Origin of the sequence: uncultured Odoribacter sp., from assembly GCF_937966165.1 — a bacterium.
In the GTDB taxonomy this organism is placed as follows: domain Bacteria; phylum Bacteroidota; class Bacteroidia; order Bacteroidales; family Marinifilaceae; genus Culturomica.
The window spans coordinates 1-103,443 of sequence record NZ_CALCLB010000002.1 but is presented as its reverse complement, the minus strand read 5'-3'; the positions used below and the strand labels follow the sequence as shown (position 1 = coordinate 103,443).

General features: G+C 40.8%; 81 protein-coding genes and 3 tRNA genes. 40 read left to right on the top strand and 44 right to left on the bottom strand.

Translation table 11 applies throughout. From position 1 onward, the window contains the following. Positions 1 to 196 precede the first annotated feature (196 nt). Positions 197 to 1,714, bottom strand: a complete 1,518-nt coding sequence (locus Q0465_RS00845) for a hypothetical protein (RefSeq protein ID WP_298611459.1) — start codon at positions 1,712 to 1,714, stop codon at positions 197 to 199. A 97-nt stretch (positions 1,715 to 1,811) separates the two neighbouring features. Next, positions 1,812 to 3,302, bottom strand: a complete 1,491-nt coding sequence (locus tag Q0465_RS00840) for a BACON domain-containing protein (protein ID WP_298611456.1) — start codon at positions 3,300 to 3,302, stop codon at positions 1,812 to 1,814. A 295-nt stretch (positions 3,303 to 3,597) separates the two neighbouring features. Between Q0465_RS00840 and Q0465_RS00835 the strand changes: the two genes are divergently transcribed. Further along, positions 3,598 to 5,331, top strand: a complete 1,734-nt coding sequence (locus Q0465_RS00835) for a hypothetical protein (protein ID WP_298611454.1) — start codon at positions 3,598 to 3,600, stop codon at positions 5,329 to 5,331. A gap of 91 nt (positions 5,332 to 5,422) precedes the next feature. Here the strand turns inward: Q0465_RS00835 and Q0465_RS00830 are convergent, their stop codons facing one another. From Q0465_RS00830 to Q0465_RS00800, 7 genes are all read right to left on the bottom strand, one after another. Then, positions 5,423 to 5,872 carry a V-type ATP synthase subunit K gene (locus Q0465_RS00830; protein ID WP_298611451.1) on the bottom strand — a complete coding sequence of 150 codons (450 nt, stop codon included), beginning with the start codon at positions 5,870 to 5,872 and terminating at the stop codon, positions 5,423 to 5,425. A 63-nt stretch (positions 5,873 to 5,935) separates the two neighbouring features. Then, positions 5,936 to 7,738 (bottom strand): V-type ATPase 116kDa subunit family protein, encoded by a 1,803-nt coding sequence (locus Q0465_RS00825; protein ID WP_298611447.1) that lies wholly within the window; start codon positions 7,736 to 7,738, stop codon positions 5,936 to 5,938. A 72-nt stretch (positions 7,739 to 7,810) separates the two neighbouring features. Then, the gene (locus tag Q0465_RS00820) at positions 7,811 to 8,410 is read right to left on the bottom strand and encodes a V-type ATP synthase subunit D (RefSeq protein ID WP_298611444.1); all 600 of its coding nucleotides are present in this window, start codon (positions 8,408 to 8,410) and stop codon (positions 7,811 to 7,813) included. Positions 8,411 to 8,539: 129 nt separating this feature from the next. After that, positions 8,540 to 9,862 (bottom strand): V-type ATP synthase subunit B, encoded by a 1,323-nt coding sequence (locus Q0465_RS00815; protein WP_298611441.1) that lies wholly within the window; start codon positions 9,860 to 9,862, stop codon positions 8,540 to 8,542. Positions 9,863 to 9,930: 68 nt separating this feature from the next. Further along, positions 9,931 to 11,688 (bottom strand): V-type ATP synthase subunit A, encoded by a 1,758-nt coding sequence (locus Q0465_RS00810; protein ID WP_298611438.1) that lies wholly within the window; start codon positions 11,686 to 11,688, stop codon positions 9,931 to 9,933. Positions 11,689 to 11,715: 27 nt separating this feature from the next. After that, the gene (locus Q0465_RS00805; RefSeq protein ID WP_298611435.1) at positions 11,716 to 12,552 is read right to left on the bottom strand and encodes a DUF2764 family protein; all 837 of its coding nucleotides are present in this window, start codon (positions 12,550 to 12,552) and stop codon (positions 11,716 to 11,718) included. Positions 12,553 to 12,639: 87 nt separating this feature from the next. Next, a complete protein-coding gene (locus Q0465_RS00800; RefSeq protein WP_298611433.1) occupies positions 12,640 to 13,245 on the bottom strand; it encodes a V-type ATP synthase subunit E in 606 nt (201 codons plus the stop codon). 292 nt (positions 13,246 to 13,537) lie between these two features. Between Q0465_RS00800 and Q0465_RS00795 the strand changes: the two genes are divergently transcribed. Further along, a complete protein-coding gene (locus tag Q0465_RS00795) occupies positions 13,538 to 14,422 on the top strand; it encodes a LysR family transcriptional regulator (protein WP_298611430.1) in 885 nt (294 codons plus the stop codon). A gap of 34 nt (positions 14,423 to 14,456) precedes the next feature. On the opposite strand, the gene Q0465_RS00790 is transcribed toward Q0465_RS00795, so the two are convergent. Next, a complete protein-coding gene (locus Q0465_RS00790) occupies positions 14,457 to 15,497 on the bottom strand; it encodes a YeiH family protein (RefSeq protein ID WP_298611472.1) in 1,041 nt (346 codons plus the stop codon). Between the two features lie 236 nt (positions 15,498 to 15,733). Here Q0465_RS00790 and Q0465_RS00785 point away from each other — a divergent pair, with 236 nt between their 5' ends. From Q0465_RS00785 to Q0465_RS00765, 5 genes are all read left to right on the top strand, one after another. Continuing rightward, the gene (locus Q0465_RS00785; RefSeq protein ID WP_298611427.1) at positions 15,734 to 16,408 is read left to right on the top strand and encodes a MotA/TolQ/ExbB proton channel family protein; all 675 of its coding nucleotides are present in this window, start codon (positions 15,734 to 15,736) and stop codon (positions 16,406 to 16,408) included. A gap of 16 nt (positions 16,409 to 16,424) precedes the next feature. Then, entirely contained in the window at positions 16,425 to 16,817 is a 393-nt protein-coding gene (locus Q0465_RS00780) for a biopolymer transporter ExbD (protein WP_298611424.1), read from the top strand. Between the two features lie 198 nt (positions 16,818 to 17,015). Beyond that, entirely contained in the window at positions 17,016 to 17,693 is a 678-nt protein-coding gene (locus tag Q0465_RS00775; protein WP_298611421.1) for a DUF4136 domain-containing protein, read from the top strand. An 84-nt stretch (positions 17,694 to 17,777) separates the two neighbouring features. Next, a complete protein-coding gene (locus tag Q0465_RS00770; RefSeq protein WP_298611418.1) occupies positions 17,778 to 18,395 on the top strand; it encodes an OmpW family outer membrane protein in 618 nt (205 codons plus the stop codon). A 98-nt stretch (positions 18,396 to 18,493) separates the two neighbouring features. Beyond that, positions 18,494 to 20,590: an alpha-L-fucosidase gene (locus Q0465_RS00765; RefSeq protein WP_298611415.1), complete on the top strand. Its 2,097-nt coding sequence runs from the start codon at positions 18,494 to 18,496 to the stop codon at positions 20,588 to 20,590. 44 nt (positions 20,591 to 20,634) lie between these two features. Here the strand turns inward: Q0465_RS00765 and Q0465_RS00760 are convergent. The 5 genes from Q0465_RS00760 to Q0465_RS00740 all read right to left on the bottom strand — a co-directional run bounded on the left by Q0465_RS00760 (position 20,635) and on the right by Q0465_RS00740 (position 25,918). Further along, positions 20,635 to 20,707 (bottom strand) — tRNA-Trp (locus Q0465_RS00760). Positions 20,708 to 21,016: 309 nt separating this feature from the next. Beyond that, entirely contained in the window at positions 21,017 to 22,180 is a 1,164-nt protein-coding gene (gene lysA / locus Q0465_RS00755) for a diaminopimelate decarboxylase (protein ID WP_298611412.1), read from the bottom strand. A 22-nt stretch (positions 22,181 to 22,202) separates the two neighbouring features. Further along, positions 22,203 to 23,525, bottom strand: a complete 1,323-nt coding sequence (locus Q0465_RS00750; RefSeq protein ID WP_298611409.1) for an aspartate kinase — start codon at positions 23,523 to 23,525, stop codon at positions 22,203 to 22,205. A gap of 131 nt (positions 23,526 to 23,656) precedes the next feature. After that, positions 23,657 to 24,520, bottom strand: coding sequence for a 50S ribosomal protein L11 methyltransferase (prmA, locus tag Q0465_RS00745; protein WP_298611407.1), 864 nt, complete (start codon positions 24,518 to 24,520; stop codon positions 23,657 to 23,659). Between the two features lie 6 nt (positions 24,521 to 24,526). Then, positions 24,527 to 25,918 carry an RNA methyltransferase gene (locus tag Q0465_RS00740; RefSeq protein ID WP_298611404.1) on the bottom strand — a complete coding sequence of 464 codons (1,392 nt, stop codon included), beginning with the start codon at positions 25,916 to 25,918 and terminating at the stop codon, positions 24,527 to 24,529. Between Q0465_RS00740 and murB the strand changes: the two genes are divergently transcribed. Continuing rightward, a complete protein-coding gene (gene murB / locus Q0465_RS00735) occupies positions 25,893 to 27,020 on the top strand; it encodes a UDP-N-acetylmuramate dehydrogenase (RefSeq protein ID WP_298611401.1) in 1,128 nt (375 codons plus the stop codon). The genes Q0465_RS00740 and murB overlap by 26 nt on opposite strands. A gap of 128 nt (positions 27,021 to 27,148) precedes the next feature. Here the strand turns inward: murB and Q0465_RS00730 are convergent, their stop codons facing one another. From Q0465_RS00730 to Q0465_RS00715, 4 genes are all read right to left on the bottom strand, one after another. Beyond that, positions 27,149 to 28,888, bottom strand: a complete 1,740-nt coding sequence (locus Q0465_RS00730; RefSeq protein ID WP_298611398.1) for a right-handed parallel beta-helix repeat-containing protein — start codon at positions 28,886 to 28,888, stop codon at positions 27,149 to 27,151. 279 nt (positions 28,889 to 29,167) lie between these two features. Further along, entirely contained in the window at positions 29,168 to 31,207 is a 2,040-nt protein-coding gene (locus Q0465_RS00725; protein WP_298611395.1) for a hypothetical protein, read from the bottom strand. A gap of 162 nt (positions 31,208 to 31,369) precedes the next feature. Continuing rightward, positions 31,370 to 32,368 (bottom strand): flotillin-like protein FloA, encoded by a 999-nt coding sequence (gene floA, locus Q0465_RS00720; protein ID WP_298611392.1) that lies wholly within the window; start codon positions 32,366 to 32,368, stop codon positions 31,370 to 31,372. Further along, complete coding sequence (locus Q0465_RS00715) at positions 32,361 to 32,837, bottom strand: NfeD family protein (RefSeq protein ID WP_298611390.1); 477 nt, start codon at positions 32,835 to 32,837, stop codon at positions 32,361 to 32,363. Before Q0465_RS00715 ends, floA begins: the two co-directional genes overlap by 8 nt. Before the next feature lie 336 nt (positions 32,838 to 33,173). On the opposite strand from Q0465_RS00715, the gene folE reads away from it, so the two are divergent. The 7 genes from folE to Q0465_RS00680 all read left to right on the top strand — a co-directional run bounded on the left by folE (position 33,174) and on the right by Q0465_RS00680 (position 41,665). Next, positions 33,174 to 33,797 (top strand): GTP cyclohydrolase I FolE, encoded by a 624-nt coding sequence (gene folE, locus Q0465_RS00710; RefSeq protein ID WP_298611387.1) that lies wholly within the window; start codon positions 33,174 to 33,176, stop codon positions 33,795 to 33,797. 49 nt (positions 33,798 to 33,846) lie between these two features. Next, positions 33,847 to 34,722: an ACP S-malonyltransferase gene (fabD, locus tag Q0465_RS00705; protein ID WP_298611384.1), complete on the top strand. Its 876-nt coding sequence runs from the start codon at positions 33,847 to 33,849 to the stop codon at positions 34,720 to 34,722. Between the two features lie 87 nt (positions 34,723 to 34,809). Next, a complete protein-coding gene (locus Q0465_RS00700) occupies positions 34,810 to 36,888 on the top strand; it encodes an HDIG domain-containing metalloprotein (protein WP_298611381.1) in 2,079 nt (692 codons plus the stop codon). A 20-nt stretch (positions 36,889 to 36,908) separates the two neighbouring features. Continuing rightward, positions 36,909 to 37,943: a LacI family DNA-binding transcriptional regulator gene (locus Q0465_RS00695; RefSeq protein ID WP_298611378.1), complete on the top strand. Its 1,035-nt coding sequence runs from the start codon at positions 36,909 to 36,911 to the stop codon at positions 37,941 to 37,943. A gap of 529 nt (positions 37,944 to 38,472) precedes the next feature. Further along, entirely contained in the window at positions 38,473 to 39,393 is a 921-nt protein-coding gene (locus tag Q0465_RS00690; protein WP_298611375.1) for an ATP-binding cassette domain-containing protein, read from the top strand. A 34-nt stretch (positions 39,394 to 39,427) separates the two neighbouring features. Then, positions 39,428 to 40,150, top strand: a complete 723-nt coding sequence (locus Q0465_RS00685; protein ID WP_298611372.1) for an ABC transporter permease subunit — start codon at positions 39,428 to 39,430, stop codon at positions 40,148 to 40,150. Positions 40,151 to 40,159: 9 nt separating this feature from the next. Then, entirely contained in the window at positions 40,160 to 41,665 is a 1,506-nt protein-coding gene (locus Q0465_RS00680; RefSeq protein ID WP_298611369.1) for a GldG family protein, read from the top strand. Between the two features lie 213 nt (positions 41,666 to 41,878). Here Q0465_RS00680 and dapA read toward each other — a convergent pair whose 3' ends face one another. Together dapA and Q0465_RS00670 are read right to left on the bottom strand one after the other, a co-directional pair. After that, positions 41,879 to 42,760: a 4-hydroxy-tetrahydrodipicolinate synthase gene (gene dapA / locus Q0465_RS00675; RefSeq protein ID WP_298611366.1), complete on the bottom strand. Its 882-nt coding sequence runs from the start codon at positions 42,758 to 42,760 to the stop codon at positions 41,879 to 41,881. A gap of 1 nt (position 42,761) precedes the next feature. Next, complete coding sequence (locus Q0465_RS00670) at positions 42,762 to 43,283, bottom strand: hypothetical protein (protein WP_298611363.1); 522 nt, start codon at positions 43,281 to 43,283, stop codon at positions 42,762 to 42,764. A 163-nt stretch (positions 43,284 to 43,446) separates the two neighbouring features. On the opposite strand from Q0465_RS00670, the gene Q0465_RS00665 reads away from it, so the two are divergent. After that, positions 43,447 to 43,522 (top strand) — tRNA-Arg (locus tag Q0465_RS00665). Between the two features lie 162 nt (positions 43,523 to 43,684). Here Q0465_RS00665 and Q0465_RS00660 read toward each other — a convergent pair. Further along, a complete protein-coding gene (locus tag Q0465_RS00660; RefSeq protein ID WP_298611360.1) occupies positions 43,685 to 44,656 on the bottom strand; it encodes a D-alanine--D-alanine ligase in 972 nt (323 codons plus the stop codon). A 181-nt stretch (positions 44,657 to 44,837) separates the two neighbouring features. Between Q0465_RS00660 and Q0465_RS00655 the strand changes: the two genes are divergently transcribed. From Q0465_RS00655 to Q0465_RS00620, 8 genes are all read left to right on the top strand, one after another. Continuing rightward, a complete protein-coding gene (locus tag Q0465_RS00655) occupies positions 44,838 to 46,208 on the top strand; it encodes an MATE family efflux transporter (protein ID WP_298611357.1) in 1,371 nt (456 codons plus the stop codon). Positions 46,209 to 46,311: 103 nt separating this feature from the next. Further along, positions 46,312 to 47,247 carry a malate dehydrogenase gene (gene mdh / locus Q0465_RS00650; RefSeq protein WP_298611354.1) on the top strand — a complete coding sequence of 312 codons (936 nt, stop codon included), beginning with the start codon at positions 46,312 to 46,314 and terminating at the stop codon, positions 47,245 to 47,247. Positions 47,248 to 47,386: 139 nt separating this feature from the next. Further along, positions 47,387 to 47,830, top strand: a complete 444-nt coding sequence (locus Q0465_RS00645) for a retropepsin-like aspartic protease (RefSeq protein ID WP_298611351.1) — start codon at positions 47,387 to 47,389, stop codon at positions 47,828 to 47,830. A gap of 228 nt (positions 47,831 to 48,058) precedes the next feature. After that, positions 48,059 to 51,049 (top strand): protein translocase subunit SecDF, encoded by a 2,991-nt coding sequence (secDF, locus tag Q0465_RS00640; RefSeq protein ID WP_298611348.1) that lies wholly within the window; start codon positions 48,059 to 48,061, stop codon positions 51,047 to 51,049. A gap of 152 nt (positions 51,050 to 51,201) precedes the next feature. Beyond that, entirely contained in the window at positions 51,202 to 52,899 is a 1,698-nt protein-coding gene (locus Q0465_RS00635; protein ID WP_298611345.1) for a [Fe-Fe] hydrogenase large subunit C-terminal domain-containing protein, read from the top strand. Positions 52,900 to 52,927: 28 nt separating this feature from the next. Then, entirely contained in the window at positions 52,928 to 54,118 is a 1,191-nt protein-coding gene (locus tag Q0465_RS00630; RefSeq protein ID WP_298611342.1) for a SpoIIE family protein phosphatase, read from the top strand. 67 nt (positions 54,119 to 54,185) lie between these two features. Beyond that, the gene (locus Q0465_RS00625) at positions 54,186 to 55,604 is read left to right on the top strand and encodes a monomeric [FeFe] hydrogenase (RefSeq protein ID WP_298611339.1); all 1,419 of its coding nucleotides are present in this window, start codon (positions 54,186 to 54,188) and stop codon (positions 55,602 to 55,604) included. A 360-nt stretch (positions 55,605 to 55,964) separates the two neighbouring features. Continuing rightward, positions 55,965 to 57,644: a hypothetical protein gene (locus tag Q0465_RS00620; RefSeq protein WP_298611336.1), complete on the top strand. Its 1,680-nt coding sequence runs from the start codon at positions 55,965 to 55,967 to the stop codon at positions 57,642 to 57,644. A gap of 203 nt (positions 57,645 to 57,847) precedes the next feature. On the opposite strand, the gene Q0465_RS00615 is transcribed toward Q0465_RS00620, so the two are convergent. Beyond that, positions 57,848 to 59,995: a cation:proton antiporter gene (locus Q0465_RS00615; RefSeq protein ID WP_298611470.1), complete on the bottom strand. Its 2,148-nt coding sequence runs from the start codon at positions 59,993 to 59,995 to the stop codon at positions 57,848 to 57,850. Between the two features lie 276 nt (positions 59,996 to 60,271). Next, positions 60,272 to 60,637, bottom strand: a complete 366-nt coding sequence (locus tag Q0465_RS00610; RefSeq protein WP_298611333.1) for a hypothetical protein — start codon at positions 60,635 to 60,637, stop codon at positions 60,272 to 60,274. 242 nt (positions 60,638 to 60,879) lie between these two features. Here Q0465_RS00610 and Q0465_RS00605 point away from each other — a divergent pair, with 242 nt between their 5' ends. Then, a complete protein-coding gene (locus tag Q0465_RS00605) occupies positions 60,880 to 61,095 on the top strand; it encodes a hypothetical protein (protein ID WP_298611467.1) in 216 nt (71 codons plus the stop codon). Positions 61,096 to 61,202: 107 nt separating this feature from the next. On the opposite strand, the gene Q0465_RS00600 is transcribed toward Q0465_RS00605, so the two are convergent. From Q0465_RS00600 to Q0465_RS00560, 9 genes are all read right to left on the bottom strand, one after another. Then, positions 61,203 to 62,471: an adenylosuccinate synthase gene (locus tag Q0465_RS00600; protein WP_298611330.1), complete on the bottom strand. Its 1,269-nt coding sequence runs from the start codon at positions 62,469 to 62,471 to the stop codon at positions 61,203 to 61,205. Positions 62,472 to 62,765: 294 nt separating this feature from the next. Continuing rightward, on the bottom strand, positions 62,766 to 63,221 hold the full coding sequence (locus Q0465_RS00595) for a Fur family transcriptional regulator (RefSeq protein WP_298611327.1): 456 nt from the start codon (positions 63,219 to 63,221) through the stop codon (positions 62,766 to 62,768). A 12-nt stretch (positions 63,222 to 63,233) separates the two neighbouring features. Next, on the bottom strand, positions 63,234 to 65,423 hold the full coding sequence (locus tag Q0465_RS00590) for a RelA/SpoT family protein (protein WP_298611464.1): 2,190 nt from the start codon (positions 65,421 to 65,423) through the stop codon (positions 63,234 to 63,236). A 219-nt stretch (positions 65,424 to 65,642) separates the two neighbouring features. Beyond that, positions 65,643 to 66,476 carry a glutamate racemase gene (murI, locus tag Q0465_RS00585; RefSeq protein WP_298611324.1) on the bottom strand — a complete coding sequence of 278 codons (834 nt, stop codon included), beginning with the start codon at positions 66,474 to 66,476 and terminating at the stop codon, positions 65,643 to 65,645. 104 nt (positions 66,477 to 66,580) lie between these two features. Continuing rightward, the gene (locus Q0465_RS00580) at positions 66,581 to 67,102 is read right to left on the bottom strand and encodes an OmpH family outer membrane protein (protein ID WP_298611321.1); all 522 of its coding nucleotides are present in this window, start codon (positions 67,100 to 67,102) and stop codon (positions 66,581 to 66,583) included. Between the two features lie 185 nt (positions 67,103 to 67,287). After that, entirely contained in the window at positions 67,288 to 69,840 is a 2,553-nt protein-coding gene (locus Q0465_RS00575) for a POTRA domain-containing protein (protein ID WP_298611318.1), read from the bottom strand. A gap of 56 nt (positions 69,841 to 69,896) precedes the next feature. Continuing rightward, on the bottom strand, positions 69,897 to 70,640 hold the full coding sequence (locus tag Q0465_RS00570) for an isoprenyl transferase (protein ID WP_298611315.1): 744 nt from the start codon (positions 70,638 to 70,640) through the stop codon (positions 69,897 to 69,899). Positions 70,641 to 71,056: 416 nt separating this feature from the next. After that, the gene (locus tag Q0465_RS00565; protein ID WP_298611312.1) at positions 71,057 to 71,965 is read right to left on the bottom strand and encodes an NAD kinase; all 909 of its coding nucleotides are present in this window, start codon (positions 71,963 to 71,965) and stop codon (positions 71,057 to 71,059) included. Between the two features lie 3 nt (positions 71,966 to 71,968). Further along, positions 71,969 to 72,388 carry a four helix bundle protein gene (locus Q0465_RS00560; protein WP_298611309.1) on the bottom strand — a complete coding sequence of 140 codons (420 nt, stop codon included), beginning with the start codon at positions 72,386 to 72,388 and terminating at the stop codon, positions 71,969 to 71,971. Positions 72,389 to 72,672: 284 nt separating this feature from the next. Here Q0465_RS00560 and Q0465_RS00555 point away from each other — a divergent pair, with 284 nt between their 5' ends. The 10 genes from Q0465_RS00555 to Q0465_RS00510 all read left to right on the top strand — a co-directional run bounded on the left by Q0465_RS00555 (position 72,673) and on the right by Q0465_RS00510 (position 86,503). Continuing rightward, on the top strand, positions 72,673 to 72,921 hold the full coding sequence (locus Q0465_RS00555; RefSeq protein ID WP_009137139.1) for a hypothetical protein: 249 nt from the start codon (positions 72,673 to 72,675) through the stop codon (positions 72,919 to 72,921). Between the two features lie 89 nt (positions 72,922 to 73,010). After that, entirely contained in the window at positions 73,011 to 74,570 is a 1,560-nt protein-coding gene (locus Q0465_RS00550; protein ID WP_298611298.1) for a DUF4301 family protein, read from the top strand. A gap of 133 nt (positions 74,571 to 74,703) precedes the next feature. Continuing rightward, complete coding sequence (locus Q0465_RS00545; protein ID WP_298611294.1) at positions 74,704 to 75,720, top strand: DUF368 domain-containing protein; 1,017 nt, start codon at positions 74,704 to 74,706, stop codon at positions 75,718 to 75,720. A gap of 4 nt (positions 75,721 to 75,724) precedes the next feature. Continuing rightward, positions 75,725 to 76,477 (top strand): shikimate dehydrogenase, encoded by a 753-nt coding sequence (locus Q0465_RS00540; RefSeq protein ID WP_298611292.1) that lies wholly within the window; start codon positions 75,725 to 75,727, stop codon positions 76,475 to 76,477. 220 nt (positions 76,478 to 76,697) lie between these two features. Next, positions 76,698 to 78,287 carry a thiamine pyrophosphate-dependent enzyme gene (locus Q0465_RS00535; RefSeq protein ID WP_298611289.1) on the top strand — a complete coding sequence of 530 codons (1,590 nt, stop codon included), beginning with the start codon at positions 76,698 to 76,700 and terminating at the stop codon, positions 78,285 to 78,287. A 68-nt stretch (positions 78,288 to 78,355) separates the two neighbouring features. Then, entirely contained in the window at positions 78,356 to 78,940 is a 585-nt protein-coding gene (locus Q0465_RS00530; RefSeq protein ID WP_298611286.1) for an indolepyruvate oxidoreductase subunit beta, read from the top strand. A 260-nt stretch (positions 78,941 to 79,200) separates the two neighbouring features. Next, on the top strand, positions 79,201 to 80,073 hold the full coding sequence (locus Q0465_RS00525) for an electron transfer flavoprotein subunit beta/FixA family protein (RefSeq protein ID WP_298611283.1): 873 nt from the start codon (positions 79,201 to 79,203) through the stop codon (positions 80,071 to 80,073). A 131-nt stretch (positions 80,074 to 80,204) separates the two neighbouring features. Then, positions 80,205 to 81,224, top strand: a complete 1,020-nt coding sequence (locus Q0465_RS00520; RefSeq protein ID WP_298611280.1) for an electron transfer flavoprotein subunit alpha/FixB family protein — start codon at positions 80,205 to 80,207, stop codon at positions 81,222 to 81,224. Positions 81,225 to 81,296: 72 nt separating this feature from the next. Beyond that, on the top strand, positions 81,297 to 83,003 hold the full coding sequence (locus Q0465_RS00515; RefSeq protein WP_298611278.1) for an acyl-CoA dehydrogenase family protein: 1,707 nt from the start codon (positions 81,297 to 81,299) through the stop codon (positions 83,001 to 83,003). A 233-nt stretch (positions 83,004 to 83,236) separates the two neighbouring features. After that, positions 83,237 to 86,503, top strand: coding sequence for a S41 family peptidase (locus tag Q0465_RS00510; RefSeq protein ID WP_298611276.1), 3,267 nt, complete (start codon positions 83,237 to 83,239; stop codon positions 86,501 to 86,503). Positions 86,504 to 86,603: 100 nt separating this feature from the next. Here Q0465_RS00510 and asnA read toward each other — a convergent pair whose 3' ends face one another. The 4 genes from asnA to Q0465_RS00490 form a co-directional block, all read right to left on the bottom strand. After that, positions 86,604 to 87,641, bottom strand: coding sequence for an aspartate--ammonia ligase (asnA, locus tag Q0465_RS00505; RefSeq protein ID WP_298611274.1), 1,038 nt, complete (start codon positions 87,639 to 87,641; stop codon positions 86,604 to 86,606). 285 nt (positions 87,642 to 87,926) lie between these two features. Further along, positions 87,927 to 88,736, bottom strand: coding sequence for a metal ABC transporter permease (locus tag Q0465_RS00500; protein ID WP_298611271.1), 810 nt, complete (start codon positions 88,734 to 88,736; stop codon positions 87,927 to 87,929). A gap of 39 nt (positions 88,737 to 88,775) precedes the next feature. After that, positions 88,776 to 89,519, bottom strand: coding sequence for an ABC transporter ATP-binding protein (locus Q0465_RS00495; RefSeq protein WP_298611268.1), 744 nt, complete (start codon positions 89,517 to 89,519; stop codon positions 88,776 to 88,778). 11 nt (positions 89,520 to 89,530) lie between these two features. Then, the gene (locus Q0465_RS00490; protein WP_298611265.1) at positions 89,531 to 90,415 is read right to left on the bottom strand and encodes a zinc ABC transporter substrate-binding protein; all 885 of its coding nucleotides are present in this window, start codon (positions 90,413 to 90,415) and stop codon (positions 89,531 to 89,533) included. Between the two features lie 310 nt (positions 90,416 to 90,725). On the opposite strand from Q0465_RS00490, the gene lpdA reads away from it, so the two are divergent. Both lpdA and Q0465_RS00480 read left to right on the top strand, forming a co-directional pair. Further along, positions 90,726 to 92,117: a dihydrolipoyl dehydrogenase gene (gene lpdA / locus Q0465_RS00485; protein ID WP_298611262.1), complete on the top strand. Its 1,392-nt coding sequence runs from the start codon at positions 90,726 to 90,728 to the stop codon at positions 92,115 to 92,117. Positions 92,118 to 92,210: 93 nt separating this feature from the next. Beyond that, on the top strand, positions 92,211 to 93,590 hold the full coding sequence (locus Q0465_RS00480) for an aminopeptidase C (RefSeq protein ID WP_298611258.1): 1,380 nt from the start codon (positions 92,211 to 92,213) through the stop codon (positions 93,588 to 93,590). An 86-nt stretch (positions 93,591 to 93,676) separates the two neighbouring features. On the opposite strand, the gene ispF is transcribed toward Q0465_RS00480, so the two are convergent. After that, the gene (gene ispF / locus Q0465_RS00475; RefSeq protein ID WP_298611255.1) at positions 93,677 to 94,159 is read right to left on the bottom strand and encodes a 2-C-methyl-D-erythritol 2,4-cyclodiphosphate synthase; all 483 of its coding nucleotides are present in this window, start codon (positions 94,157 to 94,159) and stop codon (positions 93,677 to 93,679) included. A gap of 285 nt (positions 94,160 to 94,444) precedes the next feature. On the opposite strand from ispF, the gene murF reads away from it, so the two are divergent. From murF to Q0465_RS00460, 3 genes are read left to right on the top strand one after another with little or no spacing between them, the layout of a single operon-like run. Next, positions 94,445 to 95,737 (top strand): UDP-N-acetylmuramoyl-tripeptide--D-alanyl-D-alanine ligase, encoded by a 1,293-nt coding sequence (gene murF / locus Q0465_RS00470; protein WP_298611252.1) that lies wholly within the window; start codon positions 94,445 to 94,447, stop codon positions 95,735 to 95,737. 10 nt (positions 95,738 to 95,747) lie between these two features. Further along, the gene (locus Q0465_RS00465; protein ID WP_298611249.1) at positions 95,748 to 96,473 is read left to right on the top strand and encodes a polyprenol monophosphomannose synthase; all 726 of its coding nucleotides are present in this window, start codon (positions 95,748 to 95,750) and stop codon (positions 96,471 to 96,473) included. A 49-nt stretch (positions 96,474 to 96,522) separates the two neighbouring features. Next, a complete protein-coding gene (locus tag Q0465_RS00460; protein WP_298611246.1) occupies positions 96,523 to 97,857 on the top strand; it encodes a dihydroorotase in 1,335 nt (444 codons plus the stop codon). Between the two features lies 1 nt (position 97,858). Here the strand turns inward: Q0465_RS00460 and Q0465_RS00455 are convergent, their stop codons facing one another. The 6 genes from Q0465_RS00455 to Q0465_RS00430 all read right to left on the bottom strand — a co-directional run bounded on the left by Q0465_RS00455 (position 97,859) and on the right by Q0465_RS00430 (position 103,355). After that, positions 97,859 to 98,791, bottom strand: coding sequence for a hypothetical protein (locus Q0465_RS00455; protein ID WP_298611244.1), 933 nt, complete (start codon positions 98,789 to 98,791; stop codon positions 97,859 to 97,861). Between the two features lie 45 nt (positions 98,792 to 98,836). Beyond that, positions 98,837 to 100,117, bottom strand: a complete 1,281-nt coding sequence (gene purD, locus Q0465_RS00450) for a phosphoribosylamine--glycine ligase (RefSeq protein WP_298611242.1) — start codon at positions 100,115 to 100,117, stop codon at positions 98,837 to 98,839. 136 nt (positions 100,118 to 100,253) lie between these two features. Next, a complete protein-coding gene (locus Q0465_RS00445) occupies positions 100,254 to 100,922 on the bottom strand; it encodes a DUF2461 domain-containing protein (RefSeq protein ID WP_298611240.1) in 669 nt (222 codons plus the stop codon). 609 nt (positions 100,923 to 101,531) lie between these two features. Beyond that, positions 101,532 to 102,710, bottom strand: coding sequence for an AIR synthase related protein (locus Q0465_RS00440; protein ID WP_298611238.1), 1,179 nt, complete (start codon positions 102,708 to 102,710; stop codon positions 101,532 to 101,534). Between the two features lie 112 nt (positions 102,711 to 102,822). Further along, complete coding sequence (locus Q0465_RS00435; RefSeq protein ID WP_298611236.1) at positions 102,823 to 103,086, bottom strand: hypothetical protein; 264 nt, start codon at positions 103,084 to 103,086, stop codon at positions 102,823 to 102,825. 195 nt (positions 103,087 to 103,281) lie between these two features. Then, positions 103,282 to 103,355, bottom strand: a tRNA-Asn gene (locus tag Q0465_RS00430). Positions 103,356 to 103,443: the final 88 nt, after the last annotated feature.

Genomic DNA, 103,443 nt, shown 5'->3' with positions numbered 1-103,443 from the left:
AAACAATTTCATACCCTTTTCCAAATTTTAAACCATATTTTTATAACAAAATTTTATAACCAACTTAATTGACTCTGTTACAATCACTAATAAAAAAGATTTTAATAAAATCTTTTTTTATTTATCCTAAGAAATTACCAAAGCACCAGTAAAAGTACAAAACCTGAATAGGCAACAATATGAATGATTTTGAGACTTAGTTCCATCCCTTTGCCTCAATCTGTTCATAATCGCTCAAAGAGGTACAACCTTGAAAGCAACGCCCGTATTCTGTCGGAACAGTAAAAAGATCTGAATGGTCCGCCCGTTCATACAAATGAATTTTCACCCCTTCGTGAACTGTATAAGGTGATTCACCTGCAAGCGGCGCTTTTCCAAAAGTAAACTTGAAACCCGTTGCTTTCCTACAATCGTCGAATATCGATACAGGAATTGTAGTAAGCGCAGTACAGGTATAAAAGCATTGGCTGAAATCAACAGCTTCTGTACAATCTGCAAAGATTCCTTTCCCAATACTTTCGAGAGACGTACATTTCCAGAAAGTACGGAAAAAATCAGTGACTTTACTACAGGAAGCAAACAGATTTTCAGGTAGTGAAGTCAAAGAAGTACATTGACAAAATGTATTAGAAAATGATTCGACTTGACTACCCGAACTGAAAAGTCCTTCGGGAAGTGCCTCCAACGCACTACATTGTTCAAATGCATTCTCAAAAGTAACAATTGCACGGAAAGATTCCTGGGTATCAGCGGGAATTGAACGTAACTTCGTACAATGCCAAAAAGCGTTATACATGGATGTCAGCCCTGTAGTTCCCCACTGTTTCACGGCAGTAATATAATCGCGCGTGATAGCATCTCCACTATTAAATACAGGATTATTGGAATTTAACCGGGTTACGGTACCGGTTACAGATACTTCATAAATTCCTTCCTGTTCATAGACATGAGTAGGAGCGTTGACTGTCACCGTTTCGCTGTTGCCATCTCCCCAATCAACGATACAGTTTACGGCCGTCGTCCCATCCGTATAGACCGGCAATCCAGCCTTTGCCCCTGCCGGAACAGTCAGTTCAAATATCAAAGAACCAAGCGTCAGATTGGCTTCCTGCACCACTTCAACAGTTACTTCGGCAATATTTTTACCTACTCCTGTCGTCAGGACAAGGGCAGCCGTCAGCTTCTCCGGCAAAACATTCTTCGCAGCCGTTACAGTCAGGGCGCTCTCTGCTTTCTCTATATGCAGCCAACTGGCATTAGTCGTATATTCCCATATATCTGTCCCAGTAACGGTTATCTCTATTGTCTGCTCTCCCCCTTCGACCGGAAAATTTACCAGAACCGGCTCTGCTTTTAAAGTTACCTGCTCAGCACCATTTTGTATAATTACAACCGTATCGGCAACCTGCTCCCCCACTCGGGTCCCCACCAATTCAATACAACTTTTCAACTGACCCGTAGAAAAATTCTGAGGTGCTGTCACAGTAAAACCGCCTTCAAAAGATTCGGCTGTAAAATGCCGGTCATCCAAGTGAACTTCCCATTTTTCGCAATTGGTAATAATCTGAACTTCCTGAGATCCTCCTTCTGCTTCAAAAACAAGTGAAGACGGATCTGCCAAAAGTGAAGCCGGTTTGTCCACAGACGCTGACTCATCATTGGAACAAGCCCATAGCACAACAGCCGTACAAAGAATAAATATCAACTTTTTCATATTTTATCGTATTTTGTTTATATTATAATTTTCCCAATTTCCTCTGTCTTTTCTTTTATTCTCTTCCCAATCAATGAACTTTGATTTATAAAACCTTCTATAACCATTGGGGGTAACTGTTTGCTATTACAGCGTAGTCTTCAAGCAGGCTACATTCTTTAAACGCCGTTTTATATTCTATCGGAGCAGTAAATTGATTGGGATATTCCCCCCTTTCATAAAGATGCACCTTTTTATCTCCCACCAATGTATAAGGAGATTCTCCTTTCCAAACAGAGCATCCCCTGAAAATTCCATACCAGCGGGTTGCTTTCCGGCAAAAATCAAAAAGAGAAACCGGAACTGCACTTAAATTTTCGCAATCGGCAAATGCGAAATTGAACTTTTCAGCTTCTGTACACTGATCAAACAATCCTTCAGGTATACCGGTCAAAGAAGTACACCCCAGAAAGGTACTCTGGAAAATTTCAACACGTTTACACTGATCAAACAATCCTTCCGGAATTTCTTTAAGGACAATGTTACCTGCAAAACAATGCTGGAAAGTAAGGGCTTCTGTACAAGGTGCGAATAAATTTGCAGGAATTTGTTGTAAAGCCTCACAATATATAAAAGTATAACTAAAATCGGCAACCCGGCCACAACTAATAAAAAGTCCTTCCGGCACAATTTCGAGACCTTTACAATAACTAAAAATACTATTGATTTTTTCAATCGCTGTACACTCATCCAGCAAATGTGCCGGAATCTCTTTTAAAGAAACACATCCGGTAAAACATAAACTGAAATCGGTTGCCTGCGTACATCCGGCAAATAAATCAGCCGGAATTTCTTTCAGTGACGAACAACCATTAAAGGCATTCCGGAATGTAGTCACTTTTGCAAAGGCATTCTCCGAATTTGAAGCAAGTGTAAGAAGTGAAGTACAACCATTAAAAGCATATTCCATTTTTTCCAGTCCTGTTTCTCCCCATACCTCTACAGCCCTTAGCCGTGCCCGCTGATCTTCATCGAGCAGTATAGAGGAAAGGGCCGTAACCGTCCCTGCTATTTCGACCTGATAAGTACCCTGTACCTCATAAGTATGTGAAGGATAACCAACCGAAATCCCGTCGATCACCGCATCTATCTCCTCTCTCTGTCCATCCCCCCAATCCACCTTACATTTGACACGACCTTCAACAGGAAGCTTTACAGTAGCACCGGCCTTTTCTGCTTCATAACAAAGTACCATAGCCCCATTGTTCTGGGTTATGTTAAGAGTTGCCTGAGTATCTTCCGGCCCGCCTTCTGCACAAACGGTAAGAGTAGCACTCCGGCGCTGGCCCCCGAAATTATTCTCAGCAATCAAAAGCATTCTCCCTTCGTATTCTGATACAGTAAGCCATTCAGGCTCATTTTTAACATACCAGGCTGTTCCACCGGTTTCAACAGCTATTTCCACGGAACCTCCCCGTGTCGGCAACAAAATATCAGATTGCCCAAGTGTTACTTTGGGAATTTCAACCGGAGCAGGCTTTTCGTCATCACTACAATGCCATGTCATTACTAAAAACATAAAACAAAAAATAAGATGCCAAGTTTTCATTTTTTCACATATTTATTAAAGAATACAATTCCGAAAAAGATAAATAGTCCCTCCATACAGAAGGGATTGCTAAAATAGGAATAATCAGGCTGGGCAAAGAAAATACAGGGGGTGACAAATGGGGGACATTCGTTTTTAAAAAAGGGAAAAACAGTTTATGAAAATAAAGACAAAAGGATCAGTTGGATAAAAAAGGTTCAACAGCAGGAAATAAAAGAAAAAATTTGTTCCTTTATTCAAAAAATACGGACAACCTATCATTAAGTTACCGATTATATTTTATCAATTTTACAACATGAAGTGCCTTTGGTGTATTTTGCTTTTTTCCGGGTTTTATAGTTGTACCTCTATACTGCAAACCGATATACCGAACCGTTGGACGCCTAGCGGAACAGTTTTCGATTCGCTTATCGGGGAAATCTCACAAGCAGCGGAAGGGGAATATTACGAATCGTTGCTCAAACAAATGTATGTTTTCTGCGGACAAAGACCTGATTTACCCATGCTCCGTTGGCAAACGCAATATTGGGATGCCCGGCGCCAGGTATCGCGGGCAGAGCTGGGAAATGCCCAGCTTTTGTTGAAACAAGCGATTGCACAAATAAATCCGGACAAATACCCGTATGACAGAGCCCGTATCCTCGGATTACAAAGCCAGATACAGTTGATGAAAGGTGATTATCTGGAAAGCTATAAAGGTTACCGCAAAGTAAGCCTATTTTACGATCGTATCAGCGACACCCTTATGCTGGCAAATGCTTACGTCAATACAGGTATTATTATGCAAAACCTGGAGGACTGGAACCGGGCTCTCGACTATTTCGAACAAGCTGACAGTTGCTTTGATATAATGAATACTCCGACTTTCCGGCAGAAAAACCGGCTCAACCTTTCCAATGCACTTTACCGGCTTGGAGAAGAAAAACGGGCCGTAAATATATTGGAAGAATTACTTGCCGACCCGATATGCTGTGCTGATACTTCTTTTAAAATCAACGTTTTACTTTCGCTATTCAGTTATACAAACCGTCAGCAAAACGCCCGGGAAGCTTATCGCCTCGCAGAAATATACGGGAACAAAAAGCTTACAGCCAAAAGTGCAACCGCTTTAGCAGCCGGTTACCTACGCGGGGGAAAGGCACAACAAGCACTTCCCTTTTACCGGGAAGCCTTCGCTTACATTACGGATAATCAGGATTACGAATTTATACTCCCTGTTTTAGAAGGTACAACAAACACTTTTGCTGTCTTAAAAAACATTGACAGCGCATACTATTACCTACGGAATTATGAAGCTGCCCGCGATTCGCTATACGCAGCGAAAGGATTAGCCGAAGTCAGGCATATGGAGAGCCGGGCTGCTATAGAGCATTATGAATACCGGCTGGAACACCTTCGGGAAAAATCATTGTGGCATCGTCGCCTGATGCTTCTCTTTTTTCTTACCATAGCTTGCGTGGCAGCATTTATATGTTATATATTCTGGACACGCAGACATAAGGAAAAAATTCTGAAACAACTGCGTGAAGCCGAAAACAAAGAACTGAGTACAAGATTAGCACACGAATCCTTACGAACCGAACAATTCCGCCGCGAAATCGATACCCGCAACCGGGAGCTGGCAGAACAGGTATTAGCCATCAACACCCGGAACCGGATGTTAAATGAACTGAAACAACAACTCGATACCGAAAGGCGTGCCGGTAATATACCTCCCACTGTGGCAACCAAATTAAAACAGTACATTATGGGACATCATGTACCTGTCGAAGAAGAAGGCACATTCTTTCATGTACATTTCGAGGGAATTTATCCTGGTTTTTTCAGCCGTCTTCAAAAAGCACACCCTGATTTATCCGAACACGAAATGCGTTTTTGCGCTTATTTACGTATGGGAATGGATAATAAGATGATTGCCCGTATCCTCTTTGTACAACCGGACAGTATCAAAAAATTACGACACCGTATCCGCAAAAAAGTATCGCTTCCGCCAGACGACTCCCTTGAAAATTATCTACGGACAGTCTGAAACTTCCCCCTGAGAAGACCTGTTTCCCGGGAAGAATAAATAAAGGCTGCCAACGTCCATTGACAGCCTCCTTTTTCTTATTCTATATCAACTACTTAATTGCCGAACTGATCATAAAGGTCGCAGCCACAGCTACAATCGCATACAATTCCGGGAATACAGCTAAAATCAAAGTTTTACCAAACACATCATATCCGGATCCGATCCCTACAATACCATTGGCACATACCTGACCTTGACGGATGGCAGAGAATAAACAAACAAACCCCAACCCTAAGCCGACTCCAAATACGGCAGCAGCCTGCAACCAAGTAATTTCCGGGCTAAGCACTCCCTGTAAAAGGAAAAATCCCAAAAATCCATAAAGCCCCTGAGTTCCTGGTAAAGCACACAATACCATATAATTACCAAATGCTTCATCATTCTTTTTCAATGCACCTATCGTTGCGTTACCCCCAATCGTCACACCATACGCACTACCGATTCCGGATAAGCCGAGTATTAAACCCACCCCGATATAAGCTAAAATAATTGGTTCCATAATCTTTTAAATTTAAATTTAGATTGTTATTAATTAATTATCTCTTTTACTAGTATACTAAAGTCAATTTTCGGACCTTCTCCGGAAAGGCTCGTATTTCTTCCCTCCTCCTTCAAAACCGGCATTCTTATAAAACTCGACAAAAGTCAAACGCATCGGATGTACAAAAGACCCCAAACCCGCCATAAACAAATTCACACTATGTCCAAACAATAAAATAATGATCATCAGCAACTGTTTTACAACAGGTATATCCCCGCTCATGTTTATAGCTAAATCATTAAATACCAATCCGAGTACAGCGCTTGAAATACCTAAGGCAAATAAACGGATATAAGAAAGAGTATCTCCCAACAAACCTGTCGCCGTATTATAAGTGTCCCACAAACCTGCCCCAATATTGATCAGGACATTCCGTTTCAGATTATTGAATAAAAATATCAAAGAACCGGCCACGCCTGCAACCACATACATGGGTATTTTTACATCATATCCTTTCAGGGATAAACCATAACAAGCCCCCTCTCCCAGAATCAGGACTAACCAACCGATTGTAGATAAAGCCGCAGGGAAACCATACCGCCTCCACAAATTGGCCACTTTCAGGAACATACCGAAAATGATCTGTACGACTCCAATAATCAGGGCTAAATTGAACAACTGCTGGGAATCCAGCATCATAGCCCGCATTTTTACCACCCATGGTATCTGAACTTCTAACAATTGTATTCCAAAAAAAGTTCCCCCTACAATTCCCATAATCACCGTGGAAACTCCCAACCACTGGGCCAGTGAAAGAATCGGTTTAATCTTGGGTTTAGCCCAGATCTTATAGATAGAGATACCGATCAATAGCAACAGACCATAACCCGCATCCCCCAAACAAAATCCAAAAAACAATACAAAAAACGGGGCAAAAAACGGAGTTAAATCAATTTCCCGATAATTGGGCAAAGAATAAAGTTCTCCGATAAACTCAAACAGACGAGCAAATTTATTATTCTTCAATAAAATCGGAGGATTATCTGTATCTGCCGGTTCATCAAATTCATAATAAACTCCTTTATCCGACAACCAGTCAGCTGTATCTTCCTTAATTCCTGCAGGGACCCACCCTTCCAGCGCAATTACCTTATCTTCTACTAAAATCTCGGAAGCATCATCTATTTTTAATTCATCAGTATCCTCATATAAACCCGTCCGGTATGCCTTCAAATTTCCGATAGAACGAAGGGCAATCTGATTGATTTTATAATTAACCGATTCCTTTTCTTCCCTCAGCCGGTCTATGTGCTGCTGAATTTCTGCTGCACTTGCCTGAGGAAAAACGACTGCATCAGCTTCCGGTTGTACAGACTCTCCCTGAGGAGTTACCGTAACAAAATACTGTTGCCCTCTTGCCTGAGAAACGGGAAAGGCATTATACTGTTCTTCCCATTCCGGCATATATTTCCGGTCCGGAACAGTAAAGAAACGTAAATCCCATCCGGCATCCCGTAATCCCTCTATTTCTTCTCCCGGAAATTCTCCCCAGGGCTCATATACCTGACCGTCTTTTTCCAAACTGGCAATTTGAGTATCGATTTGCTCTAACCGTTTATATTGTTCTTCCAAAAAAGTCAGCAATTCCAACCCTTCCTTACCCGGATTTCCGGCAATTTCTTCAGGTGTCCTTTTTTCCAAACGCCTGATCATTTCCCCAATCCGTTTAATGATAAGCATCTTTTGCTTTAGTTTCTCATCCTCAGCCGACCGCTTTTTATTTTCATGGACATGAACCACTCCCTTTTCCCGAAGTTCCTCCAGGAATTGCCGATAATCCTTATAGAATATCAGCAGGGATAATTTTTCCATTGGTACTACCATTCTTTATCTCTTTAAGACACAAACTTCAGAGCCCGTTTTTTTACAAACGATCCCTTTCCGTCTGATCATGCATTACATTTCATTTTGTTCACCCTCTTTCCGGTTTTTCACGATTTTCTGTGCCGACTTAGAAAGATTTTCTTCGTCTTCCAAAAATCGTTTAATTTTCCGTATAGCCTCCTGAAATCCCGGGATTTGTACTTTTTCATACAAATTTACCTTCTGTGTTGTCTTTTTCCTTGCTTTATCCAGCAATTCCATTTTACGAACATAAAACTCCCGCTCCAAAGCAATATCCACCACTTGCTTTATGTGCTGGATACCATCCAATAGCCATCCAGGGGCATTGAACAAACTGAAGTCTTTCACTTCATATTCTACCTTATCCAAAACAGGAGTCCGAACCCCGGCAATCTTTTTTACCGACATATTGACATCCTTTACAGCCAATACGCCCGGTGTATATTCGTCGTAAAGCTGCAACATATTGTTGATGGCATCCAATGTCGACTCCAACTTCGAATCAAATTCATCTGCCACTTCTTTTGCTTTCTTCACCTCTGACCGCAATGCCGACTCTTTATTCTTAATTGTAGGAAGAGCCCGGACTCTCATTCTCAACTGTTTATCGAGGGTCTGTAAGGATGTCTTATTGTATTGAAACTTTATCATATTTTACATTTTTGATTTACGATCCCGGTAATGTCCTTTTTCTTTTTAAACGGCTGCCTCCTCTAACGGACAATCCCCTTTCTGCTTTTATACCGAAAATGGAAAACGGTTATACCGATACTAAAATCGTCAATCTTTGTAGTTCCCGAATTCATCCACAATTTCCTGCTTAATACCCAATTCAGCCTTGGTGAAATATTTCCGGAACAAAGTCCAGGCGGTATCCAACATCTGGGTAATGCTGACATTTACGTCTATAGCTAACAACTCGTTGGAATAATCCTTTGCAAATTCCAAAGTACGCCGGTCATAGTCAGTCAGATCAAATCCGTTTTCCAGTTTTGTACGGGCATTCGCAGCATCTGCATACAAACGGATTGCAGCATTCATCACCTGCGGATGATCTTTTCTGGTTTTCTTTCCTATCACCAATTGTTTCAAGCGGGACAGACTCCGGAACGGGTCTACAATAACTTTTCCGATTTCCGTATCTTTACGTAAAAACAATTGTCCTTCTGTAATATACCCGGTATTATCGGGAACGGCATTTGTAATATCTCCCCCTGAAAGCGTTGTTACAGCAATAATCGTTATTGATCCTCCGGCAGGAAACTGAACGGCCTTTTCGTAAATCTTCGCCAAATCCGAATACAGAGAACCGGGCATAGAGTCTTTAGAAGGGATCTGGTCCATACGGTTAGAAACAATACTCAACGCATCTGCATATAAAGTCATATCCGTCAGCAATACCAAGACTTTTTCATTCCGTTCCACAGCGAAATATTCTGCAGCTGTCAAAGCCATATCCGGTACTAACAGACGTTCCACAGGAGGGGCTTCTGTCGTATTGACAAAACTTACAATTCTGTCGAGCACCCCTGCATTATCGAATAAATTCTTAAAATACAGGTAATCGTCATTTGTCAACCCCATTCCGCCCAAAATAATCCGGTCGGTTTGTGCCCGCAAAGCCACATTGGCCATCACCTGGTTATAAGGTTGGTCCGGATCGGCAAAAAACGGAATTTTCTGACCGGAAACCAAGGTATTATTTAAGTCGATACCGGCAATACCCGTAGCAATCAATTCGGAAGGCTGCTTACGTCTTACCGGATTTACAGAAGGTCCTCCGATTTCCCGTTCTTCTCCGTCAATAGCAGGACCTCCGTCTATCGGGTCTCCGAAAGCATTGAAAAAACGTCCGCAGAGATCCTCTCCAACTTTCAATGTCGGGGCTTTTCCCAGAAAAGTCACTTCTGCATCTGTCGGAATCCCCTCAGTACCGGAAAATACCTGCAGGGTTATATCTTCTCCCCAGATTTTCACGACCTGAGCCAACCGTCCATTCACGATCGCCAGTTCATCGTTTCCGACTCCCTGAGCTTTCAGCGAACAAGTTGCTTTCGTGATCTGAGTGATCTTTGTATAAACTTTTTGAAAAGCTGTTGTCATAGTATTTAATTTGAAAATTTAAAAATTGTCCATGTTATCCATTTTCAATTCCTAAATCATTAAAATTCTCATTTCTTTCTCTCTTTGATGATATCCAGTACTTCGGCTTCGTATTTTTTAAACGATTCAGATTGAAACTCGGAATAATTCATCTGTTTAAATCCATTAATCAAACGTTTAAAGTAAGGATTTACTTCTTCAAAAGATTCAAAATTGAAATCCGAACGTGTCACATCCAGCACCATATGCAGCATATATTGCTGGCGCTCCATAGAAGTTGAACCATCGATATTATCAAAAGCATCCTGCTGCAAGATCACAAAGTCGATTAATTCTGATTTCCAGAAAATCACATGATAATCCAAAGGTACGCCATCGTCTCCCAAAATATCAATCTGTTCAGCAGTTTCACGGCCTCTCACCAACATATTACGGGCCTCATTTACATCACTGATCCAGTCCCCTGAAATATTTTTCTTCGCATATTCGATAAATTCGGGATATTCCAAATATTTTGAATAGGATTCGAGGGTATCAATTGCAGGATAACGTTTTGAATCGGCCCGATTCTGAGAAAGGGCGTAAAAACAACGAGCCACTTTTTTAGTAGATTCTGTTACCGGTTCTTTCAGGTTACCTCCAGCAGGAGATACCGTCCCGATAAAAGTAACAGAACCCGTTTTTCCATTTTTCAGATACACCATTCCGGCACGGGAATAGAAATTGGAAATAATAGCCGACAAGTCCATCGGGAACGCATCCGGTCCGGGTAGTTCTTCCATACGGTTGGACATTTCCCGCAATGCCTGAGCCCAGCGGGAAGTAGAGTCGGCCAATAACAACACCTTCATCCCCATCGTCCGGTAATATTCCCCAATCGTCATGGCCGTATATACGGAAGCTTCACGGGCCGCAACCGGCATATTGGAAGTATTGGCAATAATTGTCGTCCGCTCATATAATTTACGTCCGGAACGCGGGTCTTCCAGTTCCGGGAACTCGGTAAAAATTTCGACCACCTCATTAGCACGTTCACCGCAAGCAGCCATAATAATTACATCTGCATCTGCAAAACGGGCCAATGCATGCTGTAACACGGTTTTTCCGGTACCGAACGGACCGGGGATAAAACCGGTTCCGCCTTCCAGCATCGGATTCATCGTATCGATCACCCGTACTCCGGTCTCCATCTGCCGTGAAGGACGGGGCTTATCCATATAAGCCCGGATAGCCACTTTCACAGGCCATTTCTGGGTCATAGTAATATTGTATTCCTGCCCTGCACTATCTTTCAGCACGGCAATCGTATCTTTTATAGTATATTCTCCCTCCGGAGCTACTGAGACGACTGTATACTCCCCTCCCATTTTAAAAGGAACCATAATCTTATGATCCAGCCAATTCTCCTTCACATTCCCTAGCCAATCGGCCGCACTTACCAGATCTCCAGGCTGGGCAAGCGGAGTAAAACTCCATTTTTTATCGTCTTCCAACGGATTCGTATATTCCCCTCGTTTCAAGAAAACTCCTGTCATCTTGTCGAGGTCATTTTGCAAACCGTCGAAATTCTTCGACAGCAAACCAGGACCCAATGTCACTTCCAGCATGTGGTTTTCAAACTCAACCGGCATACCGGGTTTTAAGCCACGGGTACTTTCAAATACCTGTACATAAGCTATATCCCCCACAACCTTTATCACCTCTGCCATCAAACGCTCTTCACCCAGTTGAATAAAACAAATTTCATTCTGGGATACAGGGCCTTCGACCTTTACCAAAACCAGGTTAGAGATTATACTATGAACTTTTCCTTGCGTTTTATTCATTTTATAATTGTAAATTTTAGATTTTAATCACTTTCCGATTATAAATTGTTCGTCAAATTCAAAACTTTTCCGGAATTTCTCTACCAGTTCCATAAAAACTTTCCGTCCGGATTCCGAACTCATCCGGCTCCATCTCTGTACGATCATCAGTTTCAACATAAAACTGATTACCTTTTCAATGGAAAAATATTCAAAAATTACAGCCTCGTCCAGGAAATCCCAAATCAGCAAGTCTAACCCTCTCTCCCGTTCCACCAAATGATCGTTCTCCAAAAGAGAAATGACCTTTTCCACATAAGGATAGTCCATCGATAATCCAAAATCCTTGGAATTAGAGGTACGAAGGGCAACTGCAAATTCATTTTCCCCTATGACTTCCTTACTGATATCCCGGCCGTACTTCCTGCTATTATAAGCTGCAATCAGGTTTCTCATATTCATGGAAAATTCAGCATATTCCCGGACCAGCTTATTCTCAGAATGCATCATATAATCATAATACATCCAACTTAAAACATTTTCAGGAACGACATCGTACTTCAAATGCTCTTCCTTAAAATCTGCAATAAATTCCCGTAAATAAAGAGGTAAGGCAGCAGAAGGCTCCTGTACTTCTTCTTCCAGTTGTTTTAAGGGATATACAGTCTGTAAGGCCGGATCCGGTTCCTGCTTATTCAATAAACGCAAAACCTGCGCATTATCATTCGGGAGGAAAAATAAATCCAATAGTTCAGCATCCTTGCCCGAGATATACTCTTTTGCTTCATCCCGGAATTCCTGAACCGTCAAGGGCAATTTCCGTTCATCCCACGAAATCTCCGGCAAACTGGCGACTAAAGTATAATAATCTTTTTCAAATGCCATATTTTCAGTTTTTGACTTTAGATACGGAAACATTCCCAATATAAATGGAATACTCCATTCCTATCCGAATGTCAACCAACAGTTTGTTTATTTGTATAATAAACTCTTTGTAAAACTCCTCATATACTGATTGAAGAAAGCTTCAAAAAGTTCCTCTGAAAAAGCAATTTGATAACTCCCGTCCTGCGGGCGGATCAGGAAACCTTCTTTCATATTCCCGACTTTTACTTCCAGGCCTTTATCCAACAAATCTTTATATTTCTTCGCCACAAAAGATTCAAACTGGGCTTTTTCATCAGGAGAAAGGACAATATCCAAATTTAAATTTCCTGAAGTAACATCCCATTTCTTTACAATAGAAATTAATAAGTCCTGAACAAAAGCTTTGTCTTCAAATCCTGTCTCAGCCATTTCCCCGGCTACCTCATCGGAAATCAGATGTGTAATGGATTGTTTTAAAGCTGTCAATGCCTGACGTGCACTCAAAGCCATTTCTGACTCTGCTTTTTTCTTCAGATTATCCACCTCTTGTGTACCTCCGGCGATCAGATCCTTTGCCTTTGCTTCAGCATCCGCAATGATTTTTCCAGCCTGTTCGTTTGCTTTATTGATGATTTCATCAGCTTCCTTCCTGGCCTTCTCTACCCCTTCATCATACAGCTTTTTTGTTAAAACCTCTAACTTATTTTCCATATTTGAATATTGTTTTGAATTATTCTTATAATCTCAATTCTTTTTTCTTCTCCAATTACTTGAAATACACCCGTTAAATTCTCTGCCCTTCTCTATAATTTGAAGCCTCCAAATTAATATTTTTAGATTTAATAACAAATAAATCTCCCGAATTAAAACGTTTTAAATCGCTTCACCTGCTCTTCCTTTCTCTATCCGGAAACGTATTTTCCCTTTACGAAGAAACATATTTCTTTGTTTTAGCCGATTAATTTCTTTTAATTTGCGTTAATAACTTCAATTTTTCAAAGGAATGCTCGATCATAAATATAAGGTATTTTATCATTTGGCCAAAAATCCCAATACGACAAAAGTAGCCGAAGAACTATTACTCACCCAACCGGCTATTTCTAAAAACATAAAAGAATTGGAAAAAGAACTAGGCATCACTTTATTCCTTCGGGAAAAAGGCCGGATGCAACTGACGGAAGCCGGGAAATATTTATTTGAAAAAACTGAATTTCTCATACAAAGAGAACGGGAAATCGACTATGAAATGGGAAAAATGCGCGCATCTATTAAAGGGACCCTTTGTCTCGGAGCAAGTACGACCCTCTCCCAATACGTATTACCAGAAGTATTGGCCCGGTTTACAACCCAATCTCCCCAGATCAATATTTGTCTGACAAGCGGAAATACAGACCAAATTGAACACGAGATTCTCGCCGGGAATATCCAGTTAGCTTTCATTGAAGGAACTCCTTCTCAGCCCGACATTCACTATATACCTTATATCCGCGACGAAATCGTGTTGGTTACAGCCCAGAATACTCCCGTCGAAGAGAATATATCTCCGGAAAAATTTATTCAGCTTCCTTTTGTTTTCCGGGAAAAAGGTTCGGGTACTTACCATATCATCCGAAAACAATTAAAGGAAGCCGGCATTCATATTAATTTACTCAACAGCCGTTTAATATTGGGGTCAACCGAAGGGATCAAACATTATCTTCTGCATTCCGACTGTTTCGCCCTGCTTTCCATATACAGTGTACGCGAAGAATTATCCGCCGGCAAACTAAAATTGATAGAAATGAACGATCTCTCCATTCACCGTATGTTTTATATCATTCACCGTCAAGGTGAACCTGACCCGTATGCCCGCCAGTTTATGGAATTTACTTTAAAACAAAAAATATAAACTGTTTAAATATTCAACTGTTTTAGGTGGATGATCAGAAAAATAAATGGGGAGAGACATATTTGACCAGTAAATATCCCCCGCTCAACAACCAGGCATATAAAATCAAAGCCAATACAAACGGTTTTATTCCTGCCTTTTTGAATTTCTCGAAGTTAGTTTCTGCACCCAAGGCTGTCATAGCCATAGTCAATAAAAAAGTATCCAGATTATTGATAAATCCGATTGCCGGCTGAGGCAACAAATCAAAAGAATTAAAACCGATTACACCTAAAAATCCGATAGCAAACCAGGGTACAGCAATTTTCTGTCCCCCTCTCTGTCCCCCTTCTTTCCGGTTTGCCCGCATTCTGGCTTTGGCTCTGGCCCTGGCCCTGGCAATGACATAGCTGATAATCAACAAGGCCGGGACCAACATAATGACACGAATCATTTTGACAATAATGGCTACATCTGAAGTTTCTTTTCCAATCGCATTCCCGGCCCCCACAACGTGAGCGACCTCATGTAAAGTCGATCCGGTATAAAGTCCCATTTGCTCCGGAGTAAGCTGAAAAATACCATTTCTATAAAGAACCGGATATAAAAACATAGAAAGGGTACCGAATATCACCACAGTAGAGACGGCAACAGCCGTTTTATAAGGTTTACTTTTAATAGTAGCTTCCGCCCCCAGAATCGCGGCAGCTCCACAGATCCCACTCCCTACAGAAGTCAAAAGAGCTACGCTTTTATCCATCTTCAATAATTTTCCGACAAAAACTCCTCCTGTAATCGTAACCGTCACAATAATAGCATCTATAATGATAGCCGGTAAACCGACATCCACAATATTCTGAAAAGTCAAACGGAAACCATACAGAATAATTCCCAGCCGTAATATTTGCTTAGAACTGAACAGGATTCCAGGTACCCAGGCTGCCGGCAAACGATTTCTCAAACTATTGGCATATAACATACCCAGGATAATACCTATAATCAACGGACTAAAGGATAACTTTTTAAAAAAAGGAAAATCTCCGATATAAAACGCCGCACAAGAAAATAAGGCGATCAGCAGTATTCCATGAAGCATATTGCCCCTTTTTTCACTTAATCTCATTTCAGGTTGTATTAAATTTAGATGGATTAAAAACAATGCAAAAGAATCACATTTTATCGAGATATCCGGCATCAAAATAGTTATCGGGAATAACTTTTAGTTATCGCTCCGGAAACCTCCCTTCAACGGATTTTGTCAATGGCTTTTTTACCTATCGTTTTTTTGTTTGCTCCAAAACAATTATCTTCGCACACGAAAAATCCGGAACTATGAATATAATTTTATTACTGACGACCGCCGTTACCTCTCCGGCAACTGAAGCGAATCTCAGTTTATGGAGTCTGATTATTAAGGGAGGCTGGTTAATGATTCCTATTTTCCTCCTCTCCCTTGCAGGGATTTATATTATCTGTGAGAGGTTTTCAGTCCTTCGTAAATTAACCAAAACGCCACAAGAATTTACGGAGAGGATCGTCCGGTACATGGAAACGGGTAATTCTGCTGCAGCTTTACAAGAATGTAAAGCCGAAGACAGTCCTTTAGCCCGTATCTTACAAAAGGGAATCCGTTATTCCCATATTCCTGTTTCAGAACTTCGCAGCAGTATGGAAAATGCGGCTAGTAGCGAAATTGCCCTGCTGGAAAAAGGATTATCCCTATTAGCTACGGTAGCCGGTATCGCACCCATGATCGGTTTTTTAGGAACAGTCGTGGGCATGGTCCAGGCTTTCTATGATATGTCTTTAGCGGGAAATAATATTAATATCACTTTGTTATCCAGAGGGATTTATACAGCAATGATTACTACCGTTGCAGGTCTGATCGTCGGAATTATCGCCTATTTCGGTTATAATATCTTAGTTGCACGGATAGAAAAGACAACTGACGAATGGGAAAATTCGATCTCGGCATTCCTTGATTCTTTATATGCTTTAAAAAAGTAAAAAGCAAAGAAACGTTATGACCATTAAGAGAAAAAGCAAAATAAACCCTCATTTCAATATGTCATCTATGACTGACATTGTATTTCTCTTGCTAATTTTTTTCCTTGTCACCTCCACTTTAGTAAATCCGAATGCCTTAAAACTCTTATTACCCAAAAGCACTAACCAACTTTCCAACAGGCAAACTGTCACGGTGTCCATCGATAAAAACCTGGTTTATTATTTTAATGCCAAAGTCACGCCTTTTTCTATGCTGGAAAGTAAAATCGTCAATGAATTAAAAAATTCGGAGGATCCTTGTATTCAGATTCAGGCGGAAAAATCAGTCCCCATTGAACATGTGGTCCGTATCATGAATATTGCCAAGACCCACGGCTATAAATCCATTTTGGCTACAGATCCGGAATAAAATCTTAACAACCATTCATTTCGCTTTTTATCTCTTTTATTCACAGACCTTTTGTTTTTTTTCCTCATCAAGCGTAAAAAAATAAGTGCAACCATTTAAAATAGTTGACGTATACTTCCATATTATTAAAAATGATTTATAAAAAATCTAGCACACAGATTGATAATAAAAGAATGTTAAACTAAAAACAAACTAAGTATGAGACGTTTACTATTTTTACTACTAACCGGATTGTTTGCTCAGTTATTGGTATCCTGCTATCCTGAAGGAGCTGACAAAACGGTAGATTACGACGTTGCTATGACAACTTACGACCGGGACAAAGATGCAAGCTTTTTTGCCAGTCTCACCACCTATTCGATGCCGGATACTATTGTTTATTTCGTAAGTAAAAACGACGAGATTAATGGGGGGCATCAATTCGACCAAGCTATTCTCAAATTGGTTGAATCGGAATTTCAAGCTTTAGGATACCAGAGAATTCAAGGTTCTGAAACGGATAAACCCGACTTTATCGTTACTGTTTCTGCTTTTTCAAATGTAAATTACTACTTCGTATACAATAACTGGTATAACTATTGGGGTTGGTATCCAGGTTGGGACTGGTACGGCTGGGGGTATTACCCGGGTTGGAATTGGCCAAGTTTCGGCCCTTATTACCCATGGGGCTCTATAAATCTGTATTCTTACCGTTCCGGCTCTATTGTAATCGATATGCTTGATCCGTCAAACGTTACGGAATCCAGTAATAAAATACCCGTATTGTGGAGCGGTATCGCAGATGGTATCATTGCAGGTTCCACTGATTATATCCTTCAACGAGCTGAAACACAAATCAGACAATGTTTCGTTCAGTCACCTTACTTAGGCAAATAATAGGATTTTTAAGCAGAAAGTTTATTACGATCCTATAAAATTATCAACTGACATTCATTATTTAAGATATAAAAACGATTGAGTATGAAAAAAATATTAGTAATCGCAATCCTGTTGTTTGGGCTGAGTCCACTATTAAAAGCTCAGATGCTTAATCTCAACTACCAGATAAGCGTACCCCTCGGCGATATCAAAGATTTTACAAACAAAGGTAGTTTCAGAGGCGCAGACCTCGAATATCATCAGTTCCTAGGAGACTATTTTTCAATCGGCGGAGCTATCGGCTGGAACGTATTTTATCACAACCTGGACCATCACACTAATAATTTCCGCTTTCAGGGCAACGATAATATCTATACCATAACAGGCAATCAATACCGGTATATCAACACCGTCCCCCTGATGGCTATCGGACGTTATTATTTTACAGACAACACGACTTCTGTCCGTCCGTTTGTCGGCCTAGGCATAGGTACACGCTGGACAGAAAAGCGCCTGGAAGTAGGACAATATTCTTCTACCATTTCCAGATGGCAATTCAGTTTTGCACCCGAAATCGGTATGTATGTCCCGCTCAGCGACCAGATTGCATTGAATTTCGGAGCACGTTACAGTTACGGTACGCGAGCTGCCCACGGCAGAGTACCTGAATTCCAGAGTTTTGCTTTCAGTATCGGTCTTATCCTCTTGGGAGCTCAATAAAATGTTTAAAATTCCGGCAGATCCGCCGGAATTTTTTTATCCTTCTTTTTTAAAAATTCATTTTAAACTAGCATATTTGCATATTAAAGAAAATTAATATGCATAAACTATTTTTATTATCTATTCTCTTTCTGCTCAGTGCCTGTCAAACGACACCCCCTCCTGCACCTGTTTTTCCTCTGCCCACCTCCAACCAAATCGAATGGCAGAAACTGGAAACATACGCTTTTATACATTTCGGACTAAATACATTTAATGATCTGGAGTGGGGATATGGCAACACGCCTGCCTCTACTTTTAATCCCACAGACCTGGATTGTGACCAATGGGCTCGCATTATAAAAGCCGCGGGATTAAAGGGAATTATGCTGACCGCAAAACACCACGACGGATTTTGCCTCTGGCCTTCCCAATACACAGATTATAGTGTTAAAAATTCTCCCTGGAAACAAGGGAAAGGAGATATCGTAAAAGAATTATCAGACGCCTGCCGGAAATACGGCTTAAAATTCGGCATTTACCTTTCTCCCTGGGACCGTCATCATGCCGATTACAGCTATGCTTCCTATGTAGACTATTTTCACAATCAAATGCAGGAACTGCTTAGCAATTACGGGGAAATTTTCGAGTATTGGTTTGACGGGGCCAATGGAGGAGACGGCTGGTACGGTGGCAGTTGCGAAAAACGGAATATAGATGCCCTTACCTATTATCAATACGAAAAAGCCCGTCAGACGATTCAACAGCTGCAACCACAAGCTGTCATATACGGCGGAACCTGTCCTGATATCCGTTGGATAGGAAATGAAGACGGCTGGGCCGGAGAAACCAATTGGAGCCTGTATAATCTGGAGGCTCAGAAATTTTTTTCAGAATTAACATACGGCATGCCGGAAGCGGAACAGTGGATTCCCGGCGAATGCGACGTCTCCATCCGTCCCGGTTGGTTCTACCACCCCCGGGAAGATCACCAGGTAAAAACCCTTGCACATCTTGTAGACCTTTATTACTGCAGTGTCGGCCGGAATGCCAACTTCTTATTAAACTTTCCGGTCGGAAGAGACGGGAAAATACATCCCCTCGACTCCGCACGGGCTATAGAATGGAGAAAAACGATAACAGCAGAACTGAATCAAAATTTACTGAAACACGCTAAAGCTGAAGCACAAAACACAAGAGGGAATTCCCGGGAATATGCTCCTTCCCATACAACAGACGGGAATTGGGATACCTATTGGGCAACTGACGACAGTGTCAGCCAGGCTCTGTTAACGCTTTCCTTTCCCGGAAAACAATCTTTTAACCGGCTGCTTTTACAGGAATACATTCCCCTGGGGCAGCGGGTGATTGCCTTCCAAACGGAATATTTCCGCGAAGGCCAATGGCATCCGCTGGAAACAACCGATTCGATGACGACCATTGGTTATAAGCGAATTTTACGGTGTAAAACCACAGAAGCAGAAAAAATCCGGATACACTTTACCCGCTCCCGCGGCCCGCTATGCATTAACAATATCGAAGCTTATCTGGCCCCACCCCTGCTTACGGAACCGGTTATATCCCGTCGGGCTGACAATACTGTACTCATACAGAACGGAGACCCGGAAACCCAAATCTATTATACAACGGATCTTTCTACTCCTACCTCCTCATCCGCGCTCTACGATCCGGCACATCCTTTTAAATTGAATCGCAAAGGGACGGTAAAGGCCATCGCCTATTCCTCCCAAAACGGTTTGCAAAGTCCCCTGTCAAGCCGTCGTTTCGACATTCCCCGGAATGGATTCCAGTTGATCAATGAGCGCCAATTAGCCGGGAAGGACAAAGCCCTCATACCCGAATTATTGCAAAACAGCCAGCTTATGTTTGACGGAAATGATTATACCGCTTTTTATTTACCAGCTAAAGCGAAGCAAGAGATCCTCATCGACCTTGGCAAAACATACCGGCTTAACGGTTTCACCTATACTCCCGATCAGAGGAGAGGAGGAAGGGGAGTTATCACCCATTACGAATTCTATGTAGGCAACCGGTTAGTATCCTCCGGCGAATTTTCCAATATCGAGCACCACCCGATTGAACAGCATATCGCTTTTCCTCCCGTAAAAGGACAACATATCCGTTTCGTCGCCTGTCAGGTTCAGGGAAATCAAAGAGCCGGTATAGGTGAATTTTCGGTGCAAACAGCAGACTAATTAAAAAGTCATCTGAAAAATAAATCAGATGACCCATGCCGGAGCACGGAAGGAGGGGCTCGAACCCCCGACAGCCGGTTTTGGAGACCGGTACTCTACCAACTGAGCTACTTCCGTATTTCGCGGTGCAAAGGAAAGAAAACTTTCTTAATTATGCAATTTTAATTGAGGTTTATATGTGCAAATGTTTAAATGTGCAAGTGTGTTTATCCGAATGCAAAAGGGAGAAAGAAGGTATTATATTCTTTATGTTTAGCTGATATTCCACCGATTAATGAACTTTTGATTCTGACGGAATTCTTCCGTCAGGGACTTTCGTCCGGTAACTCCCCCACAGGAGAAGGATTCGCCCGAAGATTAAAAAAATCCAGACGTCCACACGAACAAGTAAGACCTTTCCTGAATTCGCTTTCCCGCTGAAAACTATCAGCTATCGGATTCAGACGCAGGACCGGAAAAATATGTTGCCGGCAAATCCCGTAAATTATACCGGGATGCCATGGTTTCTCCATAGGCTCCGGCCGAATGAATGACAAACAGATCTCCCCTCGAAGTCCCGTTTAAAGTCACATCTTTTCCAAAACAATCTGCTGACTCACAGATCGGTCCCACTACATCGTATTTTTCTTCCGGTTTGTTTGAACTGATGTTTTCAATTTTGTGAAATGCCTGATAAAGGGCCGGCCTCAGCAAGTCGTTCATACCAGCATCCAAAATGACAAATTTTTTATTCCTTCCCTCTTTTACATACAATACCTTGGAAACCATATCCCCACAATGAGCAACAATTGAACGTCCCAACTCAAAATGTACCTGCTGATAAGGACTGGCCTCAAAAAAACGGGCAAAAGTGGCAAAATAATTTTCAAAATCAGCAATCGGTTCCCTATAGGGATGATCATAATCTATTCCCAAACCTCCTCCAAAATTGATATGCGGAAAAACGATTCCCCTATTCTTCAATTTTTGCTGTATCTCATTCACTTTTAAACAAAGACTTCTGAAAACACTCATGTCTGTAATCTGAGAACCGATATGAAAATGCAGTCCAATCAGTTCGATATTCGGTAATCTCAGGCTCTCTTCAATGACCTGTTCCAAATCGTACAGATAAATACCGAATTTGTTTTCTTCTATACCCGTGGTAATATAATGATGTGTACGAGCGTTTATATTGGGGTTTACACGTAAAGCGATCCTGGCTTTTTTACCAGAAGCGGCAGCGATTTCGTCAATCACCTGTATTTCCGGCAACGATTCGCTGTTAAAGCAAAAAATATCCGCATTTAAAGCCGTTTTTATCTCCTGATCATTTTTACCAACACCGGCATAAACAATCCTGTCCGGTGTAAATCCGCATTCAACAGCCCGCTCCACTTCATTCCCACTCACACAATCCGCACCCAATCCGGCCCTGCTGATCAATTTCAGTAAAACCGGATTGGCATTTGCTTTTACTGCATAATGTACCTGAAATCCCGGATACTTTACCAGCTCAGCCTTTACTTTCCCGATTGTTTTCCGGAGTAATTCAATATTATAATAATAGCAAGGAGTATGTAAATTTGTCAAGTGTGTTATCTCTTTCATGATCGTAAATTCAAAACATTCTTTAAGATTCTCTATCCAACAACCGGTAACTCAGTTCCTTCAAAGCTTTTTGCTTGTCTTCCTGCTTGACAAGCAACGAAATATTATGCTCACTTCCTCCATAAGAAATCATGCGTAAAGGAACATCCGTCAATGCATTCAACACCTTAGCCCCAAGTCCTGTTTTACCTGCAGCAAATGCTCCGACGATACAAATAATGGAAAGATTTGAATCCACTTCTATTGTTCCGAATTTTTCCAAATCCTTCAAAATATTCTCTAAATGATCCGTACAATCAATTGTCAACGAAACCGCCACCTCCGACGTCGCAATCATATCAATCGGAGTTTTCCAGGCTTCAAATACTTCAAATACTTTTCTTAAAAATCCATAGGCTAAAAGCATATTGGTCGACTTGACGTTGATAGCCGTAATTCCATCCTTCGCAGCCACCGCCTTTACATTTTTAACAGGACTTTCCTTAGCAATTAAAGTGCCTTCATCCTCAGGGCGAAGTGTATTTTTTAACCGTACCGGAATATTTTCTTTCTTTGCCGGCTGTATACTGGAAGGATGAAGAATTTTTGCACCGAAATAAGCCAATTCCGCAGCTTCGTCAAAAGACAAATGCCGGAGGGCACGGGTTTTGTCCACAAAACGAGGGTCATTGTTGTGTACTCCGTCTATATCTGTCCAAATCTGAATTTCTTCTACTCTCAACGCAGCTCCTATCAAAGCTGCGGAATAATCACTTCCCCCCCGTTTTAAATTATCAATTTCCCCATAAGCATTCCGGCAGATAAACCCTTGGGTAATAACAAGCGGCTGAATGGACGGCTGTGATAATTCCCGCTTTAAATTTTGTTCTATATAGAAATAATCCGGTTCCCCGTCTTTATCAATACGCATATAATTCAATGCCGATACCAGAGAAACAGGTACCCCGCATTCCTGTAAATAATAGTACATTAAAGTCGTGGAAATTATTTCCCCTTGCGCTATCACTGCCTTCTCCTGTAAGGGATAAAAATCCTTATTGACAAAAGAACGCAAATAGGTAAAAATAGTTTGAATAAACTCTTTAGCCTTATGAATATAGGATTCCGTTACGTATAGCTCACTGATAACGATATAATAATTCAATTCCAGATTCTGAATAATATCGATAGCTTTCTGCTTTTCGTTGCAATATAGACAATTTGCTATTTCTATTAAAGTATTCGTCGTACCCGACATGGCCGAAAGTACAACAATTTTAGGCTGACAATCATCCACTAAGTGAGCTACTGCCTGAATTCTTTCTGCACTACCTACAGAGGTCCCCCCGAATTTTAAAACTTTCATTTTTCCTTTATTATAATTATTTAGCTGTCCTAAAACGAGTTTTAAGAATTCTTATTCCAGAAATTCTTACTGAATTTTTAAGGCGACAAATATCCTACAATTTGTGATAAGAAACAATACTTTGTTTATAATTAAACAAATTGTTTATTTTTTGTAAAAGATACAGCTGTCCAATTCTGATTTGTTTTCTGATTTATCAAAATCATTCCCTCTTCTTCTGCCTTTTTTTGAATAAAAGGTAAATCCTGGGTATAAAACCCGCTCAGGATCAAGATGCCCTGATCTTCCAGGTGATGAATATAAAAAGGCATGTCGGTTAGAAGAATATTCCGGTTGATATTAGCCAGTATAAAATCGAATTTATTTTCTTTTTCCAACAAACCGGCATCTCCGATTTTGATTTCTATATGCCCGAGGTGATTATTTTCAATATTTTCCATAGCATTTTTATATGCCCACTCGTCTATATCAATTCCGGTAACGGCATGTGCTCCGAGTTTAGCTGCCATAATAGAAAGGATACCAGTACCACACCCCATATCCAAAACTTTTTTATTTTTAATCTGCTCCGAAAAATCAAGTAAAGTCTCCAGCATAAGGGTAGTTGTCGGATGGTGACCGGTTCCAAAACTCATTTTAGGTTCAATGATAATCTCGTATTCTATACCGGGAACTGTCGGGTGAAAACCGGCCCGGATCAATATCCGCTTATCTATGAGTATGGGAGTAAAATTTTTTTCCCATTCCAGATTCCAATCCCGGTCTTCCAGCACTGAGCTATTCCAATCCATTTGATAATCCGAAGGCAGCCATTGGAGAAATTCCAAATTTTGAATTTTTTCTCTGTCAAACTGCTGACAAGAAATATAGGCCGTAAAACCGGTATCTGTATACTGAAATCCTTCAAACCCGATTTCACTCATTTCTGCAATCAGTATATCTGCTATTTCCTCTGAAAAAGGGGTAATATTAAAATTTATAGCTGTGAAGTCCATTTTTGATTATTTAACAGATTCAACTTTTCCGAAAGGCAGTTCCATGCGGATCCGCCATTCTTTCGGATAATAATTATTAAGCCGGTTTCCCACACTCTTCCCCCAACCCAGTCCGATGCCGCCATAGGTAATAAGTACCCATTCCCCCGCTTTTGCCGAAACAGGAATATCTTCTTTTTTTAAAAACCGAAGTGCTGTATTCAAATCCACCTCATCCCGCAAACAATTTGATGAGTTTAAACGGACATACAGGGCCAAAGGGTGCAAACGCTTTACCTTTTGATGAACCAGTTCTCCTACCTCACATCCCTTATAAATAACCCGAAGAGATTGCTCCAGCAAACTGACGAATTCATCTTGTATAGCCGGCAATACGAAAATACGGGAATTTTCATTCCGGACAGCCAGTGTTGAGCGGTCAGGCAACAAAGCGGTTAATTCTTCAGGTAGCCGTATCGTTGAAGAAAAACAGGTTTTCTTTATTTTCGGGACAGTGTGTGCAGAGGAATCATTTTTCTGCAAAACGCTGATAAAAAAACCTTCCCCTTTTACTTTATGAGGATAAAACCGGTATCCGTATAAAGGAGGTACGGTAGACGTAATTTCAGGAAAATGATGTTCAATTTGAATACTTTCGGCCCCCCATTTTTTTTGTATCCATCTTATTATCTCTTCGTTTTCTTCCGGATTATAGGTGCAGGTACTATAAATCAGATATCCTCCAGGTTTGATACAATCCCAGACATCTCCTACAATTCTCTTTTGTCTTTCACTGCACAAACGAAGATGGGTTTCGCTCCATTCCTTTACGGTTTCCGGATCTTTACGGAACATTCCCTCTCCGGAGCAAGGCGCATCCACCAATAGGATATCGAAAGCATTCCTTAAACGTTTAAAATCAGCAGGATCATTCTGGGTAATAACCACCTGATCTCCTCCCCATTTAATAAGATTCTCTTTCAGAACGGCAGCCCTGGAACGAATGACCTCATTCGAAACCAGCAAGCTCCCGGCAGGAAGCAGAGAAGCCAATAAAGTAGATTTTCCTCCCGGAGCCGCACACAGATCCAGCACCCTTACCGGCTCTTTCGTCAGCAACTGTTTAACCATATAACTCAAAAACATAGAAGAAGCTTCCTGCACATAATATCCCCCTCCGTGCAGATACGGATCCAGAGTGAACCGTGGCCGTTGATCCAAATAAACCCCTTCCGGACACCAGGGTACGGATTGTTTTACCAGCCCGTCCGTCTGCTTGAGATTTGCCGGATCCACTTTAGCCGTATTAAAACGGATACTTACCGGAGAGGGTTCCTGAAGTGCATTCATAAAATTGTCTGTTTCTGCCCGCAGGATGTCATGCATACGTTGAATGAAAGCGAAAGGTAAATTGTCCATTGTCCGGAGATATTCTTATATTTGCTGCAAATATAATAAAGCCCGAAACAAAACGAAAAAAGCAAAGGCTTTAGCTAGTCTGAAAAAAATGAAAATAGAAGAAAACATCAGCCTCCGCCCTTATAATACCTTCGGCATAGATGTAAAATGTAAATATTTTGTAGCAGGAGAAGAAGAAGAAGAATTTATTGAATTCATACGGGAATATGAATTAAAACCGGAAGAAATGGTGCTTTTGGGAAGAGGAAGCAATTTCCTTTTTACAGAAGATTTTGAAGGAACGGTTCTTTATCCCTGTATGCAAGGTATTGAGATTCTCTCTGAAAATAAAGAAAAAGTAAGCGTCCGTGTAGGAGCAGGTATCAACTGGGACGATTTTGTAGCCTGGACGGTCAATCATCATTTATGGGGAGTCGAAAATTTATCGTTTATTCCCGGACATGTCGGAGCAGCACCTGTACAAAATGTCGGAGCATACGGTATGGAAGCAGGCGAACACATTGTAACAGTGGAAGCTATCGATCTGGAAAAAGGCCGGAAAATCTATATTCCGGCCACAGACTGCCGTTTCGGATACCGAGACAGTATTTTTAAAAAAGAGTGGAAAAACAAATACCTGATCACTTATGTCATTTTTGAACTGAGTAAACAAGCTTTTCCCCGATTGGAATACGGGAGTATAAAAGAAGAACTCAAGCAACTGGGAGGTATATGTAATTTAGAAAATATCCGCCAGGCTGTCGTAAACATCCGAACCTCCAAATTACCCGATGTCTGTACCTTACCGAATGCCGGCAGTTTCTTTAAAAATCCTATAGTAGAAACCCCTCTGGCTTTACAACTGAAAGCAAAATACCCGGATATGCCTCTTTACGCGGTAAACGGATCCTTTTCAAAACTGGCGGCTGGCTGGCTGATTGAACAATCCGGCTGGAAAGGAAAAAATCTGGGAAAGGCCGGGGTATATGAAAAACAAGCCCTTGTATTAGTAAACCGTGGGAATGCTACCGGTTTGGATATTGTCCGGCTGGCAAACGAAATCAAAAAAAGTGTCTTTCTGAAATTCAATGTATGGATAGAACCGGAGGTGAACATCCTCTGATTCACTTTCCCGTTTCCCATGCAAAGCAATGGAAGCCTCTCAAAATCCGACAGCCACATTGAAAATACATTCTGTCAAGGACATTTTTCAGTTTACGATTCCTCCAAGTAATAATGCAGATTCCGTTTTTACTCTTCAGTTTCCTGAAGAACAACATTGCTGCAATTTTCAATGACAAAAGCTCTTTGTTCTTTTCCGGAATAAGGATAAGCGTCCGTACGGATCACCTGATTCCCTTTGAACACAAAATCATCCACACAATACAGATTCAGCAGACGGGGATCAAAGGCATAAAATGTATTCTCTTCCACTTTTATCTTCCGGTGGTAACGGCTTGAGTCGCGACGGTCATAAATCCCGGACCCGACGGCAATACAAGCTTTTCCCCAAATGCCATAATTACAATTATCAAATACATTTTCCCGGATAATGGCATCCCGCACTCCCGACTGTTCATACCAGTAAGTGCCGTCTCCTTCAAAAAGGATAGCAGCTCCGGGCACATGAAAATAATTTTTTTCCACCCGGATTTTTCCCCTGGATCCCAATAATAATCCCCTGGCCCGGTTATTCCTTATTTTACATCCCCGGATTAATACATCCGGATAGGGACCTGCTGCAGCCACGACATCTTTTGGCCGGGTGCCGGCAGGTAAAGGAGTATTTAAACAAACCCGGGTATATTTCTTATTCAAACGCTCTACACTTCTAACTCCCAGTTCCCCGTACGGAATCAAACTTTTGTGATTTACTACCTCCAGTTGTTGTCCCGGTTCTATAAAATCGAACCCCCATTGTGCCGGATGCATTAATTTGACAATTATTTCTTCCGGGTTTATAATGGAATCAATAACGGCATAAATCCCATGAATATTGGTTGCATCATCTTTTTGATTTTCAAACAAACAATTCAACATGCGAATCTGTCCATAACAATTGGAAAAATGAGTTGCATCAGCTGTAATACTTATAATGCGTCCGGAATTCGGGGAAGGTGTAACCCGGACACTATCCAACTCAATATCTCCCGTTCTCTGGGCAACAACCCCCATTCCGCCACAATGCCAAATAGTTACATTCTGTATGCGTATCCCTTTACTGTCGGTAAGGGTAAAAGCCGGTATCAAACGCTGGGCCGCACCAAATACCAATATATTACCGGGCGTTCCTTTAATATTTTCTTTAAAAATCCGGACATTTCCGTTATTCATTTCCTGGGCTGGCATACATCCGCCGGACAACCAGTAATCTTTTACCATATAAGCCGGTTCCCGCTTCTTCACATCAAATTCCAATAAGTTACTATAAGGATATTTATTCCCCTGATTGTCCTTAAAATACAGACATCCATTTGAAAAATAATAAGGATACTCCGAGGGAAACGACACTTCCAGCCAGCCTTCCCCTCTAGCTTCGATCTTCCCTTCTGAATGAAAAGTACGCGTATAATCTATAGATAAATTCTGAATTTCAATATTCCGGGCTTCTTTTATCAAAAAAGGACAAATGAAACCGGAAAACAGCAGCCTTGCTCCATTTCCTTCAATTTTCAAATCCGTAAAACCGGTCAAATCAAAAGCAAACCGCTTCAGTCCCTCATCATTATTGCTGACAAAGACGTAATGTTCTACCGCATAATCCGGTTTGAAATAGAGTGTCCCGGCAGTCAATTCCAACCGCTTTGCATTTATTTCTTTACATTTTTCCAAAGCCTTCCGCAAAGCTAAAGTCGCATCCTGCCCTTCCGGACCCTCAGTCATATAATCTTTCAAATAGACTACTTTTTCCCCTATCCGCCCCGGTGACAGACAAGAAAAGAAGAAAACGCCAATCCAGCATAAGCATCCAATGTATACGATCTTTTTCATAAGATATAACTGTTAATGATCTCTCCATCTTCGTTCCCGGCTCTTCCAAACCGGAAGAAGGTTCAAAGGTTTAAAGGTTTATTTTTGATTTCTGAAGAATGCTTAGCGGACTAACAACACAGCATCTCCTTGATGACATTTCCGTCATCAGAACCACCGTTTATTAATCTGTGACTCAGCAAACGAACATTTATCCGGCATAAATTGCCATTACTCCTATTTCCCATTCACCTATTTAAATACTCAAACATTTTCACAATTAAATATTTCATCCTGTTTTTATTTACCCGGGAACCGAACGGATAGCGAACGACCGGCCTGCGTATTCCGGGAGAAGACAATTTTGCCGTTCTCTTTAACAACTACATAAAGTCTGTCTTCTTTCCGGCTAACCTCAATATCAAACTTCCTCCCGAAAGCACAGATATTCCTCAATGCCAGCTGATCCCAGGCAGCAGGAAGACGTGGGGTAAAAACAAAAGAAGACAATCCTGTAGGACGAATACCCAGTAATCCTTCCGTAATAACCCGTACGTAGAGCCCGCTTTCTGCGGACAGATGACGCTGACTCCCTTCCGGCCAGGCTTCTATAGCATAAGGCACATGTTCCCCCAACAACCGCTGACGGGAATAATATTCCAAATAAGCCGTGGCCTTTTCCGTAGCACCGGCTGCATAAACCCCTCTCAAGGCATATAAAGTAGAACGATCCCAAAAAGTACTGCTCCCTTCCTGCGTCAGCAAACCGTTTTCTGTCCACAAACGAGGGGAGAACAAGGCGGCAATTGTGCCTTCTTTTCTGTCGGTAATTCCCATGCTCAGCGGAATGCAAATCCACGACCTCAGTAAATCATTTCCCTGATAGTAACGGTAAGTGTCGAATCCCCCGAACCGAGCTCCGAAATATTTCTCTATAGACTGACGCAATGCCTCTGCTTCTCTTCGGTAACGTTTCAATTGTAGTGCTGAAACCCCCAATTCTTTTCCGAGAAATACGGCAGAACACAAGGCATCATAATACAAAGAAGAAGTGCATAAATTAGCATTTCCTGCCGGGAAACGTCCTTCCAGCTCGTCTGTATCCGACTCTACGACCCCGTCTGTATTCATTTTCCGTTTACAGTATTCCAGACACCACTCTATCAGAGGCCAAAGTTCCTTTGCTTCCTCTAAACTTCCCCGGGCCAAAGCATAGCGGGCAGCCCCGTATGCAATCATCGCCGCATCTCCTCGGTCTCCGGCCCCATTCCATATATCTTTCCCCTCAGCAATAATGGAACTCGGTATCGGTTTATATTCCGCATTCATAAAACGGGCAAAATGCCGGAAAGCATTCAAAGCTGACTTATTTCCCACCTCATACCCCAAATAAGGAAAGAACGGATTTACGTATTCGGCCTGGTCATTTGCCCAGATTGCCGCATAATAAGACTCTCCTCCCGGACCATGCATATATCCCCCTTTCGTTTTATATATACTTTCTGCAGCCCTTATTTTGGCAAACTGAAACATCGTATTGATCACTTTATCCGGAGTCTCCAGACACAAACGATCTTCCATTTCCCTCACAAATTCTTCTCTTTTCAAAAGTTCTGCCGCATAATCCGGTTGCACTGCCTTATCTGAAAGCCGGCCGGCCTGAATTCCAGCATAAAAGACGACAGCATGCCCGGGAGCTAATTTATAAGTTCCTCCCCCTTCCGTACAAGTGAAAAATACATATTCTCCATCCACTCCTTTAAGCGGGTCTGTACGGGAATAAATTTTCATCTCCGGAATTGATAGTTCAAATAACCGGTCCGAAATATTTTTTATCTCATACCGTTCACACCAGACAGGGGCATCAACAGAGGGATAAAAGGTCCGCACGACTTCTGCTACCGGCTTCTGCACCCGTTTGCGGGCGGCTCCGATATTGACATAACCCGTAGAAAACTCGCTCTTCACCCGCATAAGGCCTTTCAAGTAAACCGACTTCAGTTGTTCCTGCTGCAAAGCCAAACCGTTTATGTTAACCCACGACAAAATATCCCCGCCAAACCGATGCATAAGACTGGCATGTGTATTATTCGGTACTGTCCGCAGCATCGGCCAGACAACCGAACGTTCCAGACAAAATCTCCCTTCCTTATTCACGCCATAACGCAAAACAACAGACAGTTGTTCTCCACTCATTTCAATGTGATCGTCATGGGGTACACTATCTTTTATTTCCCATAAAATTCCGCCATCTTCCAGAATTTCCCACCGATCCTGTGCTTTTAACCTTCCTCCAAAAATTAACCCGCTTAGCAGTAAAGATATAAAAACAGATTTCATTAGCCTTCTTATTTAAATTGAATTTCACTTTTCATTCTCCGGACAGTTGATCTGAAACGATTCTCCGGAGAGAAAACACAAGTAAGGATGTATTTCCGGTTCCGATACTCTTTACCTGTCATACATCCTTCATTCCAATAGGAGTTCAATCCATTTTCAGGATTACACCAGTTTATCTGTTCTCTTTTTCTTATCTTCCGGTTTTGCAATATTTTCCCTCATCTGAGTATCCGCTTCAATATTTTTCATACGGTAGTAATCCATTACTCCCAGGTTACCGGAGCGGAAAGCTTCAGCCATAGCTAAAGGCACATGCGCTTCCGCTTCTATCACTTTTGCTTTCATTTCCTGCGCCAAAGCCTTCATTTCCTGCTCCCGGGCAATGGCCATTGCCCGGCGTTCTTCCGCTTTAGCCTGAGCAATTTTTAAGTCGGCATCTGCCTGGTCAATTTGTAAACCGGCCCCGATATTTTTCCCGACATCGATGTCCGCAATATCAATTGAGAGAATTTCAAATGCCGTGCCCGAATCCAAACCTTTGTCCAACACCACCTTGGAAATAAAATCCGGATTTTCCATCACAGCTTTGTGAGAATCGGAAGAACCGATTGAAGAAACGATTCCTTCTCCCACCCGGGCTAATATTGTCTCTTCTCCGGCACCTCCCACCAGACGTTTTATATTTGCTCTCACCGTCACACGGGCTTTTGCAATCAACTGAATTCCATCTTTCGCCACGGCACTGACGGGAGGGGTATTGATCACTTTTGGATTTACGCTCATCTGCACGGCCTCGAAAACATCCCGCCCTGCTAAATCAACTGCAGTTGCAATCTGAAAGGTCAGATCGATATTCGCTTTCGAAGCTGATACCAATGCATGAACGACCTGAGGTACATGTCCCCCGGCCAGGTAATGAGCCTCTAATAAATCGCGGTAAAGTTCAATCCCGGCCTTTTTCCCTTCAATCATAGCACCGACAATTATAGTAGGAGGCACTTTCCTCCACCTCATCAATATCAATTGTAACAATGAAATTTTTACATCAGAAACTAATGCCTGAAACCACAACCCAATCGGAATAAAATATAAAATAAGCCACAATAAAAACACCCCGCCGGCAATGGCAGCCACTAATAAAACGATACCTGTATTATCCATCTTTATCTTTCTTTAATTTAACAATTATCTTATCTTTATTTACTTTTACCACTTCAACTTCAGCATGGGAGTCAATATAACCACTTTGAGAAAGTGCCTCCACTATAGTATCCCCTACTTTTACCTTGCCCATCGGAGCAAGGCGTCCCAGACAAATCCCACGATCTCCCACTTTTACCGATTCATCCACCCCTTCCACAGTACTATCAATACTCGAATTCAGGCTCAGCCTCTTCCAAGTCTGTGCCCGAAGGGCATACCAGGTCACAACAAACCCTCCCACCGCCGTTGCCAGCAGAATAAAATGTCCTGCCTTTGTCCCAAAAAATTTATAGCCCAGATAAACCCCGAAACAAACACAGGCAAAACCGATAATTCCAGCCACATTTACTCCCGGAAGAACTAAAAATTCTAAAATCAGCAAAACAAAGCCGATCACGACCAACATAAGTACAATAATCCATTCCATACACAAATCTATTAAAAACCGAAACCTCCCACGGACTGCTTAAATAATATAAACTGGATAAAGATATAAAAAACTCCTGTTTTAAAAAATTCTGATTTGATATTTTTATTGATCTTACTATTCTGTTTTTCCGAAAATAACAAACTTTTTGAATGCAGGTATTTTCCGCCCTATTATACCGATTCAAATCTGGACGTTCCTGCCTGTCTGTCAACGCTTTTATTGGATAAAAAAGGATTTTCAGGAAGCATTATTTTATAATCAGATTTTTTATATTTACTTTGTACTGTTTTTGCGAGCCTGTTGTAAACACAATCTTTAATTAAATTCAAACGCATGGAGCAAGAAATCACCAATGAGGAAGAGTTTTATCAAAAGGTAGAATATTTTAATGCCGAACGCACGAAACAATTAAGTTATCATTATCAGGAGATTCTAAAACTACTTGGAGAAAACCCGGAAAGAGAAGGACTTTTGAAAACTCCTCTGCGTGTAGCCAAAGCGATGCAATTTATGACCCAGGGCTACAGTCAGAATCCTGAGCATATTCTGAGTTCCGCTCTCTTCAAAGAAGATTACCGTCAAATGGTTATCGTAAAAGATATCGAAATATATTCTCTTTGCGAACACCATATGCTCCCGTTTTACGGACGTGCTCATGTTGCCTATATTCCCAACGGGTATGTAACCGGATTAAGTAAAATAGCCCGCGTTGTAGAAACGTATGCCCGCCGTTTACAGGTACAGGAACGCTTAACTTACGAGATTAAAAATTGTATACAAAATACACTCCATCCCCTGGGGGTCGCCGTCGTCATCGAAGCCAAACATATGTGTATGGCTATACGGGGAGTGGAAAAACAAAATTCAGTAACGACAACTTCTGATTTTAGCGGAGCTTTTGAAAAACTGGCCACCCGGGAGGAATTTATCCGGTTAATCAGTTCCAAGCTGCACTAAAACAATTTTGGTGTAAATGAATAAATGTCACATCTTAAAAATAAACAATATGAAAAAAGCATTTGTATTTCCCGGACAGGGAGCACAATTTGTAGGAATGGGGAAAGAATTATACGAAAACTCTCCCCGGGCAAAAGAACTGTTTGAAAAAGCAAATGAACTTTTAGGATTCCGTATTACGGATATGATGTTTAACGGAACGGAAGACGATTTAAAACAAACCAAAGTCACCCAACCGGCCATTTTTTTACATTCTGTTATTTTAGCTGATAGCCTTACCGAAAAACCGGATATGACAGCAGGACATTCCCTTGGAGAATTTTCTGCCCTGGTCGCAGCCAAAGCTCTTTCCTTTGAAGACGGATTACGCCTGGTACATGCCCGGGCTTTAGCCATGCAAAAAGCCTGTGAAGCTCATCCGTCCACTATGGCAGCTGTCTTAGGGCTTGCGGACGAAACGGTTGAAAAAATTTGCGGAGAAATTGACGAAGTGGTTGTGCCAGCCAATTACAACAGTCCCGGTCAGATTGTCATTTCCGGCAGCAATAAAGGGATCGGAATCGCCTGCACCCGATTAACAGAAGCCGGAGCCAAAAGGGTAGTACCCCTGAATGTGGGAGGAGCTTTCCATTCTCCTCTAATGGAATCCGCCCGTAAAGAATTAGCAGATGCTATTCACCATACACATTTTTCCGAACCGGTCTGTCCCATCTATCAAAATGTGGATGCCAGACCTTATACCGATCCGGAAAAGATAAAGCTAAATTTAATTGCCCAATTGACCTCTTCTGTCCGGTGGACACAAATCATGCAGAATATGATTGCCGACGGAGCCACTTCTTTCCTGGAAATCGGTCCGGGAAAAGTCCTGCAAGGATTGATAAAAAAACTGAACAGAGATATGGATATTGCGGGCATCCAGTAAAACGAAAAAAAGGTTCTCAATCGGAACCTTTTTTTTATAAAATCTTTATATCTTTAGTCGCTAATTGGAAATTTTTGATTTTTAATCATGTCGGACAGAAAACGCAAAAGGCAACTCTATATCGTTTCACGGATTATTGTTATACTGATCGTATGCAGCATAATTGTCTTCCTTTTTCCCAAAGCCGGAATATTTCAATATGAATTCCAGAAAGGAATGTCCTGGAGATATGAAACACTTTATGCTCCTTTCGATTTCCCGATCTATAAAACGGAAGCTGAATTAGCCCAAGACAGGGAAAAAATCACACAAGAACAAACCCCGATTTTCAATCTGAATCCGGAGATAAAAACCTATCAGCTCAATAAATTTGCAACGGCCCTCGACAAATATAAAAATCCGGCGACAGCTCAGACGTTGGAAAATCTGCAGCAGAAATTAGCCCTTCTTTACGACGCCGGAATTTTACAATTACCGGAAAATTTAACGGCAGAAAACCTCAGGACGATTAAAATCGTCAATAACAATATCGGTAGAGATGTCGATTTCCAAAAAACATATACCTTAAAAAAGGCCTATTCGACGCTGACAGAATGGATCAATTCCTCCAGTCTCCCGCAAAGCACGAAAGAACATCTATTGAGTTTGAACCTGAACAATTATATTCAGCCGAATCTGGAATTTGATGTTTCTAAAACAAACCTTCAGCTTCTGAACCAGCTCAAAAATATCAGCCTCACGCAAGGACTCGTCAGAAACGGAGAAGTGATAATTGCCAAAAGGGAACTTGTCACTCCCGAAAAAATAAAACTTCTCAATTCGTTAAAAAAAGAATACCGGCACAATACAGGTTCACCGGTAAGTAATTTACGCACATTAGGAGGACAAGTCATTTTAACGTTAACAGCCCTGATGATATTCTCCATATTCTTTTACTACTCCAAAAAACGGATTTTTTATAACAACAAGGAATTTATTTTCCTTTACGGCTCTTTTCTGGCCACCGTTGCTCTGGGAAGTATCGGATTTTATCAAAATATCAATATGCTGGCTCTGCCTGTTTTATTTTTTGTCATTATCGTCAACATCCTGGTAGGCAGCCGTTCAGCCTTATATATGCTTTTAGGGACCTCCCTTCTTATCTCTTATTTTGCCCCCAACAGTTATATGTATCTTTTCATGCAGGTCGCAGCCGGAATCGTAGCGATTTTCAGTTTGGCACAATTGCAACGCAGGGGACAGTTATTTCTTTCCATTTTCCTTATTTTTATCACCTATACGGCAGTATATATTGCTTTTATCCTGAGTCAGGAAGGAGAGATTGAACTGACGCATGCCTTTGGCATACTTTGGTTACTTATAAATTGTTTACTTTTAAGTCTCAGTTATCCTGTTATTTATATTTTTGAACGGATCTTCGGACTCACGTCAGAAATCACGCTGATTGAATTATCGAATCCCAATCATCCGGCTTTGCGTTCTTTAACCAAGAAAGCCCCGGGTACCTTCCAGCACTCTCTTATGGTAGCCAACCTTGCCGAAGAAGCTATTTACCGGATTGGGGGAAATCCTTTACTTACCCGTACAGGAGCTTTATATCACGATATTGGTAAATCATACGAACCGATATTTTTTATCGAAAACCAGACAGGAGGAATCAACCCTCACGATAAATGTGAATTTGACGAAAGTGCACAGCATATCATCAATCATGTTACCAAAGGCGTCGAACTTGCCAAAAAATATAATTTACCGGAAACTATCGTCAACTTCATCCGGACCCATCACGGTAAAAGTAAGGTAAAATATTTCTATAACTCTTTTAAAAATAAATATCCGGACAAAACTATAGATGAGTCTTTGTTTACTTATGCCGGTCCCGATCCAGTCAGTAAGGAATGCGCCGTCGTCATGATGGCTGACGCCGTAGAAGCAGCTTCCCGCACACTCCAGGAAAAAACGGAAGAGAACATCAGTAAATTAGTAAATGATATCATTGACGGACAAGTAAAAGACGGCCGCTTTCAAAATTCAGATATTACATTCAGGGATATAGCTATTGTTAAAAGAGTTTTTACGGAAATGCTGGCCAATATCTATCATTCCAGGATTGCTTACCCAAAACTCAAAAAAGAAACAGAAACCGAACCCCAAACTGAAACGTAAAACGATTAAAACAAACCAATATGACACAAAAAGCAATCACCATTAAAGATTTAGCTGCAAAACTAAATATTTCCGTATCCACGGTATCCCGTGCATTAAAAGACAATCCGGAAATCAGCCAGCAGACCCGGAAAAGAGTCCAGACCCTTGCCAAAGAATTGGGTTATAAACCCAATCCCATTGCAGTAGCACTGAAAACTCACAAAAGCCATACGATTGGTATTGTCGTACCGCAAATCGTAAATACTTTTTTTGCAACTGTCGTCAAAAAAGTGGAAGAAGTAGCCGATAAATACGGTTATAATGTACTGGTAGCTTCTTCAAATGAAAGCTTTGAAAAAGAAAAGAAAAATATCGACGTCTTTCTGGCCAACCGGGCCGATGGAATTATCCTTTCTATTTCAAAAGCGACCAGCTCTTACGAGCACATTAAAAACATACAGAATCAAGGGATTCCACTGGTTTTGTTCGACAGGACGACCAAAGAGCTGGATGTTTCCAAAGTCATTGCAGACGATGCAGATGCCGCATATAAAATTGTCCAGCATCTCATCCATGGCGGAGCGAAAAAAATCGCCCTTCTTACCGGACCGGAACACATGTCCATCGGCAAAAACCGCATGAAAGGATACTTGAAAGCGATGACGATTAACAAGCTGGAAATCAACACAGATTATATCGTCAGATGTGAAGATTTCTCTGTAAAGTCTGCTAAAGAGGCAACCAGCCGTTTATTAAACTTAAAAAATATTCCGGACGCTATTTTCGGGATCAATGATGATATGGCTATAGGCGCCATTGAAGCCATAAAAGAAAAAGGATTGAAAATACCGGAAGACATTGCTGTATTCGGTTTCTCCAATACCAAACGTTCCCGCTATATGAATCCTTCGGTCAGTACAGTGAACCAATTTCCCGAAAAAATCGGAGAAATAGCAGCCGAATTACTTTTTGAGCAGATTTTAAATCCCAAACACGCACAAGTCCGGGAAGAAGTCGTAAATTGTGAACTTTTAATCCGGGAGTCTTCAGACCGTTCGTATTTAAACGAATAGAGGATTCCTATAGACCAAAGCGAATTCATTATTTTGTGTCATAAACAGGAAGTTGTCCAAAAATTCTTTACCGGCAAATGTCAGTTTCCAGACATCCTTGTCCCGATAGGTTCTGCCTTTATAGAAAGAAGAAAGGGGAATTATAATTTTCCCGTCCTGTAGTAAAGTACTCATCGGAATTTTAAGGAAAATGTCCGGTTATTGTCAGAAGAAAAGAGTTTTTGGACAGCTTTATTTAAACTTATTTCATTCTGTCTTTTAAAGCAAAAGTTCCAAAAATCGTATTTTCCCTTTATTTTTCTCATATAAGCTTACTCCCGGTAATCATTTCTCGTGAAATAGTTATAAATTTTGTTACTTTTATTTATACTTTTTACAAACAAAAAGGAACAATTCCCTGCATTTTCCCACTTGAATCTATAAAATTTAATTTCTTTTTTAAGAAGAGCCGGAGGGCGGTTAAAGTTTGTTAAACCAGTCCATTTATGCTTTGCCGTAATTATATTTGTATCAATCTAAAAGCAGCTTTATGGATATTGTAGTAGAAAATTTGTCGAAATCATTCGGTCCGCAAAAGGCTATTGACAATATTTCTTTCCAGGTGAAAAAGGGGGAAATATTGGGATTTTTAGGACCCAATGGAGCCGGGAAAACGACGACAATGAAAATCATCAGCTGTTTCCTATTTCCGGATACGGGAAATGTACAAATAGGAAAATATTCCATCCGGAAGCATGCGTCTAAAATCAAGCAGCATATTGGTTACCTTCCGGAACACAATCCCTTATATGACGAAATGAACGTCATTGACTTTCTGATTTTCATTGCCAAAATACACAATATTCCTCATTATAAAATTACAGCCCGGGTACTGGATATGTTGCGGATGTGCGGACTGGAAAATGAAAAACAAAAAAACATACGGGAACTTTCGAAAGGATATAAACAACGCGTCGGACTGGCACAGGCTTTAATTCACGACCCGGATGTAATTATCCTGGATGAACCTACAACCGGTTTGGATCCGAATCAAATTGTTGAGATCAGGGAATTGATTAAATCGATCGGGAAAGAAAAAACAATTATCCTCAGTTCTCATATTCTGGCACAGGTAGAAGCGACCTGCGACCGGGTATTGATTATCAATAAGGGGAAAATCGTAGCAGACGGGACTTCTTCTGAATTGCGTAAATCCAGTACGGATAAATTACTCAAAATTACGATTAAAGGAGGAGATACGAACACGATTTACGAAACGTTGACAACTCTGGAAAATTTAGAAGATATCGAAATTACGGGAGAAAATAGTTTCCGGATTCAAACCTCGCGTAAAAATAACATTGAAAAGGAAATATTCCATATTTGTGAAACCCGGCAATGGTATATAAAAGAATTGATCCCGGTAGAAAAACGGTTGGAAGATATTTTTCAGCAAGTGACACAAAATTAATCTGCTTATCATCGAGTCTATTGTTTTAAACGATATGAGAACCATTAAAATAATCATAGGCAAAGAGCTCAACAATGCTTTCAATTCCTGGAGCATTTATACGGGTTATCTTTTATTCTTTTGTATCTGTGGATTTATCTGCTGGTTATCCGTATCGAATATATTTTCCCTGGGACAGGCAAATATGATGCCTTTTTTCACAGTAATTAACTGGACGACTTTTTTCCTCATCCATGCCTTAACCATGAAGTCGATAGCCGATGAAAAGAAGAATGGAACCCTGGAACTTTTATTGACAAAACCGATACGGACGAATCAACTCATCGCAGGAAAATTCTGGTCACAGCTTTTTATCATTCTGATCGCTTTAGTTTTAACTTTACCTTATTACTTCACCATGGCTTTTTTAGGACATATCGATCACGGAGCGGTTATTTTAGGTTACTTCGGCTTGATCTGTATCAGTTCCTGTTACATCAGCATAGGCATTTTTGCCTCTTCTTTTGCCAAAACTCCGGTAACAGCATTCTTTATAAGCCTGGGGATCGGACTTTGTTTTCAATTGCTATTCGGCATTTTAGCCCAGCAAATTGGTTCCGGATTTCTGGCAGGTTTATTTACGTATTTATCTATCTCCGAACATTTTGATTCCCTTTCCCGGGGAATTTTAGACTCCCGGGATTTTATATACTTTATTTCAGTAATTGTACTCTTTTTGTCCTTATCGAAATTATTTATTTGCAAAACCCGGTTTTAAGACTATTTCATGAAACAGCTTATACGAAATAATATATATATCATCATCTGCATCCTTCTGGTGAATATCGGAATGTCTTTCGTATTTATCCGGATTGATTTTACATCCAATAATCGTTATTCCCTGAGTAAAGTAAGTAAAACTGTTGTAAAAAATACGCTTGATCCCATCACTGTGGATTTTTATGTAACCGAAGATTTACCGCAGGATTTAAAAAAGCTGGCGAAAGAATTTGTCTATTTGTTGAAAGAATATAAATCGTTGAGTAATGCTAATTTTACTATTAATATCCTACATCCTAATAATGAACAAACGGGGCAAAAAGCTATAGAAGCAGGGATTCAGCCCCTTCTGGTGGAAATCAGCGAAAGGGATCTGGAAAAAATTCAGAATATTTTTATGGGAGCTGTTTTTCATGTAGGTAATAAACAAAGCGTCATCCCTTTTATCAATCACAATACCCCTTTAGAATACGAAATTACTCGGCTTTTAAAACAAAGTTCGGATACTTTAAAACCCCGTATCGGATTCATTAAAGGCCACCGGGAAGCTTCTCTGGGACAAATGCCCCAACTGATCAATGAATTGTCTCATCTGACAGATATTTCGGTTATTGATTTGTTCTCTACTGCTGAGCTGGAACGATACAATGTTCTGTGTATTATCGATCCGAAAGATGTTTATAGCCCCTATGAAAGAGAGCAGATCGACAAATATTTAGGTAACGGAGGAAGATTATTCGTGGCCCTCAACCATGCAGTAGGGCAAATTAACGAAAGTCAGAATAACGGCTTTATTAACTGGACAGGCATAGAAGACCTTCTGGAAACAAAAGGATTAAAAATTCTCTATGACTTTGTCGTAGACAATAATTGTGGTACGATTACTGTAAACCAGCATAATGGTTTTATGAGTTATCAAAGCAGCGTCAGTTTTCCTTATCTCCCTATCATTACCAATTTCAGCAAACACACTATCACCCATGGTTTAAATGCCATATTATTACCTTTTGCCAGCAGTATTCAACAGGTCAAGACGAATTCAACGTATATTTTTACACCTCTGGCCACGACTTCTTCTATTTCCGGCAGGCAACAAGCCCCGATTTTTTTCAACCTGCAAAAACAATGGACACGCCGGGATTTCAACAGTCCACATAATATTGTAGCCGCTTTGCTGACCAATGAAGACAACAACAGCGCTATCGTGACGATAACAGATGCCGACTTCCTGATTAACGATGTCGGGATATTTGCACATCCCCTGCGTACAGACAATATCAATTTTGCTATTAATTCGATTGAATGGCTGGCAGATAATTCCGGTCTGATTAAGCTCCGGAATAAATTTACAACTTTCGCCACCCTGGAGCCCATTGACGATTATGCCAAGAATTTCCTGAAATACTTCAATTTTTTCTTACCGATCATCCTGACTCTCGGTTATGCGGGAATCCGTTTCCGGATCAACCGGAACAAAAGAATCAACCGTTCCCGTCCCGGCTATATCGATTAAAACCGGAAAGGATGTTCGGTTTTCCGTTAAGGCACAAAACAATCAACAGGAAACCGGAAATCCGGACTGAAGGCTTCTCTCTTCCTCCGCCTGCTGCTCTTAAAATCATAACCTAAAGCCGGGATTAAAGAAAAATAAACGGAAATTTCCCGCATTTTTTCCTTCTGTAAAGCATTTACCTATTCGTGAAAAAAGATTTGAAAAAGGTCCTCTTTATAATTCCTGAAGCAAAGTTTTCAAATGCCGGCACAATTCTTCACTGGCAGCCACCAAGGGTAGCCGTAAATAATTATGACGGATCGTTCCCTTTATCTGTAATGCAGCTTTTATTCCGGTCGGATTTCCTTCTGCAAACAAAGCCTTACATAAACCGGCTAACTGAAGATGTATGTCTGCCGCAGCTTTAAAATTACCTTCATTTGCCAGACGAACCAAAGTCGAAAATTCAACAGGACAAACGTTCGCAGCTACTGAAATTACACCGCACATACCGATCGCCATCAAGGGCAATGTCAATCCATCATCTCCGGAAACGACCGCAAAATCTTTTCTTTTAAGTTTCAGGATCGCAGTGGCCTGTTCAAAATTCCCGCTGGCTTCCTTTATTCCGGCAATATTCGGACAATCCTGAGCAAGCCGTATAACGGTTTGCGCCGTCATATTGACCCCCGTACGTCCCGGGACATTGTACAAAAAAACAGGTATAGGTGAATTTTCGCTTAACGTTTTAAAATGCCGATATAATCCTTCCTGAGAGGGTTTATTATAATAAGGCGTTACGCTCAATACGGCACAATATTTCTGAATACCAGGAAACGCCTCAATATTTTTCATCACTTCTGCCGTATTATTACCGCCTATACCAATCATTACGGGCAAACGGCCATTGTTTTCCTCCAAAATAATCGTCAACACCTCAGAACGTTCGGCTGCCGTTAAAGTTACCGCCTCAGAAGTCGTACCCAATGCAACCAGATAATCCACGCCTCCGAGAATCACTTCCCGGACCAATTGACGCAACGAAACCTCATCAATTTCTCCTTTTTCATTGAACGGAGTCACTAAAGCGACACCAGTACCCGTGTAAAAATTCATATCAATATTTTTTTAATTCCGATAAAACCTGTACAATTCCTGCGACCAGTTCTCCAGTATCCCGGACCCCCTCTAGCATAATATCCGATTCAAAATCAGCTTTTACCTTTCCGATTTTACATTTAGCCAAAGATGTTTTTAAAATATAATCGATCAAAGCAGACGAACGGTCAGACAGATCCAGCAACAAATCGTAAGGAGTACTCAATATAGGGTAAACACCTGTATTCAATATTTTCCCTCCGAACCCCAAATCTTCATTCCGGACATATACAACGTCCTTATGAAGAGTATAGGAAAAAGAATCCGGAACAAAACATAGCTTATCAATTTTCACTCCTCTCAACTCTTTGGTCAATGTCTTTATCCATTCTGTATCCTGTGCATTAGCAACCCAAAAGATCAATGCCGTTTTCATCGTATCCGCATTGTGAAATTCTTTATCCCGTTTCGTCTCCTCCATTTTCTTTAACAAAGCGCTCACTTTCATCCGATGAAAAATACCTTTAAAAATCTGTTTCATACTCCCATACATTTCCAATCTATTGACAAATATAATCATTTAAGTGTTCTTCTGCTAATTTTGTTATTTTTACAACACCAAAATGCTTCCTTTCAAAAAAAACAACAAAAAACTTGCAAAATAAAAATCTCTCCTCTATATTTGCACCGCTTTACAAAGCAACGGACTCGTAGCTTAATGGATAGAGCACTTGGTTACGGCCCAAGAGGTTGTGGGTTCGACTCCCGCCGAGTTCACCAGAGGGAATGAAAAATCAACTTATTATGATTTTCACTCCCTCTTTTATTTTCCCCAGTTTTCGCTTCATTATTCGTACTTTTAACTTACTTTACATGGAAAGATAAAAAAAATAGCATACCGTTTTGAGGGATATGCTATTTTTAGTGAATAGAGAACTGTTTTTACAATTTCTCTTCGATAATTTCTGTCAGGACATCTTTTAACCGGGCTCCCGCAACTTTCACCATTTTAGGAATGAAACTGTTGGCTGTCATACCAGGCGTAGTATTTACCTCCAGCATAATGACATCATTCCCCTGAACAAATCCGTCTACCCGGACAATTCCCTCACATCTCAGTATATCATATATTTCAGAAGTCATTTCTTGTATTTTTTCTGTAATTTCATCCGGAAAACGTCCCGGGATAATTTCATCCGACAGACTGGCATCATACTTTGCATCATAATCGAAAAACTCTTTTTTAGGTACGACCTCGGCTACAGGAAAAATTATTTTCTTTCCCTTTGCTTTATATAATCCGCAAGTAAATTCGGTCCCGTCTACAAAAGCTTCAACGAGGACCTGCGGACATTTTTCAAAAGCTTTAGCCAGAGCTTCATCGAAAGCCTCGGCTGTTTTCACTTTCGAAACCCCGAAGCTGGACCCTTCTGCATTCGGTTTTACAAAACAGGGCAGCCCTACTGCTTTCAAAACAGCTTCCCGGTCATACTGCTTTCCCCGGAATAAAATAACCGGATTTGTAGTAGGAATGCCAAATGCCTGCAAATAATTGGTACAAGTGTATTTATCAAAAGTAAGGGCCTCGCCTAAGGTGGAGCAGGTTGAATAAGGAATTCCCATCATATCCAGATATCCCTGCAGCATTCCATTCTCTCCCGGATTTCCGTGAATTGTGATATAAGCATATTCAAAAGCGATCTTTTGTCCCTCATATTCAAAAGAGAAATCATTTTTATCAACCTTATATTTTTGTCCGTTATATTCAACCTGCCAGTCCCTCCCCCTCAAAATCATCAGATACTTATTAAACCGTTCTCCATCTATTTCGGCATAAACGTGATGACCGGATTTGATAGAAATCTCATATTCGGAAGAATTCCCCCCTGCAATAACTACAATATTTTTTTTCATTTCTTTTCAGTTTTAATTTATGCTTCATACTAAACAAACACTTCCAATAAATTACATAACAAATGTTTCCATACGCAACGTTCTAGACAAAAGAGGCTCAAAAGTACAAAGTAAATCTTAATTTTCAACTTTCAGTTTTCAATAATTTCCTAACTTTGCAGCCACACTGAAAAATCGTCTTATGAGAAAAATAACGGATCTTACTCAGGGGAGCATCGTCCGTAATCTGTATGTTATGGCAGTTCCCTTGATTTCGTCTTCTTTCATACAGATGGCATACAGCATGACGGATATGTTATGGCTGGGACATTTAGGTAGTGATGCGGTTGCTGCAGTCGGGGCGGCGGGATTTTTCGTATGGCTTTCCAATGCCCTCTCTTATATGACCAAAACCGGTGCAGAAATTACCGTTTCACAATCCATCGGAGCCCGGGATACAGGAAGGGCTGCCATCTATGCCAATCATGCCCTCACACTTTCTGCTCTGATTGGCCTGGGCTATGCTATTTTTACCTATGTCTCCGCTCATTTTCTCATCAGCTTCTTTAAATTTGATACTTCTATCTCCTCACTATCCGTAAATTATTTGCAAATTGTTGCTCCCGGTATCTTTTTTCAGTTTAATAATAATACCTTCAGCGGTATTTATAACGGACAGGGAGACAGTAAAACCCCTTTCCGGATTACAGCAATCGGTTTAGTGGCCAATATCGTACTCGACCCTTTATTTATCTACGGTTACGGGCCCTTCCCCCGTTTGGGGACTGCAGGAGCAGCAATAGCTACCGTTCTGGCCCAGCTGATCGTGTATTCTTTCTTTGCTTACCGGATATTTTCCAATCGTTTTCCTTTAGGAAAAATGTATTTATTTACTTCTTTAAAGAAAAAAACGGCCGGCCGGATTATTTTTTTAGGCTTACCCGTCAGTCTGCAAAATGCTTTATTTTCGATGTTTTCCCTGACACTTGCTGCTTTGGCAGCCCGCTGGGGAGCCATTGGAGTAGCAGCCCAAAGCATAGGCTCTCAGATAGAAGCTCTTTCCTGGATGACGGCTACTGGTTTTTCCACAGCTTTAGCTGCCTTTGTCGGTCAGAATTTCGGAGCCGGAAAATACGAACGCATCCGCAAAGGATACCGGCTTACCTTGTATATTGCAGGCAGTATAGGACTCGGAGCCGGTATTCTTTTTTTCCTCTTTAACCGGGAAATTTTCAGTATATTTATTCCCGAAGCAGAAGCCGTGGAAGCAGGAGGAACTTATCTGAAAATACTGGCATTATCTCAGCTTTTCATGGTTACAGAACTCGTTACCCAAGGCGCTTTTAACGGATGCGGACGTACGATTCCTCCCTCCCTTACAGGCATTCTGTTTACCGGAGCCAGAATCCCGCTAGCCTGGTATCTTTGCTCTTTTCCTTCCCTCGGTTTAAACGGGATTTGGTGGAGTATAACCCTTTCCAGCATTTTAAAAGGAACCCTACTTCCGCTTTGGTTCCTTTATTTTCAAAAAAAGACATTAAATGCTAAAAAAATTAAAGAAAAAATTCTCTAATATTATTAGCGGATATTAAAAAAAAGGCCTAAATTTGACGTCGATAAGAAAGGGATCTAAAAAAGATAAAAATCTTACGTATAACTATAAAAATTATTTCAAAATGAAAGTAACAGTTGTTGGAGCAGGTAATGTTGGTGCAACATGCGCGAACTGTATTGCTCAGAAAGACATTGTCAATGAAGTGGTTCTTTTGGATATTAAGGAAGGTGTTTCCGAAGGGAAAGCTTTGGATATGTGGCAAACAGCTCCTATTAATATGTATGATACCCGCATTAAAGGTGTCACCAATGATTATACGGCAACTCAGAATTCAGAAGTAGTTGTAATTACTTCCGGTCTGCCGCGTAAACCAGGTATGAGCCGTGATGATTTAATTTCAACGAATGCCGGTATTGTGAAATCTGTAACAGAAAACATTATCAAACATTCTCCGGATGCCAAAATTATCATTGTCTCCAATCCCTTGGATGTAATGTGCTATTGTGCCTATCTGACAGCTAAAATCGACTCTTCACGGGTATTCGGTATGGCCGGGATCTTGGATACAGCCCGTTACAAAGCTTTCTTGGCTGAAGCTTTAAACATTTCCCCGAAAGACATTCAGGCTTTATTAATGGGTGGACACGGAGATACAATGGTTCCGCTCCCCCGTTATACAACTGTTGCAGGCATTCCCGTGACGGAGTTAATTGATGAAGAAAAATTAAATGCGATCATCGAAAGGACAAAAGTCGGAGGAGGTGAATTAGTTAAACTTATGGGTACTTCTGCCTGGTATGCTCCCGGAGCTGCTGCTGCACAGATGGTGGAAGCTATTATCCGGAATTCCAGAAGAGTATTCCCGGTTTGCGCCATGCTGAACGGAGAATACGGTATGGAAAATATTTATTTGGGCGTACCCGTTATCCTGGGTAAAAACGGTATTGAAAAAATCGTCGAAGTTAAATTAAACGATGACGAAAGGCAACTATTGGAAAAATCCGCCGCTGCCGTTAAGAACGTTATGAAAGTATTGGATGACATGAAAATGTTCTAATATCTTCTATTTCTGAATTCGAAATGAATCCGGAAAAGAAATCGTAAAGCCGTGAGCAAAAAACACTGCCATCTGTTTCCTTGCCCACGGCTTCCTTATTTAAGCCCGCCAACTTTTCCCCATTATTGCGACAACAAAAATGAGAAGAAAAAAGACCGTTCCGATTACAGTACCTATTGAGATCGTTGAGCTGGAAGATCATAGCTATCATATTCTGGTATCGGTTGCCATTAACGGCATCGCAGGAGATATGATTATTGATACAGGTGCTTCCGTTACAGTTGCTGACCGCCAGTTATTCCCCAATCCCCCTGAGCCCGATGAAGAAATAAAAATTCAATCGGGCAGCATTACCGGAGAAATCAACGATGTTCAGGTTATGCATACAAAAAGCTTTCAACTGGGGCCCGTTCAACTGAAAAAAATATGCATTGCCCTTATCGACCTGGAATATGTCAACAAAATGTATAAAAAACATTTAAACAGGAAAATAATCGGTTTACTTGGTTCGGACTTCTGTATCAGACAGGGCGTCATTATCGATTACCCTCATTTAACTCTTACAATCAGCCAACTGGAATAAAACATCTGTTTTTCCTGAATAAAGAAGTTCGTTTACATCGTTTTTCTTTCCTCATTTTCTCTTTCTTATTTCCAGATCTTTTTCAGACATACGACTTCTTTTTTAAATATCAACTTCGGATAAATCAGAAATAACAGTGATTATTTCAAAAAAATATTATACTTTTGCGCATTAAATCTTCGTGGAAGAACAAATAAAGTTTAAGTAATATAAAAAACAATTTTTAAAATGCGAAACAAAGGAGCGATAACACTACTCACGATAGCGCTCGCGCTAGTGAGTGCTTACCAGTTGTTTTTCACTTTCAAAACATCCCAGGTGGAGAAAGCAGCCCGGATATATGCCGCCGGCGATTCCGAGAAAGAAAGAGCATATCTGGATTCTATTGCTAACAAGAATGTATACAACTTTCTGGGGTTAGTAAAATTTACGTACAAGGAATGTAAGGAACTGGAACTTCCGTTAGGTCTTGACTTACGGGGCGGTATGAACGTTACGATGGAAGTTGACGTGGTAGATGTAGTAAAGAGCCTCGCAAATAACAGTCAGGACCCGGCTTTCTTAAAAGCATTAGACGAGGCTGTAAAGATGCGTACGACAAGTCCGAAAGATTTTGTAACGCTGTTCGGGGAAGCATTTACCAGAATTGCTCCCAATGCTCAGTTGGCTTCTCCTGATATTTTTGGTACTGTAGAGTTAAAAGATAAGATTAAAGTGGGTGCCAGTAATAAAGAAGTGTTAGATGTGATCCGTAAAGAAGCTGACGGAGCCATTGACAACACTTTCAATATTCTCCGCACCCGTATTGACCGTTTTGGGGTTGCACAGCCCAATATCCGTAAAGCAGATATCTCTGGCCGGATCAATATTGAATTACCGGGTATCAAAGATGCTCAGCGGGTAAGAAAACTTTTACAAGGAACAGCAGCTCTCGAATTTTACGAAACTTATGAAAATGCAGAGTTTTTCGAGAATTTAGTCAAAATCAATGAAAAGGTAAAAGAACTGCAACGTTCTGCAGACATTTTGAGCCTGAATAAAGATACCCTTCAATTAAGCGAAACGCTTGAAAAAGAAACGGTAACAACAGATACTCCGGACGAAGGTTTAAAAGCACTTATTGAACAAACTTCAAAAGATTCGCTTAATTCTATAAATGAAGAGGAAATGAGAAAACAAAACCCGCTTTTCTCACTTCTCATTCCGGCACAAGGACAAGATGGTTCTTTCCGGCCGGGATCCACGATAGGATATGCTTATCTCAAAGATACTTCAGCCGTCAATGCTTTATTGGCTCTTCCGCAAGTAAAAGCGTTGATACCCCGTAATGCGCGTTTATTATGGGAAATGAAACCGATGGGAGATATGGTCGCCTTGCATGCAATAAAAATTACGACCCGTGATGGAAAGGCTCCTTTGGATGGAGGTGTAGTGGTAGATGCCCGGAAATCTTTCGATGATCACAATGGAGGTGCTCCTGTTGTATCTATGAACATGAACGGAGAAGGTGCTAAAACCTGGGCCCGTTTGACAAAAGACAATATCGGACGCAGTATTGCGATCGTTTTGGACGGGTATGTGTGTTCTTCCCCTACGGTGCATTCCGAAATTAAAGGAGGTAGTTCCCAAATCAGCGGTAGCTTTGATGTGAAAGAAGCAGAAGACCTGGCAAATATTCTGAAGTCCGGTAAATTACCGGCCCCGGCCCGTATTATTGCTGATGAAATCGTCGGACCGTCTTTGGGACAGGAATCCATTCAAACCGGTATGTGGTCTTTCATCATTGCTTTTGCATTGGTATTATTTTACATGCTTTTCTTCTATAGTAAAGGTGCCGGTCTCGCTGCCGATATTGCTTTATTGGCGAACTTATTTTTCCTGTTTGGTATTCTGGCCTCCATCGGAGCTGTACTTACCCTGCCGGGTATTGCAGGTATCGTGCTGACCATGGGTATGTCGGTAGACGCTAATGTATTGATCTACGAACGCATCGAAGAAGAAAAGCGGGCCGGTAAAGGTTTGAAATTAGCAATCAAAGAGGGATATAAAAATGCTTATTCGGCCATCATCGACGGTAACGTAACGACTTTATTAACCGGATTTATCCTGTATTATTTCGGAGAAGGCCCGATTAAAGGTTTCGCAACAACTTTGATTATTGGTATTTTTTCATCTCTGTTCTGTGCCATTTTCATTACCCGCTTGATACTGGAACGCGCCTCCAGCAAGAGAGACAATGTACCTTTTACGACCGTCTTTACACAAAATTGGCTGAGGGATGTAAAATTCCCCTTCTTACAAAAACGGAAAATTTCTTATATTCTTTCCGGCACTGCAATTGTTCTTTCTGTCGTTTTCCTGTTTACCAAAGGCCTGGATAAAGGTATAGACTTTGTAGGAGGTAGAACTTATACAGTAACTTTCGACAGGCCCGTACAGGTAGAAGACGTTGCTGCAAGTCTGGCAGAAGTATACGGGAGTGCCCCTGAAGTAAAGACATTCGGTGGAGAAAACCAGGTGAGAATTACGACAAAATATAAAATTGATGCCGAAGGAACGGAAGTAGATGACGAAGTAGAAACCTTACTGTATGAAGGTTTAAAAGACTACTTACCCGACGGAACCAGCCGGGAACAATTCCTGGAAGTTAATCGTCAGATGTCAGAAAAGGTCGGTCCTGCTGTAGCAGAAGATATTACCCGTGCTGCAATTTGGTCGGTTGTACTGGCCTTGCTGGTTATCTTTGTCTATATCATGTTCCGTTTTTCTCAATGGCAATACGGAGCCGGAGCTGTCATCGGTCTGGCCCATAACGTCATCATTGTAATGGGAGTATTCTCAATATTCTCCGGAATATTACCTTTCTCCCTGGAAATTGATCAGGCCTTTATCGCCGCTATATTGACGGTAGTCGGATATTCTATCAACGATACGGTAGTGGTATTCGACCGTATCCGGGAATATCATACCCTCTATCCGAAACGGGATGATATGTCCGTTACAGACGCCGCTTTGAACTCTACCTTGAGACGTACTTTCAGTACTTCCTTATCAACAATTGTAGTACTGCTTGCTATTTTCATTTTCGGCGGTACTTCTATCAAAGGATTTATATTTGCCTTATTGGTAGGGATCTGCGTCGGAACATATTCGTCCCTGTTTGTCGCCACTCCGATTTCTTACGATCTGAGACGGATGTTTGATAAAAATAAAAAATAAAATACCTCTTTTACTTTAAAAAGCCACCTTCGGGTGGCTTTTTTGTTCTCTGCAAAGTTGTTAAAGTAGGGGAATCCGTAAACAAATTGCAACCTTTTTTTTACATTTGTAAGAAATGCATATTTCACCATTCCACGAGTTTTATTGATAGCATGAAGCAAAGACCAGTTTACACAGAACCTGAAAATTGTCAGGATTGTTACAAATGCATACGGGAATGTCCGGTAAAGGCTATCCGGATTGAAAACAACAAGGCTTATATTATTGCAGAACGCTGCATCTATTGCGGGCATTGTACGCAGGTATGCCCGACCGGAGCAAAGAAAATCAGAGACGGAGTACCGGCCGTAAAGGAAATTCTCAAACAGCATAAGCGGGTTATACTCTCTTTAGCCCCCTCTTATGCCAGTGAATTCGGGGATTTACCTGCTTCTTCCCTTATAGCTGCTATCAAGCGTCTGGGTTTCAGCGATGTATCGGAAACAGCTTTGGGAGCCGAATTGGTATCTGCTGCTGTAAACGAATATTTATTGCAATCTCCCGGTGGTATTTATATTTCTTCCGCCTGTCCTGTGGTAGTAGAGTACATCCGGAAATACGCTTCCGGCCACATTTCTTCCATCACCCCTCTATTTTCTCCTTTACTTGCACATGCCCGTTTTTTAAAAAAACAATACGGGGAAGATATCAAGGTTATTTTTGCCGGCCCCTGTATTGGAAAAAAGACAGAAGCCGATAACTTTAAAGAATTGGTAGAAATAGCCATCACCTTTAAAGACTTAAAACTATGGATGGAAAAAGAAGGGATTCATCCGGAAACAGAAAAAGGGGAAGGAATGCAGTTTATACCTTACAAATCCGGGAAGGGAGCACTTTATCCAGTTGAAGGAGGTATGTTGGCAGGTATAAACGGAGAGGACAAAAAAATTGTAAAAATGGCATTTTCGGGTATGGAAAACATACAGGACGTCATACGTAACCTGGACACTTCTCCCCGTAAAGATACTCTTTTCTTAGAACTTCTATCTTGTAAAGGAGGCTGTATAAACGGACCCGGGAAACTGAGTTCTTCTTCTTTAGCTATCAAACGGTACGATGTCACCCGGAAAACGGATTTAGAAGACAGAGATAAACGGTTAGATTTGTGTGAGCTCACCAATTATTATAAGGCAGATCAGCAAATGAAGGAAGAACATTACAGTGAGAATGAAATTTTACAGGCTTTAGCCGCAGTCGGCAAGACTTCGGCTGCCGATGAATTGAACTGTAGCGGTTGCGGTTATGATAATTGCAGGGATTTCGCAAGGGCTTTGCTGGCTGGTAGGGCTGAAGAGAACATGTGCGTTTCCTATATGCGGAAAATAGCCCATGACAAAGCAACTGTTCTGCTGCAAAAAATTCCGGCCGGCGTTATTTTAGCAGACCTGAATCTGAAAATCGTCGATATGAACCGGTATGCTGCCAATTTACTGGGAGAAGAAACAACCCTGGTATACGATGCGTCTCCCGGACTGCAGGGAGTAGCACTGGAGGATATCTGTTCCTTCTCCGCTCTGTTCAGGGCTGCTCTTTCTACAGGAAAAGAAATCATAGAACGGCAAATCCGGGAAGGAGAGAAAATATGGATGCTTTCCATTTACAATATTCAGCCTCATCGTTTAGTTTTCGGGCTTCTACAGGATTTACGGGAACCTTATGGTAAAACAGAATGGATGATGGGAAAAACCAAAGAGGTGATAAGCAAACATATGGAAACCGTACAAAAAATTGCCTGCCTGTTGGGTGAAAATGCGGCTTATACGGATGCGACCCTACGGGCAGTCATGGAAACAATGAAAGGAAAAGAATAATCCGTAGAGAACAAAACAAACGATCAGTATGTTGAACAGTCTTCCAGAAATTTTTATTGAGGTCGATTATTTTCAAAAAAATAAAGCCGGGAATCCGGTATGCGGCGACAGTTTTATGTCACAGAAACTGAAAGGGGAAGGGCGAATTATAGGAGTTTTATCGGATGGACTCGGCAGTGGCATAAAAGCGCGGGTTCTTTCTGCCATGACGACGACAATGGCGATGAATTATACAGCAATGAATGAAACCATACTCCGTACGGCCCGGTCAATTATCGATACTCTCCCAAAAGACGAAATAAAACAAATCGGTTATTCCACGTTTTGTATAGTGGATATCGATTGTTTCGGAAATACCAAGATAATTGAATACGAAACTCCTCCTTTTTATCTTTTCAGAAAAGGAGAGCGCTTACACATTCAAAAACAAAGAATTCCGATCGAACGTTCCGACTTAGCCGATTCTTACCTTTGGATATCCGAATTTTGTCTGGAAAAGGAAGACCGTTTGATCTGTTTTACGGATGGAGTAAGTCAGTCCGGAATGGGTTCGGAGAAACTTCCGGCCGGGTGGGAAACGGAAATTGAGGCCTATATTCAAAACCTGCTTCTCCGCCAGCCCGGTATTTCTGCTGAAGATTTATCCCGCCGTATTGTCATTCAAGCTGAAAAAAATGATGGTTATACTTTAATAGACGATGCCAGTTGTTGTGTCGTCTATAACCGTACTCCACGTAATTTGTTGGTATGTACCGGTCCTCCTTATGATCCGCAGAACGATAGTTATCTGGCAATACGGGTAAAAGAATTCCGGGGTAAAAAAGTTATCTGCGGCGGCACAACCGCCTCCATTCTGGCCCGGGAACTACACGTTTCTGTAAATGCCCTTCCCTGTCAAATTTCTGTAAAAGAGCCTCCTCTCTCCACTATGGAAGGAATTGATCTGGTTACGGAAGGCATATTGACATTGAGCCGGGTAGAACGGATTCTTTCGGGAGAAGAATCCGGGAAATCCCAAACAGAAGGAGCCGCAGAGCAGCTGGTCAAATTATTACATAACAGCGATCAGATAACCTTTATCGTAGGTACCTGTATCAATATTGCACATCAGGATCCGAATTTGCCGGTCGAATTGGAAATCCGCAGGAATGTTGTAAAGAAAATCAAATATTTATTAGAGACAAAATTCCTGAAAGATGTGGAAATTACATACCTTTGAGCCTTTAAAACAAAAGACAACAGTTTTTATCTGAAAAGCTAAATCATAAATTGTAAATCGATATCATATGTTATACGATAACTTTGCAATGCTCACCAAACGGGAGTTACTGATCAGAATTGTAAAATTATTAAAAAATGATGAGTTAGTTACAAAACTGAAATATCTGCCGGTAGAAATGCGTCCCCGCAACAAAAAGCCGGTCAGATGCTGCGTGCATAAAGACCGTTATATCTTAAAACACAAAATTATTTCCATACTGGGATTTGATATCGTAGACGAAGAAATCGATCTGATTCACTTATCGGAATTCGCCCGTATGGCTATGGCGAATAAAAATACCAAAGAAAATATTCTTTCAGTAGTACACGAAGCCTGTAGTGCCTGCATCCAGTCCCAATACGCGGTTACAAATCTTTGCCGTGGCTGTGAAGGGCGTCCCTGTGTAATGAATTGCCCCAAAACGGCAATTTCTTTTAAAGGGGGTAAAGCTTCTATTAGTACAGAAGACTGTGTCAGTTGCGGATTGTGTCAGAAAGTTTGTCCTTACCATGCTATCGTATATACTCCGGTACCTTGTCAGGACGCTTGTCCCGTAAAAGCAATCGACAAAGACGAAGAAGGGATCGAGCATATCGACAAAGATAAATGCATTTATTGCGGAAAATGTATGCAGGCCTGCCCCTACGGAGCAATCATGGAACGTTCTAAAATCATTGATATACACAAAACGATCACACATCCGAATAAAAAAATCATTGCTATCGTTGCTCCGGCAATTTACGGACAATTCAATGCTTCGGCCGGACAGATTTTATCCGCCATCAAACAAATTGGTTTCGACGATGTCATTGAAGTAGCGCTCGGAGCTGAAATAACGGCCAGTAAAGAAGCAGAAGAACTAAGGGAAAGAATGGAAAAAGGAGCCTCTTTTATGACTTCTTCCTGTTGTCCGGCTTATACGGGATGGGTAAATAAGCATGCGCCCATGCTCAAACCGTATGTATCCGACACGCGCAGCCCCATGGTCTACGCTGCTCGTTATGCCAAGGAAAAATATCCGGAAGCCGAAGTTGTTTTCATCGGCCCTTGTCTGGCAAAACGCTACGAAGCAGACTCCGTAACGGAAGTGGACTATGTGATGAGCTTTGAAGAATTAGGAGCTTTTATGGTCGCTTACGATATTAATGTAGCCAATTGCAGTGAAAAAGATCTCAATGAAGGTGTAACCCGTTACGGAAGGGGTTTTGCCCAAGCCGGAGGAGTCCGCGATGCCATTACCAATGCAGTAGGGAATGAGGTGACTACTATGGCCGTAGAAGGATTAGATAAGAAAAACCAAGCCCTGTTAAAAACCATGATAAAAAAGCCAGAAGCCCAATTCGTGGAAGTAATGGCCTGTGATGGAGGATGTATTAACGGTCCTTGTTCACTTGCTCCCCTCACCCTGGCAAAACGCCAAATAAAAAAAGTATTGGACAAATAAAGGCTAATTCGCAAAAACTGTCTTTAAAGAGGAAATCACAATTTATACCGATAAGGGGGAAGTAGCCCCCTTATTTATTTTACCTTTCTAATTAAGAATTTTCATTTCTTTACTGAACATCAGTTATACTTTCCGTATTTTCCCTTTTTCTCTACTTGTTCATTTGAGGATTTGTTTTACTAATTTTCCAGACAAAAAAAACCATTCAAATAAATATATAAATTTTAATTATTTATCGGCGAAAACATTAAATTTGTTGCGTTTCCTGTCTAACGATATTATTCGTCCTGTAACAGCAACAAAACAAAAACCTATTATTCATTCACAAGCTTGTTAATTACAGGCTAAAAATCACAGATTATGATAAAAAAACCTTTCACGTGGGTCATTGCCCTGATTATTGGAGGCAGTTGTTTCTTCAATGCATGTAGCGATGACAAAACAGAAGAAACCCCACCTGTAGAACCAACCTTAACGCTTACTGCCGGAGAAGTTACCCAAAATTCGCTGAAATTTGCAGTTGAGCTTAAAGATGCAGATAAATGTACTTACTTTTACACGGAAAGCAATGCATCCGTACCAAGTGTTTCGGACATACTTGCTTCCGGGAAATCCTTGTCCGTATCCGATACTGTTTTAATCGAAGACTTGAAGGCCGGTACAACCTACCGTATTTCAGCCGTTGCAGAGCGGGAAGATCTTTTTGGAAAAGTAGAATCCATCGAAATGAGTACGTTGACACCGACCCCCGTACCAGTCGTTACGCTGACGGAAGGTACAACCGGAACAGATACACTTACATTCCATGTAACGCTGACCAATGCCGAAAAAGCAGCTTATATTTGCAAGGAAAAAACCGATGCGCAGATGCTTTTACCGAATGCTGAAGAAATCATCAAAAACGGGACGGCAATTGTCCAGGCCGGAGAAGTGACGGTTGGGGAATTGAATGCAAACACCACTTATGTGATTGCAGTAGCTGCAGCAAACAAAGAGGTATTTTCTGAGGTCCCGTTTATCGAGATGACGACAGACGCTATAATCAGCGGTCCTGCCGTCTTCGACCGTCAAGTGGCCGGTGCCTATTACGGAGATATCCATGAAACCGGTTATGCTGAATATCATTTCGTACTGGCAGATGCAGAAACGACAGAGAACGACGGTGTATATACAACTGTGGGCGCAGGACGTACCATGAGCTTCGACTTGTATCAATTTTCCCCTTATAATCTTGACAACATCACTCTTCCTGCCCGTACCTACCGATACAACACCAATTACGGTATGAATACTTTTGCACCGGAGAAGACTTTTTGCATGGTCAACAACGGTAAAGGCAAAATCACGAAAATTGAATTCAAAGCCGGAACAATCGAAGTTGATTTAATCGGTACCAACTATACAATCACAGCCAATCTTACAACCACAGCCGACGAAGAATTCACGGCCAGTTACAGTGGTACATTAAATATCGAAAATAAGGCGAAAGTACCGGAAGGCCTTCCTCAGATTGAAAAAGACATTACCGGATTAAATTTTATACGGGCACTGGCTGCATATTACGGCACTTCCCGCGTCGATAATTGTATTGTAAACCTTTACGATGTAGAGCCTAAAGTGTCCGAAGGTTCCGATTACCTTTCAAAAGCCGGACACCTTGTATCCCTCGATCTTTCGACAGCATTATCTGAACAGATGCAACTACAGGAAGGTACTTATACAGCTTCTAAAACCTCTGAGCCGGGTACATTCCTGCCGGGTTATGATGAAGAATTTATGGGCATGGTACTTCCTTTAGGCACCTATTGCGAAGAACGGAATGACAGCTATGAATCGATTTACGGTCGTATTACAGATGGTACGGTAACAATTTCGAAAGTTACTGAAGGGTATCGTTTCGTCCTCAATTTTACCACCGACAAAGGTTATAAAATCTCCGGAAACTATGAAGGAAAAGTAGAGTTTACCGACAAACGTTCCAACGGATCGAATATTCCAGCTGCAGAAACGGCTAAGGCTCTGAAAATCCGCCGTCAATAATTTATTTAAGTTAAATAAAACCGGCCGGAGCATAAGTTTCGGCCGGTTTTATTCATTTGTCCGGTATAGATAAAAGGCGAAAATATTACCCTATCAACAAAGAGGCATATCTGTTATAGAATTAAAAAACAAATACCCGTCAAATACGGATTAAATATAAAACAGATTTTACCACATGCAGTTGTAAAAACCAATAAACCATATTATTTATTTCTTTTGAACAAACGCCGGAGTACACTGGCTAAATCCTCTCCTTCTGCATTATGCACCATTGAAATACTCCGGAAAGTTCCCGTTTCTTCTTCCCCGACGCCCATTTGTACGGGATAGATTAATACACAATTATTGGTTTGAAAATATTTATTCATATAAGCCGGAATCAAAGCCATCTGTCTGGAATAAGAAGAAAAATTACGACGGCTCATCACAACCATTAAAGCATCATCCGGTTTCACATCCCGGGATATGATCAGAAAATCATCCCAGTTGGTAAATTCAATAAATTCCGCACTGACATTATGTCTGGCTTGTACGTCTTTTAAAATAGAAAGTAAAGCTGCATTTCCGTAAAAAACGATTTTACTATTTGTATTGCGAACCATATTCCATACTCTCACTAACCAATAAGGGAAACCGACTTCCAGTTCTGCATTTTCCGGAATCAGCATAATGTATCTTTTCAAGGTTGACAAAGGTTGTACCGGCCGGTATACAAAAGTAGTGGTAGCACATTTTGCCACAATCCCTTCAACCAGTTCTCCCAAAAAAGTATTTGTGATATCAGAAGCTTTACGTAGCCCTAAAACAATATCGGTTATTTTATGTTCTTTTACCACATTTTTTATTCCGTTCACTACATTTATATCATAACGCATCAAAGTATGAATCACGTCATCTGTTGCAGCAGCGGTCTTGGCTGCCTTATTTAAAAGGGTCTGGGACCTTTTCTCTGCAGCCCTGTCATTGCTGTCCGATTTTATAATACTGAGAGCCATCATCGTAGCTTTACACTTCTGGGATTTCACCGTGACTCCCAAGCTAATCAATTCTTCTACGGTTTCTATATTACTTAAAGGGATCAGTATACGATCTTCCGTATCGCTCTTATCAACTAACTCTTCCCCTGCCATTTCTGCCAAAGCTACATTCTGAGCTCCTTTTTGAGTTACAAAAGAAGCAATCGTACAAGTTACCAATATCATGATAATGGTTCCGTTCAGCACATTCTCATCCAATAACCGGATCGGTTCTCCCGTAGAAGAAGTACCGAGAATTACCTGATATCCTACCATAACAGCAGCTAATGTTGCCGCAGCCTGGGCATTAGACAAGCCGAACAGCAACCGTCCTTCATCCCGGGTATAATGAAGACTTTTCTCGGTCACCCAAGCCGCAATATACTTCGCAGCAGTTGCAATGACACACATGACAATGGCTACCCAAAGAGAATCCCATCCCTGGGCAAAAACGCGGTAATCCACTAACATTCCCACTCCAATCAGGAAAAAAGGGATAAAAAGGGCATTCCCGACAAACTCAATCCGATTCATCAAAGCAGAAGTATTGGGAATCAACCGGTTCAATGCCAAACCGGCCAAAAAAGCCCCGATCACATCTTCCAATCCTGCCACTTTCGCCAGAAAAGAAGCCAGGAATACCAATGCCAGAACAAAGATATACTGGGCAATATGATCCTCATACTTTTTAAAAAACCACCTTCCCAACATCGGGAAAATAATCACTACAACCGCAATAAATACAATTGTAGAAATCGTTAATTTTACCCAAAACTGTCCATTGATATCTCCTGTAGACATGCCGACAATCACAGCTAAAACCAACAACGCCAGCAAACAGGTAACTACCGTCCCACCTATGGAAATATTTACAGCCCGGTTTTTAGTCACCCCATATTTACTCACAATAGGATAAGTCATCAAAGTATGGGAAGCAAACATACTGGCCAGTAAAACAGAAGTCGGCCAGCTAAAATCCAAAAGATATATTCCGGCAAGTGTTCCCATGATCATCGGGATAAAAAAAGTCAGCAATCCGAAATACATACTTTTATTATAATTCTTTTTCAAGTCGGCTAAATCTATCTCCAATCCTGCAACAAACATGATATAAAGTAATCCGACTTTTCCGAAAAGTTCGATGCTGCTATCCCGGGCCATAATATCCAACCCATTCGGTCCTATAAGGGCTCCTGCAATAATCAATCCGATCAGATCCGGTATTTTTAAACGATAAAGTAAAATAGGAGCCAACAAAATAATAAACAATAATACCGAAAATATTAAAACCGGATCCGTTAACGGGAACTGCAATACACTTTGTAACATACTCATGTTCATTAATAAACAGGTAACTTTTTCACAACGGACAGCGACCTGCATTCATTTACTTTCTCAACGACCTGCTTAAATCCCTATTCAACCTTCCACGACAGACGGGTAGGCCCGTTGAATTACCATCACTCTTAAAATACAAAAATACGATAAAAAAGTGGGATTGGGAAATTCCGATAAAGCAAGGAATATTCCCGTTATTGATAATCCCCCGGGGACGGGGGAAGGTGCTAAATTTAAACTTCAGGCTAGCAGATACGACAGTTTAGTTCCAATTTACAGGATGACACAATTACAACCTGAAAAAGAATCTTTCACTTCAGTGATTTTACCGTCCTCAACTATCAGATAATCAATATCGCCCAACGAACCGATAATATACCTCTCTGCCGTATTTAATTTATGGCTGTCTGCGAGAACAATTGTTCTGCAGGCCCGTTCCAACATCAACCGTTTGATTACTGATTCTTCTCTGTCGGGAACGGACAAACCGATCTTCGGATGAACACTGCACACACCTAAAATCAACCAGTCGGCACGGATCATTTGTAATACCTGAAATACAGGAACCCCGACAGTTACTTGTGAATCTCTGAAAACCGTCCCTCCAAAGAACACCACTTCGATAGCAGAACGTCCCATTAATTGAGCAGGAATACACCCGGCGTGGAATTCACATCACTCCGCAGGATTTAAACGGTATAGAAGAGTATTCCGCTTTTCCGAATTTAAAATCGATTGTCAGTTCAAAAGGATTTTTCCGTTATGCTCCTGTCATGACAGGAAGCGTTGAAGGACTGCAATACCTGAATAAAAAATACGACGTACTGATTGTATCCTCAGCTACAGAGTTCCTGAATTGCCTGGATGATAAACAAGCATGACTGAAGGAACATTTTCCATTCATCTCCTGGCGTCAGCTGGTATTTTGCGGAAAAAAGGACAGTATTACGGGAAATATCATGCTAGACGATCATCCTAAAAATCTTTCATATTTCCAAGGAGAACGATATATATTCACACAACCCCACAATATAAATATTGAAAACTCCACTTATCACAGGGGATACAGCTGGAAGGAAATCATGGAAAACTTATAACACCCCATCATTTCTGCCCCAGCAGGAACACTTTTCCACTCATTTATTTGAGGATCACATAATTAATGTAATCCTCTTCTATTCATCAAATCCTTTAAAATAATATCTTATTCTTCGTACCTCATTATCGTTTGTTCACGATCGGCGCCGACAGATACAATTTTTACCGGGACTCCGGTCTGTTCCTCTATAAAGCTTACATAAGCATTAAACTCTTCCGGGAATTCATCCTCAGAAGTCATCTTTGTCATATCTGTTTTCCAGCCAGGGAATTCCTCGTATACAGGTTCTATCCCTTCGGTAACTTCATAGGGGAACTCTTCAGTAATCTCATCGTTAATCTTATAAGCTACACAAGCTTTTATGGTATCAAAAGAATCCAGGACATCGCTCTTCATCATAATCAATTGAGTTACCCCATTAATCATGACAGCATATTTCAGAGCAACCAGGTCCAACCATCCGCAACGACGGGCCCTACCGGTTACGGAACCGAATTCATGTCCTAAAGTAGACATGGCTTTGCCTACTTCGTCGAACAGCTCCGTCGGGAAGGGGCCACTCCCTACGCGGGTACAATAAGCTTTAAAAATACCATATACTTCTCCGATCCGGCGGGGAGCAACGCCTAAGCCTGTACAAGCGCCGGCACAAATTGTATTGGAAGAAGTAACAAAGGGGTAAGAACCGAAATCGATGTCCAGCATAGTCCCCTGGGCTCCTTCTGCCAATACGGTCTTACCTTCTTTCAGCAAATTATTAATGACATGTTCGCTATCAATCAAAGCAAATTGTTTCAAATATTCGATAGCCTCAAACCATTCTTTCTCCAATTCTGTAATATCGTATTGATAATTCAGGGCTTTCAGTATTGTTTCGTGTTTTGCTTTTGCCTTTGCATATTTTTCAGGAAAATTATGCAGGATATCTCCTACCCTTATGCCGTTCCGGCTAACCTTATCTGTATAAGCCGGTCCGATTCCTTTTCCTGTCGTACCAATTTTAGCATCTCCTTTTGCTGCCTCATAAGCAGCATCCAACATACGATGTGTAGGTAAAATGAGGTGGGCTTTTTTAGAAATACATAACTGCTGACGGATATCGTGACCGCTTGCGGCCAAACCTTCTGCTTCCTGTTTGAAAAGCAAAGGATCCAGAACTACTCCATTTCCGATAATATTCATTTTTCCACCCTGAAATATTCCGGATGGAATAGAGCGCAAAATATATTTTTCTCCAGCAAACTCCAAAGTGTGACCAGCATTCGGACCTCCCTGAAAACGGGTTACCAAATCATACTTCGGTGTTAGAACGTCTACCACTTTTCCTTTCCCTTCATCTCCCCATTGTAATCCAAGTAACACATCTACTTTCATTTGTATTATTTTATTAAAATGATTTCTGATTATCCTATAATAATTCAAAAATCGAGTTATAATTATTACTATTTGCCTTACCTTCTTTTTTCATTATTCAACGAAATGGCCAGGCTTTCTTTCACTATATCACATAAAAATTGTTTCTCCGGGGAACATTGCCGAAAAAACACAAACGTACAAAGTTAATCTTTTTAAAAGAATTTCTATCTTTTCCTTTCTCTTTTTACAAGATTAAATTTTGCAGCATACAGTCTTTTTCCCTGAACAGCCGATACTTCCGCAGCGATATTTTTATTTTTTTCCCAACTGACAAGACTTACAAATACCATAGATATACATTAAACGATGGTGTACAGAAAAGTTACGCTTCCCGGCAATATAATCCGTTATTTCATCCAGGCGATTGTCAGAAAATTCTTCCACCTTTCCGCATTTCAGGCAAATCAGATGTTCGTGCCGGTCGTTATTATATGCTCTTTCAAACTGAGCGGTATTATTTTTAAACTGATGTTTGATCACTAAATTACAATCCAGTAATAACTCTATTGTATTATAAATCGTCGCCCGGCTTACCCGATAATTCTTTTTATTCATTGCCATAAAAATGGATTCAACGTCAAAATGTTCGGGACGGGAATAAATTTCTTCCAATATGGCATAGCGTTCCGGTGTTTTCCGGCAACCTTTTTTTTGCAGGTAAGCTGTAAAAACTTCCTTTACCACATCTTTCATTTTCCCTGTATTCATTCGTAAATAACATCAATTTTCAAGATTCTCTACCCGGGATACTTTTTCGACTCCTTTCAGAGAAGATATTTTGGAAATCAAACGATTCAAATCGGCTGTATTATGTACATACACATGAATCATCCCTTCAAAAATACCATCTTTCGTCTCAAAGTGTATCATCCGCATATTTACACTGTTTTCTTTGGATATAACCGCAGTGATATCGCTCACGACTCCCACTCTGTCAATACCGGATAGCTGCATGATAGCTGGGAAAGACATGACTTTGTGAGTTACCCACCGCACGGGTACGATCTTATCTCCATAGCTGGACATCAACCGGATAGCTTCCGGGCATTTACGCTTATGAACCATCACTTTTCCTCCGATATTGATTCCCACCACATCGTCTCCCGGTATAGGATTACAACAAAGGGAAATGACAATATCGGTATTTTCGTCATTTACCTCATCCTCCCGGCTATCCCTGTTTTTCCGGTCTTCGTTATCCCTGTCACTCCAAAGGAATTGCAGCTTCCAATACTTCATAAATCTATTTTCAGCTTTCTTTTTCAACTCCTTTACGATCTGTTCTCTTGTCAGCGCGTTTTTAGCAATCTCAGCATACAAATCCTCTTTATTTTTCAACTTCAACTGCGCCAGTATTTTTTTCAGGGGCTCGGATGTAGAAGGTAATTTCAGTTCTTTTACAATCCCGTCAAATATGACAATACCCCGCCGGATCTGATCTTTTCTTTCTTTTTTAAATGCCGCATCAATATGGGATTTCGCCTTTGCCGTTACGACAAAATCCAGCCATTCCCTCTGGGGCTTTTGTCTGTCACTGGTCAGCACCTCTACCTGATCTCCGCTTTGAAGCACATAACTCATCGGCACCAACTTATGATTCACTTTGGCTCCGATACAGGTATTCCCGATCTCTGTATGTATATCGTAAGCAAAGTCCAAAGCGGTTGCTCCTTTAGGTAAAGTCTTCATATGTCCTTTAGGGGTAAACACCCGGATTTCTTTAGCGAAAAGATTCAGTTTAAACTCATCCAGGAATTCCAAAGCATCGGAATCAGATTGCTCCAGCATTTCCTTAATCCCGGCAAGCCATTTATCCAATTCAGAATTGCCTTCTCCTCCCTCACTTTTATATTTCCAATGTGCAGCTAAACCTTTTTCAGCGATCTCATCCATCCGCTGGGAACGGATCTGAACTTCAATCCACTGACCAGAAGGCCCCATCACAGTTACATGCAAAGCTTCATATCCATTCGCTTTAGGCGTGCTTACCCAATCCCTGATCCGCTCCGGCTTCGGCCGGTATAAATCAGTTATCAGAGAATAAATATTCCAACACTGCCACTTTTCAGGTTGCTCTGTTTTAGGATTGAATACAATCCGCACGGCCAGTAAGTCATAGATTTCATCAAAACTGATATCCCGTTTCTGCATTTTCAGCCATACCGAATACACACTTTTAGTACGGGCGGTTATGGTATATTCATACCCGTTTATATCCAACTTTCCCCGGATAGGTTCAATAAACTTTTCAAACAAACCGGAATATTCCCTGTGGTAAGCTTCTATTTTTTTATCGATTACTTCGTATTCTTCTGGATGCTCGTATTTTAAACTCAAGTCTTCCAATTCTGTCTTAATGGCATGAAGCCCCATACGGTGGGCCAGAGGAGCATAAATGTATAAGGTCTCGCTGGCAATTTTTACCTGCTTATGTTCCGGCATAGAAGATAACGTACGCATATTATGCAAACGATCGGCGATTTTAATTAAAATCACCCGCACATCATCGGCCAAAGTCAGGATCATTTTCCGAAAACTTTCCGCCTGCTTACTGGTATCCGATCCCATTACCTCCCGGATCTTCGTCAGACCGTCTACCAGAGAAGCGATCTTCGGACCAAATAAACTGGCAATATCATCAACCGTATACTCAGTATCTTCCACGACATCATGCAACAAGGCGGCTACAACAGATTTCGTTTTCAGCCCGATCTCCTTTGCCGTTATTTTGGCGACAGCTATCGGATGCAAGATATAGGGCTCTCCCGACCTTCTTTTCATCCCTTTGTGGGCCTCATTGGCAAAATCAAATGCCTTCTTTATTAACTGTTTACTTTCCTTTGTTGTACCGGGCCATAGTGAGGCGAGCAAATCGTCGAAAGCATTTTTTATTAATTCCTGGTCTGTCATCATCTCCTCCTTTACTACAACTAAAAGAAATAAATTCCCTTTTTCTGATCCTTGCCTGCCGGGAACCTATTTTCATCTCTTTTAGAAATTGTCAGCAAGCTATCTCAAAGATATAAATTCTCGTAAATATATACGATTAGCAATCATAAATTCTGAAAAAATATAAAAAAATTTATAGCTGATCTGTCTTTCCGGTTTTTATCTTTTACCTTACAAAAATCATAGTTCTATTTGCTCTGCAGACAAATTCTTTCCTATAAACATCCCCGCCATACGATCGAACAAGCCTGTCTTTTCTGTAGTCAAATAAGATACATTCCCTTTTTTCCCAATCCGCTTTTCCATTTCGGGATGCCGGACCAAATAATCCCGTAAACGGTCGGCAACAATATGTCCCTGTTCGATTAACTTTACGTCGGCGGGCATATAGCGGGCGATCAAAGTGCGCAGCAAGGGATAATGGGTACATCCCAGGATAACAGTATCTATTCTGGGATCGGCCGCAAATAATTCGTCTGCATATTTCTTCACAAAATATTCAGTTCCTGCTCCGGTTAATTCATTGTTTTCCACTAAAGGGACCCACATCGGGCAAGCGACCTGAGTAATATGAAAACAACCCGGGCCGTATAATTTTTCTATCTCCAACAGATAAGATTCAGAAGCAACAGTCCCTTTCGTAGCCATAATACCGATATGCCCGTTGCGGGTATAATTAGCCAAAGCTTCTACACTCGGGCGGATAACCCCCAAAACCCTCAGGCTGCTATCCAAACGGGGCAGATCGACTTGTTGAATAGTACGCAATGCCTTAGCAGATGCTGTATTGCAAGCCAGAACCACCAGTGGACAACCCAGTTCAAAAAGTTTTCTTACAGCCTGATCCGTATAACGATAAACGACATCGAAGGACCGGGTTCCATAAGGTGTACGGGCATTGTCTCCTAAATACACATAATCGTACTGAGGTAAAACACTCATTATTTCTTTTAAAACAGTCAATCCCCCGTATCCCGAATCGAATACTCCAATAGGCCCTTTTATTTTATCCATATAAGTCCAAAGATTTAGTTCAAAAATACAGAGGAATTTGTATAAACCGAAAATTTTAGCATAAAAAAAGCCGCCTTAAAGGCGGCTGATCTTATTTTTCTTCCTTATTGAATTCCCAGTTTCTTTTTCACCAAAGGCAAAATATCTTCTGAAGTTTCCGAAACATATAAAATAGCTCCGGAATTCATATCGAAAATATAAGTAAAACTATTTTCTTTTGCTACTTCCTGAATTGCTTTATGTGCTTTATCCATAATCGGTTGTAAGAGTTCGTCCTGAGATTTCTTGAATTCATTCATTGCAATTTCCTCAAACTTCTGAATCCGTTGACCCAATTCCTCAATTTCCTGTTGTTTGGATGTCTTAATAATATCAGAATAGGTCGCTTCATTTTTCTGATAATCTGTCACGAGATTTTGCCATTGTGTTCTCAGGTTCTGACTTTCTTTTTGAATGTCATCTTGTTTGGATTCCAGCTGTTTTTGTGCAGCAGCCATTTCAGGCATAGCAGCAATCAATTTGCTACTTTCGATATGTCCTAATTTAACCGGTTTCTGCTGAGCAGAAACGCCAAGTGCGGCTACCATAAATACCGCCAATAACAACCATTTCATTTTATTTCTCATTCTATTCGTTTTTTATTTTGTCTATTGAAAAATCTGTCCCAATAAGTTGCCTGTTAGTCAGTACAAAAATAATAAAATAATTAAGCTTTTCAATTCCTTAATGAAATTAGAATTCTGAAAAATAGCCATAAATATTTAACAAATTCCAAAAGTCACTCTGTTTTCCAATCCACTTTTCCAATTCCTTAAAATTCCTGACCCAGTACGAAGTGGATTTGTGAACCGGAAGCTCCGGGACGTCCCGGTACATCATCGAAACCATATCCCCAGTCTATACCCAACATGCCGAACATTGGCAAAAATACCCGGACGCCTACTCCAGCTGAACGATATAGATTGAAAGGTTCAAATTCTTTCAGTTCATACCAGGAATTACCGGCTTCCAGAAAACACAATGCATAAATAGTAGCGGACTGAGACAAAGTAATCGGATACCGTACTTCCATAGTCCATTTGGAATACAAACTGGCATCGGCAGCATTCGGAGCAATAAAATTAGAACCGGCATTTGTCAAAGAACCGTTTTCATATCCTCTCAAACCAATATACTCACGTCCGTACAAACTATATCCGGACATTCCGTCACCTCCCATTTCAAAACCTTCAAAAGGAGAACGTTTATATTTATTGTAATATCCCAAGAAACCGTATTGTACTCCTGCATATAAAACCAGTTTTTCGTTCCGGTCCAGAGGCATAAACATCTTTCCGCTAAACTTCCATTTATGATATTCAATCCATCTGTATCTTTCTTTCTGGGTTAATGTATTACTCTTATAATTGTTTCCGTCAAACCAGGAATAAGGAAGAGTAAAGGTTAATCCCAACATGAAATCGCTGCCTTTACGGGTATAAAGCGGATTATCAATAGAGCTGCGTCTTAACTGGAAAGCAAATGAAAGATTATTGGAATTACCATTACTAAATATATAATAAGGCCAGTTCCTCAACCGATAACGTTGGTAAGACAGCTCCGTATACATGGTAAAAAAGTCGTCCGGCCATGTAATTCTTCTTCCTAAACCGACACTAAATCCGAAAGTAGTCATCAACTGATTATCATCGTATAAATCCTTAGAACTATTTACATAATAAGAATGGTTATAATAATTTGAAGAATATCCGGTCTGCCGGGAATAATAGGCAGACACACTCAAGGAATTCGGTTTTTTACCTCCCAGCCAGGGTTCCCGGAAAGAAGCGCTGACAGAGGTATAATATTTACCATTTGTCTGATATTTCAAACTCAGCGTCTGTCCGTCTCCCTGAGGCAATGGACGATAAGAATCCCAATTGAAAATATTCCGGATAGAAAAATTTGTAAACGTCAGGCCGACAGAACCGATAATCATACCGGCCCCCCAACCTCCGGAAAGTTCAACCCGGTCGTTTGCTTTTTCAACAACACTGAAAATAATATCGGCTGTCCCGGATTCCGGATCAGGTTTTACATCCGGTTTGATCTGTTCGGGATCGAAATGGCCTAAATTAGCCAATTCCCGCATACTTCGCATGACATCTTCCCGGCTGAACAATTCTCCCGGGTATACATACAGCTCACGTCTGGCCACATGCTCATGTGTACGGTCATTTCCTTTAATAATTACCCGGTTAATTGTCGCCTGAGGACCTTCGAAAATACGGATTTCCACATTTATAGAATCCTTACCTACTACCGTCTCTACCGGTATGGCCCGGAAAAACAGATAACCGTTATTTACATATAATTTGTCGACTGCCGTATTTTCATCGTCTTTCAAACGTTCATTAAAATACTTTTTATTATAAACATCCCCTTTCTGAATATTCAATATACGGGATAATCGTTCAGAATCATATACGGTATTCCCCACCCAGGAAATATTGTTGTAATAGTACCGTTGACCTTCGTTTACATCAATATATATTTTCACCCGTTTCGGGGAAATCTGTACTACACTATCCGAAACAATAAGGGCATCCCGGTATCCTTTTTCATTGTATTTATCCAATAAATTATATTTATCGTCTTCGTAGCTATCCTGAATATATTTCGAAGATTTAAAAAAGTTGACCAGAGACTTTTCTTTCGTTTTTTTCATGGCCCGCTTGAGTACGGAAGCTTTCACGTCTTTATTGCCGGTAATGACAATATCCTGAATTTTTATTTTATTATTCCGTTCGATTACTACATCCAATACAACAAAATTATCCCGTTCCGGATCATCCCGCTGTAACACTTTGACGGAAATGTTGTAAAATCCTTTTTCTTTAAAATACTTCTCGACAATATGCTTTAAATTAGAAATCATATTATCGGTTACCTGGGTACCCGGTAATGGATTAATACGTTCTTTAATCTTATTTTCTTCCGACTTCTTTAGACCGACATAATTGATCTTGGACAACTTCTGCCGTTCCTGTAAATTCAGTATCAGATACACTTTATTACCGACGATCTTATCGACAGCAATGGTTATATCCGAAAAAAGCCCATTGGAATATAAACGTTTTATAGCCCTTGTCGGTGCGTCGCCGGGTATCTTAATTTCAGAGCCGATTGTAAGTCCCGCCAACTGAATCAATGTCTCCGGATCATAATGGTCCGCAATTCCAGTCACCTCAACGCCAGCCAGTTCATAAGTCTTAGGAGAGGAATAATATACCTCCGCACCTCTCAATGTATCAGCAGATTGCGCCCAGCTCCGGGAAAAACAAAAAAAGGTTACTATAAGACAAAGAATTATCCTTCTTATCATCTGTTTTATCTCATTACAAATATTTACTCTTATTCAAATCAAAATATCCGAAATTATCAATTGTTTTCCAGCTGTTCACCTGTTTTTCCGAAGCGCCTTTCTCTCTGCTGAAAATTACGGATTGCCAAATATAAATCATCTTTTTCAAAATCAGGCCAAAATTTATCAATAAAATAAAATTCAGTATATGCACATTGCCATAAAAGAAAATTACTCAAACGGCATTCTCCGCTCGTCCGGATTAATAAATCGGGATCGGGAATATCCGTAGTGGTAAGATAAGTAGCGAAATCAGCTTCCGTCAAAACCTCTACATCCGGAATAAGACCTGCTTTATAAGCGCCGGCTATTTTTTTCGCTGCTTCCAGTATCTCCCAACGCGCCCCGTAACTCAATGCCAATATCAACTTCAGCCCTTTGTTTGCAGCGGTATTTCGTATCAATTCCTCTAATTTCACTTGGACGGAAGCAGGTAAATCTTTAATATTCCCAATCACCTTTACCACAACCCCCTGCTGTATTAAACCGGCCATTTCCCGCATAATTGCATCCACCATAAGGGACATCAATGCATTGACTTCCTCCCGGGGACGTTTCCAGTTTTCCATTGAAAAAGTATAAAGAGTTAAATACTCCAAGCCAATCTCTCCTGCCGCCTCCACGATCTTCTTTACCGTATCTACTCCTTTCTGATGCCCCAAAATACGATTCAGACCTTTCGCTTTTGCCCACCGTCCGTTACCATCCATAATTATGGCCACATGCCTCGGCAAATTTTCTCTTTCTATTAATTTAAGCATATTATATAATCACAGGTCCATTACTAAAAATTTTCCAATTAAAGCATACTTCTTCCTTGCTTCCAGATTTAACAATAATCCTGAATTTTTTCATTTCTCTCTCCACACAAAAAATTTGTCTCCTCCCTTTAAAAAGGAACTTTCTCTCTTTACGATATCTTTAACTTCGTAATTACCTGTGAAATTGAGGGACAAATTTAATTTCTCTTTTTCAATTTAATTTTCAAGGATATCCATTTTCCGCCTCTCTTTGCTTATCCATAAAAATCGTTCAAAGATAGTAACAATCATAAGAAAAGCGAAGGGTGAAAAGTGAAAAAACGGGTAATAAATACAAAGAATGTATAATATTACTTATTTTAAAAGGCAAATTATTCCTGAAATCTTTTCTAAATCAGAAAAGGAATGTTTTCAATTTATTTTTCTGCTCCGTTCCGGTTCCGGAAATCTTCTCCCCATCCTAATTTATTTCGCAACGTTCCATAATAATTATGACCGGGCAGATTAACAACCCGGATTTTAAATTCCCCATTTCTAATTTCAATTTCACAATCATCTTTCATTTTTTCTATGCGGGAATCCAGGCTCAATATAAAATCCCCGGAACGACCTTCTACTTTTAAGCGGATAATTGCATTATCCGGAACCAGCAAGGTACGCATCGTCAAATTATGGGGACAGACAGGAGTCAGAATAATATTTTTACATTCCGGATTTACGATCGGCCCGCCACCGCTCAGGGAATAACCAGTAGACCCCGTAGGAGTAGCCACAATTAACCCATCAGCCCAATAAGTGGTGAGATAAACATCCCCGATATAGGCATGTATTTTCAGCATGGAAGACGTATCTGTTTTATGTACGCTTACTTCATTTAAGCCGTAATTAAATCCGGAAAACGCTCTTCCCTTTACAACCAAACGCAATACATTTCTTTCCTCAGTTGTATACTGCCCCTTTACAATATACGCTACAGCAGCATCTATTTCTTCTACAGCAATATTTGCCAAAAAACCCAAATGTCCGGTGTTCATCCCTAAAACCGGTATTCCACTGTCCTTAACATATAACACGGCATCTAAAAAAGTCCCGTCGCCTCCAATACTCAATAACATTTCTGCCCCGGTTGCTTTCAGGCTATCCCGGTCATAAATGCCGCGGAATAAACCGCAGCAATCAAAACGTTCGGCTAATATCTTTTTAAAATTATCTTCACAATCCAGGAGAATATTCTGTTCTTTCAATTGACAAAGCATTTTTCTCAGATAAGGGAAAAACTCGTCATTCACATTCTTCCCGTATATGGCTATAATTTTAGGTCCCATTTTTCAGAAGTTATTACTATTTTTCGGTCGTTTTTTTCTCACCTTAACTTTCTCTGCAGGGGTTGGAAAGCGGTTTTCTGCATTCCGGATGACTCCCTGAATGCGTAAAGCCAATTCCCGGCACTCCTCATCCAATTTATCGGCTACAGAATTATGAATATAACGGTAATAACGCGCCGTATGCAACATATGCCGGATTTCATTGCAGGCAGATTCCGCCTCGGTCAGAAAAGCACAATATTGCACCGGCGATCCTGCCTGCCTGGAAGCTGTCAGATTTCCCAATATTGCTAAGACAACACGACGGAAATGGCAGTTGAAATGATAACTCCCGATATCAGAAATCTGTTTATATATTTCTTCTATTAAATTTTCAGCATTTTGCCACATTTGCATCTCACCGATATTCATTTTCCTGTTCATATTCTCTCTGCATTTGTACTATTCGGGAAAGACCGGAATATCCTTTTTAAGAGGGACTAAAGATACAACTTTTTACACAGAAAACAGGCGTATCTTCTGTTAATTATAAAGAAGCATTTCCCCATCAAAAATCTCCAAACCAGTCTCCGGTAACAGGAGTTTGCCTTTTATCAGTGAAACAATTGCAAGGTTCTCCGAGTTTTCCTTTTAAAAAGTCAAAATGTAAGATGTATATTTCTTAATTTTATCCTACATTTGTGATGTAAATTTTAAACATTAAAGATATGTTGCCTAAATTTCTTATTGCAGACAATTCACAAGAAGCCATTGATTTGGTGTATGTTGTCCACACAGAAACGCCGCGCTGCATTATTCAATGTGACCTTGATGGTTTTTACAGTAACCAGCGTATCTATTGGATCGACGAAGAGCCGCTTTCACAGGACGATATTGACACTTTACTAGAAGAAGCGGAGGAATTTTATGAAAAAGAACTGGATAACCAAGAAGACATTTATGATGAAGAAGAATAGATATTGTTAATCTGCCGGTATACTCCAATTCCTTCTCTTCTAGAGGGGGAATGCTATTATTTATCTGTAGTTTACTAAAGTAAAAAATAATGTATACAAAAGAAGACTTAAAAGAATTTAAACGCCGCAAAATAAAACCAGAACAAATTGACAAGCAAATGGAAAACTTTAAAAAAGGATTTGAATTTGTCAATTTAGCAGAACCAGCTACCTTAAATAACGGAATAAAATCGATCCCGGCAGAGGAGGAAAATTATCTGATCGATTTGTATGAAAAAGGAAGCCAGAAAGCCGATGTGATTAAAATGGTTCCGGCCTCGGGATCCGCAAGCCGTATGTTTAAAAAGCTTTTTACGTTCATGGAAACCTACAAAGGAGGAGCGGAAGAATTTCTGAAATTTGTACAGGATAAGAGTCCCGACAGTATGCATGAATTTTTCTTGCATCTCAATGAATTTCCGTTCTATACCCATTTGAAAAATATCATGTGGAACGACGGGCAGAATTTGGAAAAAATGCTCGAAAAGAAAATGTTTGCCGACATACTGGCTTATATTCTCACAGATAAAGGGCTAAACTACGGGAATACCCCGAAAGGACTGATTGATTTCCATGTATACCGTGATTTCGTCAGAACTCCTTTCGACGAGCATCTGGTAGAAGCTGCCCTCTATGGTAAAAAGGGCCGGGAAGCTCATCTGCATTTTACCGTTTCGGAAGAATATGTGCCGCGTTTTAAAGATCGTTTAGCTAAAGTAAGCAGGGTTTTTGAGAAAATGTTCAATGTAAAATACAAAGTTACATTCTCCATACAAAAACCCTCTACAGATACAGTAAGTATAGATGAAAAAGGGGAACTGGTCCGGGATGATAAAGGCAAAATTCTTTTTAGGCCGGGAGGGCACGGAGCCCTGATTCACAATGTCAACGATATTAAAGCAGATATTATTTTTATAAAAAATATTGACAATGTCTCTCCGGACCGGAGTAAAGCAGATACCGTTAAATATAAAAAATTACTAGCCGGTACTTTATTCGAAATCCAAAGTAAAGTTTTCGAGCACCTGGACTTACTCGACAAAAGAGGAATAACCGAAGCCCAGTTAGATGAAACGGAAATGTTTATCGAAAACAATCTCGGTTACAAAAAAGCAGACAGACTTCAGTTTAAGGACAAGAGAGCCCGTATAAAATATTTACGCAATATTCTGGATCGTCCGATTCGGGTATGCGGCATGGTAAAAAATGAAGGTGAACCCGGAGGAGGACCTTTCTGGGTTAAAACGGCAGACGGCAGCTGCCGCCTTATGATTATCGAATCGGCCCAGATAAATTTGAAAGACAAAGAACAAAAGAAAATATTCGAACATTCTACCCATTTCAATCCTGTAGATTTGGTTTGCGGGACGAAAAATTACAAAGGAAAACGTTTTGATTTAATGGATTTTGTCGATACGAACCAAGGTTTCATTACCACAAAATCGTATAAGGGCAAAGATATCCGGGTACAGGAATTACCTGGCTTATGGAACGGAGCCATGGCGGAATGGATCACTGTATTTGTAGAAGTTCCCCTGACAACGTTCACTCCTGTAAAAACGGTATTCGATCTCAGAAGGACCGAACACCGGAATGTTTTTTCGAAATAGCTCATGAATCCGTTTTTACGGCCTCTTAATTCCGGAGCCTTTCTGTAGAAACGCTTTCATGTCATAAAAATAAATTTAATTCAAAACAAGCGGAAAGGGAATAATATTTTTCAGCAGAAATAATACTCATTATATGAAAAGAAACAAGAATTATCTTTTATTGGTCTTAAAAGGATGCGCCATGGGCGCTGCAGATGTAGTACCCGGCGTATCAGGGGGGACAATTGCTTTTATTACCGGTATCTATGAGGAATTAATCAATTCTATTAAAAATATCGACATGCAGGCTGTCAAATTATTATTTCAGCTGAAAACGGCATCCTTCTGGAAAAAAATAAATGGAAATTTCTTGTTATCTGTACTCTGTGGAATTGGCATTTCTATTTTTTCCCTGGCCAGACTTATGTCTTATTTACTAATTCACCATCCGATACCAACCTGGTCATTTTTTTTCGGCTTAATCATTGCTTCAGCTTTTCTGGTAGCTAAAGAAATCAGGAAATGGGATATTTTTACAGTGATCTCCCTTATAGCTGGAATCTGTACTGCCTATACGATTACGGTTCTTTCCCCTGCTTCCACCCCACAGACGTGGTGGTTCATTCTGTTATCCGGAGCCATTGCGATCTGTGCCATGATTTTACCGGGAATTTCCGGGGCATTCATTCTGGTCCTATTAGGAAAATATTATTTTATCATAGGAGCAGTGGGACGTTTGGATATCGGCATACTGGCTATTTTTGCTATAGGTGCCATTATTGGAATTATTAGTTTTTCTCATTTACTCTCTTGGTTATTAAAGAACTACCACAACATGACAATTGCGTTATTAACCGGTTTTATGGTTGGTTCTTTAAACAAAGTATGGCCCTGGAAAGAGACGATCGAGTTTTTCACGGACAGTCATGGTGTCAGGCAAGCTCTGATTGAAAAAAATGTATCTCCGGCTACTTTTGAAACCTTGCAAACCTGTAATGGAAATCTATTTTTTTCTGAAAAGATACTTTCTCTGAATCCCTGCGAAGCAGGAGAAATCATTTCCCAGGGGAATCCGCAGTTGGGCATGGCTATTGTATTCTGTATCTTTGGCTTTCTGTTGATTTGGGGAGTAGAAATGTTAGGTAAAAAAATGAAAGAAAAGAATTCCTGACGATATGTTACAATACGGATTAATTGGCTATCCCTTAGGACATTCTTTCTCAAAAAAATATTTTACTGAAAAGTTTGAAAAAGAAAAAATCCAGGCAGAATATTTAAATTTTGAAATAGAAAATCTGGATGTTTTACCCGTTTTACTGGAAAAATATCCGAATCTAAGGGGATTTAATGTAACAATCCCGTATAAACAACAGATTCTCAGTTATCTCACCAAACAAAGTGAAGAAGCTCAAATTATAGGTGCTGTCAATTGTGTAAAAATCGAACGGCATTCTGCCGGTTGTCAACTCATCGGTTATAATACCGATACCTATGGTTTCCGCACTGCCCTGCTCCGGTTTATCCCTCCGCATATAAAGCATTGCCTTGTACTGGGAAATGGAGGAGCAGCAAAAGCAATACGCTACACGCTGCAACAATTGGGGATCTCTTCCTTAACCGTATCCCGTACTCCCCGGCAAGAACAAGAAATCGGATATGCGGATACCGGGGCCTACTTACCGGATTATCACCTTATTGTAAATACAACGCCTTTGGGGACCTGGCCCAATACAAACACTTATCCTTTGATTCCTTACGAACAACTAACCTCCCGGCACTACCTGTTTGACCTCGTATACAATCCGGAGATCACAACATTTATGAAGAAAGGGGCAGAAACCGGAGCCCGGGTATGCAACGGACTGGAAATGCTGGCCGGTCAGGCTGAAGCAGGGTGGAAAATCTGGACGGACCATCCGTATCACTAAAGAATGATTAAAATATTTTATAATTGAAAAATATTTTGTTATCTTCGCAAACGTTAGCATTCAAACTATGTACCAACCAGCTGAATATTATTTTGTACTTGCTTATATCATGGGTACTTTAAAATTCCATTGGGGATTATAAGAAAATCCTTTCTTTCCTTTATTCCCATGTAAATCAGCAAGAAAAAAAATTTTATTTTCACTTAAAAGCCATTAAACCATGCAAAAACAATTGTTACTGGGTGTAGAAGCCATTGCCCAGGGAGCTATCGATAGCGGAATATCCGGCGTATATGCTTATCCCGGAACACCTTCTACAGAAATTACAGAGTATATTCAAAATTCAAAGCAGGCTCTCCAAAGGAACATTCACAGAGAATGGTCTGCCAATGAAAAAACAGCTATGGAAGCGGCATTGGGGATGTCGTATGCCGGGAAAAGGGCTCTGGTCTGCATGAAACATGTCGGCATGAATGTTGCCGCAGATTGTTTTATGAATGCAGCGATCACGGGAGCCAACGGAGGAATTGTCATTACTGCGGCAGACGATCCTTCCATGCATTCCTCTCAAAACGAACAAGATTCCAGGGTATACGGGAAATTTGCTTTAATTCCGATACTGGAACCTTCTAATCAGCAGGAAGCTTACGAAATGGTACGTTATGCTTTTGCCCTGTCGGAAACTGTCGGAAGTCCGGTGTTACTGCGGATTACCACCCGCCTCGCCCACTCCCGGGCCGGGGTGTCAATAAACGAAGCTTTGCCCGAAAACCATCTCCGGTTGCCGGATAACAAACGCCAGTTTGTATTGCTTCCGGCTATAGCCAGAAAACAATACCGCTTATTATTAAATAAGCAGGCCGATTTCAAAGAAGCTTCCGATAACTCCCCTTTCAATAGTTATACAGATGGCCCGGACAAATCGTTAGGCATTATCACCTGCGGAATCAGCTATAATTATGTCATGGAAAATTTCGAGACAGGATGCCCGTATCCTTTATTGAAAATATGTCAATATCCTTTGCCCCGGAAATCGGTAAAAAAGATATTATCAGAATGTGAACGCATCCTGGTCGTGGAAGAAGGTTATCCCCTCATTGAAGAACTGTTAAAAGGCTATCCGGGAGATAAACGCATCACCGGCCGCCTGGACAATACCCTCCCCCGGGACGGGGAATTAAACCCCGATCTGCTGGCCCAAGCTTTGGGATTACAGGTAAAAGAAGGGGCTGCAGTACCGGAAATTGTAGTTCCACGCCCCCCTGCCCTCTGCGTGGGTTGTAGTCACAGAGACGTCTATAAAGCTTTGAATGAAGTACTTTCTACCTACGGAGAAGGGCATGTATTTTCAGATATCGGCTGTTATACCTTAGGGGCTCTTCCTCCTTTCCAGTCCATTAACTCCTGTGTAGACATGGGAGCCTCCATAACAATGGCAAAAGGTGCTTCTGACGCAGGTTTATATCCGGCTGTAGCTGTTATAGGGGATTCCACATTCACACATTCCGGAATGACCGGCTTATTGGATGCTGTAAACGAACATTCTCCTATCACCATTATCATTTCAGACAACGAATCGATTTCGATGACGGGAGGACAAGATTCCGCTGCTTTGGGTAAAATTGAATCCATTTGTCAAGGCATAGGGGTTGATCCCCAGCACATACGGGTTCTCAATCCGGTACCTAAAAATCACGAAGAATTGTGCCGGATCATCCGGGAAGAAATTGAATACAAAGGGGTATCTGTAATCATCCCCCGCAGGATTTGTATCCAAAAAGCACGCAGAGAAGGGAAAAAACAAAAATGAAAAAGTAATTTAACAGTTCGGTCAGAACTGACAAGTAAACTTTTTCTGACTTTAAATTCAAAAGCAATATGAAAACAAACATAATTTTAGCCGGAGTCGGCGGACAAGGAATTTTGTCGATAGCAGCAGCATTAGGATCGGCAGCATTAAATAACAATTTATACATGAAACAGGCCGAAACTCACGGAATGAGCCAAAGAGGAGGCGATGTTCAGTCTTTTATGCGGATTTCAGACAAACCTATTTTTTCCGATCTCATCGCTAAAGGGAAAGCAGATATCATATTATCCGTAGAACCGATGGAAGCCTTACGTTATTTACCTTATCTGAAGGAAGGCGGATATGTCGTTACCAATTCAACTCCTCTCATTAATATTCCGAATTATCCGGATCTCGAAGTATTATTGCAAACCTTAAAAAATCTGCCTCACCGGATTATCATCGATGCAGATCAGATTTCCAAGGAAGAGACAGGACAAACGAGAGCCAGCAATTTTGTAATGCTAGGTGCCGCTTCTCCTTTTATCGAAATTCCTTTTGACTACCTGGAAGAAGGAATCTGTTCTATTTTTAAACGGAAAGGGGATGCTGTGGTTGAAATGAATTTAAAAGCCTTACATGCAGGCAGAAAATTCGCTCAGGAAAATATATAATAACTGGAATCTGCCCAGTTTACTCCATTTCGGAGAAGCCTGGCGGATATTAATGCATATTTTACTGACAATAAGGGCTTTACATTTAACAAACAAATGTAGAAGCCCTTATTTTTATAATTTGCTTTTCACTTTTTACTTTAAAATATTATCTTTACCGGATTTTAAGAGGATAATAAAATAAATTCAAATAAATATTAACAAACAGACTGTTGTAACTGTTATAACCGTTGCGACTGTTGTAACTTAAAAATTTACACATGAAAGGACTAAAAATCGTTGTTCTTGCGAAGCAGGTTCCCGACACGAGAAATGTGGGAAAAGATGCAATGAAGGCTGACGGAACTGTAAACAGGGCAGCTTTACCTGCCATTTTTAACCCTGAAGATCTGAATGCTCTGGAACAGGCATTGAGAATAAAAGATAACATTGAAGGTACAACTGTACACATTCTCACGATGGGCCCGGGACGTGCTGCAGAGATTATCCGGGAAGCCATGTACAGGGGAGCCGACGGAGGCTATCTGTTGTCGGACAGGGCTTTTGCCGGTTCGGATACATTAGCGACTTCTTATGCTCTGGCTTGTGCTTTACGGAATTTGAAGCCTGATTTAATCATTTGCGGACGTCAGGCTATCGATGGGGATACGGCTCAGGTAGGCCCGCAAGTGGCTGAAAAAATGGCTTTACCTCAGGTGACATACGCAGAAGAAATCCTCTCCTGCGATCTCCGGAAAATAACGATCAGGCGACGGCTGGAAAGGGGTATTGAGCTGGTAGAATGTCCCGTACCTTGCGTAGTGACAGTAAACGGTTCAGCAGCTCCCTGCCGTCCAAGGAATGCCCGCCGTGTACTGAAATACAAGTATGCCAAAGCAACCTCTGAAGCTCAAAATGCCGGAGAAGATTATTTTACTTTGGCTGACCAAAGACCTTATCTGAAAATTACAGAATGGAGTGTCAACGATATTGAAAGCGATCCGAAAGATTTAGGATTAAGCGGTTCTCCTACAAAAGTAAAGAATATTGAAAGTGTAGTATTCCAGGCTAAAGAAGCAAAGGTACTGACGGCATCCGATACCGACATGGAAGACATGATGAAGGAATTGATTACGAATCATACTATCGGATAAAGATAACAGACACAGAAAATCATTTTTCAACAGGAAAAAATGAAAAACTGCAATGAATTATATTGATGGTTTTAGAATGACTTTATTTTGTACAATAAGGTATCTGAAATCTAACATCCAAAATTTAAATTATGAACAGTGTATTTGTATATTGCGAAATAGAAGAGGGTGTTGTCGCTGATGTCAGTCTGGAATTACTGACTAAAGGACGTACTCTTGCCAATAAATTAGGTGTAAAATTAGAAGCTGTTGCTTTGGGACACGGGCTGGAAGAGATCGGCAAGCAGGTATTCCCTTACGGAGTAGATGTCTTATGGGTCGGTGACGATAAAAGGTTATCTCCCTATACGACCCTTCCCCACACCTCTGTACTGGTAAATCTTTTTAAAGAAGAAAAACCTCAGATTGCTTTTATGGGAGCAAGCAGCATCGGACGGGATTTAGGTCCCCGGGTTTCCTCTGCCCTTCATAGCGGATTGACAGCCGACTGCACAAGTTTGGAAATCGGAGATTACAATGATCCCAAAACTCAAAAAACGTATCAAAATCTTCTCTATCAAATACGTCCGGCATTCGGAGGAAATATTGTTGCCACCATCGTTAATCCGGAATGCCGCCCCCAGATGGCAACGGTCCGGGAAGGGGTAATGAAAAAGGAAATCTATAATCCGAACCATCAGGGAGAAATTAAAAAAATAGATGTTTCCCGTTATGTTGACGAGACAGACTTCGTCGTAAAAGTCATCGAACGCCACATGGAAAAATCCAAAGTAAACCTGAAAGCGGCCCCCATTATTATCGCCGGAGGTTACGGAGTGGGTTCCAAAGAAAATTTCCAGTTGCTTCACGAGCTTGCCGAGGTATTAGGAGGGGAAGTGGGAGCATCGCGTGCAGCGGTAGATGCCGGTTTCTGCGAGCACGAACGTCAAATCGGGCAAACGGGGACAACAGTACGTCCTAAATTATACATTGCCTGCGGTATTTCCGGACAAATTCAACATACCGCCGGAATGGAAGAATCTGCCATGGTAATTGCAATTAATACAGATGTAAATGCTCCGATAAACAAATTTGCTGATTATGTCATTACGGGCGATTTAAATGTAGTTATTCCCAAAATGATTCAGTACTATAAGAAAAATAGTAAATAAACATGTGTATAAAGGGTTTATTTCCATAAACCATACTATACATTCAGTTTTAATTTCATTAAAATTTTACATATGGCAAATTTTTACACAGATAATGAAGATATAAAATTTCATCTCGGTCATCCGCTGATGGAAAAAATCGTAGGTTTAAAAGAACGGAATTATACGGAGGCAGAAAAATACGAAAATGCTCCCCGGGATTATGAAGATGCACTGGACAATTATGACAAAGTATTAGAAATTGTAGGGGATATCTGCGGAGAAGTCGTTGCTGTAAATGCGGAATCGGTAGACAACGAAGGTCCTCAGGTCGTAGACGGCCACGTTCAGTATGCCGCGGGAACACAGCAAAACATTGACATTATCAATCAAGCCGGCTTAAACGGGATTTCTCTTCCCCGGGAGTACAACGGCCTGAATTTCCCCATCGTACCTTTTATCATGGCTGCTGAAATCGTAGCCAGGGCGGATGCCGGTTTACAAAATATCTGGGGTTTGCAGGACTGTGCAGAAACCATCAATGAATTTGCAAATGCAGAACAGAAGAGCAAATATCTCCCCCGTGTAAGTGCAGGCGAAACCTGCGCGATGGATTTAACGGAACCGGATGCCGGTTCTGACCTACAGGCTGTACAATTAAAAGCTACTTTCAATGAAGCCGATGGGAAATGGTATCTGAACGGGGTAAAACGATTTATCACCAACGGAGACGGACATATATCTTTGGTATTAGCCCGTTCCGAAGAAGGCACAAACGACGGACGTGGTCTGTCTATGTTCATTTACGACCGTAACAGCAATGCCGTAACCGTTCGCCGTATCGAGAACAAATTGGGAATCAAGGGATCTCCGACCTGTGAACTGGTATTCAAAAATGCCCCGGCAGAATTGGTAGGAGAACGCAAAATGGGTCTGATCAAATACGTAATGGCCTTGATGAATGCTGCCCGTTTAGGCATCGGAGCCCAATCCGTAGGTATTGCAGAAGCCGCTTACCGGGAAGGATTAAAATATGCCCAGGAAAGAAAACAATTCGGAAAAGCAATTATTGAATTTCCGGCTATTTACGAAATGCTTTCCAATATGGAAGCGAAATTACATGGCATACGTTCTGTTTTATACGAAACGGCCCGATTTGTAGATGTCTATAAAACCTATTATCATATTTCTAAGGAAAGGCCCCTGGACAAAGAGGAAAGGAATGAAATGAAGGAATATCAAAAACTGGCTGACATTTATACTCCTTTGCAAAAACTCTTTGCCAGCGAATATGCCAATGAAATTACCTACGATGCGCTGCAAATCCACGGAGGTTCCGGTTTTATGAAGGATTACCCTATCCAACGGTTAGTTAGAGATGCCCGGATTACAAACATTTATGAAGGGACTTCCCAGTTACAGGTAGTAGCAGCTATCCGGGGAGTAACTACCGGGCAATATGCCAAACAAATCCGCGAAGTATATGAGAAAGCTGAAATTGCTCCGGAATTGGAATATTTACGCGATCACCTGAAAGGGATGACAGAACAACTGGAAACAGCCACCCAGACTGTAGGAGGAATCGGGAATACCGAATATACAGATTTCCACGCGCGCCGTTTGGTAGAAATGGCAGGTTATACTATTATCGGTTACCTATTGTTACTGGATGCACAACGGGCTCCCCGTTTTACGAAATCAGCCGAAATATTTATCAAATACGGACAAGCAAAAGTATGTGCTCATGCCGCTTTTATTGCTAATTTCAATCCGGATCAACTGGGTATGTACAAAAAGTAAAAAGACTGAAGTTTTTAAATTATTAAAATGAAGAATATTGCCATTCTGAACAGAAAAAAACAAGCTCTGGATTCAGGATGGCATTTTCTGAATAATAACCTCCTTTTTTTCCTGAAAAGGAAAAATTACTTTAACAACATCAAATTTTTTGTTAAAAGTGTAGATTAGAACCAAATTTATGAGTAATAATAATTACTTTTCGTACCCAAACAAATACATTAAAACCTTTCAATATGAATTTATTCAAACTTTTATTCACTGGTATGTGCGTTTTTATCTTCTACGGTTTAAGCGCTCAGGAGACGGCTCTATGGACCCGTTATCCGTCCATTTCTCCAGACGGGAAGACGATAGCTTTTAATTATAAAGGAGATATTTATACTGTAAATGTAGAAGGCGGAAAAGCTACACAACTGACAACGAACCCCGCCTATGACGGTTGGCCGGTATGGTCACCGGACAGCAAGACAATCGCTTTCGCTTCCAACCGTTCAGGGAGTATGGATGTATATACCGTACCGGCAACAGGTGGAATCCCAACCCGCCTTACCTGGAATTCAACCGGAGAAACGCCGGTTGCATTTACTCCGGACGGGAAAAAAATTCTATACAAAGCCCGGATTATGCCTGATATAAATTATACGCAATTTCCTTCCGGCTCTCAAATTTACGCGGTTTCAACAGAGGGAGGACGACCGGAACAATTCTTAACTTTCGAAGTAAATGACGTTCATTTTAACAAAGCCGGAGATAAAATCATTTATCACGATTATAAAGGTTATGAGGACAACTGGCGGAAACATCACAAGTCTTCTGTAACCCGCGATATATGGTTGCATGATTTAAAAACCGGTAAATTCACCAATGTTACCTCAAAAGAAGTGGAAGACCGGAGTCCGGTTTTTACAGATGATGAACAAGGTATCTATTTTTTAAGCGAGCGTTTCGGTGATTTCAATGTATGTAAATTATCCCTGGATCGTCCGGAACAGATTACTCAGATCACTCATCATTCCAAACATCCCGTTCGTTTTCTTTCCCGTTCCAATGACGGAACTCTTTGCTACTTCTTCAACGGAGAGGTGTATACACTGAAAGAGGGGAAACAACCGCAGAAGGTAAAGATAAATGTGGTTACCGATCAAATCGAACCCCAGCTAACGTCCAACACTATGCGAAACGGAGCACGTGAAATGGCTCTTTCTCCCAATGGAAAAGAAATTGCATTTATATTAAGAGGAGACGTGTTTGTCACTTCAGTAGAATACAATACAACTAAACGGATTACCAATACTCCTACTCAGGAAAGATCTGTAAGTTTCTCTCCGGATGGGCGTTCATTGGTATATGCAGGAGAAAGAAACGGACAGTGGAATATTTATACCGCTACATTGGCAGACACTACGGATAAGTTATTTACTTATGCCAAAGAAATAAAAGAAGAGCAAATCACTAAAGGTAAAAATGCCTGTTTCGAACCGACTTTCTCTCCGGATGGAAAAGAAATTGCCTATTTGGAAAACCGTACGGAAATTAAAGTGATCAATTTAAAAAGCAAAAAAGTCCGGACCGTATTACCCGGCAAATACAATTATTCTTACAGTGATGGCGACCAGTGGTATCAATGGTCTCCCGACGGGAAATGGATATTAGCCAAATATTTTGATTACGGTGGTTGGCAAAACAGCGATGTTGCTTTGGTAAAAGCCGATGGAAGCCAGGAAATTCACAATCTGACCAATAGTGGTTATTCGGATGAATCCCCCAAATGGATGATGGACGGGAAAGTTGTAATCTGGTTCTCGGACCGTGCCGGCTACCGTAGCCACGGAAGCTGGGGAGCACATTACGACGTTTATGCCCTTTTCTTAGATCCGGAAGCCTGGGACGAATTTAATATGAGCAAAGAAGAATATGCTCTGGCAAAAGAGATGAAAAATAACGACAAAAAGAAAGAAGACGCCCAGAAAACCGACAAAAAAGAAAATAAAAAGGGAGAGAAAAAAGAAGACAGTAAGAAAAAAGTAGCAGAGACTAAATTACCGGAACTCCATATTGACCTGACGAACCTGGAAGACAGAATCGCCCGCCTGACCATTAATTCTTCCAATCTGGGAGATGCTGTACTGACAAAAGATGCCTCTAAATTATATTACCTGGCTCGTTTTGAAGGGGGATATGACTTATGGGTACGGGATTTTAAAGAAGGAACAACCCGTATTTTGGCAAAATTGAATAAGTGGGGCGGAGCGTTGGATATGGACAAAGAAGGGAAAAATTTATATATGCTAGCTAACGGACAAATCAGCAAAATAGATATCAATAGCGGGAAAACCACTCCTGTGACTTATGAAGCCGAATTAGAACTGAAAAAACCGTTGGAAAGAGAATACATATTCGACCACGCCTGGCAGCAAGTTGTGGATAAATTCTACGACCCGGATTTGCACAAGGTAGACTGGGATTTTTACAAAAAAGAATACAAACGCTTTTTGCCTCATATAAACAATAATTACGATTTTGCAGAAGTCTTGGGAGAATTGCTGGGCGAACTGAATGCTTCTCACACGGGTGCAAGTTATTATGCTCCCACTACAGCAAAACCGACAGCTGTTTTAGGTGCCTTCTACGATCCGGCCTATAAAGGAGACGGACTGAAAATTCAGGAAGTTATTGAAAAAGGTCCGCTTACGACTGCTAAAACAAAAATCAAAGCAGGGGTAATTATTGAAGAGATCAACAACCAACCGGTCAAAGCAGGTAAAGATTACTTTTCACTTTTGGAAAATCAGACCGGGAAAAGGGTATACCTGACGCTCTATAATCCGGAAACCAAGGAGCGTTGGAATGAATATGTCAAACCGATTTCCGCCGGAGAACAATCGCAATTATTATACAACAGATGGGTAAAAGGACGGCAAGACCTGGTAGAAAAACTCTCAGAAGGCAAGATCGGCTATATCCATATTCCCAGCATGGACAGTCAAAGCTTCCGGAAAGTATATTCCCAACTATTCGGGAAATTCCGGAATAAGAAAGCGATTATTTTAGATACCCGTTATAACGGTGGTGGATGGTTACACGAAGATCTGGCAAATATGTTGAGTGGGAAAAAATTTGCAGAATTTGTTCCCCGCGGACAATATATCGGACAAGATCCTTTTGCACAATGGACAAAACCATCTGCAGTCATTATGAGCGAGAGCAATTATAGTAATGCCCATGGTTTCCCCTGGGTGTATAAAGAATTGAAAATAGGAAAACTCGTTGGTATGCCCGTACCGGGAACAATGACAGCTGTATGGTGGGAATCTCAACAAGATCCGAGCTTAGTTTTCGGAATACCTCAAGTAGGTATGAAAGACAACCAGGGACGTTATCTGGAAAATCTTCAGCTGGAACCGGATATCCGGGTAACCAATGATCCGGAATCGGCCATACAGGGAAGAGATTTGCAAGTGGAAGCTACTGTAAAATCTTTACTGGAAGAGATTAAATAAAAACCATTTATTTACGATCAGAATTTTAGCTGAAGAGCTTTCATTCTGATCGTAAATTTTATATATCCCCCGTTCACGGATAAAAGAGGGTTGTTGGAGTTTAAAATAAAAATATTCCCTGTTTTTCGCATTTTTCCCTCAAATCTTCCGGCCAAAGTCCGGCCTGCACTTCCCCAATATGACATTTATGCAAGAGCAGCATACAAAGCCGGGATTGTCCGATCCCGCCGCCCATTGTCTGAGGCAGTTTCCCTTCCAGTAACAAAGAATGGAAATACAATTTTTTCCGGTCTTCGCATTTTCTCAATTCCAACTGCCGTAGTAAAGCTTCCGGATCCACCCGTATACCCATAGAAGAAATCTCGAAGGCAGATTTTAAAACCGGATTCCACACAATAATATCCCCGTTTAATCCATGCAGTTGCCCGCCTGTCGGAGCAGACCAGTCATCATAATCCGGAGAACGGTCGTCATGTATGCTTCCATCCGCCAAAGCCCCTCCTATACCGCGAATAAAAACAGCCCCGTATTTTTCTGCAATCAGTTGCTCTCTCTCCTTGGGAGTTTTATCCGGATAAAGTTGCCTCAGTTCTTCCGCATGGATAAAATAAATCTCTTCCGGCAAAAAAGATGGTAAAACCGGAAATTGCTCGCCCAGTAAAAATTCGGTCCGTTTCAGTGCGGCATAAATCCGTTTTACACAGGTATATAAACGTTCAACCGTTCTTTCCTGCGGAAGAATAACTTTTTCCCAATCCCATTGATCCACATATACAGAATGAATATTGCTGATTCTTTCATCAGGGCGTAAAGCATTCATATCCGTATAAATACCCATCCCCGGCCGGATATGATGCCGCCACAATGCATAGCGTTTCCACTTGGCCAGGGACTGTACAATTTCTGCCTCCCCGCCTTCCAGCATGCGGGCCCGGAAACGAACCGGCAATTCCATTCCGTTCAAATTATCATTTAAACCTTTCCCCGAAGGTACGGCAATCGGAGCTGTAATTCTTCTCAATTTCAATTCTGCAGCCAAAGCCAACTGGAAAGTATCTTTCACAAATTTAATGGCATGTTCCGTTTGCCAGACATCCAATAAAGAGCGATAGCCCTGCGGTAAAAATAATTGCTTCATGTGTTTATATATTAATTAAACAAAAAAACCTTCCTTTTACAAGGAAGGCTCTCTTTATCCGAAATTTAATCATTGGTCAATTTCCACCACAATAACCTTCCTCTTGCAATCCCTTATTGCAATTATTAAAAAGATTATTGTTATTCCGATTTTTCACAAGTTTTTTGTTTTGATTGTCCGTCAAAAGTAAAGAAAGAATTATGAAATGACAAACGAAACGATGGGAATCTCAAATTCACAGCATTTTTTCACAAAAAATTTTTCATAACGCTCCGGAAGCCTTCCTTAGGATTTACCTTTAAGACGCCGGATCATCCAGATAACAGAAAAGAAAATGAGAAAACACAATACAATAGTAGCCCCGGACGGAATTTTGAGCCAGGCTGAAACAAAGAGTCCGATAACCGATCCGGTTGTACTGATCAAAGCCGAAGCCAAAAGTTGTTGACGGAAATTTTTGTAAAACAAACCTGCAATGGCCTGTGGAATGGTGAGGTAGGAAATCACCAATATGATTCCGGCTAATTTCATACACAACACCACACAAAGTGCAATAATCAGCATAACACCGGTTTCTAAAAAATTCACAGGGACGTGATGGGTACGGCTGTACTCTTTATCAAAAGCGATATAAAAAAGAGGCCGGTAAAAAAGGGCGAAAAAAAGTAAGATAAAGACACAAAGTAAAACGGACAAATAAATCTGTCCCATGCTTATTGTCAATATATTACCGAAAAGATAAGACATCAGGTTCGGAGCATATCCAGGAGTCAGATAGATAAAAAGTACTCCTATAGCCATACCTGCTGACCAAAAGATTCCTATCAGGGAATCTTCTCTTATTCTTCTGTTTTCCGAAAGGAAAAGTATCCCCCAAGCGGACAGTACAGAGAAAACAGTTGCCCCCAAAAGGGGAGCGAACCCCATATAATAAGCAAATCCCAATCCTCCGAAAGAGGCATGAGTTATCCCTCCGCTAATAAACACCATTCGCTTAGCAACGATATAAGTACCGACCAGCCCACAACTAATCCCGATCAGGATCGTACTCAGGAGAGCATTCTGAAAAAAATCGTAATTTAATAAATCAAACATAACCGCTATTCTATCAAAAAATAAATAATTCTCATCTTTTTATTCCGGATGTTCCGTCAATACCCGATGAGGAATTCGTCCGTGAGTAATCAGCTCAATCGGACAATGATACAATTTCAATTGTTCTGACGAAATTAAATTTGAATTGTGATAATGTAACTCGCGGTTCACGCAGGCAATCGTCTTCACATACGAACAGATCGTACCCAAATCATGGGAAACCATAATAATACAAAGACTTTTATTCAGTTCTTTTAAGATCGTATAAAACTCCTTTTCAAAATTACTGTCTACGTAGGTAGTGGGTTCATCCAATATCAAAACCCGGGGAGAAGAAATAATTGCCCGGCATAAAAACACACGCTGCATCTGACCTCCGGACAATTCCCCGATCGGCATTTTCATATATTCCTTCATCCCGTATTTCTCCAGTAATTCCCCGGCTTTTTTCTTATCTTCCTTCCCATACGTTTTAAAAAGTCCTTTCTCCGACAACAGACCGGAAAGGACGACTTCCTTTACATCAATCGGAAAACGCTGATCAAAACGGCTATTCTGGGGCAGATAACCAAAAAGATTTTGTAAAGGAGCATAATATTTTACTTCTCCATTAAAAGGTTTCAGCAATCCCAGGATAACTTTTAAAAGGGTTGTTTTTCCTCCCCCGTTCGGTCCGATTATTCCAATAAAATCCTGATCTTCAATTTTCAGGTTTACATTATTCAATACCGGTACAGAATCATAACCGGCTGTAATATTTTTCAGTTCCAGAATCGTTGCCATTCTACCCGTCTTTAATTCAATTTCTCTTTTAATATACGAATCAAATTTTCCATCTCCTTCATCCATTCCGGATTAAGGGGATCAATAGGGATAACCTGGGCTCCGGTTTCTGCTGCCACAGAATTGGCATTATTGACATCAAACTGATTTTGGATAAAAATAACCGGAATTTTCTTTTCCCGGACCGTATCTACAATTTTTTTCAGATGCACCGGGTCCGGTTCTTTTCCCTCATCTTCTATCGAAATCTGTTCCAATCCGTAATCACGGGCAAAATAAGTAAGCGCCGGATGATAGATCAAAAAAGTACGCTGAGATTTATTAGCCAATTCGTATTCCGCTTGCCGGGCCAGTTGTTCAATACGTTGTTTTAAACGTTCATAATTGGCCAAAAATTCCGTCTGTTTTTCCGGGTAAGTTTCGGCCAGTACTTCATAAATTTCCCCGCACATCAGGACGGCATAAGCGGGAGACATCCATATATGCGGGTCAACACCCGTGTGGGAACTGTGTACTTGCCCGGAATGATGGTGGCAATCGCCTTCCATCAGCTCCAATTGATCCGAATGTTTTATCAGCAAAGGTTTTTCTTTCCCTTCCAATACCGGATATAAATGCGTAGTTTCAAACGGGAGATAACCAATTGCAAAACAAATATCACTATCCAGCAGTTTTTTCAATTGTTCCGTATTCAAATCGGAAGTCGCAGGATTCATGCCCGGAGGGATCATAACGTTTATTCTCACATAATCTCCGGCTATTTGTTCCACAAAATATTGTTGCGGCAAAATGCTGACACTGACGATTCGCTCATTCTTTTTCTTAGAAGTACAGGAAACAATACATAAAAGAACGAATAAAAGAGAAAATAATTTATTTAACTTTCTACTATTCATATTTTTATAAAAGGAATATTTTTTTGACTTAAAGGATATAAAGATAATAGATTTCTACCGGATATAAACAGCTAATTTTACTTTTTTAGGTTTGTTTTTCAAAATCTGTATTATAACAAGCCTGAAGGTCCCGGATTTGAAAATCCGGGAGCACATAAAAAATATCCGGACAGGAGAAATCTAAAATAGCATAGAAAAACAGTATTCTTTTAACAATTGATTATAGTCAGAACTTTTTTTGCTTTCAGACCTAGTTTTTTTTAGCTTTGTGGCGGAATCCAATATATCAAAAAATTAAAACGTTTGAAATATGAAATATGATTTAATTGTTATCGGGAGTGGTCCTGGAGGTTATGTCGCCGCTATTCGTGCAGCACAATTGGGAATGAATGTTGCTGTCGTGGAAAGAGCTGAGTTAGGGGGGATTTGTTTAAATTGGGGGTGTATTCCGACCAAATCCCTTTTAAAATCGGCCCAAGTACTGGATTATACCCGTCATGCAGAAGCCTATGGAATACAAATAGAACAGGCTTGTCCCGATTTCAGTGCAGTCATCACCCGAAGCCGCGGAGTTGCTGAAAAAATGAGTAAAGGCATACAATACCTGTTCAAAAAGAACAATATAACTGTTATTGAAGGAAATGGAAAACTCACGAAAGACAAAAAAGTCGAAGTAACCGATCCTGCCGGCAATCAGAATAGTTATGAAGCACAGCATATTATTCTGGCTACAGGAGCCCGTTCCAGACAGTTACCGGCAATTCCCCAGGACGGCAAACGCATCATTGGTTACCGTCAGGCCCTGACGCTGGATCATCTACCCGCTTCTTTGTTAGTAGTAGGTTCGGGTGCCATCGGTTCTGAACTGGCCTGGTTCTATAATGCTATGGGTACAAAGGTTACTCTGGTGGAGTTTATGCCGAACGTATTGCCAGTAGAAGATGAAGAAGTCTCCAAACAAATTGCCCGTTCCTTCAAAAAAGCCGGTATAGAAGTAATGGTAAAATCAACAGTTGAAAGTGTCGATGCCACCGGAGAGCTATTGAAAATCAATATCCGGAATAAAAAAGGAGAAATCGAAGTAAAAGAAGCCGAAATAGTTTTATCAGCAGCCGGAATTACGCCGAATGTCGAAAATATCGGTTTGGAAGAAACCGGAATTGAGCTGGAAAGAGGACGCATAAAAGTTGACGAGTTCTACCGCACAAATGTAGAAAACATATATGCGATCGGAGATATTGTATCCGGACCGGCATTAGCCCATGTCGCTTCTGCCGAAGCAATCTGCTGTGTAGAGAAAATAGCTGGTCTTCAGCCGGAGCCAATTGACTATGGCAATATTCCGGGTTGTACTTACACAACGCCGGAAGTAGCTTCAGTCGGACTTACTGAGGCCAAAGCCCTGGAAAGCGGATACGAAATCAAAATCGGAAAATTCCCGTTTACAGCTTCTGGTAAAGCCAGTGCCGCAGGGGCAAACGACGGTTTTATTAAATTAATTTTCGATGCCAAAGAAAATACTTTATTGGGCGCCCATTTAATCGGAGCCAATGTAACGGAAATGATTGCAGAATTGGTTCTTGCCCGGAAGAAAAAGATTACCGGACACGATCTGATTAAAACCATTCATCCCCATCCGACGATGAGTGAAGCCATTATGGAAGCTGCTGCTGCAGCATACGGTGAAGTCATCCACTTATAAAAACATCGGGGCACAGTGTGTACTAAAAAATTTTCCTGTCTTTAGAATGAGGGCAGGAAAAGTATTATAAATAATAATTTTAACCGTTCTTATATGAAGAAAATCTTATTCATTACAGTCCTCAGTATAAGTTGTTCGGGTATTTTTGCCCAAGCTCTTACAGACAAGGACTTAAACGATATCCGTTCCAGTTTAAAGAAAGATGCTTCTACGCAAGCTATTCAAAACATTTTAACGACAGATAAAAATATAAAAGAAAACGCCCTGAACCGGGAATTACAAGGAAAAATCGATCATTTTTTCAAATACCGGGTGAATGTAAAAGGGATTACGGACCAACATAGTTCCGGCCGCTGCTGGATGTTTACTTCTATGAATGTGCTCCGGCCTTCTGTTATGGAAAAATACAATTTAAAGAATTTTGATTTTTCCCATAATTACACTTATTTCTGGGATATTTTTGAAAAATCGAATTTATTTTTAGAAAATATCATCACCACCGCTTCCAAACCCATGGACGACCGGGAAGTTACGACTTATTTCCAATCCGCTGTAAATGACGGAGGCGTATGGAACCTCTATTACAATGTAGCACAGAAATACGGAGTTGTTCCGCAGGAGGTTATGCCGGAAACAGCCCACTCCAATAATACCTCTCAAATGATTAACATCCTCAACGAAAAACTTCGTCTGGGGGGATATACCTTGAGGGAAATGGCCGCTGCCGGTAAGTCAGCCAAAGATTTACGGGCAGAAAAGAAAGAGATTTTAAAAGATGTATACCGTATTCTCTCCCTTTGCCTGGGCGAGCCGCCTCATACATTCACCTGGAGATACAAAGACAAGGAAGGCAATATTAAAGAATTGGCAAACTACACCCCTGTGCAATTTTACCAGGCCATCACTCCGAAAGATTATAGTCCGGAGAATTACATCATGATCATGAACGATCCTACCCGGGAATATTACAAATTGTATGAAATACAAAATTACCGGAATGCTGTGGAAGGAGTGAATTGGATATACCTGAATCTGCCCAATGAAGACATTAAAAAAGCAGCGTTAGCATCTATTAAAAACAACGAAGCCCTGTATGCATCGTGTGATGTAGGAAAACAACACCAAAGGGAAAGCGGTATTCTGGATCCGGAAATGTATGATTACGAAAGCCTGCTTGGAGTAAAATTAAAAATGGACAAAAAAGCCCGTATTTTAACCCGTCAAAGCGGATCCTCACACGCGATGACATTAGTGGGGTGCGATACAGATGAAAATGATCAGCCTGTCAAATGGGAATTTGAGAATAGCTGGGGGGCAAAAGCCGGGAATCAGGGATACCTGACGTTTACCGATAAATGGTTCGACGAATATATGTTCCGGATTGTTATCCACCGGAAATATTTGGATGAAAAAGCAGTTAACAGTTTAAAATCAAAGCCTATCCAATTACCCGTATGGGATTATATGTTTTAAAGAATAACAAAAAGTGGGAGAGCAATTGTTCTTCCACTTTTCATATACGCCTTTCCGGACCTGCTCTATAATCCACTCTTTTTTATTCATTCCTTCCGATATATCAAAACAGTGGCATAAGCAGAAACGCCTTCTTCCCGTCCTTCAAAACCCAGTTTTTCCGTAGTAGTTGCTTTTACGGATACCGCCTCTCTTTCTATCCCCATAACTTCTGCTAAACAGGATTGCATTTGCGGAATAAGGGATTTCAATTTGGGACGTTGCATACATATCACACTGTCAATATTCCCAATTTCAAACCCGTTTTCCTTTAAAAGTTCCACTGTTTTTTTCAACAGTATTTTGCTATCTATACCTTTAAATGTATCAGATGTGTCCGGAAAATGATAGCCGATATCCCGCATTCCGGCGGCTCCTAACAAAGCATCACAAATTGCATGTATCAAAACATCCCCGTCTGAATGGGCGACACAACCTTTTTCGTGTTCTACTTTTATACCTCCCAGCCAGAGATCCAGTCCTTCTTCCAGACGATGCACGTCTATACCGATACCTGTTCTTATTTTCATTTCTTTATTCTTTACGATTACTTTAAATCCATTTTGAACATTTAAAATTACAACTTTTTGCAAGCTTAACAAAAAAATATACTTTCTCAAAGAGAAGAAGTATTTCATTAAAAAATACAGGATTTTTCCAAGGATCAACACATTTTTCCGTACATTTGTCTACGTATTGTGATCCGACTAAAATTAACAAATTTCCAATGAAGAATTCTCACTTTTCTGGGAAGGGGAAAGCGTAAACCGGAAAGTAAAAGTTTTTCAAAAAATTCTCTCTAACCCGACTTAGATATGATTGCTATTCCACAGCTTTATAACGATTTTATCCGGGGGCACCGGGTAACTACAGATTCCCGGCACATTCAGCAAGGGGACGTTTTCATTGCCCTTAAAGGAGAAAATTTTAACGGTAATGAATTTGCCTCTTCCGCTTTGGAGAAAGGTGCCTCTGCTGTGTTTGTCGACGACAAAGACTACCTTTTGCCGGAAAACTGTATATTTGTCCCGGATGGTTTGCATTTTTTGCAGGACATAGCCCGTTACCACCGCCACCGTTTAGGAATTCCGATCCTAGGCATTACGGGGACAAATGGGAAAACGACAACAAAAGAATTATGTTTTGCCGTACTTTCAAAACAGTACAGGACCTCTGCAACTCAGGGGAATCTGAATAATCACATTGGTGTACCGCTCACCCTGCTGAGTATGGATGAAAATACCCAATTCGGGATCGTCGAAATGGGAGCCAATCATCCCGGCGAAATCCAGGAGTTATGTGATATAGCGGATCCGGATTTCGGGCTGATAACAAATATCGGACAAGCTCATCTGGAAGGATTTGGAAGTTACGAGAACATTATCCGAACGAAAACGCAATTGTATGATCATATATTCCGAAAATCAGGAAAACTTTTTGTCAACGCAGACGATCCTTTACTAATGGAACTTTCAGAGGGGCACACCCGCATCCTTTATGGAAAATCACAAGGAGACTGTAAAGGAGAAATCAAACAAACGATCCCTTATCTGGTATATGCCCTGAAAACGCTAAAAGGAGATCTTTACGTCAAAACGAAACTGATCGGAAGTTATAATTTTGACAATGCCATGGCTGCTTCCTGTATCGGTCAGTATTTCGGCATTCCACCCCTCAGTATCCGGGATGCTATCGAAAATTACCGTCCTACGAATCTTCGTTCACAACTGATAAAAACAACCCGCAACACGGTTATTCTGGATGCATACAATGCAAATCCCAGCAGCATGTACGCAGCGGTGAAAAACTTCACCGAAATTCAAGCTTCACCTAAAATTCTCATTTTGGGCGAAATGAGGGAACTGGGAACATACAGTGCAGAAGCCCACCGTAAAATAGTATCCTTAGCGACCGAAAACCCTGCACATACAGTATTTCTGGTCGGAAATAATTTTGAACATTGTAGTGATAATTGTAACTTTATCCGTCATTTTAAGGATACGGATACATTAATCGAATATTTAAAACTACATCCTTTTCATGCTTCTTACATTTTTGTAAAAGGATCAAGAGGGAATAAACTGGAAAGAATTGTCGAATTTTTATAATCCCGGTATCGTGAATAATAGAATTGTTATCATACCCACTTATAACGAAAAGGAAAATATCGAAAATATTATCCGCTATGTTGCCGGCCTTACTCCAGCATTTGATATTCTTATTATCGAGGATAATTCCCCGGACGGAACGGGAGACATTGTTGAAAAACTACAAAAAGAATTTTCCCAACTGCACATGATCTGCCGGGAAGGTAAATTAGGTTTGGGAACGGCTTATATTACCGGTTTTAAATGGTGTCTGGAACAGGGATACGAGTATATTTTCGAAATGGACGCCGATTTTTCCCATAATCCTGACGATCTTATCCGGCTATATAATGCCTGCACTTCAGGAGCAGATATGTCAATAGGATCCAGGTATGTTACCGGTGTCAATGTTGTTAACTGGCCGATGGGGAGGGTATTAATGTCTTATTTTGCATCCAAATACGTCCGTTTCATCACGGGCATGAAAGTCCACGATGCCACTGCCGGATTTGTATGTTATACCCGCAAAGTTTTAGAAGCCATTGATTTGGATAAAATCCGCTTCAAAGGGTATGCTTTCCAGATCGAAATGAAATTTACAGCCTGGACACTTGGATTTAAGTTAAAAGAAGTACCGATTATCTTTACTGACCGCACTTTAGGTTCTTCAAAAATGAGCGGGGGAATTTTTACGGAAGCTTTTCTAGGAGTCATTACAATGAAACTCAGAAGCCTTTTCCGGAAAAAACAGCAATAATACGTTTCAATACAATCGGACATAGGAATAGAAAACAACATCGAGGCATATGAAAAAAGTCATCCAAGGAGGAACGCTCGTCAATGAAGGCCGGATTTTTAAAGCAGACATCATCATTGAAAACGACCGCATTGCAGAGATTTCCGATCACTTTTCAGAAGTGCAATTAGAAAATGCCGAAGTCATAAACGCTCAGGGTCAATACGTGATTCCGGGAGTTATTGACGATCAGGTACATTTCCGGGAACCCGGACTTACCCGTAAGGGAGATATTGCAGAAGGGAGCCGGGCAGCCGCAGCAGGAGGAGTTACTTCTTTTATGGATATGCCGAACGTTATTCCTCCAACAACCACTCTCCGCTTACTGGAAGAAAAACAAGCCATCGCACAACAGCATTCTCTCGTAAATTATTCTTTTTATTTAGGGGCCACTTCGGAAAATATCGAAGAGATCCGGAAAGTAAATGTCCGTACGACCTGTGGTATAAAAGTATTTATGGGTTCTTCTACCGGAAACATGCTGGTAGATCACATCCCTGCTTTAGAACGGATATTTGCCGAATCTCCTTTGTTGATTGCAACTCATTGCGAAGACACTCCTTTAATTAATAAAAATCTGGATCGGTTCATACAGCAATACGGAGAGGGCATTCCTCCCCAAGCTCATCCCCTTATCCGAAGCCGGGAAGCTTGTTTTAAAAGTTCTTCTTTAGCTACAGCACTGGCCCGTAAACACAAAACCCGTTTACACATTCTTCATCTCAGTACTGCAGAAGAAACAGCCCTTCCGGACAGGGGACTGCGTACCCAAAAACGAATCACCGGAGAGGTATGTGTTCACCACCTTTGGTTCAACGACCAGGCTTATGCAAGTAAAGGTAATTTGGTAAAATGGAATCCAGCCATTAAAACAGAACATGACCGGCTAAGTTTAATAAAAGCCGTAAAAGAAGGGGTCATCGACGTCATTGCGACCGACCATGCTCCTCATCTCCTGAGCGAAAAAAAAGGTCCTTATACTCAGGCTGCCAGCGGAGGGCCCATGGTTCAGCATTCCCTGACCGTTCTGTTGGAATTAATGGAGAAAGGTTATTTCTCCCTGGAAGAAATCGTCGACCGGATGTGCCATGCGCCTGCCGATCTGTTTCACATCTCGGAAAGAGGATACCTTAGAAAAGGATATAAAGCAGATATTTGTATTTTCAAAAAATCTCCCTGGACGGTGACTCCAAACAACCTCCTCTATCGTTGTGGCTGGTCCCCTTTAGAGGATACAACTTTCAATTATAAAGTACAATTAACCCTTGTAAATGGTCATACAGTATATGAAAATGGCGTTTTCCATGAACAGCCGAAAGGTGAATTACTGAACTTTGACCGGTAAATTAAATCTCAAAAACAAAACCGGCCCCCAGTAAAAGCAAAAAAAGGATATTCCCGAATATCGGCAAACGTTGGATTACAAAATACTGGGAATAGATATAAGAAAGAGGAAATGCGACTAAATACATGAAATCAAAACGGATTCCAGGTATAAAAAGAAAAGTCAGTATACAGAAAACCAGCATAGATAACAAAGATACCATACTTCTCCGCTGACTTACTGTTGAAACCGGGTAATAAAGGGTGATATAATAAAGGGAAACAAACAATAGCAACAATAACGCACTGTAACGTACGATTTGAAGTGTTGTCAACTGATGCAAATATTCTCCGGCCCACAGATTTTCTTTAAAAAGAATAAAAAACTGGTTCAACTGGTCCGTCCAATAATAATAAAAAAGTATAAAATAAACCGGGGTTAAAATACCGATAGTAAGGGCCATAATGTCTTTTAGAGTAGATCTTCCCGAAAAAAACAGCACACAAAAAGCCCACAGAATTAATAATACAACCTTCGGATAAAAAAGGACTGCCAGGGCGATCCAAAATCCGAAATTAAATATAAAACGATTGGATTTCGTATTGTTTATGGCCCCAAGTAAACCGGTAAAAGCCCATACGATTATAAAGGCAGGGAATAATACCCAGCTAAAAATTCCTTTTACGAGCAATCCGATCGTCAGGATAATATAAATAACCGCCGGAAGCGTCGTCGTCTGGGCCAGAAATTTATATCGGATATTGACAAAAAATAATAAATACGCAATGCCGAGGGTGAACAGATAAATAAAAAACATTTTCCCTTCCGGTCTTAAATAAGCAAGGATTTCCGAAGGGATTATGCCCGGAAGAGCCGTACCTTCTGTTAAATGATTCCCGGAATAAAAATGATAGATACCTGCTATCGCCACAATCAGGGGCAATATAAAAAGCATATATGTCTTTTTAGACCTTAAATAACCGTCAAAAATCATTCGGGTTTAGTTTTCCAGTTCCATAAGATCTTTTCCGATATCGCTCCGATACGTTTTACCCTCAAAGTCAATTTCTTTTATATTCCGATACGACAAACCGAGAGCTTCCTGCAGGGTCTTTCCAAAAGAGCTGACGGCTAAAACCCGTCCTCCGTTCGTCAATATTTTTCCTCCTTCTTTCCGGGTTCCGGCATGAAAGACCAGACTTTCACCGGTTTGCCCGATCTGGATTTCTTTTCCTTTCTCGTAAGTTCCGGGGTATCCTTTAGCCACCAACATCACTGTCGTACAATACCGGGCATCCATTGCAAAATCCGCTGTCGCCAATTCGGCCCGGGCTGTCGCCTCAAATAGCCGGATCAGATCCGCTTTTATACGGGGCATCACCACTTCTGTTTCCGGATCTCCCATACGTACATTATATTCAATCACTTTCGGTTCTCCTTCCACATTCATCAGCCCGAAAAATATAAATCCTTTGTAATCTATTCCTTCCGCCTTCAGACCTGCAATAGTAGGCTGAATAATTTTTTCTTCCACTTTCCGATTGAAAATTTCGTCAGCAAAAGGAACGGGAGAAACAGCTCCCATGCCTCCTGTATTCAATCCGGTATCTCCTTCTCCAATCCTTTTGTAATCCTTAGCAGACCCTAGAACCTTATATTCTTCCCCATCGGTCAAGACAAAAACAGATATTTCTATCCCTTGCAAATATTCTTCAATTACAACGCGCTGACTGGCTTTTCCAAATTTACCTTCCAGCATTTCTTTCAATTCGGCCTGCGCCTCCTGTAAATCTTCCAGAATCAAAACCCCCTTGCCTGCAGCCAGTCCATCTGCTTTTAATACATAAGGGGGCTTTAACGTCTTTAAAAAATGATATCCTTTCTCCATCTGCTCAGCAGTAACCGTCATATAAGCCGCCGTCGGAATATGGTATTTAATCATAAATTCCTTAGCAAAATCCTTACTCCCTTCCAAAATAGCCCCAGCTTTCCCCGGACCGATAATGAATAAACCTCTCAAACGGGCATCTGCTTCCAGGTAATCCCGGATTCCTTCCACCAAAGGATCTTCCGGTCCTACGATAACCATACGAATTTTCTCCCGGACAATAAAATCAGCAATTCCTTGAAAATCCGAAACTTTTATATTCACATTCTCCGCGATTTCAGCCGTACCAGCATTTCCCGGAGCAACATACAATTTTTCCAACTCAGTACTCTGAGCCATTTTCCAGGCCAACGCATGTTCCCGTCCTCCGCCACCTAATAATAATACTCTCATATTCAGATTTCTAAAATTAATTTTACATCCGGTTTACAGCTTACAAAAATAGAAAAATACTTCTTTATTCTTCCTCTTCCCCTCAAAAACACAGAAAGAAAAATCCCTTCCGGGGAGATGATTTTTCCCGTTCGTTTCAGGCATTCATTTCATCCACAGTATAATTCAGAAAACGATTAAAACGGTACATTTTCTGAAATACCTCCACAATTTTTTCCTGAGCATCCTTTGTCATAAAAAAAACATCGGGTTTATAGGTAACCACATCATAATGCTTGTATTTCAATAAATCCCCCTGGGGAAAATCTGCAGGGAAAGGAGGCGGTACTTTTTTCAATTTATCCGTATCATCAATAGCAGCAAATTCTCCGGCAAAATCCGTTTCAGACAAAATAGAAGTAAATTCTTCAATATTCTCATATATATCCTGACGTAATCTTTTCAATAAGGCAGGTTCCGGACAATACAAACCTCCCCCGATTAAACTTCCGTCAGGTTCCACATGCAGATAATACCCCGCCCGCTGACTATTCCTTCCACCCGGAGAAGCAATGTAAGCAGCAAAATGAGTCTTATACGGCGACTTGTCAGGAGAAAAGCGGATATCCCGGTATATTCTGTAAACACAATCTTTTACTTCCAATCCGCTGATCTCTTCATCAAAACCGGCCGTTTTCTCAATTAATTTCCCTACCCATTCATCAAAAAAGGCTTTTAGCTCCAGATACCGCTTTTTATGCGTATTAAACCAATCCCTATTATTATTTTCCCGCAATTCCCGTAAAAAATCGTATATCTCTTTCATAACCGATTCTTAAAAATTGAATTTTTTCTTGTTTGTATACAAAAGTAATAAATGAGATCAGAAATAAATAATAACACTTGAAAAGTTTATCTGATTTTTGTTCTGTTACAATCTGCCATGCCCTTAAACAACCGGATACTGCTTACAACATAAGCCTGGAGGTAACATTGAAGAAATTGAAATTAAAAAATTCCTGAATTAAAGAGCGGACGATCTTGCCGGTTGATGAAAGATAAGCCGGTCAAAAAACTTAGCTGTTCTAGTTAGGGGAAAATTGCCCTATTTGTAATATTTAATTTTAACCTCCTGCCTGAACAAGAAATGAATACCTGCCAATGAAATGCTCACCGCTTTGATAAAAGAAGTGGCGGAAAAAGCCAGACCAAAGTCCGGGGAAGCGAAAGAAAAGTTTGGGAACCGGAACTCCGGGGAACTGTGATGAAAGTGTAAAATATACGGGTAATGTAAGAGAAAAATAAGCACAACCGGTTTACAATACTGAAATTCAATCGTACCGAATTCGGTACAATGAAGGACAGATAAAAAACGGGAACTTTAAAAATCCCCGTTTTCGTTTTATATATAAAGTTCACGAATCAAACCTACCGTTCAGTATATGAATTTCCCGAATTCACTGATAATGGTAAGCTTATTTCCTTCTTTCTCCTCACTGTCGTAACAACGGCCAACGATTTGAGCATCGATGTTAAAGCTTTTAGAAATCGCAATAATTTCTGCTGCCAGATCCTCTTCTACATATATTTCCATACGGTGTCCCATATTGAAAACCTTATACATTTCCTCCCAGGAGGTACCGGATTGCTGTTGTATCAAACGGAATAAAGGAGGTATAGGGAAGAGATTGTCTTTAACGACATGCATATTCTCGACAAAATTCATCACTTTTGTCTGAGCCCCTCCTGAACAATGAATCATACCGTGGACTTGATGCCGGTAGAGATCCAATATTTTTTTAATGACCGGAGCATAGGTCCGGGTAGGCGATAAAACCAGCTTTCCGGCATTTAATTCGCTGCCCATTACCGGATCAGTAAGCTTACATTGACCGGTGTACACCAGTTCTGACGGAATATTATTATCATAACTTTCCGGATATTTTCCTGCCAGGTATTTGGCGAAAACATCGTGGCGGGCTGAAGTTAAGCCGTTAGAGCCCATACCGCCATTGTACTCCTTTTCATAAGTAGCTTGTCCGTAAGAAGCCAAACCGACAATGACGTCTCCGGCTTGTATACGGGCATTATCTACGACATCCGACCGTTTCATACGGCAAGTCACCGTAGAATCTACAATAATGGTCCGTACCAAATCCCCCACGTCTGCAGTCTCTCCTCCCGTGGAGTAAATACTGACTCCCAACTCCCGGTATTCGGCCAGTAATTCTTCTGTCCCCCTGATGATTGCAGCAATAATTTCTCCCGGAATTAAGTTTTTATTCCGGCCGATAGTAGAAGAAAGTAATATGTTATCGACCGCACCCACACAGAGCAAATCGTCTATATTCATAATCAGGGCATCCTGGGCAATCCCTTTCCATACCGAAAGATCTCCGGTCTCTTTCCAATATAAATAAGCCAGGGAAGATTTAGTACCTGCCCCGTCGGCATGCATTATATTGCAATAGGCAGGATCTCCCCCCAAATAGTCAGGGACAATCTTACAAAACGCCTTGGGGAAAATTCCCTTGTCGATATTTCTGATAGCGTTATGAACGTCTTCTTTGGAAGCTGATACGCCCCGTTTATTATATCTCTCGTCTTTTCTCATAATGTTGATACTATAAACCCTTCCGGTATTAAAAGAGCATTGCTCTTTACTTTGAATAGGCAAATTTATACAAAATATCGGTTATCGGAAATTGAACATTCCGGACAAATAATCAATGCCAAATCCGGTGAAATATCGCATAAAGACGCCACCAAATCAGAAATATCAAAGCAATCGTAATGATATAGGTCACCGCAACACCGGTATGTAAAAAATAACGTACCGTAAATGCCAGTCCTTCAACTCCATTCCAGGGATTTAAACCGGTCCAGGTATACCGGAATTCCTTTGGCATAGCAGTCATCGACAGGACACTAAAGGCAACAATTAAAACAATCAAGGAAATAATAAAGGCTATCTTATTGATATTTCTCATGGAATCGAAATTAAAGATTTATCTTCCACAAATATAGTATAAACCTGTACAGTATCAAATTTATTCGAACTCTATCGGAACACATCCGTTTTTTTATACATAAATGGATTTCCCGGAACACAAAAAAAGCACAGAACTTTTCAGACCTTGCTTAAAATGAAAAAACCACCTTTAGCAGGTGGCTTTTACAATCAGCTCCTCAGGTAGGACTTGAACCTACGACCTACGGATTAACAGTCCGCCGCTCTAACCAACTGAGCTACTGAGGAATTAAATAAAAGAACTTCGCAGCATTACTGCCGGGCTCCTCAGGTAGGACTTGAACCTACGACCTACGGATTAACAGTCCGCCGCTCT

Coding starts and splice junctions, on each gene's coding strand:
- Q0465_RS00785 (WP_298611427.1), top strand. CDS start 15,734: ATGAATATAATTTTATTACTGACGACCGCCGTTACCTCTCCGGCAACT.
- Q0465_RS00455 (WP_298611244.1), bottom strand. CDS start 98,791: ATGCTTTTTATATTGCCCCTGATTGTGGCGATAGCAGGTATCTATCAT.
- prmA (WP_298611407.1), bottom strand. CDS start 24,520: ATGGACTTCACAGCTATAAATTTTAATATTACCCCTTTTTCAGAGGAA.
- secDF (WP_298611348.1), top strand. CDS start 48,059: ATGCGAAACAAAGGAGCGATAACACTACTCACGATAGCGCTCGCGCTA.
- purD (WP_298611242.1), bottom strand. CDS start 100,117: ATGAGAGTATTATTATTAGGTGGCGGAGGACGGGAACATGCGTTGGCC.
- Q0465_RS00540 (WP_298611292.1), top strand. CDS start 75,725: ATGTTACAATACGGATTAATTGGCTATCCCTTAGGACATTCTTTCTCA.
- Q0465_RS00630 (WP_298611342.1), top strand. CDS start 52,928: ATGTTGAACAGTCTTCCAGAAATTTTTATTGAGGTCGATTATTTTCAA.
- Q0465_RS00435 (WP_298611236.1), bottom strand. CDS start 103,086: ATGAGAAATATCAATAAGATAGCCTTTATTATTTCCTTGATTGTTTTA.
- Q0465_RS00500 (WP_298611271.1), bottom strand. CDS start 88,736: ATGTTTGATTTATTAAATTACGATTTTTTTCAGAATGCTCTCCTGAGT.
- Q0465_RS00635 (WP_298611345.1), top strand. CDS start 51,202: ATGAAGCAAAGACCAGTTTACACAGAACCTGAAAATTGTCAGGATTGT.
- Q0465_RS00515 (WP_298611278.1), top strand. CDS start 81,297: ATGGCAAATTTTTACACAGATAATGAAGATATAAAATTTCATCTCGGT.
- Q0465_RS00660 (WP_298611360.1), bottom strand. CDS start 44,656: ATGAAAAAAAATATTGTAGTTATTGCAGGGGGGAATTCTTCCGAATAT.
- Q0465_RS00825 (WP_298611447.1), bottom strand. CDS start 7,738: ATGGTAGTACCAATGGAAAAATTATCCCTGCTGATATTCTATAAGGAT.
- floA (WP_298611392.1), bottom strand. CDS start 32,368: ATGGATAATACAGGTATCGTTTTATTAGTGGCTGCCATTGCCGGCGGG.
- murF (WP_298611252.1), top strand. CDS start 94,445: ATGATTGCTATTCCACAGCTTTATAACGATTTTATCCGGGGGCACCGG.
- Q0465_RS00555 (WP_009137139.1), top strand. CDS start 72,673: ATGTTGCCTAAATTTCTTATTGCAGACAATTCACAAGAAGCCATTGAT.
- Q0465_RS00595 (WP_298611327.1), bottom strand. CDS start 63,221: ATGAATACAGGGAAAATGAAAGATGTGGTAAAGGAAGTTTTTACAGCT.
- Q0465_RS00655 (WP_298611357.1), top strand. CDS start 44,838: ATGAGAAAAATAACGGATCTTACTCAGGGGAGCATCGTCCGTAATCTG.
- Q0465_RS00445 (WP_298611240.1), bottom strand. CDS start 100,922: ATGAAAGAGATATACGATTTTTTACGGGAATTGCGGGAAAATAATAAT.
- Q0465_RS00545 (WP_298611294.1), top strand. CDS start 74,704: ATGAAAAGAAACAAGAATTATCTTTTATTGGTCTTAAAAGGATGCGCC.
- Q0465_RS00840 (WP_298611456.1), bottom strand. CDS start 3,302: ATGAAAACTTGGCATCTTATTTTTTGTTTTATGTTTTTAGTAATGACA.
- dapA (WP_298611366.1), bottom strand. CDS start 42,760: ATGAATTTTTACACGGGTACTGGTGTCGCTTTAGTGACTCCGTTCAAT.
- Q0465_RS00790 (WP_298611472.1), bottom strand. CDS start 15,497: ATGCTTCATGGAATACTGCTGATCGCCTTATTTTCTTGTGCGGCGTTT.
- Q0465_RS00800 (WP_298611433.1), bottom strand. CDS start 13,245: ATGGAAAATAAGTTAGAGGTTTTAACAAAAAAGCTGTATGATGAAGGG.
- Q0465_RS00815 (WP_298611441.1), bottom strand. CDS start 9,862: ATGACAACAGCTTTTCAAAAAGTTTATACAAAGATCACTCAGATCACG.
- Q0465_RS00490 (WP_298611265.1), bottom strand. CDS start 90,415: ATGAATAGTAGAAAGTTAAATAAATTATTTTCTCTTTTATTCGTTCTT.
- Q0465_RS00820 (WP_298611444.1), bottom strand. CDS start 8,410: ATGATAAAGTTTCAATACAATAAGACATCCTTACAGACCCTCGATAAA.
- Q0465_RS00510 (WP_298611276.1), top strand. CDS start 83,237: ATGAATTTATTCAAACTTTTATTCACTGGTATGTGCGTTTTTATCTTC.
- Q0465_RS00610 (WP_298611333.1), bottom strand. CDS start 60,637: ATGGGACGTTCTGCTATCGAAGTGGTGTTCTTTGGAGGGACGGTTTTC.
- Q0465_RS00730 (WP_298611398.1), bottom strand. CDS start 28,888: ATGAAAAAGATCGTATACATTGGATGCTTATGCTGGATTGGCGTTTTC.
- Q0465_RS00530 (WP_298611286.1), top strand. CDS start 78,356: ATGAAAACAAACATAATTTTAGCCGGAGTCGGCGGACAAGGAATTTTG.
- Q0465_RS00680 (WP_298611369.1), top strand. CDS start 40,160: ATGAAACAGCTTATACGAAATAATATATATATCATCATCTGCATCCTT.
- lpdA (WP_298611262.1), top strand. CDS start 90,726: ATGAAATATGATTTAATTGTTATCGGGAGTGGTCCTGGAGGTTATGTC.
- Q0465_RS00775 (WP_298611421.1), top strand. CDS start 17,016: ATGAGACGTTTACTATTTTTACTACTAACCGGATTGTTTGCTCAGTTA.
- mdh (WP_298611354.1), top strand. CDS start 46,312: ATGAAAGTAACAGTTGTTGGAGCAGGTAATGTTGGTGCAACATGCGCG.
- folE (WP_298611387.1), top strand. CDS start 33,174: ATGGAGCAAGAAATCACCAATGAGGAAGAGTTTTATCAAAAGGTAGAA.
- Q0465_RS00460 (WP_298611246.1), top strand. CDS start 96,523: ATGAAAAAAGTCATCCAAGGAGGAACGCTCGTCAATGAAGGCCGGATT.
- Q0465_RS00560 (WP_298611309.1), bottom strand. CDS start 72,388: ATGAACAGGAAAATGAATATCGGTGAGATGCAAATGTGGCAAAATGCT.
- Q0465_RS00565 (WP_298611312.1), bottom strand. CDS start 71,965: ATGGGACCTAAAATTATAGCCATATACGGGAAGAATGTGAATGACGAG.
- Q0465_RS00830 (WP_298611451.1), bottom strand. CDS start 5,872: ATGGAACCAATTATTTTAGCTTATATCGGGGTGGGTTTAATACTCGGC.
- Q0465_RS00810 (WP_298611438.1), bottom strand. CDS start 11,688: ATGAATAAAACGCAAGGAAAAGTTCATAGTATAATCTCTAACCTGGTT.
- Q0465_RS00750 (WP_298611409.1), bottom strand. CDS start 23,525: ATGAAAGTTTTAAAATTCGGGGGGACCTCTGTAGGTAGTGCAGAAAGA.
- Q0465_RS00600 (WP_298611330.1), bottom strand. CDS start 62,471: ATGAAAGTAGATGTGTTACTTGGATTACAATGGGGAGATGAAGGGAAA.
- Q0465_RS00685 (WP_298611372.1), top strand. CDS start 39,428: ATGAGAACCATTAAAATAATCATAGGCAAAGAGCTCAACAATGCTTTC.
- Q0465_RS00780 (WP_298611424.1), top strand. CDS start 16,425: ATGACCATTAAGAGAAAAAGCAAAATAAACCCTCATTTCAATATGTCA.
- Q0465_RS00770 (WP_298611418.1), top strand. CDS start 17,778: ATGAAAAAAATATTAGTAATCGCAATCCTGTTGTTTGGGCTGAGTCCA.
- Q0465_RS00695 (WP_298611378.1), top strand. CDS start 36,909: ATGACACAAAAAGCAATCACCATTAAAGATTTAGCTGCAAAACTAAAT.
- Q0465_RS00615 (WP_298611470.1), bottom strand. CDS start 59,995: ATGAGTATGTTACAAAGTGTATTGCAGTTCCCGTTAACGGATCCGGTT.
- Q0465_RS00590 (WP_298611464.1), bottom strand. CDS start 65,423: ATGACAGACCAGGAATTAATAAAAAATGCTTTCGACGATTTGCTCGCC.
- Q0465_RS00715 (WP_298611390.1), bottom strand. CDS start 32,837: ATGGAATGGATTATTGTACTTATGTTGGTCGTGATCGGCTTTGTTTTG.
- Q0465_RS00520 (WP_298611280.1), top strand. CDS start 80,205: ATGAACAGTGTATTTGTATATTGCGAAATAGAAGAGGGTGTTGTCGCT.
- Q0465_RS00645 (WP_298611351.1), top strand. CDS start 47,387: ATGAGAAGAAAAAAGACCGTTCCGATTACAGTACCTATTGAGATCGTT.
- Q0465_RS00550 (WP_298611298.1), top strand. CDS start 73,011: ATGTATACAAAAGAAGACTTAAAAGAATTTAAACGCCGCAAAATAAAA.
- Q0465_RS00480 (WP_298611258.1), top strand. CDS start 92,211: ATGAAGAAAATCTTATTCATTACAGTCCTCAGTATAAGTTGTTCGGGT.
- Q0465_RS00670 (WP_298611363.1), bottom strand. CDS start 43,283: ATGAAACAGATTTTTAAAGGTATTTTTCATCGGATGAAAGTGAGCGCT.
- Q0465_RS00845 (WP_298611459.1), bottom strand. CDS start 1,714: ATGAAAAAGTTGATATTTATTCTTTGTACGGCTGTTGTGCTATGGGCT.
- murB (WP_298611401.1), top strand. CDS start 25,893: ATGAAAGCGAAAGGTAAATTGTCCATTGTCCGGAGATATTCTTATATT.
- murI (WP_298611324.1), bottom strand. CDS start 66,476: ATGGATAAAATAAAAGGGCCTATTGGAGTATTCGATTCGGGATACGGG.
- asnA (WP_298611274.1), bottom strand. CDS start 87,641: ATGAAGCAATTATTTTTACCGCAGGGCTATCGCTCTTTATTGGATGTC.
- Q0465_RS00625 (WP_298611339.1), top strand. CDS start 54,186: ATGTTATACGATAACTTTGCAATGCTCACCAAACGGGAGTTACTGATC.
- Q0465_RS00570 (WP_298611315.1), bottom strand. CDS start 70,640: ATGCTTAAATTAATAGAAAGAGAAAATTTGCCGAGGCATGTGGCCATA.
- Q0465_RS00620 (WP_298611336.1), top strand. CDS start 55,965: ATGATAAAAAAACCTTTCACGTGGGTCATTGCCCTGATTATTGGAGGC.
- lysA (WP_298611412.1), bottom strand. CDS start 22,180: ATGAAAGAGATAACACACTTGACAAATTTACATACTCCTTGCTATTAT.
- Q0465_RS00835 (WP_298611454.1), top strand. CDS start 3,598: ATGAAGTGCCTTTGGTGTATTTTGCTTTTTTCCGGGTTTTATAGTTGT.
- Q0465_RS00535 (WP_298611289.1), top strand. CDS start 76,698: ATGCAAAAACAATTGTTACTGGGTGTAGAAGCCATTGCCCAGGGAGCT.
- Q0465_RS00740 (WP_298611404.1), bottom strand. CDS start 25,918: ATGGACAATTTACCTTTCGCTTTCATTCAACGTATGCATGACATCCTG.
- Q0465_RS00495 (WP_298611268.1), bottom strand. CDS start 89,519: ATGGCAACGATTCTGGAACTGAAAAATATTACAGCCGGTTATGATTCT.
- fabD (WP_298611384.1), top strand. CDS start 33,847: ATGAAAAAAGCATTTGTATTTCCCGGACAGGGAGCACAATTTGTAGGA.
- ispF (WP_298611255.1), bottom strand. CDS start 94,159: ATGAAAATAAGAACAGGTATCGGTATAGACGTGCATCGTCTGGAAGAA.
- Q0465_RS00765 (WP_298611415.1), top strand. CDS start 18,494: ATGCATAAACTATTTTTATTATCTATTCTCTTTCTGCTCAGTGCCTGT.
- Q0465_RS00795 (WP_298611430.1), top strand. CDS start 13,538: ATGCTCGATCATAAATATAAGGTATTTTATCATTTGGCCAAAAATCCC.
- Q0465_RS00525 (WP_298611283.1), top strand. CDS start 79,201: ATGAAAGGACTAAAAATCGTTGTTCTTGCGAAGCAGGTTCCCGACACG.
- Q0465_RS00580 (WP_298611321.1), bottom strand. CDS start 67,102: ATGAGAAATAAAATGAAATGGTTGTTATTGGCGGTATTTATGGTAGCC.
- Q0465_RS00725 (WP_298611395.1), bottom strand. CDS start 31,207: ATGAAATCTGTTTTTATATCTTTACTGCTAAGCGGGTTAATTTTTGGA.
- Q0465_RS00690 (WP_298611375.1), top strand. CDS start 38,473: ATGGATATTGTAGTAGAAAATTTGTCGAAATCATTCGGTCCGCAAAAG.
- Q0465_RS00700 (WP_298611381.1), top strand. CDS start 34,810: ATGTCGGACAGAAAACGCAAAAGGCAACTCTATATCGTTTCACGGATT.
- Q0465_RS00575 (WP_298611318.1), bottom strand. CDS start 69,840: ATGATAAGAAGGATAATTCTTTGTCTTATAGTAACCTTTTTTTGTTTT.
- Q0465_RS00805 (WP_298611435.1), bottom strand. CDS start 12,552: ATGGCATTTGAAAAAGATTATTATACTTTAGTCGCCAGTTTGCCGGAG.
- Q0465_RS00440 (WP_298611238.1), bottom strand. CDS start 102,710: ATGAGAAAAGACGAGAGATATAATAAACGGGGCGTATCAGCTTCCAAA.